The sequence below is a fragment of the Geofilum rubicundum JCM 15548 genome, assembly GCF_000974365.1.
In the GTDB taxonomy this organism is placed as follows: domain Bacteria; phylum Bacteroidota; class Bacteroidia; order Bacteroidales; family Marinilabiliaceae; genus Geofilum; species Geofilum rubicundum.
Genome location: NZ_BAZW01000007.1, coordinates 1 through 115343 on the forward strand (window position 1 = coordinate 1; position 115343 = coordinate 115343).

General features: G+C 45.7%; 106 protein-coding genes and 4 pseudogenes (1 of these 110 running past the window's edge). 61 read left to right on the forward strand and 49 right to left on the reverse strand.

All coding sequences use genetic code 11. The features are described 5' to 3' along the window. The 6 genes from JCM15548_RS05335 to lysS all read right to left on the reverse strand — a co-directional run. On the reverse strand, window positions 1-785 hold a 785-nt coding region (locus JCM15548_RS05335; protein ID WP_157482446.1), incomplete at its 3' end, for a hypothetical protein. Then, window positions 782-1582, reverse strand: a complete 801-nt coding sequence (locus tag JCM15548_RS05340) for a T9SS type A sorting domain-containing protein (RefSeq protein ID WP_062123029.1) — start codon at window positions 1580-1582, stop codon at window positions 782-784. The genes JCM15548_RS05340 and JCM15548_RS05335, both read right to left, overlap by 4 nt. Then, window positions 1575-1760 (reverse strand): hypothetical protein, encoded by a 186-nt coding sequence (locus JCM15548_RS05345; RefSeq protein ID WP_062123032.1) that lies wholly within the window; start codon window positions 1758-1760, stop codon window positions 1575-1577. The genes JCM15548_RS05340 and JCM15548_RS05345 overlap by 8 nt, the downstream gene beginning before the upstream one ends. Window positions 1761-1802: 42 nt before the next feature. After that, a complete protein-coding gene (locus tag JCM15548_RS05350) occupies window positions 1803-2420 on the reverse strand; it encodes a hypothetical protein (protein WP_157482448.1) in 618 nt (205 codons plus the stop codon). 201 nt (window positions 2421-2621) lie between these two features. Then, on the reverse strand, window positions 2622-3620 hold the full coding sequence (locus tag JCM15548_RS05355; protein WP_062123038.1) for an NAD(P)H-dependent glycerol-3-phosphate dehydrogenase: 999 nt from the start codon (window positions 3618-3620) through the stop codon (window positions 2622-2624). A gap of 32 nt (window positions 3621-3652) precedes the next feature. After that, the gene (lysS, locus tag JCM15548_RS05360; RefSeq protein ID WP_062123041.1) at window positions 3653-5380 is read right to left on the reverse strand and encodes a lysine--tRNA ligase; all 1728 of its coding nucleotides are present in this window, start codon (window positions 5378-5380) and stop codon (window positions 3653-3655) included. A 297-nt stretch (window positions 5381-5677) separates the two neighbouring features. Between lysS and lipA the strand changes: the two genes are divergently transcribed. The 3 genes and pseudogenes from lipA (at window position 5678) to recJ (ending at window position 9123) form a co-directional block, all read left to right on the forward strand. Next, window positions 5678-6598, forward strand: a complete 921-nt coding sequence (gene lipA, locus JCM15548_RS05365; protein ID WP_083984984.1) for a lipoyl synthase — start codon at window positions 5678-5680, stop codon at window positions 6596-6598. A gap of 31 nt (window positions 6599-6629) precedes the next feature. Beyond that, a pseudogene (lipB, locus tag JCM15548_RS05370) lies at window positions 6630-7298 on the forward strand (lipoyl(octanoyl) transferase LipB); the annotation flags it as partial. Between the two features lie 109 nt (window positions 7299-7407). Next, a complete protein-coding gene (gene recJ / locus JCM15548_RS05375) occupies window positions 7408-9123 on the forward strand; it encodes a single-stranded-DNA-specific exonuclease RecJ (RefSeq protein WP_062123052.1) in 1716 nt (571 codons plus the stop codon). Here recJ and JCM15548_RS05380 read toward each other — a convergent pair. After that, window positions 9092-10024, reverse strand: coding sequence for a DMT family transporter (locus JCM15548_RS05380; RefSeq protein ID WP_062123056.1), 933 nt, complete (start codon window positions 10022-10024; stop codon window positions 9092-9094). The genes recJ and JCM15548_RS05380 overlap by 32 nt on opposite strands. A gap of 101 nt (window positions 10025-10125) precedes the next feature. Here JCM15548_RS05380 and JCM15548_RS05385 point away from each other — a divergent pair, with 101 nt between their 5' ends. The 8 genes from JCM15548_RS05385 (at window position 10126) to JCM15548_RS23130 (ending at window position 21459) form a co-directional block, all read left to right on the forward strand. Further along, window positions 10126-10959 carry a hypothetical protein gene (locus tag JCM15548_RS05385; protein ID WP_062123059.1) on the forward strand — a complete coding sequence of 278 codons (834 nt, stop codon included), beginning with the start codon at window positions 10126-10128 and terminating at the stop codon, window positions 10957-10959. Window positions 10960-11537: 578 nt separating this feature from the next. Continuing rightward, window positions 11538-14780, forward strand: coding sequence for a SusC/RagA family TonB-linked outer membrane protein (locus JCM15548_RS05390; RefSeq protein ID WP_062123061.1), 3243 nt, complete (start codon window positions 11538-11540; stop codon window positions 14778-14780). A gap of 19 nt (window positions 14781-14799) precedes the next feature. Continuing rightward, window positions 14800-15087, forward strand: coding sequence for a hypothetical protein (locus JCM15548_RS23125; protein ID WP_227625505.1), 288 nt, complete (start codon window positions 14800-14802; stop codon window positions 15085-15087). Continuing rightward, window positions 15030-16511, forward strand: a complete 1482-nt coding sequence (locus JCM15548_RS05395) for a RagB/SusD family nutrient uptake outer membrane protein (RefSeq protein WP_227625506.1) — start codon at window positions 15030-15032, stop codon at window positions 16509-16511. The genes JCM15548_RS23125 and JCM15548_RS05395 overlap by 58 nt, the downstream gene beginning before the upstream one ends. 40 nt (window positions 16512-16551) lie before the next feature. Continuing rightward, window positions 16552-17802, forward strand: a complete 1251-nt coding sequence (locus JCM15548_RS05400) for a glycan-binding surface protein (protein ID WP_157482450.1) — start codon at window positions 16552-16554, stop codon at window positions 17800-17802. A 23-nt stretch (window positions 17803-17825) separates the two neighbouring features. Beyond that, window positions 17826-19970 carry a glycan-binding surface protein gene (locus tag JCM15548_RS05405; protein ID WP_062123062.1) on the forward strand — a complete coding sequence of 715 codons (2145 nt, stop codon included), beginning with the start codon at window positions 17826-17828 and terminating at the stop codon, window positions 19968-19970. Window positions 19971-20065: 95 nt separating this feature from the next. Continuing rightward, complete coding sequence (locus JCM15548_RS05410) at window positions 20066-21148, forward strand: glycosyl hydrolase (protein WP_227625507.1); 1083 nt, start codon at window positions 20066-20068, stop codon at window positions 21146-21148. Beyond that, entirely contained in the window at window positions 21091-21459 is a 369-nt protein-coding gene (locus JCM15548_RS23130) for a glycosyl hydrolase (RefSeq protein WP_227625508.1), read from the forward strand. Before JCM15548_RS05410 ends, JCM15548_RS23130 begins: the two co-directional genes overlap by 58 nt. A gap of 84 nt (window positions 21460-21543) precedes the next feature. On the opposite strand, the gene JCM15548_RS05415 is transcribed toward JCM15548_RS23130, so the two are convergent. Next, window positions 21544-23067: a cellulase family glycosylhydrolase gene (locus tag JCM15548_RS05415; protein WP_062123064.1), complete on the reverse strand. Its 1524-nt coding sequence runs from the start codon at window positions 23065-23067 to the stop codon at window positions 21544-21546. A gap of 121 nt (window positions 23068-23188) precedes the next feature. Between JCM15548_RS05415 and JCM15548_RS05420 the strand changes: the two genes are divergently transcribed. Beyond that, a complete protein-coding gene (locus tag JCM15548_RS05420) occupies window positions 23189-24337 on the forward strand; it encodes an MFS transporter (RefSeq protein WP_062123066.1) in 1149 nt (382 codons plus the stop codon). A 137-nt stretch (window positions 24338-24474) separates the two neighbouring features. On the opposite strand, the gene JCM15548_RS05425 is transcribed toward JCM15548_RS05420, so the two are convergent. From JCM15548_RS05425 to JCM15548_RS05455, 8 genes are all read right to left on the reverse strand, one after another. After that, window positions 24475-24972 (reverse strand): dihydrofolate reductase, encoded by a 498-nt coding sequence (locus JCM15548_RS05425; protein WP_062123068.1) that lies wholly within the window; start codon window positions 24970-24972, stop codon window positions 24475-24477. Window positions 24973-24994: 22 nt separating this feature from the next. Further along, window positions 24995-25789 carry a thymidylate synthase gene (locus JCM15548_RS05430; RefSeq protein ID WP_062123070.1) on the reverse strand — a complete coding sequence of 265 codons (795 nt, stop codon included), beginning with the start codon at window positions 25787-25789 and terminating at the stop codon, window positions 24995-24997. 22 nt (window positions 25790-25811) lie between these two features. Next, a complete protein-coding gene (locus JCM15548_RS23135; RefSeq protein ID WP_227625520.1) occupies window positions 25812-26372 on the reverse strand; it encodes an endonuclease/exonuclease/phosphatase family protein in 561 nt (186 codons plus the stop codon). Continuing rightward, the gene (locus JCM15548_RS23140) at window positions 26279-26953 is read right to left on the reverse strand and encodes an exonuclease/endonuclease/phosphatase family protein (protein ID WP_227625509.1); all 675 of its coding nucleotides are present in this window, start codon (window positions 26951-26953) and stop codon (window positions 26279-26281) included. The genes JCM15548_RS23135 and JCM15548_RS23140 overlap by 94 nt, the downstream gene beginning before the upstream one ends. 15 nt (window positions 26954-26968) lie before the next feature. Next, a complete protein-coding gene (locus JCM15548_RS05440) occupies window positions 26969-27874 on the reverse strand; it encodes a rhomboid family protein (RefSeq protein WP_062123073.1) in 906 nt (301 codons plus the stop codon). A gap of 9 nt (window positions 27875-27883) precedes the next feature. Then, entirely contained in the window at window positions 27884-28654 is a 771-nt protein-coding gene (locus JCM15548_RS05445) for a rhomboid family intramembrane serine protease (protein ID WP_062123078.1), read from the reverse strand. Window positions 28655-28733: 79 nt separating this feature from the next. Beyond that, window positions 28734-30641 (reverse strand): DNA mismatch repair endonuclease MutL, encoded by a 1908-nt coding sequence (mutL, locus tag JCM15548_RS05450; protein ID WP_227625510.1) that lies wholly within the window; start codon window positions 30639-30641, stop codon window positions 28734-28736. Further along, window positions 30607-30933, reverse strand: coding sequence for a hypothetical protein (locus tag JCM15548_RS05455; protein WP_062123082.1), 327 nt, complete (start codon window positions 30931-30933; stop codon window positions 30607-30609). The genes mutL and JCM15548_RS05455 overlap by 35 nt, the downstream gene beginning before the upstream one ends. A 101-nt stretch (window positions 30934-31034) precedes the next feature. Between JCM15548_RS05455 and JCM15548_RS05460 the strand changes: the two genes are divergently transcribed. Together JCM15548_RS05460 and JCM15548_RS05465 are read left to right on the forward strand one after the other, a co-directional pair. Further along, window positions 31035-32573, forward strand: a complete 1539-nt coding sequence (locus JCM15548_RS05460) for a YifB family Mg chelatase-like AAA ATPase (RefSeq protein WP_062123384.1) — start codon at window positions 31035-31037, stop codon at window positions 32571-32573. A 77-nt stretch (window positions 32574-32650) separates the two neighbouring features. Further along, on the forward strand, window positions 32651-33358 hold the full coding sequence (locus JCM15548_RS05465; RefSeq protein ID WP_227625511.1) for an inorganic pyrophosphatase: 708 nt from the start codon (window positions 32651-32653) through the stop codon (window positions 33356-33358). Window positions 33359-33640: 282 nt separating this feature from the next. On the opposite strand, the gene JCM15548_RS23145 is transcribed toward JCM15548_RS05465, so the two are convergent. The 4 genes from JCM15548_RS23145 to JCM15548_RS05480 form a co-directional block, all read right to left on the reverse strand. Next, window positions 33641-35395, reverse strand: coding sequence for an ABC transporter permease (locus JCM15548_RS23145; RefSeq protein WP_227625512.1), 1755 nt, complete (start codon window positions 35393-35395; stop codon window positions 33641-33643). After that, entirely contained in the window at window positions 35368-36756 is a 1389-nt protein-coding gene (locus JCM15548_RS23150) for an ATP-binding cassette domain-containing protein (protein ID WP_227625513.1), read from the reverse strand. Before JCM15548_RS23150 ends, JCM15548_RS23145 begins: the two co-directional genes overlap by 28 nt. Before the next feature lie 193 nt (window positions 36757-36949). Beyond that, window positions 36950-38155 (reverse strand): mannonate dehydratase, encoded by a 1206-nt coding sequence (gene uxuA, locus JCM15548_RS05475; protein WP_062123087.1) that lies wholly within the window; start codon window positions 38153-38155, stop codon window positions 36950-36952. A gap of 16 nt (window positions 38156-38171) precedes the next feature. Beyond that, window positions 38172-38987 carry an SDR family oxidoreductase gene (locus tag JCM15548_RS05480; RefSeq protein WP_062123089.1) on the reverse strand — a complete coding sequence of 272 codons (816 nt, stop codon included), beginning with the start codon at window positions 38985-38987 and terminating at the stop codon, window positions 38172-38174. Window positions 38988-39230: 243 nt separating this feature from the next. On the opposite strand from JCM15548_RS05480, the gene JCM15548_RS05485 reads away from it, so the two are divergent. The 6 genes and pseudogenes from JCM15548_RS05485 to JCM15548_RS05510 all read left to right on the forward strand — a co-directional run bounded on the left by JCM15548_RS05485 (window position 39231) and on the right by JCM15548_RS05510 (window position 46969). Beyond that, entirely contained in the window at window positions 39231-40109 is an 879-nt protein-coding gene (locus JCM15548_RS05485) for an AraC family transcriptional regulator (protein WP_083984985.1), read from the forward strand. A 303-nt stretch (window positions 40110-40412) separates the two neighbouring features. Beyond that, a pseudogene (locus JCM15548_RS26575) lies at window positions 40413-42440 on the forward strand (homocysteine S-methyltransferase family protein). Then, a pseudogene (locus JCM15548_RS26580) lies at window positions 42371-44082 on the forward strand (vitamin B12 dependent-methionine synthase activation domain-containing protein). The pseudogenes JCM15548_RS26575 and JCM15548_RS26580 overlap by 70 nt, the downstream one beginning before the upstream one ends. 18 nt (window positions 44083-44100) lie before the next feature. Next, complete coding sequence (locus JCM15548_RS05500) at window positions 44101-45057, forward strand: methylenetetrahydrofolate reductase (RefSeq protein ID WP_062123094.1); 957 nt, start codon at window positions 44101-44103, stop codon at window positions 45055-45057. A gap of 86 nt (window positions 45058-45143) precedes the next feature. Continuing rightward, window positions 45144-46511 carry an NAD-dependent succinate-semialdehyde dehydrogenase gene (locus JCM15548_RS05505; RefSeq protein ID WP_062123097.1) on the forward strand — a complete coding sequence of 456 codons (1368 nt, stop codon included), beginning with the start codon at window positions 45144-45146 and terminating at the stop codon, window positions 46509-46511. Next, a complete protein-coding gene (locus JCM15548_RS05510) occupies window positions 46511-46969 on the forward strand; it encodes a regulatory protein RecX (RefSeq protein WP_062123102.1) in 459 nt (152 codons plus the stop codon). Before JCM15548_RS05505 ends, JCM15548_RS05510 begins: the two co-directional genes overlap by 1 nt. Here JCM15548_RS05510 and JCM15548_RS05515 read toward each other — a convergent pair whose 3' ends face one another. From JCM15548_RS05515 to purH, 8 genes are all read right to left on the reverse strand, one after another. Further along, window positions 46970-47851, reverse strand: a complete 882-nt coding sequence (locus JCM15548_RS05515) for a lysylphosphatidylglycerol synthase transmembrane domain-containing protein (protein WP_062123105.1) — start codon at window positions 47849-47851, stop codon at window positions 46970-46972. It lies immediately after the preceding gene. Window positions 47852-48090: 239 nt separating this feature from the next. Continuing rightward, window positions 48091-49392: a KamA family radical SAM protein gene (locus JCM15548_RS05520; RefSeq protein ID WP_062123109.1), complete on the reverse strand. Its 1302-nt coding sequence runs from the start codon at window positions 49390-49392 to the stop codon at window positions 48091-48093. A gap of 172 nt (window positions 49393-49564) precedes the next feature. Then, window positions 49565-50986: a rod shape-determining protein RodA gene (gene rodA, locus JCM15548_RS05525; RefSeq protein WP_062123112.1), complete on the reverse strand. Its 1422-nt coding sequence runs from the start codon at window positions 50984-50986 to the stop codon at window positions 49565-49567. Further along, window positions 50970-52814: a penicillin-binding protein 2 gene (mrdA, locus tag JCM15548_RS05530; protein WP_227625514.1), complete on the reverse strand. Its 1845-nt coding sequence runs from the start codon at window positions 52812-52814 to the stop codon at window positions 50970-50972. Before mrdA ends, rodA begins: the two co-directional genes overlap by 17 nt. A 16-nt stretch (window positions 52815-52830) precedes the next feature. Beyond that, window positions 52831-53349 carry a rod shape-determining protein MreD gene (gene mreD / locus JCM15548_RS05535; RefSeq protein WP_062123115.1) on the reverse strand — a complete coding sequence of 173 codons (519 nt, stop codon included), beginning with the start codon at window positions 53347-53349 and terminating at the stop codon, window positions 52831-52833. Continuing rightward, complete coding sequence (mreC, locus tag JCM15548_RS05540) at window positions 53342-54172, reverse strand: rod shape-determining protein MreC (RefSeq protein ID WP_062123118.1); 831 nt, start codon at window positions 54170-54172, stop codon at window positions 53342-53344. Before mreC ends, mreD begins: the two co-directional genes overlap by 8 nt. 105 nt (window positions 54173-54277) lie before the next feature. Next, complete coding sequence (locus JCM15548_RS05545; RefSeq protein ID WP_062123121.1) at window positions 54278-55303, reverse strand: rod shape-determining protein; 1026 nt, start codon at window positions 55301-55303, stop codon at window positions 54278-54280. A 13-nt stretch (window positions 55304-55316) separates the two neighbouring features. Further along, the gene (gene purH, locus JCM15548_RS05550) at window positions 55317-56840 is read right to left on the reverse strand and encodes a bifunctional phosphoribosylaminoimidazolecarboxamide formyltransferase/IMP cyclohydrolase (protein WP_062123124.1); all 1524 of its coding nucleotides are present in this window, start codon (window positions 56838-56840) and stop codon (window positions 55317-55319) included. 298 nt (window positions 56841-57138) lie between these two features. Here purH and JCM15548_RS05555 point away from each other — a divergent pair, with 298 nt between their 5' ends. From JCM15548_RS05555 to JCM15548_RS20990, 6 genes are all read left to right on the forward strand, one after another. Continuing rightward, the gene (locus JCM15548_RS05555; protein ID WP_062123126.1) at window positions 57139-57369 is read left to right on the forward strand and encodes an addiction module protein; all 231 of its coding nucleotides are present in this window, start codon (window positions 57139-57141) and stop codon (window positions 57367-57369) included. Next, entirely contained in the window at window positions 57369-57665 is a 297-nt protein-coding gene (locus JCM15548_RS05560) for a type II toxin-antitoxin system RelE/ParE family toxin (protein WP_062123129.1), read from the forward strand. Before JCM15548_RS05555 ends, JCM15548_RS05560 begins: the two co-directional genes overlap by 1 nt. A gap of 247 nt (window positions 57666-57912) precedes the next feature. Then, a complete protein-coding gene (locus JCM15548_RS21545) occupies window positions 57913-58320 on the forward strand; it encodes a hypothetical protein (RefSeq protein WP_157482454.1) in 408 nt (135 codons plus the stop codon). After that, complete coding sequence (locus JCM15548_RS05570) at window positions 58305-58658, forward strand: type II toxin-antitoxin system PemK/MazF family toxin (protein WP_062123145.1); 354 nt, start codon at window positions 58305-58307, stop codon at window positions 58656-58658. The genes JCM15548_RS21545 and JCM15548_RS05570 overlap by 16 nt, the downstream gene beginning before the upstream one ends. Continuing rightward, on the forward strand, window positions 58655-59158 hold the full coding sequence (locus tag JCM15548_RS05575; protein ID WP_062123148.1) for a hypothetical protein: 504 nt from the start codon (window positions 58655-58657) through the stop codon (window positions 59156-59158). The genes JCM15548_RS05570 and JCM15548_RS05575 overlap by 4 nt, the downstream gene beginning before the upstream one ends. A 12-nt stretch (window positions 59159-59170) precedes the next feature. After that, a complete protein-coding gene (locus JCM15548_RS20990) occupies window positions 59171-59761 on the forward strand; it encodes a transposase (RefSeq protein ID WP_083984987.1) in 591 nt (196 codons plus the stop codon). Between the two features lie 365 nt (window positions 59762-60126). On the opposite strand, the gene JCM15548_RS05585 is transcribed toward JCM15548_RS20990, so the two are convergent. The 6 genes from JCM15548_RS05585 to JCM15548_RS05610 all read right to left on the reverse strand — a co-directional run bounded on the left by JCM15548_RS05585 (window position 60127) and on the right by JCM15548_RS05610 (window position 68829). Further along, window positions 60127-62517 carry an RHS repeat-associated core domain-containing protein gene (locus tag JCM15548_RS05585; RefSeq protein WP_062123155.1) on the reverse strand — a complete coding sequence of 797 codons (2391 nt, stop codon included), beginning with the start codon at window positions 62515-62517 and terminating at the stop codon, window positions 60127-60129. Between the two features lie 8 nt (window positions 62518-62525). Next, a complete protein-coding gene (locus JCM15548_RS05590) occupies window positions 62526-63908 on the reverse strand; it encodes an RHS repeat domain-containing protein (RefSeq protein WP_062123160.1) in 1383 nt (460 codons plus the stop codon). A gap of 233 nt (window positions 63909-64141) precedes the next feature. Beyond that, window positions 64142-66214: a SpvB/TcaC N-terminal domain-containing protein gene (locus tag JCM15548_RS05595; RefSeq protein ID WP_062123163.1), complete on the reverse strand. Its 2073-nt coding sequence runs from the start codon at window positions 66212-66214 to the stop codon at window positions 64142-64144. Window positions 66215-66284: 70 nt separating this feature from the next. Next, window positions 66285-66551: a T9SS type A sorting domain-containing protein gene (locus JCM15548_RS05600; protein WP_083984988.1), complete on the reverse strand. Its 267-nt coding sequence runs from the start codon at window positions 66549-66551 to the stop codon at window positions 66285-66287. Next, on the reverse strand, window positions 66518-67375 hold the full coding sequence (locus JCM15548_RS05605) for a hypothetical protein (RefSeq protein ID WP_062123168.1): 858 nt from the start codon (window positions 67373-67375) through the stop codon (window positions 66518-66520). The genes JCM15548_RS05600 and JCM15548_RS05605 overlap by 34 nt, the downstream gene beginning before the upstream one ends. A gap of 197 nt (window positions 67376-67572) precedes the next feature. Continuing rightward, window positions 67573-68829 carry a hypothetical protein gene (locus JCM15548_RS05610; RefSeq protein ID WP_062123171.1) on the reverse strand — a complete coding sequence of 419 codons (1257 nt, stop codon included), beginning with the start codon at window positions 68827-68829 and terminating at the stop codon, window positions 67573-67575. Between the two features lie 331 nt (window positions 68830-69160). On the opposite strand from JCM15548_RS05610, the gene JCM15548_RS05615 reads away from it, so the two are divergent. Then, window positions 69161-70144, forward strand: a complete 984-nt coding sequence (locus tag JCM15548_RS05615; RefSeq protein ID WP_062123173.1) for a class I SAM-dependent methyltransferase — start codon at window positions 69161-69163, stop codon at window positions 70142-70144. Between the two features lie 89 nt (window positions 70145-70233). Then, complete coding sequence (locus JCM15548_RS05620) at window positions 70234-70830, forward strand: acyltransferase family protein (RefSeq protein ID WP_062123177.1); 597 nt, start codon at window positions 70234-70236, stop codon at window positions 70828-70830. Window positions 70831-71227: 397 nt separating this feature from the next. On the opposite strand, the gene JCM15548_RS05630 is transcribed toward JCM15548_RS05620, so the two are convergent. Together JCM15548_RS05630 and JCM15548_RS05635 are read right to left on the reverse strand one after the other, a co-directional pair. Next, window positions 71228-72790 carry a sulfatase-like hydrolase/transferase gene (locus JCM15548_RS05630; RefSeq protein WP_162198178.1) on the reverse strand — a complete coding sequence of 521 codons (1563 nt, stop codon included), beginning with the start codon at window positions 72788-72790 and terminating at the stop codon, window positions 71228-71230. Window positions 72791-72800: 10 nt separating this feature from the next. Beyond that, the gene (locus JCM15548_RS05635; RefSeq protein WP_062123186.1) at window positions 72801-73523 is read right to left on the reverse strand and encodes a ComF family protein; all 723 of its coding nucleotides are present in this window, start codon (window positions 73521-73523) and stop codon (window positions 72801-72803) included. Window positions 73524-73676: 153 nt separating this feature from the next. On the opposite strand from JCM15548_RS05635, the gene JCM15548_RS05640 reads away from it, so the two are divergent. Genes JCM15548_RS05640 through JCM15548_RS05650 form a run of 3 tightly spaced genes read left to right on the forward strand, consistent with a single transcriptional unit; the run spans window position 73677 to window position 76110 of the window. Further along, on the forward strand, window positions 73677-75041 hold the full coding sequence (locus tag JCM15548_RS05640; RefSeq protein WP_062123190.1) for a UDP-N-acetylmuramate--L-alanine ligase: 1365 nt from the start codon (window positions 73677-73679) through the stop codon (window positions 75039-75041). Window positions 75042-75091: 50 nt separating this feature from the next. Next, window positions 75092-75739: a DUF4097 family beta strand repeat-containing protein gene (locus JCM15548_RS05645; protein ID WP_062123193.1), complete on the forward strand. Its 648-nt coding sequence runs from the start codon at window positions 75092-75094 to the stop codon at window positions 75737-75739. Continuing rightward, the gene (locus JCM15548_RS05650; RefSeq protein ID WP_062123198.1) at window positions 75736-76110 is read left to right on the forward strand and encodes a DUF4097 family beta strand repeat-containing protein; all 375 of its coding nucleotides are present in this window, start codon (window positions 75736-75738) and stop codon (window positions 76108-76110) included. Before JCM15548_RS05645 ends, JCM15548_RS05650 begins: the two co-directional genes overlap by 4 nt. A gap of 52 nt (window positions 76111-76162) precedes the next feature. Here the strand turns inward: JCM15548_RS05650 and JCM15548_RS05655 are convergent, their stop codons facing one another. After that, the gene (locus tag JCM15548_RS05655) at window positions 76163-77467 is read right to left on the reverse strand and encodes an acetyl-CoA hydrolase/transferase family protein (RefSeq protein ID WP_062123201.1); all 1305 of its coding nucleotides are present in this window, start codon (window positions 77465-77467) and stop codon (window positions 76163-76165) included. A gap of 321 nt (window positions 77468-77788) precedes the next feature. Between JCM15548_RS05655 and pdxH the strand changes: the two genes are divergently transcribed. Continuing rightward, window positions 77789-78430, forward strand: a complete 642-nt coding sequence (pdxH, locus tag JCM15548_RS05660) for a pyridoxamine 5'-phosphate oxidase (protein WP_062123204.1) — start codon at window positions 77789-77791, stop codon at window positions 78428-78430. 18 nt (window positions 78431-78448) lie between these two features. On the opposite strand, the gene JCM15548_RS05665 is transcribed toward pdxH, so the two are convergent. After that, window positions 78449-79357 carry an ATP-binding cassette domain-containing protein gene (locus JCM15548_RS05665; RefSeq protein WP_062123207.1) on the reverse strand — a complete coding sequence of 303 codons (909 nt, stop codon included), beginning with the start codon at window positions 79355-79357 and terminating at the stop codon, window positions 78449-78451. An 83-nt stretch (window positions 79358-79440) separates the two neighbouring features. Between JCM15548_RS05665 and ispG the strand changes: the two genes are divergently transcribed. The 7 genes from ispG to JCM15548_RS05700 all read left to right on the forward strand — a co-directional run bounded on the left by ispG (window position 79441) and on the right by JCM15548_RS05700 (window position 87521). After that, the gene (gene ispG, locus JCM15548_RS05670) at window positions 79441-81369 is read left to right on the forward strand and encodes a (E)-4-hydroxy-3-methylbut-2-enyl-diphosphate synthase (RefSeq protein WP_083984989.1); all 1929 of its coding nucleotides are present in this window, start codon (window positions 79441-79443) and stop codon (window positions 81367-81369) included. A 106-nt stretch (window positions 81370-81475) separates the two neighbouring features. Further along, on the forward strand, window positions 81476-82255 hold the full coding sequence (locus tag JCM15548_RS05675; protein WP_062123210.1) for a hypothetical protein: 780 nt from the start codon (window positions 81476-81478) through the stop codon (window positions 82253-82255). A gap of 231 nt (window positions 82256-82486) precedes the next feature. After that, a complete protein-coding gene (locus tag JCM15548_RS05680) occupies window positions 82487-83290 on the forward strand; it encodes a ParA family protein (RefSeq protein ID WP_062123214.1) in 804 nt (267 codons plus the stop codon). A gap of 21 nt (window positions 83291-83311) precedes the next feature. Beyond that, a complete protein-coding gene (locus JCM15548_RS05685) occupies window positions 83312-84190 on the forward strand; it encodes a ParB/RepB/Spo0J family partition protein (protein WP_062123217.1) in 879 nt (292 codons plus the stop codon). A gap of 104 nt (window positions 84191-84294) precedes the next feature. Continuing rightward, complete coding sequence (locus tag JCM15548_RS05690) at window positions 84295-85101, forward strand: DUF5683 domain-containing protein (protein WP_157482456.1); 807 nt, start codon at window positions 84295-84297, stop codon at window positions 85099-85101. A 95-nt stretch (window positions 85102-85196) separates the two neighbouring features. After that, on the forward strand, window positions 85197-86726 hold the full coding sequence (locus tag JCM15548_RS05695) for a lytic transglycosylase domain-containing protein (RefSeq protein ID WP_062123220.1): 1530 nt from the start codon (window positions 85197-85199) through the stop codon (window positions 86724-86726). Window positions 86727-86816: 90 nt separating this feature from the next. Continuing rightward, a complete protein-coding gene (locus tag JCM15548_RS05700; protein ID WP_062123223.1) occupies window positions 86817-87521 on the forward strand; it encodes a zinc metallopeptidase in 705 nt (234 codons plus the stop codon). On the opposite strand, the gene JCM15548_RS05705 is transcribed toward JCM15548_RS05700, so the two are convergent. Then, window positions 87518-88258, reverse strand: a complete 741-nt coding sequence (locus JCM15548_RS05705) for an RDD family protein (RefSeq protein ID WP_062123225.1) — start codon at window positions 88256-88258, stop codon at window positions 87518-87520. The two genes, JCM15548_RS05700 and JCM15548_RS05705, sit on opposite strands and share 4 nt — an antisense overlap. 94 nt (window positions 88259-88352) lie before the next feature. On the opposite strand from JCM15548_RS05705, the gene JCM15548_RS05710 reads away from it, so the two are divergent. The 10 genes from JCM15548_RS05710 to JCM15548_RS05750 all read left to right on the forward strand — a co-directional run bounded on the left by JCM15548_RS05710 (window position 88353) and on the right by JCM15548_RS05750 (window position 96987). Continuing rightward, window positions 88353-89357, forward strand: coding sequence for a stage II sporulation protein M (locus JCM15548_RS05710; protein ID WP_062123227.1), 1005 nt, complete (start codon window positions 88353-88355; stop codon window positions 89355-89357). After that, on the forward strand, window positions 89323-90279 hold the full coding sequence (locus tag JCM15548_RS05715; RefSeq protein ID WP_062123229.1) for a hypothetical protein: 957 nt from the start codon (window positions 89323-89325) through the stop codon (window positions 90277-90279). The genes JCM15548_RS05710 and JCM15548_RS05715 overlap by 35 nt, the downstream gene beginning before the upstream one ends. A 7-nt stretch (window positions 90280-90286) precedes the next feature. Then, on the forward strand, window positions 90287-91039 hold the full coding sequence (locus JCM15548_RS05720; RefSeq protein WP_062123230.1) for a DUF4129 domain-containing protein: 753 nt from the start codon (window positions 90287-90289) through the stop codon (window positions 91037-91039). Next, window positions 91029-92228: a DUF4350 domain-containing protein gene (locus tag JCM15548_RS05725; RefSeq protein ID WP_062123233.1), complete on the forward strand. Its 1200-nt coding sequence runs from the start codon at window positions 91029-91031 to the stop codon at window positions 92226-92228. Before JCM15548_RS05720 ends, JCM15548_RS05725 begins: the two co-directional genes overlap by 11 nt. Window positions 92229-92230: 2 nt before the next feature. Beyond that, window positions 92231-93139, forward strand: coding sequence for an AAA family ATPase (locus tag JCM15548_RS05730; protein WP_227625515.1), 909 nt, complete (start codon window positions 92231-92233; stop codon window positions 93137-93139). Further along, on the forward strand, window positions 93112-93237 hold the full coding sequence (locus JCM15548_RS23165) for a hypothetical protein (RefSeq protein WP_262486912.1): 126 nt from the start codon (window positions 93112-93114) through the stop codon (window positions 93235-93237). The genes JCM15548_RS05730 and JCM15548_RS23165 overlap by 28 nt, the downstream gene beginning before the upstream one ends. Window positions 93238-93266: 29 nt before the next feature. Next, window positions 93267-94607 carry a DUF58 domain-containing protein gene (locus JCM15548_RS05735; RefSeq protein ID WP_062123236.1) on the forward strand — a complete coding sequence of 447 codons (1341 nt, stop codon included), beginning with the start codon at window positions 93267-93269 and terminating at the stop codon, window positions 94605-94607. A gap of 108 nt (window positions 94608-94715) precedes the next feature. Continuing rightward, entirely contained in the window at window positions 94716-95471 is a 756-nt protein-coding gene (locus JCM15548_RS05740; protein ID WP_083984990.1) for a patatin-like phospholipase family protein, read from the forward strand. Next, complete coding sequence (locus JCM15548_RS05745; RefSeq protein WP_062123240.1) at window positions 95441-96433, forward strand: BamA/TamA family outer membrane protein; 993 nt, start codon at window positions 95441-95443, stop codon at window positions 96431-96433. Before JCM15548_RS05740 ends, JCM15548_RS05745 begins: the two co-directional genes overlap by 31 nt. Continuing rightward, the gene (locus JCM15548_RS05750; RefSeq protein ID WP_062123243.1) at window positions 96424-96987 is read left to right on the forward strand and encodes a hypothetical protein; all 564 of its coding nucleotides are present in this window, start codon (window positions 96424-96426) and stop codon (window positions 96985-96987) included. The genes JCM15548_RS05745 and JCM15548_RS05750 overlap by 10 nt, the downstream gene beginning before the upstream one ends. On the opposite strand, the gene JCM15548_RS05755 is transcribed toward JCM15548_RS05750, so the two are convergent. Next, window positions 96975-97679: a 2-C-methyl-D-erythritol 4-phosphate cytidylyltransferase gene (locus JCM15548_RS05755; RefSeq protein ID WP_062123246.1), complete on the reverse strand. Its 705-nt coding sequence runs from the start codon at window positions 97677-97679 to the stop codon at window positions 96975-96977. The two genes, JCM15548_RS05750 and JCM15548_RS05755, sit on opposite strands and share 13 nt — an antisense overlap. Window positions 97680-97821: 142 nt before the next feature. On the opposite strand from JCM15548_RS05755, the gene JCM15548_RS25940 reads away from it, so the two are divergent. After that, entirely contained in the window at window positions 97822-99216 is a 1395-nt protein-coding gene (locus tag JCM15548_RS25940) for a methyl-accepting chemotaxis protein (protein WP_062123250.1), read from the forward strand. Further along, window positions 99210-99647: a methyl-accepting chemotaxis protein gene (locus JCM15548_RS05765; RefSeq protein ID WP_305047374.1), complete on the forward strand. Its 438-nt coding sequence runs from the start codon at window positions 99210-99212 to the stop codon at window positions 99645-99647. Before JCM15548_RS25940 ends, JCM15548_RS05765 begins: the two co-directional genes overlap by 7 nt. Before the next feature lie 159 nt (window positions 99648-99806). Here the strand turns inward: JCM15548_RS05765 and JCM15548_RS05770 are convergent, their stop codons facing one another. Beyond that, entirely contained in the window at window positions 99807-101456 is a 1650-nt protein-coding gene (locus tag JCM15548_RS05770; protein WP_062123393.1) for an AMP-binding protein, read from the reverse strand. 207 nt (window positions 101457-101663) lie between these two features. Here JCM15548_RS05770 and JCM15548_RS05775 point away from each other — a divergent pair, with 207 nt between their 5' ends. Together JCM15548_RS05775 and larC are read left to right on the forward strand one after the other, a co-directional pair. Continuing rightward, window positions 101664-102404, forward strand: coding sequence for an AIR carboxylase family protein (locus tag JCM15548_RS05775; RefSeq protein WP_062123254.1), 741 nt, complete (start codon window positions 101664-101666; stop codon window positions 102402-102404). A 38-nt stretch (window positions 102405-102442) separates the two neighbouring features. Next, the gene (gene larC / locus JCM15548_RS05780; RefSeq protein WP_062123256.1) at window positions 102443-103264 is read left to right on the forward strand and encodes a nickel insertion protein; all 822 of its coding nucleotides are present in this window, start codon (window positions 102443-102445) and stop codon (window positions 103262-103264) included. A 7-nt stretch (window positions 103265-103271) separates the two neighbouring features. On the opposite strand, the gene JCM15548_RS05785 is transcribed toward larC, so the two are convergent. Further along, a complete protein-coding gene (locus JCM15548_RS05785; protein ID WP_062123260.1) occupies window positions 103272-103979 on the reverse strand; it encodes a Crp/Fnr family transcriptional regulator in 708 nt (235 codons plus the stop codon). A 108-nt stretch (window positions 103980-104087) separates the two neighbouring features. On the opposite strand from JCM15548_RS05785, the gene JCM15548_RS05790 reads away from it, so the two are divergent. From JCM15548_RS05790 to JCM15548_RS05800, 4 genes are all read left to right on the forward strand, one after another. After that, window positions 104088-104501 carry an OsmC family protein gene (locus tag JCM15548_RS05790; RefSeq protein ID WP_062123262.1) on the forward strand — a complete coding sequence of 138 codons (414 nt, stop codon included), beginning with the start codon at window positions 104088-104090 and terminating at the stop codon, window positions 104499-104501. 119 nt (window positions 104502-104620) lie between these two features. Next, window positions 104621-106234, forward strand: coding sequence for a sensor histidine kinase (locus JCM15548_RS25110; protein ID WP_062123265.1), 1614 nt, complete (start codon window positions 104621-104623; stop codon window positions 106232-106234). Beyond that, a complete protein-coding gene (locus JCM15548_RS26170) occupies window positions 106192-106329 on the forward strand; it encodes an ATP-binding protein (RefSeq protein ID WP_083984993.1) in 138 nt (45 codons plus the stop codon). The genes JCM15548_RS25110 and JCM15548_RS26170 overlap by 43 nt, the downstream gene beginning before the upstream one ends. Further along, window positions 106319-107107, forward strand: a complete 789-nt coding sequence (locus JCM15548_RS05800; RefSeq protein ID WP_062123268.1) for an Hpt domain-containing response regulator — start codon at window positions 106319-106321, stop codon at window positions 107105-107107. The genes JCM15548_RS26170 and JCM15548_RS05800 overlap by 11 nt, the downstream gene beginning before the upstream one ends. 7 nt (window positions 107108-107114) lie before the next feature. Here JCM15548_RS05800 and JCM15548_RS05805 read toward each other — a convergent pair whose 3' ends face one another. After that, window positions 107115-108455 carry a sigma-54-dependent transcriptional regulator gene (locus JCM15548_RS05805; protein WP_062123271.1) on the reverse strand — a complete coding sequence of 447 codons (1341 nt, stop codon included), beginning with the start codon at window positions 108453-108455 and terminating at the stop codon, window positions 107115-107117. A gap of 198 nt (window positions 108456-108653) precedes the next feature. Then, window positions 108654-108965 (reverse strand): hypothetical protein, encoded by a 312-nt coding sequence (locus JCM15548_RS05815; RefSeq protein WP_062123276.1) that lies wholly within the window; start codon window positions 108963-108965, stop codon window positions 108654-108656. 277 nt (window positions 108966-109242) lie between these two features. Between JCM15548_RS05815 and JCM15548_RS26175 the strand changes: the two genes are divergently transcribed. Then, complete coding sequence (locus tag JCM15548_RS26175; RefSeq protein WP_369403675.1) at window positions 109243-109800, forward strand: mechanosensitive ion channel family protein; 558 nt, start codon at window positions 109243-109245, stop codon at window positions 109798-109800. Further along, complete coding sequence (locus JCM15548_RS26180; RefSeq protein ID WP_369403676.1) at window positions 109797-110171, forward strand: mechanosensitive ion channel family protein; 375 nt, start codon at window positions 109797-109799, stop codon at window positions 110169-110171. Before JCM15548_RS26175 ends, JCM15548_RS26180 begins: the two co-directional genes overlap by 4 nt. 152 nt (window positions 110172-110323) lie before the next feature. Here JCM15548_RS26180 and pheS read toward each other — a convergent pair whose 3' ends face one another. The 5 genes and pseudogenes from pheS to JCM15548_RS05845 all read right to left on the reverse strand — a co-directional run bounded on the left by pheS (window position 110324) and on the right by JCM15548_RS05845 (window position 114466). Beyond that, entirely contained in the window at window positions 110324-111343 is a 1020-nt protein-coding gene (gene pheS, locus JCM15548_RS05825) for a phenylalanine--tRNA ligase subunit alpha (protein ID WP_062123279.1), read from the reverse strand. A 172-nt stretch (window positions 111344-111515) separates the two neighbouring features. Then, window positions 111516-112345: pseudogene (locus JCM15548_RS05830) on the reverse strand (metal ABC transporter permease). Beyond that, window positions 112342-113085, reverse strand: coding sequence for a metal ABC transporter ATP-binding protein (locus tag JCM15548_RS05835; RefSeq protein WP_062123282.1), 744 nt, complete (start codon window positions 113083-113085; stop codon window positions 112342-112344). The pseudogene JCM15548_RS05830 and the gene JCM15548_RS05835 overlap by 4 nt, the downstream one beginning before the upstream one ends. Continuing rightward, window positions 113078-113992, reverse strand: a complete 915-nt coding sequence (locus tag JCM15548_RS05840) for a metal ABC transporter solute-binding protein, Zn/Mn family (RefSeq protein ID WP_083984994.1) — start codon at window positions 113990-113992, stop codon at window positions 113078-113080. Before JCM15548_RS05840 ends, JCM15548_RS05835 begins: the two co-directional genes overlap by 8 nt. Before the next feature lie 21 nt (window positions 113993-114013). Next, a complete protein-coding gene (locus JCM15548_RS05845; RefSeq protein ID WP_062123289.1) occupies window positions 114014-114466 on the reverse strand; it encodes a Fur family transcriptional regulator in 453 nt (150 codons plus the stop codon). A 273-nt stretch (window positions 114467-114739) separates the two neighbouring features. Here JCM15548_RS05845 and JCM15548_RS05850 point away from each other — a divergent pair, with 273 nt between their 5' ends. Together JCM15548_RS05850 and rplU are read left to right on the forward strand one after the other, a co-directional pair. Then, on the forward strand, window positions 114740-115171 hold the full coding sequence (locus JCM15548_RS05850) for a tetratricopeptide repeat protein (protein ID WP_062123292.1): 432 nt from the start codon (window positions 114740-114742) through the stop codon (window positions 115169-115171). Between the two features lie 166 nt (window positions 115172-115337). Then, window positions 115338-115343: the start of a 50S ribosomal protein L21 gene (rplU, locus tag JCM15548_RS05855; protein WP_062123295.1), read on the forward strand. Its footprint extends 309 nt past the window's final position; the window shows 6 of its 315 coding nt (coding positions 1-6); it begins with the start codon at window positions 115338-115340; its stop codon lies beyond the right edge, outside the window.

Sequence of the window (115343 nt, forward strand, 5' to 3'; positions counted from 1 at the left end):
AAATTAATGCTATACGCACTACCCGTTATTAGGTTAGATACAAAGGAGCCGCTCGGCCTAGATTCAAATGTATAACCCGCCTCAACAAATCGATTGCTTGCATAGATATTCATATTTGTTATAACCTGATTACTTGTGGGAATGTACGGTTTTCTCAATAGTTGTTCCCCATTTCCGTCAAGAGTTTGAATACTTTCGGTTATTCTGGCATCAAGCTGATTAAGGGTGGGTAGTTTTAAAAGGTCGTCAAGCTTATTTGAAGCATTCTGGGCATTTTTAATATCGGCTTCATCACAATCCTTTTCTTCTGGTTTGTCTGTTGGTTTGTCTTCATCAGGAGGATTATTTGTTGTCCCATTAGATATTTCCTCATCACAATCGTCATGGCAAATACAGGGGTCAGTGCAATCATCATCCTCTTCTTCTGTGTCAAAGTCATCGTTAGCGGAATTGTCGTTTTGGGAGGTGCCTGTATCTGAGGATCCGGATGACCCATAGGTCGTGGCTGTAGGAATATATCCGTTCCAAGCATAATCCGAATCATTGCTGTCCTCGTAATCAATACCAGATAGGGCATCGAAATAGGAGTCTACGGCATTGTCTGAGGCGTTACCCATAAAGTCGTTAAAGTCATCGTAATAATTGATGTCTATATCGCTGTCCCCATAGGTGTCATCGATGAAATCCCACCAGTTGGCCTGAGCTGTGCCGAGACAAAGGAGAAGCACAAGCGAAGTTACAACGCCGCGTTGTAACTTTCGAAATTTTCTTTGAAAACTTCTCATAACGCAGCTCCCTTTTTAATGATGACTTCTGATTCTGAAATGGTGCTGCCGGTGACCTGGACAAAATATACACCGGGTGTTCCACCTTCTAATTTTATTGGGAAGTCGTGCGTGCCTTTCTTGAATAGGAAGGGTGCTTGTTTGTAGACGCTTCTTCCTTTGGCATCAAAGACTTCAATAGTGAGTACTTCTTCGCTATTGAGTTTTATTTGTAAGCGGAATTCGTTGTCGAAGGGGTTGGGGTAAAGGGTTAAGAGTCTGGTGTCTTGTATATTGGAGGCCTTGGTTGGTTGAAGGGCAAAGGCCGAGGGAGGCATCCGATCTCCTGTATGGTTGGAGTACCTTAGGGCATTTCCATATAGAATCTTTTGATCATTTTCGGACTGGAGGGTCAGGCGCAGTTGGCGGAAATCAAAGTTTGGCTTTGCGTTGGGGTTCAATGGAATCATCTCTTCCACCTTCCAGCTGTTTTTGTCTTTGATCATTTTTAATCTGAATTGCGATTGTTCACCAAAGTTCCAGGTAAGCCAAAGTTCTTCTCCCGCAGATTGGGCTGATATTTGAATGGGCTCCTCTTGATCCAAGGCTTTCCCTGCCCAATCATAGGCATAGAACGTCCCTGCCCAGTCACCTTCCAGTTCTTCTGCTTTCGCATTGTTCTCAAAATTTACAAGGGTGTCTAATTTAGAGGTTGTTCCACTTTTTAGTTTACGGTGTCTTTTTTGGTGTTTGGCCTCTTCTTTTGAAAATTCGTCATTTTCTATGAGGTCTTCCACCCATCCATGTCCTTTATGCATTGCCTTTTGCCTTCTCGTAATCTAAGGTCCGGTTGATGCCCAGTAGGGCTGCCAATGCGTGCTTCATTACAGCAGTATCTGAGGGAGCCGCTGAGGGTGTCTGACTTTGTGCGTTGGTTGTGAGAAAGGACAAAGCAAGCACTAAGGCTGCAAGGCAGCCAGATATATAGTTTTTCATTGTTTTTTTATTTGGTGATTATTTGGTCACAAAAAGTGACTCTTATTTTTCCCACTTAACTTTGCCATTGTTGGTGCGGCCGTTATGTTTGAGCTTACGATGGGATTCTGCAGCTTTTAGGTATTGGGGCTGAATGGCTTTTAGGCGATGGATGTTTTCTTTTTGTTTGCTAACATCGTGCTTGTCACGCATGTAAACTACTTTTTCGAGCATCAGATAATTGAAGATTTGTTCTTCTATTTTCTTGAGTTCTGCCTCGTTGTAAGCCCCCGTTTCCCGCAAAAGATTTAATTTGTCGGCTGTTTTTCTCTTAACATCCGCATAGCCTTTGTTGTAGGCGTATTGCGTTGTTTGCTTGTCTGTAAGAATGGTGTAGAAAGTTTGTGTGAACTCTTTTTCGGCTTTGTTGATTTTGTTTACATAGCTTATGGGGTCGTCTTCAAAATACAAAGCGGAATCCAGATGGAGCTGATAAGTCATGCAGAGTTGCTGAAATTCTGATTCCTGCGCAGACGACAAATCGACAAGCTTTTTAATTTCGGTCATTCTTCTTTCAGCTGCCAGTCCTGTTGTTTCAACTTCAGGGACTTGTGCTCTGATCATTGTTCCTCCAAGGAGCATTATTCCCAGGAGCAAACACATTTTTGTGTCAATTCTCATAACTTTGGTTTTAAGGTTAATGTAAATCGACACAAATTTAGCTTTGTTAAGCTTTTGGGGGGGTAGAAATTAACCAAATATAGCAGACGTTTTGGTTTAAATTTTCAAAACCGAAGATGTTTTAAAGGTCAAATCTCTGCTTTAAACAAATAATTACTGCCTAGCTAATGTGTTTGTAAAAACCATCTGCACGGTTTTGGCCTATCTTAAATACTCCGTCAGCAATTTAATTTCAATGGCCGGTGAAATGCGCTCGTAAATAATGTTGTAGACCGCGTCGGTGATGGGCATGTTCACCTTGTATTTGTCATTGATTTCCTTGATGCTTTTGGCCGCATAATAGCCTTCCGCAATCATCAACATCTCCAGTTGGGCACTTTTAACGGAGTAGCCTTTCCCAATCATGGTGCCGAATGTCCGGTTCCTGCTAAATTGGGAATAGCAGGTCACCAACAAATCGCCCAGATAGGCCGAGCTTTTAATGTCGCGTGGGATGGGATGTACGGTGTCAACAAAACGCTTGATTTCCTGGATGGCATTCGAAATCAATACCGCCTGAAAGTTGTCGCCATAACCTAAACCGTGACAGATGCCGGAAGCAATGGCCATGATGTTTTTCAAAACGGCCGAGAATTCCGTTCCGTAGATGTCGTCGGTGACCACCGTTTTGATATAGCTGCATTGCAGGCGTCCCGCAAAGTCCCTGCCTTTTTTGATGTCCTGACAGGCGATGGTGAGATAGGACAGGCGCTCCAGCGCGACCTCTTCGGCGTGGCAGGGGCCGGAAATAACGGCCACCTGGTGCAGCGGCACCTGGTGGATTTTGTGAAAATAACTGCCAATGACCAGGTTGTCGTCGGGCACCAGACCTTTGATGGCCGACACAATAAACTTGTCTTTCAAGGACACGGTTAAATTGGCCAGCGTCTCTTTTATAAAGGCCGACGGATTAGCAAAAATAAGGATGTCCGACTGCTCCACCATTTCATTGATGTCAGATGAAAAATCAATCTGGTCGGTATTGAAAGCCACAGAAGTCAGGTAATTGGGATTGTGTTTGACTCTTTTGAACTTTTCAATATGGTCCGGGTTCCGGAAGTACCAATTGATACGCTCCGAGTTGATTAATACCATTTTGGCAATGGCTGTTGCCCAGCTTCCACTGCCAACGACTCCTATTTTTGACGTTGTTACGTCCATGGTTGTATGTTTTTCAAAAACACTGATCCGAGTTATTTGCTTATCCAGCTCGCCACCTCTTCTTTAGATGGATTGGTGAGGCCCAATTTGTTTTTCTTATTCACCCCGCATAAATCCTGATGCAATTTATTGGGATTTTCCACCTCAAGCAAATCTTTTGTTCTGTGAAAACCGGCCTTGCGAATGGCAGGCACCCATTCTGCAGGAATGCCCAAGGCAATGAACTTGTTGTCGTCATCCTTCTCCGCCTTTTTTTCGGGGCGCATTTGCGGGAAGAAGAGGACTTCCTGAATGGACGACTGGTTGGTCATGAACATGGTTAAGCGGTCAATTCCGATACCCATTCCCGATGTAGGAGGCATGCCATATTCCAGAGCGCGCACAAAATCCTGATCGATAAACATGGCCTCATCATCTCCTTTTTCCGAAAGCTTCAGCTGATCCTGAAAACGGCCCAGCTGATCAATGGGGTCGTTCAGTTCGCTGTAGGCATTGGCCAATTCTTTGCCATTTACCATGAGTTCAAAGCGTTCGGTCAGTTCCGGGTTTTCCCGGTGTTTCTTGCAGAGGGGCGACATTTCAACGGGATAGTCGGTGATAAAGGTGGGCTGAATGTAATGCCCTTCACATTTTTCGCCAAAAATTTCGTCGATCAATTTGCCCTTGCCCATGGAAGCATCTGTTTCAATACCCATTTGCTTGCAAACCTCATGGAGCTGTGCTTCATTCATCCCGGCTATATCGATGCCGGTGTGCTCCTTAATGGCGTCCAGCATGGTGATGCGTTTGAAGGGCCGCTTAAAATCAATTTCCTGGTCGCCCAGTTTCACTTTGGTACGGCCATGCAAGGCCAAAGCCACGCGTTCTATCATCTCCTCGGTAAAATCCATCATCCACTTATAGTCCTTATAGGCCACATAGATTTCCATGACGGTAAACTCCGGATTGTGGGTGCGGTCCATGCCCTCGTTGCGAAAGTCCTTGGCAAATTCATACACCCCTTCAAAACCCCCTACAATAAGGCGTTTCAAATACAGTTCATTGGCAATGCGCAGGTAGAGGGGGATATTCAGGGCATTGTGGTGGGTCGCAAAGGGACGTGCTGCTGCGCCACCGGGGATGGCTTGCAGGATGGGAGTCTCCACTTCGAGGTAGCCCTTTTCGTTGAAAAACTGGCGCATGGTATTGATAATTTTACTGCGCTTTAAAAAGGTGTCTTTCACCTGGTCGTTCACAATCAGATCCACATAGCGCTGACGGTAACGTTGTTCAGGGTCGGTGAAAGCATCATAAATTTGACCATCCTTTTCTTTGACAACCGGAAGCGGCTTCAGGGATTTGGCCAGAACGGTCAGTTCGGTCACATGAACCGATATTTCTCCGGTCTGCGTTCTAAAAACATGTCCTTTTACCCCAATAATGTCCCCAATATCAAGCAAGCGTTTAAATACCGTGTTGTACATGGTTTTGTCTTCGCCTTCGCAGATGTCATCGCGACGGATGTAGATCTGGATGCGGCCTTTGGCGTCTTTGATTTGCGCAAAAGAGGCGCTGCCCATGATGCGGCGGCCCATGATGCGGCCGGCCAGACAGACTTCGGTGTACTGGTCTTCATTGCCCTCGAAATTCTCTAAAATATCTGTAGAGTAGTGGCTGACAGGGTATTCTTCGGCCGGAAAGGCGTTTATGCCCAGTTTGTTGAGTTCGTTCAGACTGTCGCGACGTATTTGTTCCTGCTCGCTCAATTCAAGATGATCCATGTGTTGGTATATTATGTGTCAAATGTTCAAAACGGATGCAAAGATAACTTCAAATTACGCAATATAAAAAAGTAGAGGAAACTTTCACCTGTGAAAATTCTTTTTAAATAATTGGTCAGTTGGAACTTGCAGGGACAATCTTCAGCCACCCATGTTTTGCTCCTTCGGAACTGGCAGGTAAGGGCTGAAATTTCAGGTTTTGAACAAAGGATGGACTGGGACGTTATGCACGTGATAAAGTAATTGTCTTCTCTGCAACACATTTGGAAGGAGGAAACTTTAACAGCTTTCCAATTTATGTTACTTTTGCAGAGGTGTAGACAGCCTATTAAGAAGCTTGAAGAAATTATGGAAAACGTAAAAAGACGCATATCTAAACCCGATTGGTTGAAAATCCAATTGCCCAGTACCGGCAATTATAACTGGATGAACAAAACCATCCGCGACCATAAATTGCACACGATTTGCACCAGTGGTAAATGTCCCAATGCCGCAGAATGCTGGGGTAATGGTACGGCTACCTTCATGATATTGGGCGATATTTGCACCCGGGCCTGTAAATTTTGTAATGTGAAGACCGGTAAGCCGGGGCCTGTCGATTTCAAAGAACCAATTCGTATTGCCAGATCCATTCAAATTATGAAGCTGAAACATGCGGTAATTACGTCGGTGGACCGGGATGATTTGCCGGATGGTGGTGCGGGAATCTGGGTGGAAACCATTCAAAAGGTGAAAGAAATGAACCCGGGGACCACCATGGAGGTTTTGATTCCAGATTTTCAGGGGATGACCAATTTGATACAGCAGGTGATGGATGCCCGGCCGGAAGTCATCAGCCACAACGTTGAAACGGTGCGTCGTTTAACGCCGCAAATTCGCTCCAGGGCCAAGTATGATGTCAGTATGGATGTTTTGAAGTACATTGCAGCGGCTGGCGTGGTGGCCAAATCGGGCCTGATGCTGGGTCTGGGTGAAAAAGAACAAGAGGTACTGGAAACCATGGATGATTTGGCAGCCATAGGTGTCAGTGTCCTGACCATTGGTCAGTATCTACAGCCCTCGCCCGAGCATCTGAAGGTGGAGGAATACATCACACCTGAACAGTTTAAGTTTTACGAAACCGAAGGTCTGAAAAGGGGTTTTAAATTTGTGGAAAGTGGCCCCCTGGTACGATCTTCCTACCACGCCGAGCGTCATATTAATGCACTGAAGAAATAATGAGCGTACAATTTGATTTCAAAGATCTGGCCTTATTGATTACAAAGAAGCCTGGGATTTACAAGAACAGTTGTTTGAAGAGGTGGTGGCCGCCAAACTCTACAACCGCGAGAACCCCGCGGCTAAAAAGCCGGTGGTTAATCACCTGTTGTTTTGTGAACATCCGCATGTTTTTACTTTGGGCAAGAGCGGCGCACCTTCCAATCTGTTAATAACCGATGAACTACTCGAAAAAATTGAGGCCAGATTTTACAAAATTAATCGTGGAGGTGACATTACCTATCACGGGCCGGGGCAAATAGTCGGCTATCCCATTTTTGATCTGGAGGCATTGGGAATCGGAATTAAGGAGTACATCCATTTGTTGGAGGAAGCGCTTATTTCTGCGCTGGCCGATTTGGGCATAAGGGCCAGTCGCCTGGAAGGGGCGACCGGTGTTTGGCTGGATGTGGATCAACCCCAAAAGGCCCGTAAAATCAGTGCCATTGGCGTACGCGCCAGTCGTTTTGTCTCCATGCATGGCTTCGCCTTCAATGTGAACACCAATCTGGAATATTTCCGGCACATCAATCCCTGCGGCTTTATTGATAAAGGCGTAACATCGCTTGAGAAAGAGCTGGGTGCTCCGCAATCCATGGAAGCGGTGAAAGACTTGCTGTTTAAAAAGCTGTCTGCTGCTTTTGGGTTAACGCTGGCCTGATATTCTCGGCCCTACACCAAGTCTTTTTTTCTTGATAAGTATTCTGGTCTATTCTATGACAGCCGTTTCAAAAAAGTTACCTTTGAGGGTTAAACTGTTGTACTAAAAAATGGAAAAGCGCTGGACCGTATTAGAAAAAACCGATGAGGCACTTGTGGATGAACTGGTGAGGACCATTAACGTGGATCCTATTCTGGCTAATTTGTTGGGGCAGAGAAATGTGACGGACTTTAATTCTGCCAAAGCCTTTTTTCGTCCGGCCCTGGAAGATTTGCACGATCCCTTCCTCATGAAGGATATGGACATCGCCATTGGGCGTTTGAATTCGGCCATCCGCAACGGGGAGAAAATCATGATTTATGGTGATTATGATGTGGATGGCACTACTTCTGTGGCATTGGTCTATTCTTTTTTGCGGCGCTATTATCCCAATCTGGAGTTTTATATCCCCGACCGGTACAAGGAGGGCTACGGCGTATCCTCCCAAGGCATAGAAACTGCTGCCGATGCCGGCTGTCGGTTGATTATTTCCCTCGATTGTGGCATCAAAGCCATCAACAAGGTGAAATATGCCGCCAAATTTGGGATTGATTTTATTGTGTGTGATCACCATACACCCGGAGAGCACTTGCCCGAAGCCGTGGCTTGTCTGGACCCCAAGCGGCCCGACTGCCCCTATCCTTTTAAGGACCTGTCGGGTTGCGGTGTAGGCTTTAAGTTCATGCAGGCTTTTTGTCGACACCATGGTTATCCGGAAGAAGAATTGTATGAATACCTGGATTTGGTAGCGGTGAGCGTGGCTTCTGATATTGTCTCCATTACCGGTGAAAACCGGATCATGGCGGCTTTCGGACTATTGCGCCTGAACACGACCCCCCGCACTGGCTTGCAAAGTATCATCCGCATTGCCAATATGGAAAAGCGGGAGTTTATGTTGAGTGACATCGTTTTTAAAATTGGTCCGCGCATCAATGCAGCCGGGCGCATTGAGTCCGGTCGCGATGCGGTAGAACTGCTCATCAGTGATGATGAGTCGCTGGCCAAGCGGATGAGTGATAACATCAATGTCCACAACGAAACGCGTAAGGATTTGGATCGGCTGACCACTCAGGAGGCTTTGGAGATGCTCAACAGCCATCCGTCAGAGCGGGAGAAAAAATCAACGGTGCTTTTTAAACCTGACTGGCACAAGGGCGTCATCGGTATTGTGGCGTCTCGCCTGACCGATCACTATTACCGACCCACGGTTATTCTGACCGAAAGCCAGGGGGTCGCTACCGGATCGGCGCGCTCGGTCCATGGTTTTGATCTCTACAGTGCCATTGAATCCTGCAGCGATTTGTTGATTAATTTTGGGGGACATATGTATGCGGCCGGATTAACCATGTCCATTGAGCACATCGAACAATTCAAGGAACGTTTTGAATCTTATGTGAGTCGTCACATCCTGCCGGAACAACTTGTTCCGCAAATAGAAATTGATGCGGAAATCTCATTGAAGGACATCAACAGCAAATTTTTTCGCATCCTTAAACAATTTATGCCCTTTGGTCCCGGCAACATGAAACCCTTGTTTGTTACCCGCCGTGTCATCGATTATGGCACCAGTAAGGTGGTGGGAAAAAACCGGGATCATCTGAAATTGGAGCTCATTGAAGAAAATTCGAGTTCGATTATCCAGGGAGTGGGTTTTTCTATGGGCGCACATATCGATAAGGTGAAAAGCGGCGACCCTTTTGATGTGGTATATTCCATTGAAGAGAATGTGTTCAACGGCAAAACCTCCATTCAGATTATGGTAAAGGATTTACGTTTCCCGCATTAACTTTTCTTTTTCGTGCACCAACGGCCAGAACCGCCCCAATCAGAACAATGATGGCGCCCACATAGGCCAAAGGGGCCATGGCCGGTGAATCAAACCAGTGTACATTGCCCCACAAAAGAATTTCCAGCAATATAAATGTGATGATGGGATTCAGGGTGACGATGATGCTGATTTTATTGGCTTCTGTATATTTGAGCGCCATGGATAAACTTCCGTAGGCCAGGAGGGTGTTGAAGGCTAAAAACAGGAACAGCAACCAGATGGCTGCAGAGTGTGCCTGAAACAAGGCGCCAAAGTCGGCCAGAGGAATGTAGAGCAGCATGGGAAGGCCGTAAAGAATTAAATTGACTTGCATGGGCGGGGTTTTACGAACCATCACTTTATTAATAATGGCATAACCCGTCCACGTAAAGGCCCCGATGACGGTCCACAAAACACCTATTTGCAGGTCTGTTTTGGCGGGCAGTGACTCGAGTTGCGCGTGATAGAAAAAGAAAAACCCCACAGCTGCCAGTATAAAACCGGTGATGCGCACAGCTGTCACGGCCTCCTTAAAGAAGAGAAAGCCGGTTAATGCCAGAAGAACCGGACCAGCCTGTATAATGATTTGGGTCACTGCGGGACCGGAATAAAAGACCCCTTGCTGGAAGCCGATAAAATTAATCCCCAGGAGCAAGCCGGCCAATAGCAACAACCAGGGTGGACGTTTTAATATATTGAGAGAACGGGGATTCCGGATGCCCATAAAAACGGCCAGCGTGAGGAATGATGCGGTAAACCGCCACCAGACAATGGTGTAAGAATCGATGTAATTGAGCGCGACTTTTAGCGCAATGGCTAAAACGCCCCACATGATGGCAGTGGTGGAGGCCAATAATATTCCTTTGGTGGAATTGGTCATATTTAAGAACCGTTGATTATGCGTTTGCAAAAATACAACAAGGCTGCACAAAATAAATTATTATGAGTTATATTTGTAGAAACAATAAAACAGTCAATATTATGAGACAACTCTTTAATCCCAAAAGCATAATCGGTCTTTTAGCCATAGGCGTCTTTTTGCTTTCTGCCTGTAACATGCAACGCAAATCCTCAGGAGACAGTGGTGAAAGCGGCGAAAAACTTGAGAAAGCGCGTGTTGAGCAGGATGTTCGTGAGTTTGTATATCCCTTGCCAACTACCTTTGAAGTCACCGAAATGCTGAATCGCATCGGTGCTGCCTATATTCTTACCTTGTCCAATCCCGTATCCAACGTGGAGCGTTACCTGACGGAGAAAGCCAAAGCCATCAACCTGGGGGTTTATAGTGCCGACCTGAGTTATGCGAGTACCTACAACCAAAAGCAGGCCACCATTGATTATATGGATGTTTCCAAGAAACTGATTGACGCCTTGAATATCTCCGGTGCCATCAGCCCCGATATTGTTGAGGAAATTGAAGCCAATCAGGACAATAAGGATGCCCTTGTGAATTTGATCACCAATACTTTTTACGATACTTATGAGTACCTGAACCAGGCCGACAGAGGTTCTGTTTCAATGCTCGTTCTGGCTGGTAGCTGGGTAGAGGCTTTGTATATCGTGACGCACATTTCCGAAGACACTTTTAATAATAAGGAGATGGTCAAAATTGTGATGGACCAGAAGTCTTCATTGAATACCCTGATGAGTTTGATGGAAGTGGTCAAGGAAAAACCGGCCATTGCTGAAGTTATGGCTGATCTGAAACCCGTTCATGACATCTACAACTCGGTGGATGCCGGATCCATTACGGAATCCCAAATGGAGCGTATTATTCAGGAAGTGAATATTGTCAGAAGCAAAATGGTAGAGTAGATTCTCTGATTCTATCCTCTGTTAAATAAAAAAAGCTGCCCTGAGGCAGCTTTTTTATTTAATAGACTGTAACTTCTGATCCTGTTTCTTAGGCTATTTCTGTTGCTTGGCTTGAAGGTAGATGACAAGCGGTTCATGAGCTCCTTAATGTTCAGCTTTTCCAAAGTTTGTTGGGGTGCTGCTCCTGCAATTTGTGTTCAATCCTTTCTTGTATTCCAAAATGGGGGCTTTTTTTCGCCAGTATGTGCTGGAGACCTTGGTCGAGCATTCCGATGTTAATAAAGGTTAATAAAGATGGAATAATATAAATTTTTGATAAAAAAGTATTAGTCTTCTCAAGAAATGGGTGCTAATTTTGAGTCGTCTATAAAAGTGTATTTTTAACACTAAGAAGAAAATTTAGACCCAAGGTATAAAGTTTATGATTCTAACATACCCCGATGATGATGTACGGATCAAAAGATGAAAAAGCACTATGCTTGAAACTTAAAATAGCAAATATTAGCATTTTGATACATTTTCATGTGTTTTGTTTTGTGAGCCAATTTCAAACCTTTATTCAATTAAATTAAATACTTATGACAAAAAATCTGCGTTTGTTGTCTGTTTGTGTTCTACTCCTGAGCCATTGGATGGTTTTTGGGCAGACAAGGACAGTCACTGGAACCGTGACTGACAACACCAGTGAACCCTTACCCGGTGTAACCATTGCCGTTGAGGGGACCACAACTGGTGTGGTATCTGATATGGACGGAAATTACAATATTGTTATGCCGGAAGGCAGTGATGTTTTAATTTTTAGCTTTATCGGTTTTAAAAATCAAAGAGTGGAAGTAGCTGGCAGGTCCGTGATCCATGTCAGGATGGAAAGCTCTGATTTGCGACTGGATGAAGTGGTCGTAGTGGGGTATGGTACCATGAAAAAAAGTGACCTGTCAGGTGCTTCAGTTTCTGTTGGAGAAGACCAAATCAAAGGGTCCGTTATCACCAATATTGATCAGGCCTTGCAAGGGCGTGCTGCCGGTGTTAGCTCAATGGCTACTTCGGGGGCTCCCGGTGCTTCGGTATCAATAAGGGTGCGGGGCCAATCGACCATCAATTCCGGTGCGGAGCCGCTCTATGTGGTAGATGGTGTGATCTTACAAGGTGGAGGAGCCAGCGGCGCTTCTTTGGGTCTGGGTGACAGACTCGGAAACGGTAACATATCTGCTGTCTCACCCCTGTCAACGCTTAACCCTTCCGACATTGAGTCTATGGAGATTCTTAAGGATGCCTCTGCTACCGCCATTTATGGTGCCCAGGGTGCCAATGGCGTTATTCTGATAACCACTAAGAAAGGTAAGTCTGGTCAGGCCAAATTTGTTTATGATGGCATGTATGGCATTCAGCGGCAGGTGAATCGTTTGGATATGATGAATTTGCGGGAATTTGCCGATTATAGTAATACAGTGGCCATGGATTTCAGAACCACGGATGATCGGCCAGAATTTCAGGATCCATCTCTATTGGGGGTTGGTACCAACTGGCAGGATGCTATTTTTCAATTTGCCCCGATGCAACAGCATCAGGTTTCCGCACAAGGCGGCGCTAATGGCGTCAGTTATTATGTGTCCGGTTCTTATATGGATCAGGAGGGAACCATTATTGGTTCTGAATTCCAGCGTTATTCTTTCCGGGTTAATCTCGAAGCAGAACTCAAGCCCTGGATGAAGTTGGGACTGAATACGGCCTATTCAATGACGGATGAACGCTTAGGTCTGGCGGAAGGTACCGAAGGTATTATTACTTATTCTTTGCTGACGCCTCCCGATATACCTATTTATAACATCGATGGGGGATATGCCTCCGAGGTGAGAGAAGGATATACCCGAATCAATCCCATTGCCAAGGCGCAGGATGAGGATCTGTTGCTGGAGCGGGATAAGCTAAATGGGAGCATCTATTTGGATATTAATCCGATAAGTAATCTGACCTGGCACTCTGAACTGGGCTATGACATTGGCGGCTCCAGAGGAGAAGTGTTTCTACCGGAGGTGACTTACGGTAACTGGACCAGAGGCATTAATGAGAGTTCTATTCAGCGTAATAACAATACCTACTATCAGCTTAAAAATTACCTGACCTATGCGGATGATTATAATTCCCATTCCTATTCGCTGATGGTGGGACAGGAAGCCTGGGAGTCAGAATGGGAACAGCAAAGGGTGATCGGACTGGGCTTGCCTGGCAATGAGGTGCGGAACCCGGTGTTGGGAAGCGAAGCCAAAATAACTTCCGGCTTTGGCAGTTCCGCCATGGCTTCTTTCTTTGGTCGTTTGACATATAATTTTGATAGTCGCTACTATCTGACCTACACTTTCCGTCGGGATGGCTCGTCTAACTTCGGACCCAAAAATCGCTGGGCTAATTTTCATGCTTTTGCAGGTTCCTGGCGCTTTACCGAAGAGGCTTTCTTTCAGGACATGAGCCATGTTCTTAGCAACGGTAAGCTCCGCTTTGGTTGGGGACAAACAGGTAATTCCAGTATTGGTGGTTACGCCTGGGGATCTGCTATTAGCCGGATGCCATCCGGCTTAGGTATGGGCTTTAGACAAAGCAACATTGCCAATCCCTATATTAAATGGGAAACACAGGAGCAGTTAAATCTGGGTCTGGATTTAGGCTTGTTCCGTGATCGCATCAATTTGGTAGTGGACGTGTATGACAAAACATCTGAAGATATGCTGATGGATTTGCAACTGCCATCTTATATGGGCACCCGTGGCAATCAGTCTTCTGCTTTGGCGCCTCCAAAAGGGAACTATGGAACCATTAACAATAAGGGGATCGAGGTATCTTTGAATACCCGCAACATAGTGGGCGCTTTTGAATGGGAAACGGATATCCAGTGGTCTGCCAATAAAAACACCCTGGAAGCATTGGATGGCACTGCCAATGCGCATATTGAGGGGTACGGACAGTGGAGCGATGTGGTAACTGTCACGAATATTGGAGAACCGCTTTACAATTTTTACGGATATAAAGTGGTGGGTGTTTATGAAGATCTGGCCGATTTGCAGAATTCTCCCAAACCGGCCAAGTATCCGGAAGATGGTGTCAGTTTTGACCGTTATAATACTGCTTGGGTGGGCGACTTGAAATTTGCCGATGTCAGCGGACCGGACGGAAAACCCGATGGTGTGATTGATGAGTATGACCGCACCAATATTGGTTCTCCGATGCCCAAATTCACCTTTGGTGTTACCAATTCCTTCCGGTATAAGAACTTTGATTTGGCCTTGTTTCTGAATGGCTCTTATGGGAATAAGATCTATAATTATACAGCCATGCAGCTCTCTAACATGAAGAGTGTTTGGGACAATCAGCTGGCTTTGGTGACGGACCGGGCGCGTTTGGTGGCCGTGGACGCCAACAAGAGTTATCCGGCGACAACCATCGACAATGCATCTATTGCATGGGCGTGGAACGAGGATATTTCTAACGTGCGTGTGGCCAATCCGGACACCAAAATTCCAAGAGTCATTGCCAATGATCCGAATGATAATGATCGCATCAGCGATCGCTACGTGGAAGATGGTTCTTACCTGCGTATTAAGAACATTACCCTGGGTTATACCATTCCGGGACATTTGACCCGTCGTTACAGTGTGGACAATGTTCGTGTTTACATGAATATACAAAACGTTTATACCTTCACCGAATATTCGGGCTATGATCCGGAGGTAGGTGTGAGTACATTGAGTAACAATGTGTACGGTCTGGATAATGGACGCTATCCTGCCCCTCAGGTATTCACTTTGGGATTGAATTTGTCATTCTAGTAACCAAAAAAACAATCAGATGAGAAAAAATATATTAAGAAATGTGACATTGGCCATTTTCGTTCTGGTGGGCGCAAGTTCCTGTGAGGACTTTCTGGAACGCCCAACGGAGGATAATTACAATGTGGATAATTTCTACCAGACAGATGAGCAGTGCTTTCAGGCCGTCAACCCTATTTATAGTTCGCCCTGGTATGATTTCCAGCGCGGGTTCTTTAAGGTGGGTGAAGTGCTGGCAGGTAACTATTATTGGGGGGATCTTCCTATCAGACTTTTACCATTAACTCGACGGATGAGGATTTGGTGAACATGTCGGCTTCTTTGTGGTCGGTGAATGCCTATTGTAATGGTATTATTGAAAATATTGATATGAAGACAGGTCCCGAGGTGAGCGAAACCACCAAACTAACGGTAAAGGGTGAAGCGCTTGTTTGGAAGGCCATGACCTATTTTTACCTGGTTCGTGTTTTTGGAGAGGTGCCCATTGTGCACAACAACTCAGCCGAGATCGCTTCCGGAACCTATAATGATAAGTATAAGGCGACCATACCCAATGTCTATGATTACATTGTCATGACACTGGAACAAGCCATTGAGTGGCTGCCAGAGGAAAATGCACCTGGTCGAATCGACCGCTATTCTGCCTATGGATTATTGTCTAAGGTGTATCTGACCAGGTCGGGTTACGGAATGGATGGAAGTCGCGATCAGTCCGATCTGGATCAGGCTGCTGCTTATGCTTTGAAGGTGATTGAGGAAAGCGGTCGGGAATTGGTCCCCGTCTTTTCTGATGTTTTCAGATTGGAAAACAATCAATCCTCTGAAAGTCTCCTGGCCTGGCATTGGCGGGGTGACAGGGATCCCTGGACCCAGCAAAACAGTTTGCAGTCAGATTTGGCCTTGACCGGGTTTTCTGAATTTGGTGATACCTGGGGTGGTTATGCCGGACCTTCTGTGGATTTGCAGGATGCTTTTGGGGAGAATGCTTTGAGTTTGGAGCGACGCAATCGGGATACGCGCCGCAAAGCTACCATGATGATGTATGGTGATGTCTATGACTATTTTTGGGCAGACAAGGGAGGCTTTGACTGGGCCGACTATGTGCTGAATGTTCAAGGAGAGATTCAAACGCCAACGGGTGCCAATCAGGTCAAGCATTTGGTGGGAAATAACAACGACCATGTATTGGGCCTGGGTTATGGAATGGCCAATATGGCGACTGGTTTAAGTACGCATTTGCTCCGACTGTCGGATGTCTATCTGATATATGCGGAAGCCGTTTTGGGTAATCAGTCTTCCACTTCTAATGCCAAGGCTCTAGAAATGGTTAACCGGGTACGTGCCCGTGCATTTGGTAAGCCATATGAGGAGTTTTTGGAGACAACTGATTTCTTAAGTGTGCTTACCTTTGATGATATTTGGAAGGAGCGGCGTTTAGAATTGGCTACCGAAGGTGACCGGTGGTACGATTATGTGCGTTTGCATTATTACAATCCCTCCCGGGCGATTAATGAGCTTAAAGCTCAGCGACGCAGTACTTATAACGGACTGATGGCTTTTTATGAAAGTGGAACGCTGGATCCGGAAGTGACCTATTACAATGAGGATACACCGGCACCGAATGTGACCGATTCACATTTTAAACTGCCCTTCCCGGATACGGATCTGACCATGAACAAACATTTGTTGGAGGATGCGGTAGAAGTAGATATCAGTCAGTTTAGCTATTAAGGCCTTGAGATTTTTTATTGAAATACTTAAAGAAAATTTTATGAAGCTATTAGATATAAATAAATGGGGTCGATGGTTGCTGGTAATACTGGTAACCACGATGGGGATTACCTTCCAGTCGTGTGAGGAAGAATACCCTGATGCATATGAAGCCACTGACGGTAGGCCAGAAGTGTTTTATGTGCGGATGCCCGCACCTGAGTCGGCCGACTCACTCATAACGGCTGCCTTTATGGAGAGTACGATTGTTTTGGTTGGGAACAACCTGACCAGTATTCGGGAGATGTATTTTAACGATCAAAAAGCCATTTTGAATAGCAGTTTTGTGACCTCCAATACGCTTTTTGTGAATGTGCCCAAGAATATTCCGGAAGACGTAACCAATAAGATTTATATGGTTACCACCGCTTCGGATACGGTAGCATATGATTTTTCGGTACTGGTTCCTGCCCCTGCTGTAAATCGTATTTCCAACGAGTATACCTTTGATAATGATGAGGCGGTGCTGTATGGAGATTATTTCATTGATGACCCCAATGAGCCTTTGGCCATTACCATGGCTGGTAATCTTTCAGTCCCGAGTGAAAATATTTTGAGTGTTGAAAAAACTCAGGTACGTTTCATCGTTCCTGAAGGTGCGCAAAAAGGTTATATCAATGTGACCAGTATTTATGGAACCAGTCGTTCCAAGTTTCAGTTCCGTGACGACCGTGGCATGATCCTCGATTGGGATAATTTGAATGCCAATGGCGGATGGCGCGCAGGAGTGCTGCGTGAGGAAGATCCGGTGGAAGGCATCGACGGAAAGTACGTTTATTTCTCGGGTAATATTCCGGGCGATTTAAGCGACTGGAATGAGGATGGTTTCTCATTTAACTTGTGGGGTACGGCCAATGGACGTCCTGCCGGTGATTTATTTGATGTCGATCTGGACAATGCCTTGTTGAAATTTGAGATCAATGTACCCGAAGCCTGGTCGGGCAATGCCTTGCAAATGATTTTTACGCCCCATTCAACCGGTGGAACCAATAGCTATATCGCCGATGGGGTAACGCCCCGGGGCTTGTGGTATCCCTGGAAAGATGAAGGATCCTACCAAACAGATGGTTGGGTAACCGTCAGCTTTCCGCTGAAGGACTTTAAATACGACCACACAGGAAGAGAGATTGGCGCAGCCGGTCCAGGTAACTATGGGGGGCTCACCTTCTTTGTGTATGGTGGCGGTATTGAAGGAGCGCCAAGTTCACCTAAGATTGCCATCGACAACATTCGTGTTGTACCGGCCGAATAATTGCTAATTCAAAATAATGAACCATGAACAAAAAAAGATATAGTTGGTCAGCATTTCTGCTGATGTGCCTGCTTGTCGTTGGCGTTGCCTTTACCGGTTGTGACGAAGAAGATAAGGCAGACACCAATCAGATGAATACCGGGGCCATTGCATTGAATGCCTTCGGTCCCTCCCCTGCCATTCGCGGTGGTGAGTTGCGTTTTATCGGAACCAACCTGGATAAGGTTACCAGCATCGACTTGCCAGGAGCCGAAGGTATTACCGATATTACTGTGGTGGGGAATTACGAAATAAGGATCACCATTCCTCAAACGGCACAGCCCGGTTTGGTAGTCCTGAACACTCCGGATGGGAAGATCACTTCGAAAACGCCCATTGGCTATTCTGAACCCATTTCTATTTCAGGTATCGCTCCACTGGCTTTAAAAGCAGGCGAAGTGCTTACCATTGAGGGTGATTACCTGAATATTGTTGAAGAAATCATTTTTGCAGACGGTATTCATGTGCTAAAAGCTGATTTTGAATCGCAGGCCCGGGCTAAAATCGAGGTAAAAGTCCCCATGGAGGCCCAATCGGGCAAAGTAATTGTATCCGATGGTGCCGATTTGCTGTCAGATGGAGAAGAGATTCCTGCCTGGGTGTATTCTGAGGAGGAGCTGGATGTGACCTTGCCGGAAATAACAGCGGTAACACCCAATCCTCTGAAAGCGGGTGGTGTTTTAACCATTACAGGTGTCGATTTTGATCTGGTGCATAAGGTTATTTTGCCGGGCGGCGCAGAAATCGTGGTTGAAGATGCCACAACATCCATAGTTGTGGAAGACACTCCTGCCGATATCAAAGAAGGGATCATCACATTGGTGGCATTTTCCGGCGTAGAAGTCGAGTCGGAAGCCCTGGAGTTGGTGAAACCTGCCATTGCTTCCCTGTCAGCCACGACCGTTAAAAACGGCGCAGCTTTCACCATCAGTGGTACCCATCTGGATCTGGTAACCCGTGCGGAATTTCAAAATGGGAGCGTCGATGCAGCAGACTTTGTGGCCCATTCAGCGGAGGCCATTGAATTGACTCTGCCATTAACTTCAACCGACGGTGCTTTTGTTCTGCATACGGCTTCAGAAACCAGCACTTCTGGTGAAGCGCTTACGTTTGTGGTGCCAACACTCGCTTCTTTTGCCCCTGTAGAGGCTAAGCCTAATCAGTCGGTGGTGTTAACCGGTACCCATCTTGATTTGGTTTCTTCGGTGTGGTTGGGTGATACCGAGGCTGATATTAGTGGACAGACGGAAACAGAATTGACTGTAACCATAAATGTGGGGTCTGAGAGTGGTCCGATAACTGTTCTAACCGTGAATGGAACCGAAGTTAATTCGTCCACTGATTTCACCGTTTTAACCAATTTGCCGGATATCAGTGGTTATTTGCAATCCAAAGGGGTTCCTGGTGAAATTTTAACCATACAGGGAACAGATCTGCTTCTGATAAAGGAGTTGATATTCCCTGATGACATTTATGCCACGGCTTATGGCAGCAAGAGTGATACTGAAATTGAAGTTTACGTACCTGAAGAGGTCGTCACAGGAATGGGGACCATCCGGATGATTACCTATGAGGGAGAAGAGGGTAGTTTGCCTGAAGTTTTCCTGGGAGGAACCGATCCCGTTCAGGATGCCAGCTATGTCTTCTTTGATTTTGACACAAAGGGCTCCTGGTGGGGAAGTTACGGAGCAGTTGAGTCAGATCCTGCCCTCATGTTGAGTGGCAACTATTTCCGCATCAATGCTGACTTGCCGGGTGGCTGGAATGATTTCTTCTGGAGAAATGGTCGCAACGACTTTAAAACAGAGGATGTAACTGTTGCAGATTGGGTCATTAAGATGGATGTTAATGTTTTAGGAGATAAATCTCAGGATTTCAAATTCCGTCTCAATGGTTCGGATGGCGATTTTTGGGCCATCATTCCTGGATTTGAAAATAAGGGTGGTTGGTATACTGTGACCATCCCTTTGACCGATTTTTATGACCAGGATGGAACGGGTACGAATCAGTTACCCAACGTGCAAAACATCGATGCGGATTTCGGTCTGGCTACGCAGGTGCCGCTGGAGCAGTCAATATGTGCATCGACAATATACGCTTTGAAAGAAAATAGGAGCACCCTTCTTTAAGGACTATAGTAATAAAGAGCTGCCTCAGATGACCTCTAAGGCAGCTCTTGTCAATAATGGAAGCACTTATTGCTAATTGGAAAAATGGAATAATTATGAAATTTTGTTGGAAGCTTATTGTTGCTTTGCTTTTGTTGGTGGCTGCTTGTTCCAGTGAGTCAGAGATGAAGCATGAAGCACCCCTGTTCAAAAGCAGCTTTCCCGTCAACGGTTCAATGGATGTCCCGGTGGAGAGCCAGGTCACGGTCACTTTTGATGAGGTGGTAAAAGTTTCCGCCTCCCATGGTATTACGGTGAATGGCCATGCCGTCGAGGCCGCCGTCTCCACCGTGTCAATGACGACCATTGTGTTGGATGTTGCGATAGAACATGGTATGGAATATGTGGTTCGTGTCCCTGCAGGGGCTGTTGTCAATACCTTTGGAGTGTCATTGGAAAACCCGGTTGAGTTTAAATTCACAAGTAAGGCGGAAGTTGTTTTCACAATAGATGAGCACTTGGCAGTTTCCAACCCCTCATCCGAGGTCGTTAAGTTGTATAACTTTCTGAAGGAGCACTATGGCACCAAATCACTTTCCGGAGCCATGTCGCACGTCAGCTGGAACGTCAACGAAGCTGAATGGGTGAAACAACACACAGGTAAGTATCCGGCCATCGCTACGGTGGACTATATTCATCTCAATTATTCACCGGCCAACTGGATTGATTACCATCAAACGGGATTTCTGGAGGACTGGTGGGCGGCTAACGGATTGGTCAGTGCCGGTTGGCATTGGGTGGTGCCGCAGTCTGAAGCGGTTAGGGATGACCCATCTAAATATACTTATAAGCCAGATGAAACCACCTTTAGTGCGGCCAATGCGCTGGTAGAAGGTACCTGGGAGAATGAGTTGGTGAAAGCCGATTTGGAAGAAATGGCGGATTATCTGCTTTTGCTCAAAGAGAAGAACATCCCTGTGATATGGCGACCCTTGCACGAGGCCGCCGGCAATATTTATGAATACAACAACGGGACCGCCTGGTTTTGGTGGGGTGCCAAAGGCGCCACCCATTACAAGGCCCTTTGGATATACATGTTCGAGTATTTTGAATCACGGGGCCTCAATAACTTGTTGTGGGTATGGACCACCCAGACCAAGGACGACCCGTTTTATCCCGCGATGCCTATGTGGATATGATTGGACGGGATATTTATAACAATGGTTCCGAAACCGACATCGCTTCTCAGTTTAAGGCCATTCAGGATAGTTATCCGAATAAAATGGTCACTTTGAGCGAATTCGGAAATGTGGCGACTTTCTCCAGGCAGTGGGAGGCCGGTTGCACCTGGTCTTTTTTCATGCCCTGGTACGATTATAACCGCACACTGGAGCCTGGCTCTGCGGCTTTTGAAGGTGAAGACCATGAATTCGCCCCTGCTTCCTGGTGGAAAAATGCTGCTGCACATGAGGCGGTCCTGTGGCGCGAAGACCTGCCGGATTTAAAGTGATGAGGCGGCCAATCTTTCGTACAGCTATATTTTTGACCTGAAGGTGTTGCGCAGCAATAAAAAGTTTGGGTTTGAAGGTCATTTTTAAGGCGCAGATTCGTAGACTGCTTCCAGAGTGTAGGTGGGGTCATCGTTGGTGACCGCCCTGACCATCAGTTCAACAATCTCCTGGCCGTTGTTGATGAAGTTGCCGGTGGTGTGGTTAATGATGCCGAAGCATTCTTTGCCGGTATCGGGACTGCCGTTGTCCCAGTAGAAGGGGGCCATGCCGTAAGTGCGGGCGGCTTTGCAGATGTATTCCAGGTAATATTTTCTAAAATCCTCCGCACGTTTGGTACTGCGGTGTACGCTGCCCATTTCGCCGATATAAACGGGGATGCCACGGTCGATGTATTTATTTTTTAACTGGCTGAAAATTTCCCGGACATGGGCTTCATCGCCGGATTCGGCTTTTTTGTCGGCGGCGGCTGTGTGTCCCCATTCTGAGTATTTGTCCTCAATGGCATATTCATGGGGATCGTAATAATGCACCGATACGAGCAATCGGTTATTGACGGCATCGGAGGGAAGCTTCATGTGGTGGATGGTTAGATTCGGGCTGGTTACGTAGCCGGGTATGCCCAGGTAACGGTCGCTGTTAAGGCCACCGGTGGCGCGCACGGCATCGACAAATACTTGATTCCATTCATTCAGTACGGTATATTGTTTTCCGTTATCGGTAAGGTTGGCCCCCCAGCCCCATCCGCCGTCATGGATTTCGTTCATGGCTTCGAAAATCAGAAAGTGGTCTTTGTCCCTAAACTTTTCGGCTATCTGCGTCCATACCGCCCCGAGTTGGTCTTTGATTTGCTGGTTGACTTCGGCGTTGGTGGCGGCTTCTTTGATATTGAGCCAATGCTTGCTGTCGGCGCCATCGTGATGGATGTTGATGATGGCATTGAGACCGGCGGTTTCTGCGTAATCAACGACTTCTGCCACACGGTTTAGCCAGGCTGTGGCGAGGATGTAGTCGGGGGCCGGACCAATGTGGCCCAACCAGGTGATGGGGATGCGTACGGACCGGATGCCGGTGGCGGCTATTTTATCAAAGGCTTCCTGAGTGGTGGCCGCATTGCCCCAGATGGTCTCGTTGGCCACTCCGTTGGACCAGGCATCCAATTGGTTGCCCAGGTTCCAGCCCATGCCCAGATGTCGGGCAAAAGCCATGGCTGCTTCGGCGTTTTGGCCGGAGGGCTGACCCGCTTGTTGAACGACCAGATCTCTGGCATATTGATGGCCCAGGAGGGTGATTTTTGTCTGGCGGACTTCCTCGTTCTCATTGGGAGTGGTGCTGATGCTATATTGCTGCTCCTCGGAGGATTTGGCTTCCATAGGGGTTACGGTGCACCAGGCATCATTTGGACTGCTTATTTCGAGGGGGATGTTGGTTCGAATGGTCAGCGTTTCTGTTCCTCCGTCATGCGGGAAGGAGAATTCGGTGGGTGTCGGAACCACTTCGGGGGTAAGCAAGGGGTCATCTTCAGAACAGCCATGAATTAGAAGCATGGCAGCGACCAGAAGGACGCTTATTATAGGTCGCGCGTTTTGGATGGTTGGCGAGGTGGTCATAGTAAAAGCATTTGGTTCGACGAAGATAATATAATGGACGGGATGTAGGGTCTTTTTAATGTGTCTTCTTAATAATTGTGTGTTACAAATGCTTAGCTTTGCAAACATTTTTCTATGACCTATGCTTTCAATAAAAATATTTTTTAAGGAGCGGAAGTATTTTGCCCCTGCTTTTTTGTATGCCTGCTTTGCACTGGTCTTCAGCACATGGATCATTTATATTCCCTTTTTGGCTGAGAAACTGCAAATCAGTGAGGGGCAAATTGGGACCGCCCTGTTTTTTGGCTCAGTGGGTTCATTTGTGATGATTCCGGTGAGTAACCGACTGACGGATATATTGGGGGTGGGACGACAGTCTTTTTGGGGATTTATTCTTTATGGCACCTCCTTGTACGGGATTTTTTCCGCACCTACCTATTATTGGTTTTTAGCTGCGTTGTTTTATTATGGTATGATGAGTTCGGTGTTTGCCATTGCGGTAAATTCGTTGGTGGCAGAGGTTGAAAAACTGGCGGACAAATACATCATGACGGGGAGCCATGGATTTTGGAGTTTGGGGGGAATTGTGGGGGCTTCGACCGGAGGTTATCTGGCTGGTCGTTTTGGCATGCCAATGATACACTTAACGGTGCTACTGGCCCTATTGATAGGCGCGCAGATTTTTTTGCGACGCGAATACATGTCCATTAAAGGTGAAGCCAGAAAGAAGGGTGAAAGGCGTCATACACCCTGGAAGCCCTTGATGTTAATAGCGCTGATTGGTATGCTCATGATGGCTTCGGAAGGGGCCATTGCCGACTGGAGCGGACTTTATCTGAAGCAGGAGGTGCTGGTACAGGCAGAATTTTTGGGACTGGGTTATGCTTTGTTTGCGGGCGGTATGGCGGTCGGTCGGTTTACCGGGGATGCGCTGAGTTGGCGCTTTGGATCGTGGCGGCTTTTGCGGTCGGCCATAGCCCTTAGTCTTCTGGGTTTTGCGCTGGTGCTGACCACACAAACCCTGGTGGTGTTTGCCGGGTTTTTGGTAATCGGACTGGGTTTCTCGATTATTGTTCCGGAAATTTACCGCCTGGCTTCTAATGTGCCCGGAGTCCGCGCCGCCGATGGCATCTCTTTAATTGCGGCTTCTTCCAATGTGGGCTTTTTAGTGGGGCCGGTGGTGCTGGGTTTTGCGGCTGAATTGTATTCGTTGTATGCCAGTTTTATACTGTTGACGGGTTTTGTTCTGGTGGCTTTGTTATTCGCGGCCATACAGAAAAGGCGGTCGTAAATACCTTCCTGTTAATATGAACATGGAATTCTGTGAGATAGCGTATAAGCCTCAAAAAAGAGAAATGAGTTTGGGTCAAAGACTTCTGCGGATAGAATCAAAAGTTCTGATGTGTTGATATCTGCCGGGACAAGGGTTTACTTTACTGTACGCTTCAGGGTCTGGTAGTGGTACTGGAGGCCTGTTTTTTCGTCGGTAAAGGTTTCGGTTTTTTCTGTCTCGATCCATTCTTCCGCTTCAATGCCGGGGAACCAGGTATCGGTCTGTTCAAAGGCGTGATGAATGTGGGTGAAATAGAGGTGGGTGGCCAGTGGCAGAAAGGCTTTGTAAATTTCACCTCCGCCAATGATGAATATCTTTTCCTGATGTCGGGCCGTCCTTAGGGCTTCTTTGGCTGAGTGAACCACCGTGCAATCGGTCAACTCCAATGCGCTGTTTCGGGTAATAACAATGTTCTGTCGCTTGGGCAAGGCGCCCTTAGGCAAGGCCTTGAAAGTCTTTCGTCCCATGACGATGGCATGTCCCGTTGTTAATTGCCTAAACCGCTTTAGGTCGGCACTTATATAAGCGAGCTGATCGCCCTTGTTCCCAATGGCAAATTGTTGGTCAACGGCTACTACAATGGCAATTTCCATGCGTTTCAGTTGTTTCTAATGGTTATACGGCAATGGCTCCCTTGATGTGCGGGTGCGGATCGTAACCGGTGAGGGAAAAATCTTCATATTTAAAATCATCGATGGATTTTACCTCCGGATTGATCGTCATGGTGGGTAAAGGACGCGGTTCGCGGGTCAATTGTAATTTGACTTGTTCCAGATGGTTGCTGTATATATGGGCATCGCCCAGAGTATGGACAAAGTCGCCCGGCTGCAGTCCGGTGACCTGTGCCATCATCATGGTCAACAAAGCATAGGAAGCGATGTTAAAAGGAACACCCAAAAACAGATCGGCGCTGCGCTGATAAAGCTGACAGCTCAGTCGCCCATTGGCCACATAAAACTGAAACAGGATATGGCAGGGGGGCAGTTGCATCTCATCGATTTGTCCCACGTTCCAGGCACTTACCAAGTGCCGGCGCGAATCCGGGTTGTTTTGAATGGATTGGATGACCTGCTTGATTTGGTCAATGTGCCCTTTGTGATAGTCGGGCCACGACCGCCACTGGTAGCCATAAATGGGCCCCAGTTCGCCATCTTCCTTGGCCCATTCGTTCCAGATTCGGACGTTGTTGTCCTGCAGGTATTTAACATTGGTGCTGCCCATCATGAACCAGAGGAGTTCGTGAATAATGGACTTCAAGTGCATTTTTTTGGTCGTCACAAGCGGAAAGCCTTCAGAAAGGTTAAAGCGCATCTGGTGACCAAACACGCTGTAGGTGCCGGTCCCCGTACGGTCTTCCTTGTGTACGCCTTCGTCAATGACTCTTTGTAACAGGTTGAGATATTGCTGCATCTGATGGTATTATTTATCCTTGTTATTTGGCGGGTTGAAGGTCGATGACGGTGGATATCGGGTTGTGATCTGAATATTGAATCGGAAATGTTTCAAAATTATAGGCGTTGAATTCAGGGGCGTGGAAAATATAATCGATGCGGAAGGAGGGCAAGCGGCCATTGTAGGTTCCTCCGAAGCCTGAGCCCGATTCCTTGAAGGCGTCTTTGAGCGGCCCCCGCATGGTTTGGTAAACATAGGAGACCGGTGTGTCGTTAAAATCACCACATACGATGACCGGATAGGGCGAATTTCGGATGTGCCGCGCTAAAGCTTCTGCCTGATTGGAGCGCATATTGAAGGCCCGTGTCAACTTGGTGGAGATGTTGAGTAGCCCTTCTTTCTGGCTTTTGCTCATGATGAAGTCCAGACTGTCTAAAACGTTGAGATCATCATCCTTAAATCCAATGGATTCCAGATGCGTATTGAACACTCGGACAGTGGTGCCTTCTATATCGATGTCTGAAAAAATGGCCAGATTTCGGGAGTGGTCAAAGCGAATGGCCCCACCATCAATAATGGGATATTTGGAAAAAATGGCCAGTCCGTAACCGGTATTGCTTTATGCGTTTGCAAATATTCCACCCGTTTGTGGGGATAGGTTCTGAATTTGGCCGCCATGGCATTGGGCGCATACTCATCTCTTCTGAGGCTGGTGAAATATTCCTGAAAACAGATGATGTCGGGTGCTTGTCCCAATATGAAGTCAAATATTTTTTGAGGTGTTTCGGGCAGGCCGGAATGGTCATAAAAATCGAACATCCTGGTGTTATAGGACATGACCGAAATGGGTTTTTGCAGACTGCTGACAGTATCGATTTGGCGGGCTTTTAGCTGGAACACATCGGTCCAGTGCGAATAGGTGAGCGTTAACGCAATGGCGGGAATCAGAATCAACCAGCTTTTTCTAAAAACGAGCCATATGATTAAACCCAGATTGATGAGCCAAAGCGCCGGGAAAGCAAAGCCGGCAAAGGCTAAAAAGTGCAGTTTGGCCGGACTTAAATAGGCCGTACCCATGGAGCCCAGAAGGACGAGGGCAGCCAGAAGAACGATCAGGAGCGATATGGAATAGAAAAATTTATTCAAAGTTTTGTTGGCTTTGGTGGTTCTTTTAGTTTTCAAAAATCAGGGTTGTGGTCAATTTTCTTTACTGGCTTCAAACAGGGTTTTCTTTTCTGTGGCGCTCAAACTGTCATAGCCACTGATTTTTATCTTTTCGAGTATTTGATCGACTTGTTTTTGGCGGCGTACTTTTAAGGCATTGTATTCCAGATCAGACATGGGGCGTTTGTGGGTAACCGATAGTTGGCTCTTTTTTTTGAAGGGCCAAATGGGACCTTTGGGAGATTTTCCTGGTTGAGCGGTGCTCATCTTATGCACCGGGGCGCCTTTGGTGGCCCATTGCCATCCCAGCCAAAGGCCGGCTGCCGCACCGCCCAAATGGGCGAGGTGACCACCCGTGTTACTGAGATTGGAGATGCTGATTAAGTCGATAATGAGCGCAAAAAGGGCGATGTACTTCAATCGGACCGGTCCTATGAGTACCAGATAGACGGAAAAATCTGGCTGATACCGGGCCACTGCAAACAAGATGGCCATGGCCGAGGCGGAAGCGCCCATCAGTATGGATGTGTTGAAGCTACTGTAAAAGGCCGGTAGGAAGTTGAATGCCAGAAAATACAATAAGGCTCCCGATAAGCCGCCAATGATGTAAGTCTTTAAAAAGGGGCCCGGACCAATAATTTGTATAAACAATCGTCCGAACCAATACAGATATAGGACGTTGAACAGGAGGTGCAGAAAATCGAAATGCAGGAACATGTAGGTGAATGGCGTCCACGGGTGCGTTAAGAGCCGCACTGGTTCGGCCGGAATGCTGAAAAAAGCCAGCCATGGTTGCACCATGTCGGGCGAAAATCCGCCCAGCAGCATGAACAACTGGATGAATCTAAATGCCAGAAATACCCCTATGTTGATGTAGATCAACCGTGTCAGGATGGTTCCATGTCTGAAGGATGCCTTTATTTCACTGATTATGGACATGTCTGCAATTTAATAAATTCCTTTTTTTTGCCAGTATTTTATGAGGATAAAACCAAAAAGCATGCCGCCCAGGTGGGCAAAGTGGGCCACGTTGTCGAAAGAAAAATTGGCCACCCCCAGGAACAATTCTGCGATGCCATAAAAAATGACAAAATATTTGGCCTTGATGGGAATGGGAGGAAACAGCAGCATCAAACGGATATTGGGAAAGAGCATCCCAAAGGCCAACAGTATACCAAATACCGCCCCTGAAGCACCAACGGTCACCTGAGCATTGAGATAGTCGGTCCTGAATTGCATCAGCGATTGGCGGGCCACCTCCGGATTTAAGGTCTGGTTGGGTTCCAGATGGAAGAATACCTTAAGATTATCATAGGTGGGGTTGTTCATGGCTGTGGTGATGTCCTGCAGCATGGGCATGATCTCAATGTACTGGGTAATGATTTGAATGGTTGCGGCCCCCACACCGGTGGCCATATAGTAGATTAAAAATCGTTTGGAACCCCAGGTCGTTTCAAGCATGCGGCCGAACATGAACAGGGCAAACATGTTGAAAAAAACATGCCCAAAACCTGGGTAGGCGTGTAGAAACATATAGGTAATGAGCTGATGGGGACCAAACTTGTCGGCCATGGGCACATGCAGCCCCAGGTAATCCTCTATCCGGATGCCGTAAGAACTGTTGAGCATGATGCTGGCAAAAAAGACCAGCGCATTGATAATAAGCAGGTTTTTAACGACCGGGGTCATGCCGCCGAATGGTGAAGCTCCGTATCTCATTTTTTAATTATCTAAAAGGTTGTTGAACACCAACAATTAATGTTCCATTTAAGTTGTGTAAAGATAATGGAAGTCTGATTTACTTAAACCGTTTTTCCATTTCTTCATTCTCAATTATTGAAAAAACGGTTTGTCCGGACGATGTATACCCCGGCATACTGCATTGAAACAACTGTCCCACCAAATGGCTCATTTGGTCGCCCGACAGTCTTTCCCCAGCTTTCATACGCGCATTGCGGGCCATTATGGCCGCCATTTGTTCTTTTACTTCACTGGCGGCATCCACTTCCCCCGTTTTATAGGCTTCCAGCAAGTCCTCGAGGAGCTGGCTGGTGTTGACCTTGTCAAATTCTGAAGGAACACCTGACACGGTGAAGGTGTTGGTCTGGTTTTCTTTGATGTCAAAGCCGAAAACGGCCAAATCCGTTTGAATGTCGCGAATGAGTGCCGCGTCATCGGCACTGAAGTTAATGGCTTCGGCAAAGAGGACCTGCTGGGTGGTTGATTTTTGGGTTTGTATGATGCTGAGAAAGCGTTCAAACAAAATGCGCTCATGGGCCCTGCGCTGATCAATCACCATCAAGCCTGATTTAACAGGGGTTAATATGTAGCGGTTTTTTATTTGAAAATAGGTCGAATCCTGAATGGGGCGGTCTTCGGTATTATCGACAAATGATTCCTGCAGCGGGGTGTCGTTGCCCCTGGAAGCCAGCAGAATGGTTTCGGGTTCCTCATGGGTGTCCAAATGATTCGTTTCGGTTTGGAAGCCCTGATAAAGACTTTCCCAGTCTTTGGACGTCACCTCCCGCTCCCGGGTTTGAGCGGGTTCGGTATCAAAGGGATTGTAGTGCGGATTCACATGAATGCGCGGGGCAGTAACTTCCGTGTTTACACGTGAAGGAATGTCAATTTGTCCTTCGGTATCAAAATCAATGGAAGGCACAATGTTGTGTTTGCCTAGACTCTCACGTACGGAGGCGTTCAACACTTTCCATACCAGCTTTTCATCTTCGAATTTAATCTCCGTTTTGGTGGGATGAATATTCACATCAATCATTTCAGGGTCGATGTCGAAATAAAGAAAGTAGGAAGGATAGGCATCCGGTTGAATCAAATTGGCAAAGGCGTCCATGACGGCCTTATGCAGATAAGGATGCCGCATGTAACGGTTGTTGACAAAGAAAAACTGGTCGCCGGCCGTTTTTCTGGAACCCTGAGGGGTTCCGATAAATCCGTGAATGGAGATGACCGTGGCTTCGGTATTGACCGGAATGAGTTGGTTGTTGATGTGTCGGCCCATGACCCCCGCAATGCGCTGCCGGTAGTTGGCGGCAGGTAAATTCATCAATGGCTGGTCGTTGTGAGTTAAAACAAAGGCCACCTTTGGATTGGCCAGAGTGATGCGCTGAAATTCATGGATAATGTGGCGCAATTCCGTGGCGTTGGTTTTTAGGAATTTCCGACGTGCCGGCACATTGAAAAACAGGTTCTTAACCAGAAAGTTACAGCCGGTATCACAGGATATCGGTTCCTGCTTTTGAATACGGGAACCGGCTATTTCAATGTGGGTACCTAAATCATTATCCGGTGTTTTGGTTTTTAATTCTACCTGCGCAATGGCCGCAATCGAGGCCAGGGCTTCTCCTCTAAAACCCATGGTGCGCAGGGCAAAAAGGTCCACGGCCGCACTTATTTTTGAGGTGGCATGGCGCTCAAAGGCCATGCGCGCATCGGTTTCGGTCATGCCCGAACCATTGTCGATCACCTGAATAAGGGTGCGGCCTGCCTCTTTAACGATTACTTTAATTTCCGTGGCTCCGGCATCTATGGCATTTTCAACCAACTCTTTAATGACCGAGGCTGGTCGTTGTATGACCTCTCCGGCAGCAATTTGATTGGCTACCGAATCGGGTAACAGTTGAATAATATCCGACATGGGCGATGGTCTCTTTTTATAAAAACTGGCTGTACCAGTCGTATCCGGCATGTAAAAGGTAATAAAAAAGGGCCATAAGAGCCATTAAAATGATAATCAAACGGATGTTTGATTTCTTTCTGGCGCTTCGTGCCACTTCAAAATGACCCTTAATGCGACGGCCCATTTTTCCTTTAACCCGGTCTTTGAATTTTCCGGCTTCCTCTTCGTCCAGGGGTTTTAAACCCAATTCAATTCTGATATTTCGCTCTCTTTCCAGGCGTTCCTCTTTGGCCGAATCGTAGTAAATGGGTTCCGGACTGAATTTTCTGTGCTGGGGCAGCTTAATAAATGTAAACCTCATAATAATCGCATTTCTTTTTACAAAAATACAAAATAGTGGCGGGCTTTCCTGAAATAAATAATTTTATTAAATTGTGCAGAATAATTCTAACCCACATCAAAATGCTAGTTAAAACATTTGGAGCTGCGTTAACCGGAATCGATGCCATACTCATCACCATTGAAGTGGATATCTCGCGGGGTATCCGTTTTTTTATGGTCGGATTGCCCGATAATGCGGTTAAGGAAAGTCAGCAGCGCATCGAATCCGCTTTCAGGGTGTTCGCTTACGAATGGCCCGGAAAGCGGATTGTTATCAATATGGCTCCGGCCGATACCCGTAAGGAAGGGTCGGCTTACGATTTACCCCTGGCCATTGGTATTCTGGCTGGTGATGAGCAAATTTCACGCGATAAAGTAGCGGATTTTATGCTGATGGGGGAGTTGTCGCTCGATGGCAGTCTGAAAGCCATTAAGGGCGCATTGCCCATGGCCGTGCGGGCGCAAAGTGAGGGTTTTAAAGGACTGATTCTGCCCCGTGTCAATGCCCGTGAAGCAGCGGTGGTTGAGGGTCTGGAGGTTTATGGGGCAGAACATATCGGTGAGGTGGTCGGTTTTTTGAATGGAACGGGAAGCCTGGAGCGCACCATCGTTGATACCAACGCCGAGTTTCAAAAAGGGATGGCCACCTGCGACCTGGATTTTTCGGATGTAAAAGGTCAGGAAAGTGTCAAAAGAGCCTTGGAGGTGTCTGCGGCCGGTGGCCATAATCTACTTTTGATCGGAAGTCCGGGTAGTGGAAAGTCCATGTTGGCCAAGCGCTTACCAACCATTTTGCCGCCCCTGCAGTTGAAGGAGGCCCTGGAAACCACCAAGATTCATTCGGTGGCCGGTAAAATGGCCGGAAATGCCGCCTTGCTCACCCAAAGGCCCTTTCGGTCGCCCCACCATACCATCTCTAGCGCAGCCATGTCCGGTGGCGGGACCCATCCCCAGCCGGGAGAGATTTCTCTGGCGCACAACGGGGTTCTTTTTTTAGATGAGCTGCCGGAATTCAAGCGCTCGGTCTTGGAGGTGTTGCGTCAGCCGCTGGAGGATCGACAAATTTCCATTTCCCGGTCGCGTTATGCGCTGGACTATCCGGCCAGCCTGATGTTGGTCGCCAGTATGAATCCTTGTCCCTGCGGTTATTACAGCCATCCCGAAAAAGCATGCATCTGTTCGCCGGGTGTGGTTCAAAAATACCTGAGTCGCATTTCAGGTCCATTGCTCGACCGGATTGATTTGCATGTGGAAGTGGTGCCCGTTTCGTTTGAAAAACTGGCTGAAGCTCCAGTTTCTGAAAATAGTCTGGCGGTTCGGGACAGAGTGATGAAGGCCCGGAATATTCAATATAAGCGCTATCATCCTTACGAGGGGATTCATTGTAATGCGCAGATTAGCACCAAAATGCTGCGCCGGTTTGCAACACCTAATGAAGCCGGCGGTCGCCTGCTGAAAAATGCCATGGAGAAGCTGGATCTTTCTGCCCGGGCTTACGATCGCATTTTAAAAGTGTCGCGGACCATTGCCGATTTGGAAGGTTCAGAAGACATTCAGGCGCACCATGTAGCGGAGGCGGTTCAATACCGGAGTCTCGACCGTTCGGGCTGGGCCGGGTAAGTTTATTGTTTCTTAATATAAAAAGGTAGCTTTAATGCTTAAAATGCCTTTATTTTGCATTTTCAAATCATTGTATAATGCGTAAACCAAATAAAGTAACTCAAAAAGATATGTCTTCAAACAGTTTAATGGACCCGATAGGCCGTTTAATGGGGCTTCGCTATAAGTCACATCCCTGGCACGGTATAGATATTGGTAATGACGCTCCTAATTCCGTGATGTGTTTTATTGAGGTGGTGCCTACCGATACAATTAAATATGAAATCGATAAGGTGAGCGGGTATTTGAGAATCGACCGTCCTCAGAAGTATTCCAATGTGGTGCCTTCCTTGTATGGTTTTATTCCCCAAACCTATTGCGGCACCAATGTGGGGAAGTTCTGTGAAGAGAAAACAGGCAAGAAGGATATTAAAGGGGATGGCGATCCGCTGGATGTCTGTGTGCTCACCGAGAAGGATGTGATGCATGGCGATATTATTGCAGAGGTGATACCTATTGGCGGGTTTCGGATGATTGACGGGAATGCCGCGGATGATAAAATTATTTCTGTCTTGAAGGGGGATGTGGTCTATGGAGGGGTTACCAACGTGACAGAGCTTCCGGAACTGGTGCTGGAACGGTTGAAGCATTACTTTTTGACCTATAAGGACATGCCGGGCATGACCCGGGAATCTGAGATTACCCACACTTATGAAGCGGAGGAAGCGCGCCAGGTGATTAAGGAGTCGATGATCGATTATGAAGCCCGTTTTGAATCACTGAGAAATGCCTTGTCATCCTACTAAGAGCTTTTTGGGGACGATGGATCTGGTCGGTTGACCGAGCTAACGTTGTAACCATTAGATATTAGAAAACACAAAACCCCGGAATTTTCCGGGGTTTTGTGTTTTCTGGCAAGAGGCCTTCTTTCTGTTTTTAAAAATAAAGGGTCAAGGACAAGGCTTTCGAAGTTTTTGAATCCAAGGAGTCGCAGCATAGCGGAGTTCCGGTTCTCGGAATACAACATTTCGTAAATGACTGTTTCAAAAACTAGAATAACGTAGTATTTGGCGCTTTATTTTTAAAAACTAGGTGCCCAATCGTTGCAGACGCTTGTTCAGCCTTCTCAGTTTAAAGGTCTCAAAGTAGTGGATGATGCGACGTAAAATGTCCAGATACAGGGTGACGTAGAGCAGCAATACCCCCATCCACATGACCAGTACATTGAAAATTCCGGTGGGAATGAGTATGGGTCCCATTCTTTTGGAATGGGCGTAAAAATGAGCGCGGCCCCATTTGCTGGCGGGACTCTTGTATATGGGGTGCTTCCTTTGAATGTAATGGTCTTCATAGAACTCCAGTTGTCGAACCTCTTTTCTGTCCAGCACCCAATCGGCCAGGGCCTCATTGAAATGCTTTTGTTTGAGTGCCACCAGATGATCTATGGAGCCCTTCTCTTTTACCAGCTCTTCTATTTTTGAATCTTTGCGTGTTGAGTAATACTGGTACTCCCTGTTGTATTTGTTTTGAGCACTCAACAGCGTGTTCTCTATGGTGTTGCGCAAACTATCCGGATAGCTGCTGAGCTCTTCTTTGATTAAATCACGGGGCACCAGGTTGGGAATGTCCTTGTGGAATTGTTGCAAGGCTGCTGCCAGTGTTTTGCTGTGTTTCTTCACCGTTGAGGCATCGTTGCGTTCCGAAGCCCAATGGCAGGCATCATTGAGTTTAATGAGTTCAGGAATAAGTGTGCTGCCATAGTAGGAGCTCTGGCTCATGGCTTTTTCCTCTTCAAAAAAGTGCCTCTGATAGCGGTTGTTTTTGAATTGGGTGACCGCCAGTGCTTCGTAGGACCACCGGGTGATCATCAGGTCGCCAATCCGCGGCACAAATTCTTTGGAGGCGATGGAGGTGTGCAGTTTGTCGTAGTTGACAATGACACCGCTGAACAAAAGGTGGGGGACCAGAATGAGGGGAATGAGCACATAAATAGCGACGACTGAATTCAGACCACTGCTGATGTTGAGACCCAGCATATTGGCAAAGCAGGCGGTGGAAAAAATAATGGCCCAGTAGCTCAGGGTCATTCCTTCAATTTCAAGTATGGCGTTACCTATCAGGACAAAGCTCAACGATTGAACGGCCGATAGAATGAAAAGAACAAAAATCTTGCTGTTGAGGAAGCTAAACCGACTTAGATTAAGAAAAGATTCTCTTTTTCTGAGTCTTCTGTCGCGAATGATTTCCTCGGCACTCACGTTGAGACCTATAAACAGGGAAACAACTACGCTCATGAAGAGATAGGCCGGGACATTCACATTCTCCGAAAACAGATAAAGTTTGGGATCGTCCGGTGATCCAATCAGATACTTGGTAAAAAATCCCAGGATTAAAGCCAACAGGGGGGCCTCCAATATATTGATGGCCAGGTATTGCTTGTCCTTTAATTTCGACAGCGCGTCACGCATGGCAAAAATCCAGAACTGCTTCTTACGGTTGGGTATGCTGAACCAGTTTTTGGGAAGGGGCTCTTTTTTGGTCAGGTCGCGCTTGGACTTCCATTCAAATTTCTTTTCAAAATTCTCGAGGTACAGTTTGTACCAATCTTCGGGACTGACCTTGCGCTTCCGTATGAGCTTCCCATAGGGATTGACAATGCGGGCTTCAACAATCCGCAATGGCTGTTCCGTTTTAACATTGCCGCACACATAGCACTCCCGCTCCTCAGGATTAACATAGTTGGCCTCCCTTTTGAAATAGGCAATGGCATCCATGGGATTGCCGTTGTAAATAATGCGCCCCCCTTTGTCGATCATCAACAGTTTATCCAGCAACTTGTACAAATCGGAGGAGGTTGGTGAATGTTGATAACCACCAGCTTTCCTTTTAATACCTGACGTTTCAGCAGGAGCATGACCTTTTCTGAATCCATTGACGAGAGGCCCGAGGTGGGTTCATCCACAAACAGGATGGAGGGCTCGCGAATTAATTCAAGGGCAATGTTGAGGCGCTTTCTTTGTCCCCCGCTCAATATTTTATTCAATGGGGTTCCCACTACCAAATCCCGGGCTTCCACCAGATCAAAATCCTGGAGGGCATCCTCTACCAATTTCATTATTTTGTCCTTGGGGAGATCGCTGAAACACAGGCGTGCATTGAACCAGAGGTTCTCGAATACGGTGAGCTCTTCTTTGAGCAGGTCGTCCTGCGGCACATAACCGATGAGGCCGCGAAGCGACTCTTTTTCCTCAATCAGGTCAAAACCATTGATGATTATTTTGCCTGAACTGAGTTTGAAGTTGCCATTAAGTACGTTGAGCAAGGTCGATTTTCCCGTTCCACTGCCACCGATAATGCCCACAAGCTGACCGGACCGTCCCGTGAAACTAAAGGGATGGATGCCTATTTGGTTGTTGTTGAATTTGTAGGAAACATCAATGGCCCGGTAAATGATCCGGCCGGTTTCTTTTTGATGAATGAATTTCTCAGATACCCGACTGTAATACACAGGCGGCATCCGGGAGGTTTTGATCACGGACCCCACTGCAAGGGTGTAGGGGCGGTTGCGCTCAATTTTGTGTCCGTTCAGGTAAAGGTTTCTTTCTCCCGCATATCTGAAAATGTAAGTGTTGGTGCTGGTAACGTGCAACACCCATACAACGACCTGTTGTTTGGGATTGAATAAAAGTTTAATGTCGGGATGCGGTTTTTCATTTTCCCCGCTGACCAATAAGAGTAAATTCTTGTCGGGAACATCCAGGGGCTCCCGCAGTATGAAGTTTTTAAGATTGATATAGTCGGAGGGCTCAATTTTAAATTTGTTGGCCAGTAAATCCACAAAACGCACCTCTGCTTCCCCAATTTCCTCATCCTTTTTTAAAAAGTCCAGCAACTGGGAAAACAAAACGATTTTTGGTTCCTGTTCCAGTTCGGCATTGATTTTTGTGGCAATATTGTGAATTCTGGATTGATTGTCGTTGGTCTGCTTGTTCTTAAGTTCCTGGTTGTCGCTATATACTTCTGAGTGGTAGCGATTCAGGTAGACTTCAAAGCGTCCCAGATATTGCTCCACATATTCCTTGTTGAAGTGCTTGGAAAGAAAGTCCTGCACCAACAAATACCCACGACCGGTCTGCCGCTCCTTCTGCACATCGGTCAGGAGAGCAAAGAGTTGCATTAGTGCTTCCAGCAGGGTTTCACTCATGGTTGGAGTTGTGTTTGCAGGTAATTATTCCGGTTCCGGGGTGCCACAGAAACGGGCCCCTGTTTCAAACGGTGAAGTTAAGAAAAAAACAACAAAAAGGCGGTCCTTTTTGGGGACCGCCTTTTCAAAACTGTTCAGAAGCAACTGCTCTTTGCTTTGCTTTCTGTCAAAAAACCGGAGGGTGTCCGGTATCTTATTTTATAGAACGTTCAATGCCCATTTGAAGGCCTTCCAACTCGGCCAGACCTTTGAGTCGACCAATCAACGGATATCCCGGATTGGCGGGTTGGTTATAGTCATCCAGCATCTTGATGCCATGGTCGGGACGCACAGGCATACGCGTATCTTTTCTGCCCGACCGGATTCTTCGCCTTTGTTCCACTAGCAAGGCCTTAACCACTTCATACATATCCACCACGCCATGGATGTGTCCGTACTCATGAAAGCAACCATCCGGCAGTAATACGTTGTTGCGTAAATGTAGGAAGTGAATGCGGTCTCCGAACGATTGTATCATTTCCACCAGCTTGTCACTGCTGCGCACCGATAGCGAGCCTGTACAGAAATTGACGCCATTGGCATTGGCCTTATACTGATTGAGAATCCATTCAAAATCTTCCTGGGTGCTCACGATTCTGGGCAGTCCCAATACCGGAAATGGCGGGTCGTCCGGGTGAATGGCCAGATTTATGCCGCTTTCTTCGGCCACTGGTACCACTTTCTTCAGAAAATGGGCCAAGTGTTCGCGCAGCTGATCCCGGTCTATGGCTTTGTAGGTATCGATAAAGCTCAAAAAGGCCTTTTTGTAATCCGGCGTAGCGCCATCCACTACCCCATCGATAAAGCCTTGTGTCACCACTATGATGTTGTAGGCCAGTTTTTCGGCTTCCTCAGCGGTCATTGTTTTAAAGCGGTCACGTGCTTTTTCCACGATTTCCGGGGGATAATCGGATTCGGCACCGGGCCGCCGGAGGATGAAAGCATCGAAAGCCACAAAGGTGGGGAAATCGAAATACATCACTTCCCCTCCGGAAGGCAGCGTGTAGTGCAAATCCGTTCGCACCCAGTCCAGCACCGGCATAAAATTGTAGACCACCGTATCGATGCCGCACTGTCCCAAATTACGCAGTGATTCCTGATAATTGCTTATCAGCCGGGAACAGTTGGCCGATTGGGTTTTAATGCCTTCCGATACCGGAAGACTTTCCACCACGCTCCAGCGCATACCATGTGCCTCAATGAGCGATTTGGTTTTCATGATTTCTTCAACGGGCCACACTTCTCCGTTGGGGATGTGGTGCAAGGCCGTCACGACCCCTTCGATCCCCATCTGTTTCAAATCCGATAGTTTTACAGCGTCTTTTTCGCCAAACCATCGCCATGTTTTTTCAAAAGCCATATTGGATGCTGTTAAATTAGACCCCGCTGAAAGCGCTGAAGCCTCCGTCAACCGGGATGATGGTGCCAGTGATGAAGCTGGCTGAATCACTGCAGAGGAATTGCACGATGCCGTTGAGCTCCGTGATGTCACCGAATCTTTTCATGGGCGTACGGGCGATGACTTTTTTGCTGCGTTCGGTGTAGCTGCCATCGGGATTGATCAGTACCGCCCGGTTTTGGTCGCCGATGAAAAATCCGGGCGCAATGGCGTTGACCCTGATTTTCTCATCAAATTGGATGGCCATTTCCATGGCCATCCACTGGGTGAAAATATTAACGCCGGTCTTGGCCACCGAATAACCGGGAACCCTTGTAATGGCCGAGTAGGTGGCCATGGATGAAATATTGATGATGCTGCCCTTGCCTTGACGGGCCATGGCTTCACCAAATACAATGGACGGATAAACCGTGCCGTTCAAGTTGAGGTCGTTCACTTTGTTGAAATCTTCAAATTTCATATCGAAGACCGTTTGTTCTTCCGTGAGGGTGGCACCGGGCATATTGCCACCTGCGGCATTCACCAAAATATCGATACGTCCCCACTTGTCCAGAATCTGCTGGCGTACGTTTTTTAAGCTGTCCCGGTCCAGCACATTGCAAACCAGGCCGATGACTTCACCGGCATCTTTTAAATCGGCTATTTTGGCGTCCAGGGCTTCCTGACGGATATCCAGAATGACGACTTTGACACCTGCTTCCAGAAGACTTTTAGAAATACTGCTTCCCAAAACACCTCCACCACCTGTTACTACCGCAATACGGTCAGCCAGATCAAATTGGTTATTGCTCATAATATGCTAATTTTAGTATTTGTGATGTTAACCTGAAAATTTCGTGATGAAAATTAATGAAACAATGGACGACTTAGTCAAAGGAAGATCAGCGTAGCCTGTCATCAGGTTGTCAATTTATTGCTAACTGTTTTTGCCGTGAATTGTTTGGGCTGACAGGCTCTACAAAGATAGGGGTTTTGCTATGTCGGAACAAATACTTATTTTGCATCCAGTAATGAATTATTTGCCAAAAAATCTATCATGCCGAAAAGTCCATCCACGATCATGCACGAGCAGGTGCTTTTACCCGGCAACAGCCCCATCAGGGTCAAGTGGAATGATTTCCCCCATTTCACCTTTCCCTGGCATTTCCATGATGAAATGGAAATTGTGTATGTGTTGAAAAGTCAGGGCACCCGTTTCATTGCCGATAGTATGGAGTCCTTTGCCGAAGGCGATTTGGTGATGGTGGGCAGTCAGGTCCCCCATTACTGGAAGAACCATCAGGAATACTACCAGGAGGCATCCGGTTTACGCGTGAATGCGGTAGTGGTGCAGTTTGCCAAAGATTTTATGGAAAAATCAATTCAGAATTATCCCGAAATGGTACATCTTAAACATCTTTTTGACCGTTCCATGCTGGGCATTCATTTTGCCATGCCGGCCAACCGTGAAATAGGAGAAAAGGTGAAAGCCTTATATGGTTTAAAGGGCTTTAGGCGCATGATGGGGCTGTTGGAAGTTTTGGACGCCATGGCCCATTCAAGCGACTATCGTTTACTGGCCACGGCCGATTATCATTTAAACCCACTAAATGTGAATGATTTTAGAATTGAGAAGGTTTTGAATTATATCAACCTTAACTATACCGGTAACATATCTCTTTCAGAAATGGCCCGTCAATTTGGTATGAATATTTCTTCCTTCAGTCGTTATTTTAAATTAAAGACCGGGAAAACGCTCATTCGCTACATCAATGAAATGCGTATCGGATACGCTTGCAAGCTTTTGCAGGAAAATACCCAGTCGATTTCCCAGGTGTGTTATGAAAGCGGATTTAACAATGTATCCAATTTTAATCGCTTCTTTAAGGAGAAGATGGGGGTCACACCAAGAGAGTATGTTTCTGCATTTCAATAGGATAATAGTGTTTTGGTAGATTTTAAAGCAAAAAAGGTGATGGATCTCCCGGGTTATATCAAAGGATTTGTTTATCCCCATTAATCCTTATCTTTGTATCTTACCGCAAAACAATGATCTGACCGGAATTAGGAAGACGCATTCCTTTTAATGGAAAGCGCCTGAAAAATTTATCGGGTATTAGGGGGACATTGCTTTGTATATCTAAGTCGGAACAGATAATTTAAATCACATTTTGAAATGACCAGAACGGAATTATTACATAAGGCCGCCCGGGAGCGCATTCTCTTGTTGGATGGAGCCATGGGGAGTCTTATTCAGCAATATAAGTTAACGGAAGAAGGATTCAGAGGTGAGCGATTTACGCAGCATCCCTCAGCTGTTCAGGGCAACAACGATCTCTTGTCTTTGACGCGACCAGATATCATTTCAGCCATTCATGAGCAATATCTGGAGGCTGGTTCAGACATTATAGAGACCAATACCTTTAATGCCAACAGCATTTCTCAGGCCGATTATCAGATGGAGGATCTGGTTTACGAGCTGAACAAAGCCTCAGCGGCCCTGGCCGCAGAAGCTGCCAGGAAGTTTTCCACGGCCGACAAGCCCCGCTTTGTCGCCGGTCCATGGGACCCACCAACAAAACAGCCTCGCTGTCACCCGATGTGAATAATCCCGGTTACAGAGCCGTGACCTTTGATGATCTGGCCGATGTTTATGGTGCCCAGGCCGCCGGTCTGCTCGACGGAGGCGTGGATATACTGTTGCTCGAAACCATTTTTGATACCCTCAATGCCAAGGCAGCGCTCTATGGTATCCAGCGCGAATTGCGTCGTCGCGGAATAGAAGATTTTCCCGTCATGGTATCAGTGACCGTAGCCGATGCCAGTGGCCGTACCTTGTCGGGTCAAACCATGGAGGCCTTCATTATTTCTGTTTCGCACATGCCTCTCTTTTCCATAGGACTGAACTGTTCCTTTGGGGCATCGGACCTACGCTTGTATGTGGAGGAACTGGGTCGTAAGGTGCCCTTTTATGTGAGTGCCTATCCCAATGCGGGACTGCCCAATCAGTTTGGGGAGTATGATGAAACGCCGGATGAAATGGCGCCACAGATATTGGATTATCTGAAGCAGGGACTGGTGAATATTATTGGCGGATGCTGTGGTACAACACCGGAACACATCGCTGCTTTTGCCAAATTATTGAAAGACGGAGAACCGCATGTGCCCACACAGTTAGAGAAAACGACACGGATCAGCGGACTGGAGCCCTTGGTCATTGATAAAATGACCAATTTTGTGAATATTGGTGAGCGGACCAATGTGGCGGGTTCCAAAAAGTTTGCCCGTCTCATTCGGGAAGAAAAGTATGAAGAGGCCCTGACCGTAGCTCGTGATCAGGTAGATGGCGGTGCACAGGTGATTGATGTGAACATGGATGATGCCATGCTGGAAGCCAAAAAAGAAATGGTGACCTTTTTGAATCTGATGGGGGCTGAACCTGAGATTGCACGCCTTCCGGTTATGATTGATTCTTCGTTGGGAGGTGTTGGAGGCCGGACTAAAATGTATGCAGGGCAAATCGGTGGTTAACTCCATCAGTCTGAAAGAAGGCGAGGCGCAATTTCTTGAGCAAGCCTCTGTGATTAAAGATTATGGTGCCGCAGTGGTCGTGATGGCTTTTGATGAATTGGGGCAGGCCGACAGCTATGATCGCCGCATAGAAATATGCCAACGGGCTTACGATCTGTTGACGCAAAAAATCGGCTTTCCGCCGGAAGACATCATCTTTGATCCCAATGTTCTGGCGATTGCTACGGGTATTGAAGAGCACAACAATTATGCGGTGGATTACATTAATACCGCCCGTTGGATAAAAGAAAATCTGCCCTATGCCCGCATCAGTGGCGGTGTAAGCAATCTATCCTTCTCCTTTCGTGGTAACGACCGGGTTCGGGAAGCCATCCATTCCGTCTTTTTGTATTATGCCATTCAGGCCGGTATGGACATGGGAATTGTGAATCCGGGCATGTTGCAGATTTATGATGAAATTGAACCGGATTTACTGGAGTTGGTCGAGGATGTGGTGCTGAACCGTCGGCCGGATGCCACGGAAAGACTCATCGAAAAGGCCGAAAGTTATAAGGCTGAGAAGGATGGTACTGTGGCAGCTGCCAAGGATGCCTGGCGTTCGGAATCACTCGAGAAGCGACTTCATCACAGTCTCATTAAAGCATTGCCGATTACATTGAAGAAGATTTGGCCGAGGCGCGCACCAAATATGAGTTTGCCCTCGATATTATTGAGCAGCCCCTCATGGATGGCATGAACATCGTGGGGGAACTTTTTGGTTCTGGAAAAATGTTTTTGCCCCAGGTGGTCAAAACCGCCCGCGTCATGAAAAAGGGCGTAGCCTGGTTGCAGCCCTACATTGAAGAGGAAAAGCGGGCCTCTGGCAATGCGGCTAAAAAAGCCGGACGCATTTTAATGGCCACGGTAAAAGGGGATGTGCACGATATTGGTAAAAATATTGTGGGGGTTATATTGGCCTGCAACAATTATGACGTGATCGACCTCGGCGTGATGGTGCCCACCGATAAAATCCTTCAGGAGGCCATCGATCAGGAAGTGGATATTATTGGATTGAGTGGCTTGATTACCCCCTCCCTCGAGGAAATGGTGAATGTGGCCAGAGAAATGGAGCGTCGAAAAATGAAGCTGCCCCTTTTAATTGGTGGCGCTACGACCTCAAGTGTGCACACGGCCGTCAAAGTGGACCCGGTGTATTCGGGACCGGTGGTTCATGTGAAAGATGCCTCCAAAAGTGCCCAGGTGGTTGGTGCCCTGCTGTCGGAACGCGACAACAAAGGTTTTACGGATAAAGTCGCCGCAGATTACGAACAGCTCCGACAGGCCAACAGCAATAAGAAACAACGCCAGTATCTCTCATTGCGTGAGGCCCGAAATAGGAAATATGAGATTGATTGGGCCAATACCACTTTGGTGACACCGCCAAAACCCGGTCTTCATGTCTTTGAGGATTATTCCATTGCAGATATTGTTCCTTTTATCGACTGGACCTTCTTTTTCCATGCCTGGCGGCTCACTGGAAGCTATGATGGCATGGATGCGGTGGTGGATGAAAAATCCAGAAAGGAATGGCTCAAACGATTTAGTACAGAAGAGTCCAGAGATAAAGCCAATGAAGCCCTGAAGTTGTATGCCGATGCTCAAGCGATGCTGGAGCGCATGCAGAAGGATAAAATGGTCACACCACGGGCCGTGTTTGGCTTGTTTCCTGCCAATGCTGTTGGGGATGATATAGAGGTATATAGCCCCGACAATAAAGCGGAAGTGCTGGCCACCTTCCATCACATTCGTGAGCAACAATCCAAACCCGGCAAAGAGCACTATTATTGTCTGGCCGATTTTGTGGCGCCTAAGTCCAGCGGCCAAACCGATTACATAGGCGGCTTTGCGGTGAGTGCCGGTCACGGCATTGAGCCATGGATAGAGGCGTTTGAAGCCGATGACGATGATTACAATGCCATCTTGCTGAAGCTTTGGCCGATCGTTTGGCGGAAGCGCTTGCTGAATTGATTCATTTCAGGGTTCGTAAAGAGTTCTGGGCTTATGCACCAGACGAGGTTTTCAATCACGCTGATTTTATCCGGGAGCGCTACCGGGGCATACGACCCGCCTTGGGCTACCCCGCTTGTCCCGATCACAGTGAAAAGCGCACGCTTTTCAATCTGTTGAAGGCAGAAGAGCAGGTCGGCATTACCCTGACCGAGCATTTCAGCATGTTTCCCAATGCATCGGTGAGTGGTATTTACCTGGCCCACCCCGAAGCCATTTATTTTGGCGTCGGAAATATTCAGAAAGACCAGGTGGAAGATCTGGCCAGACGCAAAGGCGTTTCCGTCGAAGAAGTCGAGAAATGGCTGCCCACCAATCTGGCTTATTTGTAGCACATTAAAAACCGTTTTATGTCAACTGCCGCCCAACTTATACGTGAATTAGATCAGCCCGGTTTTTCCTTTGAGCTCTTGCCGCCGTTGAAAGGGAACAGCATTAAACGGGTGTACCGAACCATTGATGCGCTCAGGGAATTTAACCCCCTTTTTATCAATATCACTTCGCACCGGGATGAAGTCGTTTTCAGAGATGTGGAAAAAGGGCTCTTCGAGCGTAAGGTGACACGTAAACGGCCCGGCACCGTGGCAGTGGCTGCTTCCATCCAGCATTTGTATGGCATTAAAGTGGTCCCGCACATTATCTGCAGTGGTTTTACCCGCAGTGAAACAGAATATGCGCTTATCGACCTTAATTTTTTGGGCATTCACGACCTGCTGTTAATGCGTGGCGATAAATCCCAGCGGGACCGTTTTTTTCAGCCCTCAGAAGAAGGCCATGCACATGCCATTGATTTGATTCATCAGGTCAACCATTTGAATAAAGGCGTTTTTTTGGACGAAACCCAATCCGAGGCTTTTGAAACGCCCTTTAGTTATGGTGTGGCAGGTTACCCCGAAAAACATGAGGAAGCCCCGAATATGGAATCGGATATTTACTGGTTGAAACAAAAAGTAGCCGCAGGTGCCGAATACGTGGTGACCCAAATGTTTTTTGATAACGACAAATATTTTGAGTTCGTACGCAAATGTCGGGATGCCGGCATTACGGTGCCCATCGTTCCGGGATTAAAACCGCTGACGTTGTTGAATCAATTGACCGTACTGCCTAAGATTTTTCATGTGGATATGCCGGAGGCTTTTGCCGCAGAATTAAGAAAGTGTAAGACCGATGACGCTGCCGCTCAGGTTGGTGCTGAATGGACCACCATGCAAGCCAAAGAGCTACTGGCCAAAGGGGTTCATCTCATTCACTTTTATACCATGATGGCGACGCAGAGTGTTAAACAAGTGGCTGCCCATATTTACTGATATTTTGGACGAGTGGTTGTTTAAGCCGTCTCTTTTTAGTAATTTACTTTTTTGTGGCGAATGGTAATAATTTTAAGAAAGCGATTATGCGTTTAAAATCGATAAACCCGGCCACGGGTGAATTAATCAGGGAATATGATGAACTTCAGTGGGATGATGTAGATAGCGCTTTGGATCTTTCTCTGGAAGCCTATCGCCAATGGAAGCGAAGTGCTTTTACCAGAAGGGCAGAGTTATTATTGGCCTTATCTGATAAACTTCTTGAGAAAAAGGAGGGCTTGGCATTTACTATTTCTCTGGAGATGGGTAAACCCATTAAAGAATCCCGGTCTGAAATTGAAAAATGCGCCTGGGTTTGTCGTTATTATGCTGAGAATGCAGCGTCTTTCCTCGCTCCTCAGGTGGTCCCGACAGAAGCCAGTCAATCTTATGTGGCTTTTAATCCATTGGGGCCTGTTCTGGCCATCATGCCATGGAATTTTCCTTTTTGGCAGGTGTTTCGCTTTGCTGCTCCAGCCCTTTTGGCTGGCAATACGGTGTTGTTAAAGCACGCCTCTAATGTGCCTGCCTGCGCCCTGGCCATTGAACAGGTCATTAATGAGGCCGGATTTCCGGTTCATGTTTTCCAGACTTTGTTAATTAGCAGTCGTAAGATTGATAATGTGATATCAGATCGGCGCATTCAGGCCGTTACCTTTACCGGAAGCACACCGGCCGGCAGATCCGTTGGGGAAATTGCCGGGAAGTATTTAAAGAAATCGGTGTTGGAACTGGGGGGAAGTGACCCCTACATTATATTGGCCGATGCTCATATAGAGGCGGCTGCTGAGATTTGCGTCAAGGCCCGCCTGATGAATGCCGGACAAAGTTGTATTTCGGCCAAACGTTTTATTGTTGAAGCCCCGGTGTATGAGGTCTTTTCAAAATTGGTGGTTCAAAAAATGAGTGCCGCTGTAATGGGGGATCCCATGGACGAAAAGACGGATCTTGGGCCCCTGGCCCGAAATAATTTACGTTTGGATCTTGAAGCACAAGTGAATAACAGTGTGGCCAAGGGGGCCGATTTGTTGTTGGGAGGTGTGGATCCGCAGATACCCGGTGCCTTTTACCCGGCCACGGTGTTGGGGAATGTGACAAGCGGGATGCCGGCCTACCATGAAGAACTTTTCGGGCCAGTAGCGACCCTGATAAAAGCTGCCGATATGAAGGAGGCTATTTCCATAGCCAACGATACGACATTTGGATTGGGTGCTGCCGTTTTTACATCTGACATTGAGAAAGGTCGATACATGGCCGAGCATGAACTGGAAGCGGGTTCCTGCTTTGTCAATGACTTTGTGAAATCGGATCCGCGCCTGCCTTTTGGGGGAATTAAGGAGAGTGGTTATGGCAGGGAACTTTCCGTGTTTGGACTGCGAGAATTTATGAATATAAAAACGGTGGTTGTTCGCTAATGGATTTTCAAAAAGCTTATGACAAAGCCGCGGCTGTCTGTGCCCGCCAGGAACAGTGCCTTTCCATGGTGCGTAATAAATTGCTGAAGTGGGAGGTGGAGGAGGCCGACATATCAAAAGTCCTTCAGCGGCTGTTGGAGGAAAAGTTCATTGATGAGCATCGATATACCGGTTTTTATGTGCGTGATAAGGCCCGGTTTAACAGATGGGGGAAAACCAAGATTGTGTGGCAACTTCGCCAGAAAGGCATAGCTTCAGAGGTGATTCAGGAAGCCCTGGATACCATTCCGGTCGCTGAATACCAGGAGAATTTGTTGGATTTATTGCGGCAAAAGAAGCGCCAGCTAAAAATGGATGATCCTTATAAGCGTAGAGCCGCTTTGATGCGTTATGCCGCCTCCCGCGGATTTGGCTTTGATGAAATAAAACATGCCCTGGAGGCAGTGGGGATAGACTAGTTAAAGCTTGGCTACTTTATTTCTGGCCAGTATTTTGGACGGTTGAAAAGTGAATATCAAACCCGGCAGAGCGGTGATGGCAGAGGCTGTGTAGAATAGCAGACTCAGGGCCACTGCTGAACCTTCGTTGACCCCCAGGTATTGCGCACCCCACAGAAATACGACTTCCCGGGCACCAATTCCCCCAAGCGTTATGGGCACGGCACCGGCAATGGCCGATAAAAAGAACAGGAAAAGGTAGGCGTCATACATGTCGCGCGCCTCCATGTCAAAGGAATTAAGAATGAGAATGGCCGACAGCATCTGCAGAAGCTGGGCCATTGTTGCCCAGCCCATTACCGGGAGGTAGGCCCTTGTAAGGGTGCGGTTAAACAGGTAGAGGAAGAGAAAAAATGCGGCTGCCACAAAGGGGATTCCTGCCCATGCGTAGGCTTTTAGGGGAATGTCATAATTGATAAAAGGGACAAAGACCAACAGCAGAATGACGATGATGGAAAGGCCACTGATTCTGTCGGAAAGTATCGCCCCGATGGTTTTTTTGAGTTCTGTTTTGAAATGTTTTCCTATGAGGTAAACCTTAAAACCATCCCCACCTACACCGCCTGGCAGAAACAGGTTATAGAAAAGGCCCAGCCAGTATAGTCGGATGTTCTCTAAATGGGTTATGTGAATGGGAAGGTGTTTGAATAAAACCTTTAATCGTAAAGCCGAAACGAGTTGAGACAAGGCATAAACGATGAGGGCGGACATTAGCAACCAGGGGTTGGACGCACTTATTTTTTCGGCTATTTGGTTCAAATTAATGTGTGAGAAAACATAGTAAAGGGCAAAACCGCTTATCACTATTTTTATAAGAAGATTTATGAGGGCCTTTTTGCGCATCCAACTGGTTTAAGGCTCCAAAAATAGTGTTTTTATTTTGAAAATGTTAACAGTTACACAGAGAACACGGAGGAGGCACAGAGAACCACAGTGATATTTTGAGATGCTTTGCATGACAATGTTCTATGACAAATTATTACACAGAGAACACGAAGGAAACAGGGATGTTTTTTATAATAACAACTCTGTGTCGCTCCGTGTAACAAGTATTTTCCGGATCGTCTCTTTGATGGATGGGATTAATCCAGCATTATTTCTGCCAGCTCCTCCTCATAGAAGAATTCCTTTTTGCCAAAAGCGGGCTTCAGGTCGCTCATCCAAAAGGCTTCCGTATCATACTGGGCGAAGAAGGGGCGGGCCACCCATTCGCTGTTGCGTCCTTGTATAAATTCAAGGACAAAGACCTTTTCACCATGCACTTCAGACACCCCAATCACACGCACCTTACCGGGCGTGCACGACATGCTGGGACCTCTGACGGTGCGGGCTATGCCACTGACTTTGGTGTAGGCCCTTCTGAAAATGTCCCAGGAGCGACTGAGTGAAACGCCAAAATATTCCTGGGCGCCTGTGTCGCGGGCGATGAACATGTAGTAGGGAATGAGACCTAAATTGACCTGCTTTTTCCACATCTCCGCCCATATGTTGGCACTGGCATTGATGTGATTGAGCAGGGGCGATTGCGTTCGGATCTGGGCACCTGTCCGGCGTATTTTTTCAATAGCGGCCTTAACAGCGGCAGTGCTTAATTCTTTAGGGTGGTTAAAGTGGGCCATAAATGCCAGTGATTTTCCGGCATCGGTTATTTTTTTAAAGATGTTCAGGATGTCCTCTGCATCGGGGTCTGTCAAATATCTGTAGGGCCAAAAAGCCAAGGATTTGGATCCTATGCGGATGGTTTGAAGATGGGGCAGGTCGGCTTCCAATAGCTGACTGATGTAGGCATCCAGGACCGAGGCTTTCATCACCATAGGGTCGCCGCCGGTAATCAGGAGGTCCGTTATTTCCGTATGCTGACGAATGTAGGCTATGATGTTCTCAATTTCCTTCATGGCAAATTTCATGTTGTCCATGCCGGTAAATTGGGGCCAGCGAAAACAGAAGGTGCAATAGGCATGACATGTTTGTCCCTGGGTCGGGAAAAACAGCATGGTTTCATTGTATTTGTGCTGAGCGCCACTTAGTTTTTCGCCAGCCAGAACAGGTAAGTTATGCGTCTGTCCTGCCGGATGTGGATTCAATTGGCGTCGGATGGTGTTGGCGGCCTCCTTGATGACGGACTCATCTGCATTTTGGTCGAGCAGTCGGGCAATGCTTTGGTAGTGTTCGGGTTTCAGCATTCCTTTCTGCGGGAAATTGAGAATAAAAATGGGATCATTTTTATAATTATCCCAATCAATTAATTCATCAACCACATAATTGTTTGTTTTGAAAGGCAGCACGTGTGCCACTATATCAATGCTTCGCAAATCAGCTTCAGATACTTTTTCAATCTGTGCAATTTGCTTGTAATTGCGTGCAGTATAAATTTGATATTTCATAGGCATATTATGATTATTATTTCAAATATACCAAAAAATGAGGAGGTGAGCAAGGTGAAATGTCATTGCTCAAATGGATGTGATTAATAGCGCGTTGCAGCGTTTGGTATAATGCTTGTTGTTTAGGACTTTAGGGCGTGTGTGAAAGGTTGTAAAAAAAAGCTATCAATCATTATCGGATCAGCTGTTCCCGGTTGGTATCTAATTTTAAGAAAATGAAAAGCAGAATGGAAAATCCCCAAAGGGAGGAGCCGCCATAGCTAAAAAAGGGAAGCGGAATTCCAATAACCGGAGCCAGTCCAATGGTCATACCAATGTTAATGGTGACGTGAAAAAAGAATAGGGCGGCCACGCTGTAGCCGTATATTCGACTGAAAGAGGAGTGTTGTTGCTCCGCAAGGAATACCAGACGCATCAATAGCAATAGAAACAGGATGACTACAGCCGAGGTGCCAAGAAATCCCCACTCTTCCCCCACGGTGCAAAAAATAAAGTCGGTGCTCTGTTCGGGTACAAAGTTGAATTTTGTTTGGGTGCCCTGAAGAAATCCTTTGCCTGAAAATCCGCCGGAGCCGATGGCAATTTTAGATTGGTTCACATTGTAACCCGCGCCCAGCGGATCTTCCTTTAGATTGAGCAAGACCAGAATACGGGATTGCTGATAGTCCCCCAACATTTTCTCATAAAAATAGTCGGACGAGTAAGCAAAGGCAATGGATCCCCAAAACAGGAGTAAATAGGTACCAATGACACGGATTCTTCTCAGCAATCCTTTGACTCCCAGCACCAGGCTGGCCAGGAACATGCCTGTCAACAGGGCCCAGTCATGGTTGGGAGCACCGGTATCTGTTTTAAAAATGAGCGCCCCTAAACCATAGCCCACAGCGGCAATGATCAAAGCTATCAACAGGTCTTTCTTAATTTTTTGGAAAAAGAGCAGGGCGAAAAAGGCAGCAGCCAGCAGGATGAGAATGGTGTAGTTGGGAATGAGCAGGGTCAGGATGAAAATAAGGACGCCCAACAGGCCAAAAACCAATATGTAAGGGGTCATTCCTTCTCTGAAAAATACCAGTAAAAAAGCAAAGAAGACCAGACCGGAACCCGTGTCATTCTGCAGAATTATAATGGCAATGGGAAAAAGCCATATGGCACAAAGCAAAAGTACATCAGAAGGTTTACTGAAGGAAAACTGAAATTTGCTCAGGACTCTGGCAATGGTGAGGGCTGTGGCCACCTTGGCCAATTCAACGGGTTGAAAACGAAAGGAGCCAAATTGAAACCATGATTTGGCGGAGTTGATTTCAACGCCGACAAAGATGACCATCAGGAGCATCAAAGTCGTGATAATGTAAAAGATATAGGAGAATTCCACGAAGAACTTGCTGTCGATGAGCATCAGTACCCCAATGGTCAGAAAGGAAATACCTATCCACATCAATTGCTTGACATACTCCTTTCCGGGGGCAAAAAAGAGCTGACTATCGGGATCCGTATTGGCGGCATAGATATTGAGCCAGCCAAAGCCTACCAGGATAAGATACAGCAAAACCGTTATCCAGTCTATTGATTTTATGGAACTACTCTTTGTCGTCATGGATTAAGTCTGCGTTCAACATCCTTTGTTCAAGCCATACGCGTGAAGCGTGAATGTTCTCGTTTAAATATTTTTCGATCATCAAACTGGCAATCGGGGCCGCCCAGGTGGAGCCGTAACCGGCGTTTTCCACATAGACCGCAATCGCTATTTTGGGGTCATGCTTAGGGGCAAAAGCGACAAAAATACTGTGGTTCTCGCCATGGGGGTTTTGGGCCGTACCGGTTTTTCCACACACTTCTATGCCCGGAATTCTGGCGATGCGGGCCGTGGATCCAAAGTCGCCCAAAATGGCCTGCTCCATGCCTTCAATAACGGGCTCAAAATGAATGGAGTCAATACCCGTTTGATGTCTTTCTTTAAATCGGGAGGGTATGGTGTCGTTGTCAATGCTCTTTATGACATGCGGTGTTAAATAGTAGCCCCTGTTGGCGATGGCAGCCGTCATATTGGCCATTTGTATGGGGGTGGTCAAAATCTCTCCTTGTCCGATCGACAAAGATAATACCGTGAGTGACCCCCAGCTTCCGTTATAGATACGGTCATAGTAGGCTCTGCCCGGAACAAAGCCTCTGTTTTCATTGAAGAAATCACTTCCCAGTTGATTCCCAAAGCCAAAATTCAATAAATACGCTTTCCATTTTTCCATGCCGACTTTGGGTGACCCTAGAGCCGGATTGTCCAAAACGTTTCTGAAAACATAACAGTAATAGGCATTGCAGGAATTGGCCAGCGAGGGCACCAGGTCGAGCGGAGAGCGGTGCGGGTGGCATCCAATGTGAATGCCGCGCGCATGAAACCCGTTGTTGCAGCTGTAGCTTGTAGAAGGTCTTAAGACGCCTTCCTGCATTCCAATGAGGGCCATGACGGCTTTAAAGGTCGATCCGGGCGGGTAGCCCGACATGATGGCGCGGTTGAGAAGGGGAAACAAGGTGTCGTTCGATAATCCGGGGAAGTTTCGGGACCTTCCACGCCCTACCAGTAAGGACGGGTCATAGCCGGGACTGGAGACCATGCTGAGGATTTCGCCTGTGGAGGGCTCAATGGCCACCACACTGCCACTCTTGTTCTGCATCAGCATTTCGCCATAGGCCTGAAGGTCAATGTCTAAAGTGAGCGTGACGTCTTTGCCTGCCACAGCTGTGGTGTCTATTCTTCCCCCTCGCATGGGGCCTTTTTCGCGACCATGTACGTCGACCATCACGTAGCGTGCCCCTTTCTTACCTCGTAAAAATGTCTCGTAGGTGGTTTCTATCCCGCTAACGCCGGTATAATCTCCTGGTGCATAGTAGGAGTCCCGGTTGATCTTCTGTTCGTTGGCTTCGGCCACATATCCAAGAACGTGCGCTGCATGGGGATATTCGTATTTGCGTACAATCCTTCGTTGGGCAAAGAACCCTTTGAATTGGTACATCTTTTCTTGTAGAACAGCGTATTGCTCCGCAGGCAGCTGCTTGTAGAAGACCGATGGTTTGAAACTGGATATTTTTCTGTTTCTGAGATTTGTACGAACCTCCTCCAGAATTTCCGTGACTTTTTCCAGGGGCAGACCAATGGCCCTGCTGAATTCCAGGGTGTCAAAGGGGACGACATCTCTGGGGACAATCATGATGTCATAAACCGGCTGGTTGGAGACCATCAATTGGCCATTGCGATCATAGATGAGTCCTCTGGAGGGATATTGTGTGAGTTTACGTTGGGTGTTGCTTTCTGCAAAATATTTGTACGAGGGGTCAATGACCTGCAACATAAACAGCTGGATGATGAAGATCATCCCTACCATTGCAAAGGCAATATTTATGATTATGGCTCTGTTACTGTTTCCCACGATTCTAAAAATAGGTTTAGATTCTTCTTCTTTCCCGACTGCTGAATAACTGTGCTATCATAATGACTACTAACGTAACAAGTGAACTTAAAATTGTCTTCCATAAAGTAGCCAAGAAATTCTCAAAGGAAAATGCTTCCACAATAAAGAGAAAGAGGTGATGGGCCAGCACCGCCAGAAGGGTGTATTTTAAAAACCAGCCCAGACCAAAATGTGAGGTCACCGGAAGACTGCCCGGTTCATAACCATCGCGCGGTGCAAAGAACCTCAAAAGAAAGGGGCGTAAAAAGGCTAAAAACACCGTTGCCGAGGCATGAAGGCCAATGGTGTTGAGAAAAGTATCCATGATCAGCCCGGTAGCAAAAGCCAAAACAAGCAATAGCCAGTTGGGCATTTCAACGGGCAATATAAGAATGAACAGTACATATAGCCAAGGATTGATATAACCTCCCAGGTTGAGGTTGTTGAGCACCAAAACCTGCACCAGCAGGATGGCTATAAAACTAAGCAGGTATCGTCCCAGGTGATTAATCATTGTTTGTTAGTTTTTCCAGTTCTTGCTGTTCATCACGTGTTATTTTCTCCACGGTTTCAACATAGGTGAGACTTTTGAAGTCAATGGATAGTTTTACTCTGATGACATAAAATCCCTCCCCCTGATTAAGTTCAAAATCATCAATGGTTCCTATGAGAATGCCTTCCGGAAACAGGGCCGAATAGCCACTGGTAACCACTGCGTCGCCCACCGATACTTTGGCATGAGCAGGTATTTCGTTAAGAATGGCATGTTGGTAAGAGTTGCCGTCCCATTCCAGTGATCCAAAATGATTGGACTCTCTCAGTCGGGCCGATATTTTTAACTGGGTGTTTAAGAGAGAGATGACGGTGGCGTAATTCGGCGAAACGTGGCGCACCACCCCGACCAGTCCCCTGGCCGAAATCACGCCCATCTCAGGACGGATGCCCTGCTTAGATCCTTTATTAATGGTGATGTAATTGTGAAATTTGTTTACGGAACTGTTAATGACTTTGGCCGGGCGGTAAAGGTATTGAATGGAATCTGCGGTTTGTCTGTTTTCGGGAACAGGTTCGTTTAAGCGATAGGTATTTTCCGGCAGTTGGGTCCGAAGAAAAGCATTTTCGCGGGACAGTTCCTCATTGGCCCGTTTCAGACTGAAATAATCTGTGAAGTTGCCAGAAATTTCAAGGACGCTTGCTGCAAATTTGCTGGAAGAATTGACAAAGGTCTGATTGTGATAGTGGTTGTAATTAACCAGCAGGTAGAAGCTGATTGTTTCGAACAAAAGAAACAGAAAAAACAGGTGATACCTTATGATGAACCGGATAAAGTTTCTCATGGTGCTGAAACAGTTGTTTTGTTTCAAATAAATCCGAATAGCCTCAGGCTATTCGGAAAAGTAGTTATATGATTTGAAGGCATCCGGCTGGGGGACACCGTTCTGCTATCGTAACAAAAATGAGAATTTATGCCTGTTTTTAAGGGCAATTCCGGTGCCTCTTGCAACCGCGTGCAGCGGATTCTCTGCAATGTGGAAGGGAATGTTGAGCTTATGGGTCAGTCGCTTATCCAAACCTCTCAGTAAAGCCCCGCCACCAGCCAGGTAAATGCCTTTTCTCACAATATCAGCATACAATTCAGGAGGCGTTTGCTCCAGGGCATTCAGAATGGCCGTCTCCATTTTAGAGATGGATTTCTCCAGACAATGCGAAATCTCCTGATAAGAAACGGGTACCTCAATAGGCAGTGCGGTCATCTGATTGGGGCCGCTGACGATATAGTCGACCGGTGGTTCGTCCAACTCAGGCAGGGCAGAACCCACCCGGATTTTAATTTCCTCCGCCGTGCGCTCACCAATCTTGATGTTGTGCTGACGCCGCATGTATTCCATGATGTCTGCTGTCAGGTCGTCACCCGCAATCCGAATGGATTTATTGGTCACAATACCGCCCAGCGAAATAACGGCAATCTCTGTTGAGCCCCCGCCAATATCTACCACCATATGGCCCTCCGGCGCTTCCACATCCAGGCCAATTCCCAGTGCTGCAGCCATGGGCTCATAGATCATGTAAACTTCCCTTCCACCGGCATGTTCTGCAGAGTCTCTTACGGCCCGGATTTCCACTTCGGTACTTCCGGAAGGGATACAGACAACGATGGTCAGCGAAGGGGTAAAGAGGCGTTTTTTGTTCTGATCAATCATCTTGATCATGCCTCTGATCATTTGCTCGGCGGCGTTAAAATCTGCAATTACGCCATCCCTCAGGGGGCGTATGGTGTATATATTGTCATGCGTCTTCCCATGCATTTGGCGGGCTTTTTCACCAATGGCCACCAGCTTGTCGCTACGTCGGTCTAAGGCTACTATACTGGGCTCATCCACCACAATTTTATCATTGTGAATGATGATGGTATTGGCGGTTCCCAGGTCCATTGCCAACTCCTGAGACAAAAAAGAGAACAATCCCATTTATATTGTTTTATTAATGTTTGAAATGACGGTTCCCTGTTAATACCATGGAAACGTTGTTAAGGTTACAAAATTCGATGGTTTCATTGTCGCGAATGGAACCACCCGGTTGAATCACCGATGTAACGCCAGCTTTTTGCGCAATTTCCACCGAATCCGCAAAGGGGAAAAAAGCATCTGAGGCCATGACCGATCCATTCAAATCAAATTCAAAGGAGCCGGCCTTACTAATGGCATGCTTGAGGGCATCCACTCTGGATGTTTGTCCCACCCCACTGGCAATCAATTGCTTGTTTTTGGCCAGCACAATGGCATTCGATTTCGAATGCTTGACAATTTTGTTGGCAAAAATCAGGTCTTCTACTTCCTGCGTTGAGGGTGCCGTTTTGGTCACTGTTTTCAGGTCGCCGGCCGATTCGGTCTTATTGTCAGCATCCTGTATTAATACGCCATTGAGCAGGGTGCGCGACAGCGTTTTATGTTGAATGGTCTCTTTTTGAACAAGGATGATGCGGTTCTTCTTTTTCATGAGGATTTGCAAGGCCTCACCGTCATATTCCGGCGCAATGATCACCTCAAAGAATATTTTATCCATTTCCTGAGCAGCCTCTGCATCCACTGCCACATTGGTAATGAGCACACCACCGAAGGCTGAAACCGGGTCACCGGCCAGGGCATCGTTCCAGGCCTCCACCAATTTGGGACGTGACGCCAATCCGCAGGCATTGTTGTGTTTAAGAATGGCCACGGTGGTTTCATTGAACTCCGCAATCAGAGAAACGGCAGCGTCAATGTCCAGCAGATTGTTGTAAGAGATTTCCTTTCCGTGCAGTTGATCAAAAATTTTGTTCAGGTCGCCGTAAAACACCCCTTTTTGATGGGGGTTTTCGCCATAACGTAAAGCGTTTTGCTGGTCAACCGCCTCACGGAAAGCAGGAAATTCACCCTTGCTGAAATAATTGTAGATGGCACTGTCGTATCCCGAAGATACGGCAAAGGCCGCAGTGGCAAAAAATTCCCTGTCCTTAAGCGAAGTCTCGCCGTTTTGTTCTTTCAAAATGTTGAGGAGCGCCCCATATTGCTGCTGGGAAGGCACAATCACCACATCGTGGTAATTTTTGGCAGCCGCCCGGATAAGGGAAATGCCACCTATGTCAATTTTTTCAATGATACTGGCATGGTCGGCCCCCGAAGCAACCGTTTCCTCAAAGGGATAGAGATCCACAATCACGAGGTCCAGCTCAGGAATCTCATACTCCTCCAATTGTTGCTGGTGTTGCTGGTCTTCCCGTTTAGAGAGAATACCACCAAAAACTTTGGGGTGAAGCGTTTTAACCCGCCCGCCCAAAATAGAAGGATAACCGGTCAACGATTCAACACTTGAAACCGCAACCCCCAAATTTTCAATAAAGGTCTGCGTTCCGCCTGTTGAGTATATTTTTACCCCCTGTTTGTCAAGGGTTTTCACTATTTCATCCAATCCGTCTTTATAAAAAACAGAAATCAGGGCCGTTTTTATTTTCTTTGTTGCACTCATTTTTCTTTAATTTCTTGGGATATTCGCAAAAATAAGAAAATAAGCACATTTAGCAACGTGGATTTTTGATTTTGTTTCATTTTTCTATAATCCCAAACAAACAAAGAATTGTTTTTTTTAATATCGTCTTATAATTCTGTAAATTTGCATATACACAGTATTATGTGACTTAGAATAGGATTATATGGACAAAAGGGCATGAAGCCTGATTTTAAAGTGCACCTATTCGCTATTATTGATTCGTAATCAGGGATTAATAAACACAACAAGTGTATTCAAACCGATAAAATTTTAGATTATGAACCTACAATATATTTCGGACAGCAAAGGACAGACTACTGGCGTATTCATTCCCATTAATGAATGGAACGACCTTAAAAATAAATACAAAAATATTGAACAGGAAGAAATCAACGTTCCCGAATGGCACAAAGATTTGGTTTTAAAACGGCTTAAAGATTATAAGCAAAATCCTGACTCTGCTATGGATTTTGATTCTGCTATGGACGATATAGAAAAAGAGCTGTAATGTATAAGTCTATAATCCTACCTCTTGCAAAAGAAGATATTCGAGAAGCTGCCATATGGTACAACAAACAGCAAAAAGGACTTGGTAAAAGATTTACTGCTGAAGTACGCGAGAATGTCCATTTTATCAGGCAAAACCCTGAAGCTTCAAATATTCGTTATGAAAATGTAAGAATTACCGTTTTAAACGTGTTCCCGTTTATGGTTCACTATACCATCGACGAACAGGACAAAACAATAATCGTTTCGGCTGTTCTGCATACAAGTAGAAATCCCGAACTCTGGAAAAATAGGTGAATTGAAAATTGTATCCTTATCTCCTCTAATATTTTTAATGTATTAATCTATAAGTTAAAAATTTAACCAATAATTTAAATGCCAATTGTTAGGTTTTGTTTTTCATTTTTAATGAGGTGTTTTTGTATAGACAATGTTTTTGTAGCATTTTAGCATCTTAAAGGTTCTGAAAAGGGAAGGATCGATAAGTTGCTTGCTTAAGCCAAAAGGATGATCCGGGACGAACTCGGTCAAATCGTTGGTGCTTTTGGAGTTGTTATTGGCAGGTACGAAGGGAGGAGATTACATCGTCGGTTGTGATTGCAAAAAGAAAATGTCGGATGCTCTTGATATCTTTGGACTCAAAATAAGATATTTTACAAGACTTCCATTATGCTCAAGAGATGCTAAAATGAGATTTGGCCTATGGTTCTTAAAATGTAAAATTATGGAAGCAGCAAATTTAAACATAAACTTACCGCTTAATTTTAATCAGGTTGTTGACCTTGTTCGACAATTGCCTTACAACGAAAAACTTAAATTAAGTGAAGTATTGAAAAAAGAGACCAAGCAAAAAAAGGAGAACAATAATATATTGACCCATTTTGCAAGTGAAAAAGTATTGGCCAAAGATTGGCTGTTACCCGAAGAAGATGAAGCATGGAAAGATTTGTAAAAGGCGATATTGTTGTTCTGCCATTTCCCTATTCCGATTTGTCAAGTTCTAAGAAAAGGCCTGCAATGGTGTTGGCTGACCTGAAAGGCGAAGACATTTTTCTATGCCAGATTACAAGCCAGTTTGCAGTAAAGGATAATTACGCGATTTGTTTGAGCGATTCCGATTTTATAAAAGGTTCCTTAAACAAATCCAGTAACATACGGCCGAACAGGCTATTTACTGCCGAGAAAAGCATAATAATCCGTAATATCGGAACGGTTAAATCTGAAGTATTCGAAAAAGTTACTAATAAACTTTTTGATATCATAAAGCCAGGGAAAAGACAGAACAATTGATAGACCATCTTTACACTCCTGACTTGCATGAAAAGAAACCCCGAACTTACCGCCGTGTAGCTCGCAAACGTTATCTGAATACAGCGCAAAAGAAGAACAAATCGCGTAAGGAAATAAGAAAGGCAGTAGGCAGTCAGCTGCGTTTTGTCAAACGGAACCTGAACTCAATAGATAAGCTGTTGGATGCCTACTCTTATATCCCGTTATCCCCCAAACAGTACAAGTATCTTTTGGTGGTCAGGACCCTTTTTGAACAACAAAAACAAATGTATGTCACCCATACTCATAGTATCGAAGATCGGATTGTGAGCATCCATCAACCGCACGTTCGGCCTATTGTGCGTGGCAAGACTCAAGCGAAGGTTGAATTTGGGGCTAAAATCCATGTTTCCGTTATCGATGGCATCTGTTTCCTAGACGAACTCAAGTGGGATGCTTTTAATGAAGGAAGTCACATGATGGTCTACGTTGAACAATACCACAAGCGTTTCGGGTGTTAGCCAAGAGAATTATTGGCCGATCAAATCTATTGCACAAGAGCCAATCGAGCGGCTTTGAAAGAGAAGGGCATTAGGTTAATAGCCAACCCCCTTGGGAGACCACCGGCAGTGCCAATTCACGTAAGCCCGGGAGAACGCTACCCGGCCGAAGGGAAATTTGGGCAGGCCAATACAGGCTACGGATTAAACCGGGTCAAGGCCAGACTCAAAGAAACAGGTGAACCGTGGATTGCCTGCATCTTTTTGGTGCTTAACCTGATCAAATTGGCCGGGGTGGCACTCCCGCGTCTTATATCCAACACGGTCATGAGTTTTTCAGCAACAGGGATTTTGGTTTGGTTAACATCAAATGTTGGTCAAATTAGAATTCCAATGGGTACCGCCTTGGAAATAATGAAATCTGATAAGTTTAACCTAAAAAGAGCGGTCTGCGTTTTTCAGCGGACACTATTTAATCATATGCGCATCTTGCTTATTAGTCAGACTACAAGTCCGTGCCAGATGCAACAGCTATTCATTGTCGCAACGCTGAGCAAGGGGAGATATTTTTCCAATCTAAAGTACTCAATAAATGTGAAGAATATCTTGCGAAAGAAAGAATAATTATCGCTAAAAAAATAATTATAATTATTCCATAGGTATCCTTCTTTTTATTGATGCTTCTAAATTTCAAGACCCGATTCTTCCATTTGTCATCATAAAGGTAAATGTAATAATGGATTACACTAATAGCGCTACTGAGAAATAAAGAAAAAATAGGATAATCAGAAATTGATGTACTTTTAAACAAATACAGTTGTATATTATTAATTGTGGAAATTAGAATAATCCATATAAACACCATCGTAATAGCTGCTTTCCATTCACTGCACCATCGCCATATTGCCTTCTCCCAGAAACGGTAAAATGTATAGAATATATAATCGTATAGTTTTTCAATCTCTTTCATAGTAGCTCCTTTGCGAGTTTTAATTTAAAGGACCTTGTGGGCCTCTGTATGGATTCCAAGTCGGTCCAAGCGTTCTTTGTGTTTTCAAAATCAATCTATCTTGATCTTGAAGGGCCGATGGCCATCCTCCAGGGTAAAAAGCATCAATACCGAAATATCCTATTCCTAAAAAAGGATTTACAAACAGTGAATACAATGCCACCCCCGTGTTGAGATCTGCCTTAAATGGATTTACTGACCACTCATCCCTAATTCCCTGATTATATCTCGGAACGCCATATAAATAATCATATCCGATACCCAAACCTGTCAATCCAAATCCAAACCCTTTTACAACCTTACTTGCTTTAAAAGTAGATAGCCATTTGCTTGACCCTTGATAAACAGTAGCACCTGAATTATCAACTATTGGTCGTAACATGCTTAAACTATTCAATTGAGAATCCAAGAAGGCTGATGCTCCAGTTGCTTTAACTCCTGCTATAAAATTAAACTTGTCGAACCATCCTTTTGTACCTCCCCAGTTTGCGGCAATATTGCCATCAACAATTCCTTGCGACAACATTGCGTCGGATAAACCTCTATAGACATTTACAGCAGGGTCATATTGGTTGCCATTGGCCGAGTTAAAGACTTGCTGCCCGTTGATGTCTGCAGTATAAGTCATTGGGCCACCTCCAGGGGTCATGTTAACTCCAACCCCGACACTAATATTATGTTTAACCATCCAATCCCCTAGATCATCAAATTTTTCCTCTAACCACCTTCCAAATTTCTTAATGAAGTAGCCACTAGGATCATTGTACAATAAGGGGTTATTTAATCCATATGCATACCTGTTATAATTATACCAATTCCCCGGCGATTGAATATAGGGGTCGGGGCTAAAGAATTGAGCCATGAGCGGATCATAGACTCTACCATTCATGTTGATCAGCCCAAAATCATCTAAGTGTTCATGCATGGTGTAGCCCCGCGAGAACAGTAAGGACGATCGGGTGTCGGGTTGCGTCCAGTCGTCAGGGTTTCGGCGTGCTCCCCATGGGTCGTAAGCGTAGCGCTCAGTTCCGGCTGTATTGGTTACTGCTAACAAATTCCCTTGATAATCACTAAAAGTATAATATAGATTCTCTTGGCCATTCTTATACTCCATAATTGCTGCCAGGCCATTGCCTCCGTAAATATAGTGAAGTTTTCTAGTATTACCAGAAACAACTTCTTCCTCATATTTGCCCAAATAATATTTGGTAAGTGTTGTGGTGCTTCCAGTTTTAAATAGGCCTTTAATGCGTTGCTGGTTGACACCATAGGTGATTTGGTGTTGTTTGTCTCCCTGGGTTATGGATTTTACTTTATTAATGTTGCTATAAGTTATGGCTTGCGGTGCTTTCGCGGATTCTGGTAACCCTTGAACAACTGAGAGCGAATGAAATGGGGTGTTTTGCCCGTATTCCATTTTGAAACCAACATCCGTTTTATAATTAATACCTCCAGTTAAGGGATCGTATTGGATGGTGTTGGACTGTTTCAGTGTTCCATTGAGTGAGATGTCGTAGGTTTCGAGCCGGTTGGCCGAATCGTAATAAAATTTCTCTTTTTGAGTGATACCAGATGTTGATCTATCCTCTCTGTAATCAAGGTTGCCTTTTTCGGTATAGTAATAAGCCATATTTATGTTGTCCCCAGATACAATAGTATTTGGGAGTCCCCAAATGTCATGATAATCAACAAAGGTTTCATGCCCTCCTTGTCTGTACCTTGTAAGTTGTCCCTTTGCATTGGCTTCCACTGCCTCCCATATTTTTTGATCCTTGCTGTCTGTCACATTGATAAGGAAACCATTTTCATCATATTCATTTGAAATATAAAAACCTGAAGGATAGATTTCTTTTTTCACTCTTCCGTAAGCATCGTATTCAGTCTTAAAGTCGTAGGTTTTGTTACCATCGATTATTTCAGTCATTTTGATTGGTCGATTGTTGCTATCGTACATAAATGATTGCTCATGTTCACCCGCGATCTCTATCTTTTCAATTCGGTTTTTGCTGTCATATTTATACTTTGTGATTTTGCCATGGACGTTAACATCTTCAATCAACCCGGAAGCAAAATATTTGTAGGATGTTATGCTGTCACCCGAGCCTGTATGAATCTTGTGCGTGTTTTTAAGAATCTGGCCAAAACCATTGTACTCGGACGTTACTGTTCCGGTATCAGGGTCTTTAAGTACTGTTCTGTTGCCAAGTAAATCGTATCCAAATTCAACAGCAGGGCCTCCTTCTGGTATCGCTTTGCTTATTTGGCCGGTTGGATAATATTTGTAAGAGACTCCCTTTGAGTTCACCTTGCTTTCAACAACTTTACCTGCACTGTTTAGAGTTGTCTCTGATGTTCCTGTTGGTGATGTCACAGTTGTTTTTAAGCCAGGGTAGGAATATCTTGTAATGCCTGCCGGTGTTGTGACTGTTTCTTTTCTTCCATAATCATCGTAGCCATAGGTGACAGCCCAAGTGTAGGTGACGTACCAGTGTGGGGTTCAGAAACTTGATAGAGTCGCCCTTTATCATCGTAGGTAGTTGTCACACTTAATAGATCATTAAGTCCATTATAGTCCTTCCTGACTTCACGTCCAAGTGCGTCGTACCAAGTTTTAACAGGACTTTGTCCTGAGGTTTCTTCGTATACGTAATACTTAGGACCATTAGGGGAGGCGTCTCCTGACCATTGGCGGGCGATGGCTGTTTTTATTTTGTTTGGGTATGTCACTTCAGTTAACTGTCCAAACCCGTCGTACTTATAGCTTGTTGTCCCAAGTGGCTCAATTTTACTTTTTAACAATCCTTTGGTAAGATCATAATTATAAGTTGTTGTTTCGTTTAGTTGGAGATTTTTCTTAGTATGCAGGAATCGGCCTTCCAAATATGTCATCTCTACTTCTCGCACATCTCCTTTGGAAGTTGTTTTTGTTGTACGTGGATTTCCATAGCTGTCATAATTGAGATATTCAGTAAAAATGACATCGGGTGTTCCAAGGTTGGCGGTTTCCTCTATAAGTTTCCCTTTGTCATTATAGTCGTATCCTTTTTTGAGCGTAATTGGAGCCTCGTCGGGGTTTTCAAAGGTAGTTTCTAATGTTAAAATTTTGTTGGCACACCAACTACCTCTGGCTGCGTAGGTCAATTTTTGAGTTTCTTTCCAGCCATCACCATAATCAGTCGTTATGGTTTTTGGATTTCCAAAATTATCATAATTGGACAATAGCTTATTGTATCCAGTTCCAAAGCCGGGTGTTATGTGCTGATTAATAGAATTTAGATGATAAAAGATTCGGCTATTATTTAAAGAGATATTGTAATCAATTACAGATTCGCTAACTCTGAAATTATTATTATCATTAACCTGTTCAACTTTTTGGTTTTTCGGAAGAAACATCTTTTCATTCGGATAGAACTGATTGGTTTCAATTAATCTTTCTCCAGTAGTTACATTTTCCTCAATTATTTGACGAAAACCTAAGAACCCTCTTCCAATCTGGTCTGCTTTTGCGCCTGAATAGCTATAATCTAATCCGGACACATAGTGGGAATTAGTTTCTTTTCTAACGTTCGAGACGACCATATAGTTACCAACTAAGTCTTTTATTGGATAAATTGCATCATTATCTTTAAAATATTTAGGTGCTTGGTGAGTTAAGGTTGTGTAATTGATGTCAATGCTATTGTTGTAATCTTGTTTAATTTCATTGACAGACTTGTGGTGTTTAGAGCTGGATAAATATTTTAAATGGTCATTAAATTGCATATAGGTTGATTTTAAACCAGTCCCATTAAAATCAGCAATTACAAAGCCTTCGAGATTTTCAATACTGCTACCTGCTACTGATATTGAACCAGAGAGATTCCATTTTCCGGTATAGTTTTTTTCCCATAGTTGGAAGGCGGAATTATGAAGGGGGTATAGTACTAAGGTCGTGATTCCTTCCGACGAATTAACTGTTACAATATAATCGAACTTAAGCGAATAAACTATGCCCTCTAGCCATTCAAAAAATCCAGAGTATCCATTAAGATAGGAATAAGTATAAGAAGTTGCAAAATGGGCCTTACGAGCATGTTGTTTAGCATGAATGTTCTTTTTTCAACTTCATGTGCGTTATCATATGGCGAGAATTGTACCCCGTATACTAGTGACCTATGTGAGCCATAAATATGTGAGCCGTCCGTAATATCAGGCACACTCCCTGTATCTCCAGTCAACCGATAGTTCTGAAGATAGTGTATTCTATTGTTATCAGTAACCAATATATCATCAATCCCATCATTATTAAAGTCTTGTACATAGAATTCAGACATGCTTAAATCTATCGTACTCTGATGGTTAAGGGTTAATCCTGAAATTGAGTAGAATTTTATTTGATCTGATGTTTTAACTAAAATATCAGACTTTCCATCACCGTTGAAATCACCTACGCCGCAATCTTCAATACTAGCCAAGGATAAGCCGTCATTGAAAGATAGCGTTTGCAATGTGCCATTTCTAAACAAACAGGCCCTCGTAATTGAGGAAAAGATTTTGTCGATTATCATCACAGATTTTCTTCCATCTTCCAGAAAAACGCCTGTTAATGGCAATCCAATAAGATCTCCGGTTATATAGCCTGTCAATTTAACTAGATTATTGCCATTTATAATGCACCATTGAGATCTATTTAATAGATTGACCTGATATTGTCTTATTCCTATAATGTCATCAACGCCATCACCATTGACATCCCCGATATTAATAATCTTCGTATGTTGACCTTCCAGTGAAACTGATTCTATTTCGCTCCAAGTATCATCATTTAATTTCTCAATGATTAGGCGATTCCCGTCATTGCTTAATTTTGCTATCTCATCCTTGCCATCACCTGTAAAATCGCCTGTAATAATTGATTTACCGTCAATCAATTCTATGGTAGAGCTGTTTGCAGGAAATGAATTACCCCAGGAAAATTCAATGGGCGGGAGCATTTCTGCGTTTGCATTTTTTTTAATAACTTTTTTGAGATATGTGTTTTCGTATTCTAAATTATAAGTTGAAAGCAATTGAGCATTGCTTTTTATACTGATTTGTTTTAGAAATTTTCCAAAGGTAATTTTGCTCCCCGCGATGTAGGATGGCATCAAATTGTAAGAGATATTGAGGTCAGAATTTGTATAATAGTCAAACTCTATTAAGCAAGAAGGATTCGAGCCGGTATTCTGGTTGCCTCCATATTCAATGCTAGAAATCCATATGTTCCCATCAGATGCAGTTCCATAATTAAACTGGATGTAATTGCCATATTGATCGATAATCTTTGACAAAAACCAACTTAAAACGCCATTTGAGTTTTGCAAAACTAATCTGGAATCATTAGTCCTTCCATATTCATATTTTAGCCCATCTTTTGTTTCAAGTTGAAACCACTCTGGCCCATCTCCGATGTTTCCATAAGAATGTATGCGGCTGTAATCTTCAACTTCGAATGCATAAGAAGCATTATTTGCACCATATGAGCCCTCCAATAACATCAATCGGCTTCCATCAAGGGCAAACCTATCATCACCATCAAAAGAAATAGGATGGTAATTGTTGTCATAATGCAGATTATGAGCGGTTCTGGAAATAACAGATATTCCATTGAGATTAAATTTATAGCCCGCGGTACCAAATCCTCCGTTACTATTATAGTCCAGAGAAATTGATGGTTGCAGACCATTAATGCCTGCTGGCACATCAATAGGAATATTGTATATTGCATTGCCCTGACTAACATGTAAGCCTGAGGGGATTGCTCCAACGACTGCTCCAGTCAAAGGATCCGTTGTTATTGATTGGTCAGGTAAAATATAGGTGGAATCCTTTGGAGGAAAAACCAAATATTCATCAATTTTAGCTGTAAAGGTATTCTCTCCTATTGCTTTATAAGTGAAGCCGGGTTTTAGCTTGATGTAGTCTCTGGCGATGTATTCTTTTGTACCACTTTCGGTTGTGGATAGTTCCCAGTTTTTTTCGGGTTGCTGGCTAAATAGAGCCATTACTGAGAGGGAAAATATAAGTTGGGAGAGTATAAGTCGTTTCATGATGCTATGGTCTTGTTAGGGTTGTCATGTTCAATTTGGAGTAATATATTGTGATGAACGAAGGCTTTTACTATTCTTTCATTATTTTGTATTTCAGATCTCCATCAGAGGTCCGTATTACAAGAATGTAGGTTCCGGTGTAAAAGCTATGAAGGTTGAGAGGCACCGTGCCGTTACCTGAGTGTGAAAATTCCATTAGTAGCCTGCCGTTTAAATCAAATAGGAGGTATTGGTATTTCTCATCTTTCTCACCATTTTGAATTTGGATGTTCAAATCGCCTCTTGTGGGATTGGGATAAATTTTTATCTCCCGTGCTCCAAACAGATCGTTTGCCAAGGGTCATTTTCATCAAGTTTGGCCATAGAACCACTTCTGAGGTCAATTTCATGAATGTTAACAGAAGTTCTATTGCCGGCTTTATCGTATAAGTAATTCAAATGGTATCCATCATTACCCCCTCCTGTATTCCCTGGAAGCTTATAGACTGAAATATCTTCAATAAATAGATATTTCATCACAGAACCGTCAAAACCTTCATTGCCGTATACGCAATAATATTGAAACTTTATTCTGTTTTCAGCATTCAGGTCAAAGCCATGTAGGCTGGATAACACGGAAAGATTCAGCTTAAAACTATTCCAATTATTAACTCCTGAAAAACCCATGATTTTAACATAAGAGTCACCGCCATCATCAGAAATAAATATGCCTTCATTTTCTACATCAATGAAATCTGTGAAGTCACAAACCTTAGGAAAACCCTCAGAAGAAAAACAATTTACTAAACCCTCTGCATGGAATACTCCCTTCCATGCACCTTGTAAATAAAAATCGTCGTTCCCTGATAAATCTATTTTTAAGGTCGCATCCGTAGTAACTTGTTTTACATATACTGGGCTACTAATAGAGCTCCAAATCATTAAAAACGATTTTCCTTCAGAAGCGTCAAATCCTGGCCAATTATTATAAAAAGAATTCTCCGAGGTAATAATTTCAGGAACCAGTGGGTCATCATTTTCTACAGTCCAGTTTTCGAGTTCCCAAAAATATGGAGTGTCTTCAAGGTTCATATGATAAGGGACTTGAGCAATGCCTTGTGCTATTAGATTGGAGTGCCAGAAACTCCCGAGCACTATTCCAATAATGATAATTTTTTTCATTACTTTCTTAGTTTAATTATTACTACAAGCACCCCAGTAGCTGGTAATTTGAGTAAGTTTTATTTCGATTGACGAAAAAACCTTGGTTTGATCACCGAGTTGTACTTGTAATCCTTTATCCATATTCTCTTTTTCAATAGAATAAAGGCTAATGTAAAGTGCGTGGTTGAAGACCTTTATATGAATTGGAATAATGACTAATTTTTAGAAACAGCCTCTTTTAACTCATGGATCATTTTTTGCTGCTCAATCATGTATAAGGTAAGTTCCTCAATTTTCATGAGAAGTAATTTGTTCATCTCAGCGATATTTGTTCCTTCGGCTTCCATTTGAGCAGCACTCGGAATTTCTGGGAGATGTTTATTTTCAAGGATAAAGCTTTCTACTTCCTCTAGAGAGCGCAGGTTGTAGTCGTTTTCAAAAACAAAATCTGCAGTTTGGGCTTTAACTTGTATCTCAGAAGCATAAATAATGCCGGTAATATTTGCATTTCCCTCAACAAAAAGTCTTTCGTTGGGCATATCCAAATTATATTTCCCGAGCCTTATATTTCCATTGTTGTGCACCCAAACCCCGTTGGAGCCTCCATGCACAATACCAATAACTTTATTTTTATTATTTACATGATTCTCTGCATATAAATTTGAAATTAGAAACTTGCCTCCAGGTGTTGCTGCTCGCAAAATCACATCACCCTTTTTTGCTAGTCCGTGAAAATCTCCCGAACTTTCTGCCATTCCAAATTGATAATAACTATTCGCAATTGTATTTCTAATCATCAGAGGTTTAATTCCATCGGTGACAAATAATGCTTCTTCGCCACTAACTTCAATTCCTGTAGCTAATATTTTCCCTTTAATATCTAATTTCTCTGTAGGATTAGAAGTCCCTATTCCGACGTTTCCATTATCAAGTACTCTTAGTCTTTCAACCACGTTCATGCCTCCCGTTTTGATAATGAAATCACCTGTTCCTCCTCCACGTCTAATCCCACCAATCTCAGGCCCGTATCCAGCAGCTGTGCTTGTCCTGAATTTAATAAAACCGCCTCCATTTTCATTGGCAACATCATTGTTGTGCACTCCTTGTAGTTCAATATACACTCTTTGTTGACCAGCCGTTCCTGTTGCTGGGAACCTTAGTAAACTTGTGCTAGCTGGATTAATGACATTCCCGCTCCCTAAGGTGGTGATACCATTCACATGAAAAGTGGTATTAGGGCTTGGGGTGTCTATGCCTACGCTTCCATTGTTAAACCAAATAGGATTGTAAGAAATGGCTGGAAAAACCTGACCGGAGGACGTTTGTGAGTATAGATTGATGGAAATAAATAGAATGCAGAACGCCAATAGGTGCTTGAAAAGAAAAGTTGTCATCACAATAAGAGTTAGAGTTATAATTAAGATTACCTTCAAATTTGAATCAAATTTAATTTTTTCATTTTTAACTTTCAAAAGAAATATATATTTTTTGAAAGTTTGAATGTGATTTTTATTTAGACTAATTAAGGTTTTTTAACTCTTGATAATTCCTTGATGGTTCGATTTTCACCAGGAAATAGGGGGATGAATAAGGCATGATATCGAAGAGTGTTGGTTTTTTCTGCCATTTTTGAAAAGGAGTAATTGTGCTTTTATTTCGGCCCCATGACTTCGACATGGAAGAATTAATCATGTTTTTGACTAACCAGGGAGATTAAATCGCAAGTATGGAACTTGGCGATTGACCTTTGACCAATTATTAAAAGTTTTAACTTTAGGCGATAAATAAAACCGATCTGCAGCAATGAGAATCGTCACATTTGAGGATGCAAGGGATATCTATTTAAAAATGGTCCAACGAGGTTTGTCCTTTTCCTTGTCTAAATTGACTTTTAATCAGGTTAAAAGAACCAAGAGTTCTTTTAATGCCGTTCATTTTGACTCCTCCAACTGGTGGATCATTCCAGAGGTGAAGCAGCGTTGGAATGCATTAATCACCGGTTCTAAAGAAGTAACGTATGAGGAGTTTGTTTCCCGGAATTTTTTCCAGGGTTACCCTTCTCTTCAAATGGTTTCCATTGGTTCAGGGGTTTGTAGTCATGAATTGAAGCTGGCCGAGCTGAATCCCCATTGGGAAATTATCTGCGTTGATTTTTCGGATCATTTATTAGCCAAAGCCAGGGAAGTTGCTGATGAGAAGCAATTGAAAAACATTCGCTTCCTCAGTAAAGACATTTGTGGATATGAGTTTCCGGCCCATTCTATCGATGTGGTGTTCTTTCACCAGTCACTTCATCATTTTAAAGAGATGGATACCTTTGTGAAGAAGAAGGTTGTAGATAAATTGAAGGCCACCGGATATTTAATGATGAATGAATATGTGGGGGTTAACCGGCTTCAATATGCCAAAGAACAAATTAGAGCCATCAATAAATGTTTGAGCTTGGTACCCGAAAGGCAGCGACTATTGTATAAAACGGGCCTGGTTAAAAACTGGTATTACGGCTCAGGGTTGCTAAGGATGATTATTGCTGACCCCTCAGAGTGTGTGGAGTCGGAAAATATTCGGCCCGTCATTCATAAATATTTTGAAACCATTTTTGAAAAATCCTTTGGTGGAAACCTCCTGATGCCTGTATTGAAAGATATCTCTCATCACTTTATTAATGCCCGGGTAGACCTGGAAAAGCAGATGATTTTAAACCGCTTGTTTGAATGTGAAGATCAATATCTGTCCAACCATCCGTCGGATTTTGTTTTTGGTATTTATAGGAAAAGACCCCAATGATACCGCTGCTTTTTGGTGCCTTCAGTATTCTTTAATTACTTTGGTGCTTCGCGCAATTTTGTTCAGATGTTAAATGATTCTTGGTTAGAATGAAAAGGATTGAATTTATTGATCAACTGAAAGCGTTGAGCATTTTTCTCATTGTTTATGGGCACAACGATTATACCTCTGATTTCAGTGAATACCTGAGTTCTTTTCGATTGCCACTATTTTTCATTTTGTCAGGCTTTGTCAGAAAGGACAAATCAACTTTGGACTTTGGTGCGTTTATTCAGAAGTTGGGAAGGCGATTATTGCTTCCCTATTTTCTTTTAAGCCTGCTATTGTATGTTATTTGGTTATTTGTGGGGCGCCATTATGGCGAGGGGGGAACTTATAGCCCGGTGACGAATTTTATAGGCATTTTTTACTCGCAGGGAGGTCCTCAATATATGGATTGGGGCATTCCCATGTGGTTTCTTACGGCACTTTTCTGTGTGTTATTGGTTGATTTTTTTGTCGCCCGATTGCAGCGTATATGGCAGCCCTTTGTCTCCTTGTTGGTTGGTCTGTCGGGCTACTTTTATTTCAGGATGGTGGGCATTCATCTTCCCTGGAGTTTGGATGTGGCATGGTGGTTTATCCCTTTTATTTTGCAGGAGGATGGATTAAGGAAAAACGGATTATTGACGGACTATCAGGATTGAAAATCGGGCTGTTAATTGTCGTCCTCTTTGTAATGCACCTGTTTCTTTCCCAATTCAATGACACCGTGGCTTTTTATTATGGTGAGTATGGGTTTCTGCCATTGATGTACCTAAATGGTTTTTTGGGATTTTTTTGGTTGTTTTTTCTTTTTAGTAAGTTGCCTTCGGTCCCTTTTATTTGCTGGTTAGGTCGAAATACGCTCCCCGTATTGGCCCTGCATTTGCCTGCCATGTCTTTTATCAAGGCCGTTCTATTGTTTGGTTTCGACACAGAAATTTCGGACGGTATTTTTTACTATTTTCTATACACAGTTATACAGATACTCTTACTTGTCCCCGCTATTATACTGTTGAACAAGTATTTTTCCCAGATGGTAGGTGTTTCGAAACCCAAACTTTAGTCAGTGCGATAAAACAGGTTGTAGGCGTTGTTTAAGTGTGGCGAGCTAATTTGGCTACCGGCTATGATGGTGTGAAATAAAAAGGCGGTATCGATGTTTCTATCCTTGTTGGCTATTAAAGCCGCTACTTTTTCGGGGTGCTCCGCTTTGTAGGTGTCGGAAAACCAAAAAAAACAAGCCGGATTTTGTTCTGGCGGGGTGTCATTGGCATGCAGCCATTTGCCATTCTCTCCGAAAGATTGGCCATGATCTGCCAAAAATATCAACAAGGCCTTTTTATTTTCCAGACCCTTCATGAGTTCATTAAGGATGTGGTCGGTTGAAAGGGTGACATTGTCATAAGTGTTGATCATTCTTTCTCTGTTGTTCAAGGACAAGGTTTTATTCTCGAGTATGGGTTTGAAATGGATAAACTCTTTTGGTAAATTATTGTTGTACCACCAGTGATTGCCGGCCATATGGGTGATGATTAGTTGGTTGGGATGAGGTTGGCTAATGGTGTTGATAAATGGCTCAATCAAATCAGAATCATATTTGGCTGTATTGCTGTAGTCGGATAATTGGGGCTTGTTGATAAAGACCGAATGACTTTCGTGGATAAAAAACCGGAAGGGGGTTATGGGATTTTGATTGGCCAGCCAGGAAGTGTGGAATCCGGAATGCGTGAAAATATCGATAAAGGAACTTTCTGCATACATTCTTTCCTGATGTTCCATATCTGCTCTTGATAAAATATAGGGCAAACTGGCTGCGGTATGCGTAAAGGGCGTATGGATATTTGGCAACGAAATGACACCACGTTTTTCCATCTGGGGCATGGTTGTTCGGTGATAACCGTTCATTTGAATGTGATCTGCCCGCAAGGCTTCCCCGATAATAAAAACAGTAATGATCGAATCGGTCTTTAAGCGGGAACCTTCTCCCAGCATGATCCGTTCAGAGTGGGCTTCCTGCCTGTCTTTGTAGTAGTCCATAAAGGCCGAATAGAAAGCGAAGGGAGCTCTGGCTGTCAGCGTGTTATATCTTGTGTGATTGGTAGCGATGAAAAGGGTGGTGGCTATGATAGCAGCTATTAGCAATGGATAAAGATGTTGTTGTTTCCAGATAGATTTAAAGCGCCAAATAATGAAAAACAGACTCAGAAGGGTGGCTCCAATTAGAAGAAAAACCAGAGAATTATCGACATAGCTGAAGGCTTCCCCCCGGTTGGTCAGAAGGATGGATTCAATGAGCGCTGAATTAAGGCTGATGTCGATTTGCCAAACAAAGTAGGCCGTTGTAACGGCAATAATTGAAAATAGGGGCAGCGTGACGGCATAAAGGTATTTATTTAAGCTGATAAGAGAGAAAATGGCAAAAATTCCGCAGGCCGATAAACCCCAATGTGCGATTATATAAAGCAGATCCTTAAGCTCAGCTACCGGATAGTGCCTGTAGTTGGGTGTGATTATCAGAAGGCTGAAAATCAAGGTTGAAAGACTGATGAATTGAAAAGCTTTAAAGTGCTTTTTGAATATGGCCATCTTTTTTTTCGTAAAAATAGCAATAGTTCCTTTCATAAGAAACCCTTTAATACCTGTTGGCATAGCCAACGGTTACCACGCTGATGGTGGATCCGGGTATTTGGGAGAGTTCGGAGCAGCAGGCTTCGAGGGTGGCACCGGTGGTGATGATGTCATCGACCACCAGGAGATGCTTGTTGTGGAAGGCGTCGGTGGCTTTCCCCATTTCAAATATGCCTTCCACGTTTTGCCATCGTTCATAGCGCCCTTTGGTGGTTTGGGAGGCATTGAAGACCCGTCTTTTTAGCAGGGAGGTTTCAAGGGGGATGTCCAGTACTTCAGACAGGCCACGGGCAATCATTTCGCATTGGTTGTAGCCCCGTTTTCGCTGTCTTCGTGGATGCAGGGGAACGGGTATGAGGTAATCCGGTTGAGAGAAGTCTTTGGCGTTGCGGAGGATTTTGCCGCAGAGTTGTCCCAGAAATACGCCGGTGCCCGGGTCTCGGTGGTATTTCAAACGACCGATCAATCGCTGAAGTGTTTCCTCCTTTCGGTAATGGTAGATGGCGGCGGCAAAGTGCACCGGAGTCCGTCCCCAAAAGGTTTGAGACACCGGATTGTCCCGGGAGTGCTCAAATCCGGTTAAGGGCAGGCGCGTGATGCAGGGCCTGCACAGATAGCGTTCGTGTTGGTTGAGAAGTTCCTGACAATTCATGCAGATTTCAGGATAGAGGATGGCCAGAAGTCCATCCATCCATGGTTTCAAGCGCAGTTTTTTCAGTAGTTGCATGGTGGGTCAATTGTTAAGGTTAGCGGCAATATCCATCATTTATTTTTGAATGTCAATGCCCGCTGTTTGCTTTAATTGCTTTTTACCCCCTTCAGGTTCCTGTTTTTCAAAGATAAATTCTCTATTTTTGATAGGATCAACCAAAAGAAAAATATGCGCATACATTTTATAGCGATAGGCGGCAGTGCCATGCATAACCTGGCCATTGCCCTCAAGGAGAACCATGAGGTAGTTTCCGGATCGGATGATGAGGTTTTTGAACCGAGTCGCTCCCGTTTATTGCAACACGGATTGCTCCCGGAAAAGGAAGGATGGGACCCCGACCGGATCACCCACGATTTGGATGCGGTTATTCTGGGCATGCATGCCCGCAAGGACAATCCAGAGTTGTTACGGGCGCTTGAGATAGGTGTCAAAGTCTATTCTTATCCGGAATATCTTTATGAACAATGCCGGCATAAGAAGCGGGTGGTAATAGCCGGCAGTCACGGCAAAACCACCGTTACTTCCATGGTGATGCATGCCCTGAGGGATAACCAGATCGATTTCGACTACATGGTGGGGGCGCAACTGGAGGGTTTTGATACCATGGTGCGTCTGTCCAAAAGTGCCAAAGTGGTTGTTTTTGAAGGCGATGAATACTTGTCCTCGCCCATTGATCTCCGGCCAAAATTTTTGTGGTACCGGCCGCATCTGGCCTTGATTACCGGGATGGCCTGGGATCATGTGAATGTGTTCCCGACCATTGAAATTTACAACGAGCAGTTCCGCCTGTTTGTCGATTCGATCATTGAGGATGGCTACCTAACCTGGTTTAGTGGCGATTCAAATTTGAAGGACATGATGGCGGATTTTGAGGGGGGACTGACCACCGAACCTTATGGTACCCTCGCGACTCAGGTGGAGAAGGGGCGCACTCAGGTCCTTCATCATCAGCAAAGCTATCCGGTACCGGTCTTTGGCAATCACAACATGCAAAACATGGCCGGAGCCATGAATATTTGCCGGGAACTGGGCTTGTCGGAACAGCGATTTCTGACTTCCATGAAGACTTTTAAGGGAGCGTCGAGGCGCCTTCAGGTGCTGGGACAAAACGAACATTCAACGGTGTTTTATGATTTTGCCCATGCGCCTTCCAAATTAAAGGCAACCATTGATGCCGTGAAGGAACAGTTTCCCGACCGGACCCTGGTGGCTTGTCTGGAACTTCATACCTTCAGTAGTCTGAACAAGACTTTTCTGCCGCAATATCGGAACACCATGGAGAAGGCCGACAAGCCCATTGTGTTTTACAATCCGGAAGTACTGAAGCACAAACAACTGCCGGCTCTATCGGTAGCTGAGGTCTCTGCGGCCTTTAACATCCCGGCATCCGCCATTGTTACCTCTTCTTCTCAGCTATTGGCTGCCCTCAATGCGGTGGAAATGCAGCAGGTTAATCTTTTGGTGATGACCTCCGGCAATTTGGGTGGCATTAATATCAAGGAATGGGTTGATAAGCGGGCGGATTTGTCGTAAATTGTTCTTTGCTGTTCTTTGTCAGCAGCTTGGAATTTAAAAAGGACGATATGGGATTAAAAATACTTGGCCTGGGTTTTCTGATGATTTTTTCGTTGTCCCCGCTTGTGGCTCAAGAGTTGCATGATAGGGTTCAGGAGCGTTTTTCAGGAGTGGAAACGATTTCTGTAAAAGGGGCTTTCTGTAAAACGGAGATTGTTTCCGGTACAATTGCAGAAGTGGTCCTGGAGGGTGAAATACGCTCTGTTCGGCGTTATCAGGATTTACGCATACGCTATCAACAGACCGGATCGCTGTTGGATGTATGGATTGAACAGCCCAATAATGCTTCCGGGCAAATAAGGGGCCTGCTTGTATTGACTGTTCCGGCACAGACTAAAGTGCAGGTTTCCAATTTATCCGGCAGCATTCGTGTGGATGGCGTGGGGAGTCGCCTAACCACCCTTGAAACCATTTCCGGCGATGTGGTGGTTAATAATCACCCGGACAGTCTTATTGTTCATACTTCCTCGGGAAGTATTCAGGGCGATTGGATAGGCGGTGGCGTGTTGGCGCAATCGGTCAGTGGATATATCACCATGCGGTACGTTAAGGGAGGGTGTCAGTTGACTTCGACTTCAGGCCATATCCGGGTTTTGTCTGTTTATAATGCCGTTCGCATCGATGCTACTTCGGGAATAATCTCGATCGAAGAGTGATAGGTGATGTCCATGCCAGGTCGGTTTCCGGTCAGGTGGAAGTTTCCGGATTAAAAGGGGCCTTAATGGCCACTTCTTCTTCTGGTGCCATTCAGGTGGATGATGTGGTAGGGAGGCTCGATTTGACCACCATCAGTGGCGCCATCAAGGGAAAGCAATTGGTGTTAACAGAGGATTCCAATTTTAAAAACGCTTCCGGTAATATTGACGTCATGCTGAGCAATGATCCGGCATCCTTGCGTTTTGATTTAAAAACCTTATCAGGCCGCATCGAAGTTTTTGACCAAAAAGCGGACAAGCAAATACAGATGGGAAGCGGTTCGGTGTTGGTAACCGGCACCACCACCTCTGGTAACCAGCGGTACCAATAAAAAAAGGCGATCGTTTTCGATCGCCTTTTCAATTCAACAATTCTGTGTATACTTATTTTTTGGACACAAAGTGGTAATGAGAACCATAGCGCTCGAAGGCCGACTTGTCGAGCACTTCTCTGTGATTGGGATGAGCAATGGAAATGATCATTCGCGCGCGCTCCTGCAATGTTTTTCCATAGAGGTTGACCGCACCGAATTCAGTGACCAGCCAATGCATGTTTGAGCGGGTGGTTACCACGCCGGCTCCTTCCATTAAGGTAGGTGTTATTTTTGAAACCCCTTTTGAGGTTACAGATGGCATGGCAATAATGGGCTTTCCACCTTCTGAATGTCCGGCGCCACGAATAAAGTCGATTTGTCCGCCCACGCCTGAATAGTGGGTGGTTCCAATAGAGTCGGCACAAACCTGGCCAGTCAAATCAACCGACAGGGCTGAATTGATGGCGGTTACTTTGTGGTTTTTTCGAATAACGTGAATGCCGTTGGTATGTGAAACATCCATCATGGCCACCGCCGGGTTGTCATCAATAAAATCATAAAGGGCTTGAGATCCCATCAGGAAGGAGGCCACCATTTTTCCCTTGTCGATTTGCTTCCGTTTACCGGTTACCACGCCTTTTTCAATCAGTGGTAGCAGTCCGTCAGAAAACATCTCGGTATGAATACCCAGGTCTTTGTGGTTGCCCAATTCGGCGAGTACCGCGTTGGGGATTCCGCCAATACCCATCTGAAGACAGGCTCCGTCTTCCACCAGCTCAGCCACGTTGAATCCAATGGCCTTCTCAATATCTGAAAGTGGGGCATTGTTGTGGATGTAAAGCGGCTCGTCATGTTCAACAAACAGATCGATTTCTTTGATGTTGATCATGGCATCGCCCCATGCACGCGGCACGTGTTTGTTGACCTGAGCTATAACGGTATCCGCATTTTCGATGGCAGCCAGTGTGGCATCAACAGAGGTTCCCAAAGAGACAAAGCCGTGCTTGTCGGGAGGCGACACCTGCACCATGGCCACGTTTACTTTGAGGTAACCCTGACGGATGAGTTTTTGGGTCTCACTCAAAAATACGGGAATGTAATCCGCGTACCCGGCCTGTGTGGCCTTGCGTACGTTTCCGCCAACAAAAAAAGATTCCAGTTGAAAAACACCTTCAAATTCAGCTTCTGCATAGGGGGCGGGCCCCTCAGTATGAATGTGCTGAATTCTCACATTCTCAAACTCTTTGTTTTTGCCCCGCTCAACCATGGCTCTGATAAGCGCGTGCGGGGTCACCGCCACACTACTCAGGTGAATGCGGTCGCCTGATTTAATGACCTTAACGGCCTCTTCGGCTGTAACTGTTTTATAGCCCATTTGTTTAATTGTTTTTTATATTGTTTTATGTGTCTTTCGGGTGTGATTGGAAGGGTTTGTTTTTCAGATTATTGTGTCAGATGCGTCTGAAAATTCCGGTGCAAAACTACTACTTTATCTCTATTTTTTACCATTTAAAAATGTGTTTAACATCACCTTTTCAGCATTGTAGCGAAAACTTTAAAGGGATTTGATTTGTTTGTTTGGCAGTTAAGGTCGCCGTATTCAAGGAAGTTTCGACTTTTTTGGCAACTTATTTAAAGGGTGGTGATTTTTGTGTTTTATGTTCAAGAACATTAATTCGGTTTAAAGGTGCATACAATGGGGAATCAATTAGGAAATTTGAGAAGGGATTTTTTAAGCGGCGGGCTTTCGCTGGATGATTTGAATCCGGATCCTTTGAAGCAAACCGGGGAATGGCTGAAGGCAGCCATTGATTCCGGGGAAGCTGAGCCCAACGCCATGACCTTGGCCACGGCCGGTCCGGCTGGTTTTCCGCATGCACGCATTGTTTTGCTGAAAGAGATTCTAACGGATGGCTTGGTTTTTTACACCAACTACGAAAGCGATAAGGGGGAGGAGATGGCCTATTGCCAAAATGTGGCCGTTTTGTTTTTCTGGCCCGGACTGGAGCGACAAATTCGCGTGGAAGGGGTGGTGGAAAAGGTGCCGGCAGAAGTATCAGATCTTTATTTTGCTTCCCGTCCGCGTGCCAGTCAGCTGGGCGCCTGGGCTTCACCTCAAAGTCGGGTGGTGCCCGACTTTGCCTATTTGGAAAACAACTATGCCGCTGTACTGAAGAAATTTGAAGGTCGGGAGGTACCCCGACCATCCCATTGGGGAGGTTATCTCATAAAACCCCGAAAATTTGAATTCTGGCAAGGGCGTGCAGGCCGGCTGCATCAAAGGTTTCGGTATCAGCTATCGGGAGGTGCCTGGTCAATAGAAACCCTCGCGCCTTAGCCGGTGGTCCGGTCCGGATTATCCGGTCGTTAACTGCCGGAAGATGTGCTCCAGGGTGGGTTGTTTCTGAACCATTTCCAACAGGACCAACTGGTGCTCCACGGCGAATTTAAAGATGTCCGCCCGGACATCTTTGTCAACAGCGGCCCTTATCAGCCAGCGGTTGTCCAGGGACTCGACTTCAGATATACCATGAATGGAAAGGAGTTGTTCGGGAGCCGGTTGGCGGTCAAACTCCACTTCGATTAGGACATGGGCTCCGCTACCCGTCAATTCAAGTTTCTCCGGCTTTTCATCTGCCACTATCCGGCCCTTGTTGATGATAATGACTCTTTCGCACAGGGCTTTCACCTCCTGCATGATGTGGGTGGACAATAAAATGGTTTTGGACTGTCCCAATTGATGGATCAGGTCTCTGACCCCGCTGATCTGGTTGGGATCCAGTCCCGAAGTGGGCTCATCCAGTATCAGTACTTCCGGGTCGGGCAGCAAGGCCTGGGCCAGACCCACTCTCTGGCGGTAACCTTTCGACAGGGCGGCCGTTTTTTTATGGCGTTCCGGTCCGAGACCCGTCATTTCAATCACCTCCTCTACGCGTTGGCGGGCGTGGTCAAGTTGGTATATATCCGCCACAAACATCAGATATTCGGTGATGTACATATCGGGGTACAAAGGATTGTTTTCCGGCAGATATCCTACTTTGCGTCTGAAATCAAGGGCGTTTTCGCTCACCTGATAACCGTAGACCTGCACTTGCCCTTCGCTGGGTGGTAAAAATCCGGTGAGGATTTTCATCATGGTCGATTTTCCCGCACCGTTGGGACCTAAAAATCCGACCACCTCACCGCTGTTTACCTGAAAGGAAACTTGGTCCAGCGCCTTTTGGCGGCCATAAAATTTTGAAACGTTGGAGACTGTGATGGACATTTTATGAATTATTTTGCCTTAAAGTTATTAATTTTCGAATAAGAGAGGATAATTTAGCAGACTGAAATGTGAAATCGGATATTATGACGCAAAAGAAGCCATCAGAGACAGGGGATGCGACGAAACGGAGTCCGCTGTTTTGTGATTCATTGTTTGCTTACAAAAGGAATATCACCCGGGCGGTTCAGGTGGGCACTATTGGCATAGGGGGTAGCCACCCGGTTCGTCTGCAATCGATGACCACCACCAACTCTCTGGAGACAGAGGCGACTGCCGAGCAATGCCTGCGCATTGCGCGGGCGGGCGGGGAACTGGTTCGTATCACCACCCAAGGGCGTCGCGAAGCTCTCAATTTGGAAGCCATCCAGCAATATATCAGGCATAAAGGTTATGATTTCCCTTTGGTGGCCGACATCCATTTTAATCCCAATGCGGCCCTTTTGGCGGCTGAGCGGGTGGACAAGGTGCGCATCAATCCGGGTAATTTTGCCGATGGAGCCAAGAAGTTTCGGGACATCGATTATTCTGCCGATGTCTACCAGGCAGAACTGGCGGACATAGAATCGAAACTAGGGCCCTTTTTGGAGGTCTGCCGTAAAAATGGTACGGCCTTGCGCATTGGGGCCAACCATGGCAGCCTGTCCGATCGTATCATGGCACGCTATGGAGATACCCCTAAGGGCATGGTAGAATCGTGTATGGAGTTTTTGCGTATTTGTCGCCGGGCCAACTTTGACAACATTGTACTGAGTATAAAATCCAGCAATACACGGGTGATGGTACACACGGTGCGACTGCTGGTTGCTACCATGCGGAGCGAAGGGATGCATTACCCGCTGCATCTGGGCGTTACCGAAGCGGGCAGTGGTGAAGATGGCCGCATCAAATCGGCGGTGGGTATTGGCGCCTTGCTGGCGGATGGACTGGGCGATACCATCCGGGTGTCGCTCACCGAAGATCCCGAGGAAGAAATACCGGTGGCCCGACTTTTAAGAGATCATGTGACAGGCCGGCCGGGACACGCCCTCATTGAGGAAGTGTCTGCGGAAAGTTATCAGCCCTATGCTTATGTCAAGCGCTCCTCGCACCAGGTGGGTATTTTTGGTAAGGGGCAGCCAGCAGCGGTGGTTATGGATGTGCGCCAAGGGACGGCCTTTGAAAACAGTCAGCTGGTCCCCGAAGCTGTCCTGGTATCTTCTGTGGATGTGTCTCTGCCTTCAGCGTTTTCCAATTGTATCCGCCTGGTGCCTCGCCAGTATATGCCGGACCGACCGGTCGCTGATGTATGGCCCCTGTTGGATGTCCGGTCGTTTTTGAGTGATGTCCGCGTGGAAGGTCACAAGGTTTTGGAAGTGCGTTATTCGGATTTGGATGCGGCCCTTTTAGGAGCGCTTCGGAAGGATGAGGATGTGGTGCTGTTGCTGACTTCCGATCATGTAAATGCACTGGCGGAACAGCGTGCTTTTTTCTTGGCCCTGGAGGAGAACGGCCTGACGCATCCGGTGATTGTTCACCGCAGATACAGTGACGCGGATTTAGCCCATGTTCAAATCAAGGCGGCGGCTGATACCGGGTTGTTATTTCTGGATGGCTATGGGGACGGCATTTCTGTGGCCGCCCCTAAGTTGGCAATTGCTGGTCTGGTCGAGTTACATTTTGGCATTTTGCAGGCTTCCAGAGTGCGGTTTTCCCGTACGGAATTTATCTCCTGTCCCGGATGTGGCCGAACCCTCTTTGATTTGCAAACCACTACCAAGAAAGTAAGGGAGCGTACCGCCCATTTAAAGGGTTTGAAAATTGCCATCATGGGTTGTATCGTGAATGGTATTGGTGAAATGGCAGATGCGGACTATGGCTATGTAGGGGCTGGACCGGGGAAAATTTCACTTTTTAAAAACAGGGCGTTGGTGATGAAGGCTTTGCCTGAAAAAGAGGCTGTTGATCGTTTAATTGAATTGATCAAAGATAGCGGGGACTGGACGGAAGCCCCTCCTTTGTCAAATATATTTTGATAATCATGGAATGAGAATGATTTTTTTTGCATAGCATTAAAGGTTTTTTTAAATTGCAATGTTCTGAAAGCATAGATATTCGGATTTAATTACCTATTAAACGATAATGAGAAACCTCCTATTACTCTTGATCTTGGTTCTGATTCAGTTTTCCGCAACGGCCGGACAAATTGAACTCAGAGGCACTTACCAGGGAGAGAACTTATATGTGAAGAATCCTTTTTCGGCCACCGGCGTTGGTTTTTGCGTGTACGAGGTGACGGTTAACGGGATGACCTCAACAGATGAGATCAATTCCACCGCGTTTGAAATAGACCTGGCCGTTTATGGCTTTAGTCTGGGCGAACCGGTTGTTGTATCCATTAATTATAAAGAGGGATGCCTGCCCAGGGTACTTAATTCGGATGTTCTGAATGCCAAAGCTTCCTTTGAAATAGAGGCGTTTAAAGTTCAGGGCAACAATGTTGTCTGGAAAACCCGGAACGAAACCGGTGCCTTGCCTTTCATTGTCGAGCAGTTTCGCTGGAACAAATGGATCGCCGTTGGTCAGGTCGATGGCGTTGGGGCGTCAGGCGTTAATTCCTATTCAGCTCCTGTACGCTTGCATGCCGGAGAAAACCGTTTTCGAATTAGACAAACCGATTCCCGCAAAGCCAGTAAGATATCTGCTGAACTCGTGCACAACAGTTCCAAAGAAGCGGTTACTTTCAATGTGGCTTCCGGCAATGATCTCATTGAGTTTTCTTCTGCTACCATGTATGAGTTATATGACAGTTTTGGCCGCATCGTTGTTAAGGGATATGGCCGGTCCCTGAAAATTGATGAACTGGAAAAAGGATGGTACTATTTGAATTATGACAATCAATTGGATATGTTTAAGAAGTAATCGCTTTTCTTTTTAATATGGTTGATACCCGTTAGAGATTTTTTCTTTAGCGGGTTTTTTGTCTACGCGCTTGTAAGTAACCAATACAAAGGTTTTTGTGTTGGTTGGCTGAAGAGAAAACAGTAAATTAGTGAGCAGAATTTCTGTTTGTTTTTAATAAAAGATTAACTTTGGCTTTCGTCTAAAATTGGATTTTTTCCATTTTGACTTTAATAATAAAACAGGTGATTTATGGCAAAAGTTATTGCACTGGCAAATCAAAAGGGTGGTGTAGGAAAAACAACAACCGCTATTAATCTGGCCGCGAGTCTGGCTGTGTTGGAGTACAATGTGCTGATAGTTGATGCAGATCCGCAGGCCAATGCCACTTCCGGTTTGGGTTTTGATTTGAACAATATTGAAAACAGTATTTATGAATGCATTGTTGACAAGGTCGATACACAAAAGGCCATTCTAAAGGCTGATATTGACCATTTGTTTATACTCCCTTCCCACATCGATTTAGTGGGTGCTGAAATTGAGATGCTGAATATGCCCAAGCGTGAATATGTGCTCAAGGAGGTGCTGGATAAGGTGAGGGATGATTACGACTTTGTGCTGATCGATTGCTCTCCTTCTTTGGGATTAATTACCGTGAATGCCTTAACAGCCGCCGATTCTGTCATTATTCCGGTACAATGCGAGTACTTTGCCCTGGAGGGACTGGGAAAGTTGCTGAATACCATAAAAATTATTCAGAACCGACTGAACCCGGAACTTGAAATTGAAGGCTTTCTGTTAACCATGTATGATTCCCGCCTGCGTCTTTCCAATCAGGTCGTGGAAGAGGTCCAGAGCCACTTCCAGGAAATGGTGTTTGAAACTTTAATTACCCGGAATATTAAATTGAGTGAAGCTCCCAGTTATGGTAAAGCCGTGGTGATGTATGATGCTGCCTCTAAGGGAGCCACCAATTATTTAAATCTGGCACGCGAGTTGCTACAGAGAAACAACATGACCAAGATGGACAATAAGGACAAGGTTATTAATAAGTAATAAGATTATTTTAGAGATACGATGGCAAAAAAAAGCGCTTTAGGAAGAGGTTTGGGTGCATTGATTGATAATTCGGAGGAGGTAAGGCAACAAAGACCTGCTGCATCTATCATTGAGATCGATATTGATAAAATTGAAGCCAATCCCTGGCAACCCAGGTCACGCTTTGATGAAGAACGACTCAATGAATTATCCATGTCGATTAAAGCCGTGGGCATCGTACAGCCTCTGACTTTGCGGAAGTTGGGCGAGGATAAGTACCAAATCATCGCCGGAGAGCGACGATTCCGGGCTTCCAAGTTGGCCGGCTTAAGCAAAGTGCCTGCCTATGTCCGGGACGCGGATGATGACATCATGCTGGAAATGGCTCTGGTGGAGAACATTCAGCGCGAGGATTTGGATCCCATTGAAGTGGCCATCAGTTATCAGAGGCTTATTGATGAGTGTAGCCTGACCCAGGAAAGTATGTCGGACCGGGTAGGTAAAAAACGTTCCACCATTGCCAATTATCTTCGCTTATTGCGGCTGCCGGCTGAAATTCAGCTGGGCTTGCGTGAGAAGCAAATATCGATGGGACATGCCAGAGCCATTATTAATGTAGAGGACCCTGCCCGCCAAATCGCCATTTTTGAGCAAATCATCAAGGATGATCTGTCGGTCAGAAAAGTGGAGGAGTTGGTCCGGACCATTGATAAGCCGGTTGCACCCAAAGAGCCTGTCAGAACCGGTGAACCGGTTTCTGAAGCCTATACCGCATTGAGACATCAACTGTCCAGTTTCTTTAAAACCAACATTCAGTTTTCACGGGACACCAAAGGAAAGGGTAAAATTGTCATTCCTTTTCGCTCCGACGAGGAGCTGGAACAGATTGTGGCCATTCTTGATAAAGTGAAATCCTGATTTTTTACGCCATTCAACATAACAATAGATCGTTAGGTTAATAGATCATTAGGTTGATAGGAGAATCAGCGATTTACAAAACAATAACGAACGATCAACATAAGGTGGATATATTAAAAAAGACTTCCTACTGCGCAGTTGTGCTGATATGGCTTTTGGCGTTCCCGGCCAATGCGCAGGATGTTGTGCCCGAAGATTCTGCCCAAGTGATTTTGGAGTCGCTGATTGATCAGCCACCCTTGCTTCCGGATGCTGAAACCGATAGCCTGTTGCGTAAAACAGAACTGTTATTGAATGATTCTCTGGAGCAGCGGGTGATATTGGTGGCGGATTCGCTGGTGGGAGAAAAACCGCTGCCGGTGACCATCAAGGAAAATCCAACGCCTTCGGATTTTCAACTGCCCGATGATTACAAACACTCCCCCCATAAGGCCAGTATTTATGCGGCTGTGTTTCCGGGTGCGGGACAAATCTATAATAAAAAGTACTGGAAGGTGCCCATTCTGTATGCGGGGATTGGCGGACTGGTTTATGCCATTCATTTCAACTCCACTTATTACAACAGATACCGGTCGGCTTACCGCGATTTTTTGATCCGCGATCCGGGCAACACCAGTTATGAACAGTTTATTCCTCCCGGACTTGATATGGATCGTGTGCATGGAGATTTGTCTGAATGGTTCGAAAGGGCCTTGCAGAACAAGCGTCGGTACTACAAGCGCTATCGGGATATCAGTTATATAGGAATGGCTGCACTCTATGTGGCCAGCATCATTGACGCCAGTGTCGATGCTCATTTCTATGATTTTGATATCAGTGATGATCTTTCCCTGCGGATTGAACCCGCCATGCTTTCGCCTGTTACAGATAAAGGATCGGCCTTTGGTTTTCAGATGCAGTTTGAGTTTTGATGCTGGTTCCCGCCCCCCCCCTCAATGATTCACAACCCTATTTTGTTTTTTGCGTATAAGGCATTTGGTTGGTAACGTTTTAATGATTTTGTAAGATGATAAAATATTTCGCTATAGCTACATTCGGCCTTTTTAGTTTAGGGCACAGTAGCGCCAAAAATCCGGAAGAAGTAAATGTTGAGGATAGCTTTTCAGACTATGTGGCTTCTCTTGATAGTCTGGTGAATGTGTGGCACACCCGTCCGGCCACAGAGGCTTTTGTGGTGGATACCATTATGGAGAGAGAGGAAAATTTGGTGGAAGAGCTCCCGGACTCTGTTTATATTGAGCGACTTTCGGCCATTAATTCTCCCATGCATTTTCCCTTTAATAGTCAGGTGAAATCCTACATCAAATTATACACACAGCGACGACGCGATCAGATGGCGACGATGCTGGGATTGTCTGAATATTATTTCCCCATTTTTGAAGCGGCCTTAGACGCTGCCAATCTGCCCATGGAATTGAAGTATTTGCCGGTTATTGAATCGGCTTTAAATCCACGGGCTTTATCCAAAGCCGGTGCTTCCGGGATCTGGCAGTTCATGTATTATACCGGCAAGCAGTATGGACTAGAAGTCGACTCTTACTTAGATGAACGGCGGGATCCGGTTAAGGCCACACAAGCAGCTGTTGCCTTCTTGTCGGATTTGTACGGTATCTATGGCGACTGGCAGCTGGTCATTGCGGCCTATAATTGTGGTCCCGGGAATGTGAATAAGGCCATTCGACGGTCGGGTGGCAAGCGTGATTTTTGGGAAATTTATTACCGTCTTCCGCGTGAAACCCGCGGGTATGTGCCTGCCTTTATAGCTGCGACCTATGCCTTTACTTACGCCGAGGAACATCATTTGCACGCCCTGGATATTCAGTTGCCTGTGGCAACGGATACCATCATGGTCAGCCAGCCGCTTCACTTTAATCAGGTCGCTGATATGGTCCAACTTCCTGTTGAAGTCATCCGGGAATTGAATCCCCAATACCGCAGGGATATTGTACCTGCCAAAAATAAGATGTATCCCCTCCGTCTGGCTTTTAATCATACCACTGCCTTTGCCAGTTTGGAAGACACCATTTATACCCACCGGCGCGAGGAATTTTTTCCGAATAATCAATTGGTGGTGGCGCCTACCAGTGCCTCCTCTCATCCGGTAGTGGCTCCCGCCGGCAGAGAAACAGTCTATTACACGGTAAAGTCGGGCGATGTGGTAGGGCTCATCGCGGAATGGTTTGATGTCAGGGCTTCTGATTTAAGATATTGGAACAATATTAACCGCAATATCATTCGGGTAGGGCAGAAACTGGTGGTTTATGTGCCTAAGGATAAGGTGGGTCATTACCAGACGATTGCCGAGCGAAACGGAACCAGAACGAGCGTTTCCAAAAAAGCGACTGACGTAATGGCATCTGTCGATCAGCAAAGCGGTGAATTTGTTTATCATACGGTTAGGTCAGGCGATAACCTGTGGACCATTGCCAAGCAGTATCCGGGGGTATCGAATGAGGATATCCTGAGGTTAAACGGCATTAGTGATGCCCGGAAGCTTAAACCGGGACAACGCTTAAGGATTAAACCCCGGACATAAATCCGATCTCCCGGCCTGCATCCGTGGCAGGGTTTGGTATTTGGCAAACTTTTTGATAATAGAAGGTTATTGACTTAATACGGAAAAGCTATGTTTTCATCACCATTGATTATTATTTTTATTGTGTTTGCTTTGGCCAGCTGGATCGTTAGTTCGCAGTTGAAAAGCCGGTTTAAGAAGTATTCACGAACGCCGCTTCAGGGTGGATTATCCGGTAAGGAAGTGGCCGAAAAAATGCTGTACGATAATGGCATATCGGGCGTTAAGGTCTTGTCGGTTGGCGGACAACTGAGCGACCATTACAACCCGGCCAACCGAACTGTTAACTTAAGTGCCGAGGTCTATGGCGGACGAAATGTGGCCGCTGCTGCCGTGGCGGCGCATGAGTGTGGTCATGCCATTCAGCATGCCCGGGCCTATGCACCTTTAAAGTTGCGCTCGGCTTTGGTACCTTTGCAAAATGTGAGTGCCAAATTGCTCAATGGCATCTTCATCGCCATGTTTTTTGGGGCCTTTATGCTACCAAGCATCATTTCCTTTGATGTGGCCTTACTTGTTATTATTGCTTGTTATGGGGTGTTTACCGCCTTTGCGCTCATAACGCTCCCGGTTGAAATCAACGCCACCCAACGGGCTTTGGCCTGGTTAAATACAAGTGGAATTACCGGCGGAAGAAGTCACGTAGAGGCCAAGGACGCTTTAAAATGGGCCGCTTATACCTACGTGGTGGCTGCTTTATCGGCTTTGGCGACTTTGGTTTATTACCTGATGATCTTTTTTGCCAGAAGAGATTAGGCCGTTGGGGTTTCTGCCATCATTCTTTGATGTATGGCATTGTAATCTTTGATAATGGTATAAAGAAATTTGCGGTCGGGCATTTCTGCATGAATGGAAGTTTTTTTAACCACCGCATCCCTTGTTTTTTTAAGCAGCTCCAAAGTTTGGGGCTGCTTTGGTTTGAGGGCCGCAACGTCCAATACTTCCCGTATAATTCTGATGTCGTTATCCGAAAGCAATTCGGCCTGATTAAACTGGGGCTCGTAGGTGTGATGTACAGAGACCCATGAGGTGGATTGCAGGTCTTTGGACTTCGGAAGTTTGAGGACGGTGGTGGAAGCTGCAATGTCGCCCAGACGCTGTCCGTTTCCGTTGATAATGATGACAAGCACGGCCAATCCTCCAAAGAAAAGACTGACATCCAGTATTCTGAAAAGCCATCGAATAATGCAGGCGCCAATCGACAATTGAGAGCCGTCTGTTTTGACCACTTTAATGCCCATGATCATTTTACCGGGACTCTGACCATTAAAAAAAATCTCGAAAAAGAGATGGTAAAACAGGATGGGCACAAACAGAGCGCCCAACCAACCCCTGATATCAGAAGGGGAGGCGCTGATGATAACAGCCAGTAATATGGAATAAACCGCCATGAAACTGAAATCCAGCATGGCAGCCAGTATGCGATCCCCTACGCTGGCAATCTGGTATTGGAGTGTGACATTTTGAGTGGTTTGGAGGTTAAAAGTTTCCATTGGGTTGTTGCAATTAAATGGATTATGCTAAATTTGTTCAAATTTAGCGAAAATTTGACAACAGAACCCAACCAAAAAAAACTATCTTATTCCAATGAAGGAGATTTCTTTCATTAATATCAACAAGCAACGTTGGTCTGCCTTCGATGATCAGATTAGCAGAAAAAAGGAGATGACGCCCGATGATTTGGCCTCTAATTATATTCTTTTAACGGATGATTTGTCCTATGCGCGGACATTCTATCCCCAGTCGGGGATTGTTACTTATCTGAATGACTTAAGTTCCAGAGCACATTCCATTATTTATCAGAATAAAAAGGAAAAATCCAACCGGATTTTTGATTTCTGGCTTCATGAATTGCCCTTGTCCATTTATCGGGCCCGGAAGGACTTCCTCTGGTCCCTGATTATCTTTCTGGGGGCCTTTTTACTGGGTTGGATTTCGGCCATTCAGGAAAGTGACTTGTTGCGGGTTATTTTGGGTGACCAGTATGTTAATCTGACTCTGGATAATATATCCAAGGGGGACCCCATGGGGGTTTATGGGATGACCAATCCCTTAGAAATGTTTTTTTATCTGGCTTTCAATAATATTCGGGTGTCCATTATTGCCTTCCTGTTTGGGGTGCTGACGCCGCTGGGAACGGCTCTGATTGTCTTCCGAAACGGGATGATGCTGGGAGCCTTTCTCGCCTTCTTTTTTCAACAGTCCCTGGGAGTTGTTTCTGTGGTAACGGTTATGTTACACGGTACCATTGAATTATCGGCCATTGTACTGGCCGGAGGTGCCGGTATTATGATGGGGCGTTCTTTTCTGTTTCCGGGGACCTATCCCCGTAAATACAGGTTTGTGAAAGGCGCCGTGCGGGGTACACGGATTATTATGGGACTCATCCCTTTCTTTATCCTGGCCGCCGTTATCGAAAGCTATATTACCCGCCATTACAATCAGATGCCCCTGTTTATGCAGGTCTTGATCATTGGACTGTCGGCCCTTTTAATTGTCGGCTATTTTATCGTTTATCCCAAATATGTTTATAGTAATACCTTAAACCAGTCAAAAAATGGAGAAGCCAACCGTACTGTTAAAAAAGAGTAGAGATTTTTCGGATGTCATCAATGCTACGTTTGCCTTTATTTCGCAGGAATTTAAGCGTTATGGCAAAGTGATGTTGTACTATGGGGGAATTCCCATTTTGTTATCGGCCATTGCCGGAGCTTTTTTTTCCGGAACGGAGATGTCAAGAATTTTCAATCAGGTGGGAAGCATGGAAAATTCTCTGGAGATCTTCGGGGTATCCTACTTTTTGAAAATTGCATTGGTTTATATTTTGTCATGGCTTGTGTTTGTGTTTATTTCCGGATTAACTGCCGCTTATATGCACTTATACACCGAAAAGGGACGGAATGGTTTTGAGGTGAATGAGGTGTGGCAAGTGTTTACCTCCTCTATCGGAAAACTCATGGGTTTCTATTTGTTGACTTTTTTGGGATTTTTGGTTTTGGGAGGTGGTATTTCTTTTGTCATCGCCAGCTTTTCCCTGGTGGGTTCAGGTGACGTTGTTGCGGCTGTGACGATTTTTTTAGCCATCGTTATTTTCTTGGTACTGGTAATCTATGTGTCGGTTCCCTTATCATTGGGCTATGTCATCATTTATTCAGAGAAGCGTTCTTTTGGAACACTTTTCTCAAGGATGTTTCAGCTGGTAAAAGGTAGTTGGTGGCAGAGTTTCGGGGTTATTTTTGTTTTGTTTCTGATCTATTCTTTGTTGAGCTCCCTTTTTTCCATTCCGATTTTTATTTCTTCCATGATGCAGGGCCTGGTTTCGGCTACTGAAGGTGATGTCATTGGTGGAGACCGTTTTACCTTTACCATGATTGTTGTGTCGCTTATAGGTACTCTGGGACAGTTCATCATGTATCCCATTATATTGATTGGTGTTGGGGTCCAATATTATAATTTGCGTGAACAAAAGGACAATGACAGTTTGCTCCAAAAAGTGGCTGAAATGACTGAATAGGTGATGTATGTGGCATAGTAAACGATATATTAATACCATCGCAGGGTTGCTGTTTTTAATGTTGCTGAGCCCATTCTTCTCAACCGCCCGGGCGGCTGAGTCGGCTGTTCCCTGGGACGATAACGGACCAGTGGAGTATCGGGAGCCGGCTTATGAACGCATTGAGGCCTTTAAGAACAATCCGGATTATGTGTATGACAAAGACGGGGAAAGGCCGGGATGGTTTTCACGCATTCTGTCATTGCTTATTGGTAAGTTGTTTCAACAGGTCGAAAGCAGTCATTGGTTTCGATATGTATTATTGGGATGTTTGATTTTGGCTTTTACCTTTTTTGTTTTAAGGCTACTGAATGTCCCCATCGTGAGCTTCATAACTTTTGCCCGATCCGGTAACGGGGATGAATTGTTTGAGGCGGCCCAGGCGGATTTATCGTCCGATACAGCACTGGAGAATTTGCTGGCTTTGTATCGGAAAAACGGGGCTTACCGGGAGGCGGTCCGTATATTGTACCTGATTTATTTGAAGAAACTGGACCGGAAAGGAGAAATCCGTCTCAGGGAGTTTAAAACCAATCGGGAGTACGCCCGGGAAATCAGAGATGTGCTTTTAAGAGATCAGTTTTCCTCTCTGGTCAAAGTGTATGATTATGTCTGGTTTGGACAATTCAATCCCGGGGAGGAACAATACAAAAAGATTGAAGGGGCGTTTTTAAACCAGACTCCGGACCAGCACTTTTTAAAAAATGCCCATGACGCGTAAGACTCGAAAACACAGATTTTTGGCCTTGCTTTTGGTAACCGGGTTCATTCTTTTGGTTGTCGCCATTGTTTATGCGCCGCAGCCGGTGGACTGGACCGCCAGTTATTCAAAGCGACATTCGGTACCATTGGGGATGTCACTTGTCTATGACGTGGTGGATGAACTGTTTCCGCAAAAAGAGGTGAGGGTGTCCAATAGCGGTGTGGCTGATTTTTTGGAGGATGCCATTCCGCTGAATACCAATCTGCTTTTTATCAACGACCAGTTAGAGATGGATGCGGAAGACTGGACAAAGGTTTGGGAGGTGGCCACGGCAGGGAACCATGTTTTTTTGGCGGCCGACAGGTTTTCAACCAATATCACGGATTCGCTGGGCTTTGAAATCCAACAAGGAATGGCACTGCCACGCATCTTGCTGAATGATTCCATCGGGTATAATTTTGCCAACAGGCAATTGAAAGTGGCTGGACATTATTGGTATGGGCGCACCATCACCAACAATTATTTTTTGAATTACGATACCTTAAAAACAACTGTTCTGGGTTATGATCACAAAGGGCAAACCAACTTTGTCCGGATCCGTTGCGGAGATGGCGCCTTTTACATCAATAGCAATCCCATTGCCTTCACCAATTATCATTTAATCAATGACAATAAGAGTGAATACGTCTTTAAATCGCTGTCCTATTTGCCTGTGGCCAATACCATCTGGGATGAAAAGTATAAATCCGGAGCGCCGGTTGTGGCCTCTCAGATGGCCTTTGTATTGGAAAACCGGTCGCTGCGCATGGCCTGGTATTTGTTTTTATTGGGTGTGCTGTTGTTTATGGTTTTTCAAGGCAAACGACGACAGCGCGCCATTCCGGTTGTGGAAGCCCCCAGGAATTCTTCCCTGGATTTTGTGGAGACCATTGCCCGATTATACTTTCTGAATCAAAATCATTTAAACATCGCCCAGAAAAGGTATCAGTTTTTCCTGGATTTTTTAAGAAGTAAGTATTATTTAGACACTTCCCTGCCAGAGAGTCGTTTGATAGAGGAAGCATCCAGAAAGTCAGGGGTTCCGGAGAGAACCCTGGCAGCCATTTTTCGCATGGCAGCCAATATGGATAAGGTCAGCCGGATTTCCCATGAGGATTTACACCAATTCAATCGCCAATTAGAATTCTTTTATAAAAACTGTCATTAGTTATGGAATCAACAGAGAACTTCAACAATACTTCGAACAGTGAACTGTTCGAGAGTCGCTTAAAAGTGCAGGAACTCAATCACCTGGCCTATCGTATTCGCAACGAAATTTCAAAAATTATTGTGGGACAGGAAAGGGTGCTGGATTTATTGCTGACCGCCCTTTTGGCCAATGGCCATGTGCTCATTGAGGGCGTGCCGGGGGTTGCCAAGACGCTTATTGCCAAGCTGCTGGCGAGGAGTTTGGATACAGGCTTTTCGAGAATTCAGTTTACGCCGGATTTGATGCCTTCTGACGTTTTGGGGACAACCGTTTTCAATTCTGCGACTTCTGGTTTTGAGTTTAAAAGCGGACCTGTTTTCTCGAATATGATTCTGATTGATGAGGTGAACCGGGCGCCCGCGAAAACACAATCGGCCTTGTTTGAGGTCATGGAAGAACGGCAGGTAACCATTGACGGCGAAACGCACGCCATGGACCATCCTTTTTTGGTCCTGGCCACCCAAAATCCGGTGGAGCATGAGGGGACTTACCGCTTGCCTGAAGCGCAACTGGACCGCTTCCTGTTTAAAATAAAAATTGATTATCCGACATTGGAGCAAGAAGTGGGCATTTTACAAAATGCCTGTGAGCGGGGCAATGTGGTGGAAGTGGATCAGATTCAACCGGTGGTGACAGCGGCTGAAATTATGGAATTCCAGGAGTTGGTGCATCACGTCCTTGTTGAGCCTCAGCTTCTGCGTTACATAGCTACCATTGTAGAAAAGACCCGGAACCACAGTTCGCTGTACCTGGGCGGAAGTCCCCGTGCCTCTTTGTCCATTCTCAAAGCCTCCAGGCTTTTGCCGCGCTGGAAGGACGTGATTTTGTCACACCCGAAGATATCCAGGAGGTCCTATTCCCCGTTTTGACGCACCGGGTCATTTTAAGTCCCGAAAAGGAAATGGAAGGTGTCAAACCCGAGGCTGTTATTCGGCAGATTGTCGATTCCGTGGAAGTTCCCCGTTAGTCTTTTAATTTAAAAACTGTTACTGCCCAGTGAAATACTTCATCCAATCCGTTTACACCAATAGTTTGTTTTATAAAGCATTGTGGAGCCTCAGTGTCTTGTTTGTCTGTTCGTTTATCTGGCCCCTTCTTTATGCTTTATCAGTCGTTTTGCTTTTGCTATGGATCAGCTTGGCTTTGGTGGATTTGGTGATGCTTTATCCCAAAGGCAGTCGGGATTTTATCAGAGCGGATCGGGTTTTACCGGAAAGATTTTCGAATGGTGACCGCAACGAAGTGGTATTGCACTTAGAGAGTTTGTTTCCCTTTGCGGTCCAATCAGAGGTCATAGATGAGGTGCCTGTTCAGTTTCAATTGAGAAACCTTTCCTTTAAACCCTTGCTGATTCCACGTCAAAAAATTAAGCAGTCGTATGGTTTAAAGCCCGTTGAACGTGGTGAGTATCATTTTGGTGCTCTGAATGTCTTCATTACCGGTAGAATTGGTTTTTTTAGCCGGCGGTATACCTTTAACAAGGGTGCCATGATAAAGGTGTATCCTTCCTTTGTTCAGATGCGGCGCTATGAAATAATGGCCATTAGCAACCGCTTGAGTGAAATGGGGGTTAAGAAAATCCGAAAAATGGGCCATCATACCGAGTTTGATCAGATTCGGGATTACATCAAAGGGGACGACGTGCGGACCATCAATTGGAAAGCCACCGCTCGTAAAGGACACTTGATGGTGAACCAATACCAGGATGAAAAGTCGCAACAGGTTTTTTGCCTGGTGGACATGGGGCGAACCATGAAAATGCCCTTTGATGGCATGACCCTGCTGGACTACGCCATTAATACCAGTCTGGTGATTTCTAACATAGCCCTTCTTAAGCACGATAAAACCGGTTTGGTTACTTTTAGTGATAAGGTGAATGCCATGCTTCCTGCGCGTAATGAAGGACGGCATTTGCAGAGCATCATGGAGGTTTTGTACAACCAGCAAACGGACTTTGGTGAGCACAATATGGAGGGTTTGTACAGCCTTGTTCGCCACCGTATTCATCAGCGCAGTTTGCTCATTCTGTTTTCCAATTTTGAGAGTCTGGAATCTGCCCGTCGCGTTATTCCCCTATTGGGCAGTTTGGCCAATAGTCATTTGTTGATGGTTGTTTTTTTCGAGAACGAAGAAATTGTCAGGCTGATCCGCAATGAATCAGGTGATTCTGAGGAGATATACCGGCAAGCCATTGCTGAGAAGTTCATTTATGACAAAAAGCAAATTGTCAAAGAGTTGGAAAGGAGAGGCATTTATGTGGTACTCACCAATCCCGAAAATCTGACCGTGGACACCATGAATCGCTACCTCGAGTTTAAGTCGCGGGGTCTTATCTGATGACTGTTTTTGGCGGATTAAATCTGTTTTACATCATTTGAGAATATTTTGGCAGTCCAGAGACCTTCCGTTTATTGGAAATTGGCTAACTTTTGTATCTGTTTAAAAATGAATGATGGCATTATGGTACGACGGATGTTCTTGGGTTTTTGTCTGTTACTCTTACCGGTTTTTTTAACGGCTCAGGGCGATGAGCGACCCCGGGTAGGGCTTGTCTTGAGCGGTGGAGGCGCTAAGGGATTTGCGCATATAGGCGTATTAAAGGTTTTGGAAGAGGCCGGGATTCGGCCCGATTATATTACCGGTACAAGTATGGGCAGTATTATTGGAGGACTCTATGCCATTGGCTATACTGCTTCAGAACTGGATTCTATCGCAAAGACACTCGATTGGGGGCAATTACTGACCGACAGGGTTTTGTTGTCGGACGTTATTCCCGAAGAAAAAATGGACTATCAAAGGTTTCAGGTAGAGTTGGATATCACCAAAGACGGACTGCAGGTGCCGGCCGGTTTTGTTGGCGGTCATTCTATTTCTGAAACTTTTTCCCGCTTATCTGCACGTGTGGCCGGCATTGATTCATTTGATCACTATCCCATTCCATTTAAATGTGTGGCAGCCGATTTAATCAGTGGGGACCAGGTGGTGCTGGATGAAGGTAGTTTTGCTAATGCACTTCGGGCAAGCATGTCCATTCCGTCTGTATTTTCGCCTGTAGTAAAGGACAGTATGTTGTTGATTGATGGAGGTGTTTTAAATAATTTTCCGGTCCACCTTTGTCAGAGAATGGGCGCCGAGATCATTATCGGGGTCAATGTGGCGATGCCGATAAGATGCAAATCACTGATCTCACATCCCCGCTGAGTGTTTTGTCGGCCTCTGCCATGATTGCCAACAGTATTACCATGCGCCGGCAAATTGATGATGTGGATATTCTCATATCACCGCTTATGGAGCCATACAATGCCGGAAGTTTCTTCGATAGTCCCCAAATTATATTGAGGGGAGAAGCCGCGGCCCGAGAAAAGATGGATGAGCTTTTGCGTTTGTCGCAGCGCCTGGATTCCATGGGGCAACAACCTGCGCCATCTGTTCCTCCTGCCCCTGAAGTCTACTTGATTTCCCAAATCCATCTGGAGGGTGTCGATTATATCAGTCACCGGTTTTTCATGTCCAGTTTTGATATCGCCCCGGGTGACGCTATTACCCTTAATCAATTGGCGAAGGGCATTAGTCGCCTGATGGGAACACGGTATTTTGAAACGGTGACCTATGAATTAACCCCTGAGAAAGAAGGTTATGTATTGACCATGTATGCGAAGGAGTCGGCCCGGGCGCGTTTGAAATTCTCTTTGCATTATGACAATGAATACAAGGCAGGTATCCTTACCAATGTTACGCTGCGCAATGTCCTGGCCAGAGGTAACCGCTTAAGTGCTACCATGGATGTGTCGGAACGTCCGCGTCTCCATACTTCCATCATTAGTTACTATGGGGACAATCACCGGGCGGCATCGCGACTGGATTTGGTGTGGGAAAACAATAATTTTCCGGTTTATCTGGAGGGAGGTTCCAGGTATGGCAGTTTTATCCATAATTATACGGATTTAACCCTGGGCTTTATGTCCTCCCTGGATACCAAGTGGCTGTTAAGAGGCTATATGGAACTGGAGCGAAGTGTGCTGAAGCGTCAGAGTGGATTTTATGAGGTTTTCTCGGCCGGTGTTGAAAAATTTGGCAATGTTTTTATCTCCACCAATTTTTCGCTCAACAGAAATACGATTAATCGTCGGTTTTTCCAACCCGGGGCAGTGAATTGTCACTAAAGTACCGTTTTTACATCAACAACAGTGCTGTTTATCATGGCGATCCGGCCTCGAGAGAGTTGGTGGCGGATGCCATAGAGCCCCTTTATAATAACTTTTCGGCCGTTTCGGGTCATTATCTCACTTATTGGGGGCTTCATGACCGTCTGGTTATTAGTCCGCGTTTGCAAGGGAGTTATTCCAATCGTTCGCTCCCCCTTCCCGGATTCAATTTTGTGGGTGGCATGCCCTTTCAGCTGCGTTCCAATGAGGTGAGTTTTGTCGGCTTGTCTTCCCGTGAAAAAGTTGTTCAGGATTATGCTATGGCGCAGTTGAATGTGCGATACCAGTTTTTAAGAAACATGCATGTTACAGGAATTGTCAATGGACTGGTCTCCCACAACGAAGGTGATTCAGCGTTTCAGCCGGTAGTGATGGCCAGCGATGAGCGGATTTTCGGTTACGGACTTTTACTGGAGTATGACAGCTTCCTGGGGCCCATCCAGTTTGGGGCATCCAACAGCAATGTCGCTGGTGGATTGAGGTGGTATCTGGGGGTTGGTTACTCATTTTGACCGGCTTTTATTTGAGCGCTAAGCGCCCTGGCTACCAGCAGGTCAAATGGCGACGTGATCTTAATATTTTCTGTATTGCCCTCTGTCAAGTAAACCGTGTGACCGGCGGCTTCCACCACGGAGGCGTCATCTGTAAAACTTTCCCGGAAGGGCAGTTGGTAAGCTTTTTTGAGTAGGTCTGTCTTAAATACCTGAGGGGTTTGCACCAGTCTGAAACTGTTTCTGGGCCTGGACAAGCTGCCTGTGGCAGAGAGTTCACGAATGGAATCAACCAGGGGAATGGTAGGGATGGCTGCTCCGTGTTCTTTGGCTTGGGCAAAACAATTTTTTATGGTGGCATCGGACACAAAGGGCCGCACCCCATCGTGCACGCCCGTCAGTCCCCTGACATCATCAATGACAGAGAGTCCGTTCATGACACTCTCAAAACGGGTCGGTCCGCCATGGACAATGGTATGGGGAATCTCAAAGTGAAAGGTGCGGCACAGTTCCTCCCAATAGGCTTGTTGGCGTTCGGGAAGTACCAATATGATTCGCAGCGCTGAGTGGAATTGATGGAAGCGCTCAATGGTCAGCATCAGCAGCGGCTTCTGATGGATGATCAAAAACTGTTTGGGGATGGATTCACCCATTCTTTGACCGCTTCCACCTGCTACAATAATGATATAGTTTTGAATGTTGTTTTTGAACATTTTGTTTGAAAGGTTTTCGGTTGACTTCGAATTAATTGGTTATGTTAAATATATTCAAAAATGATTAATGGGGCAATCAAAAATACAAATTCTGCGTAGACAAGCACTCGGTATACTTACTAAAAATGATGGGGAGATATTTATGAAGTGGATGAGATTTGAGTTTACTAAGCTCAGGAACAGGTTATTGGTCTATTTTGGATTGCTGACCTTTTCCATTATTATTATACAGGCCGTGGTGAGTTACTCTACCGTAAAAAGCACTTTGCAAAAGGACATTCGGGAACAACAACTGCTGTCTTTCCTGGAGGCTTCGCAGGCTGAATTACGCGCGACCCTGGAAAAGGGGCTGGAGGCTTCTATTGGTCTGGCCGACGATCAATTGTTGCTCGACTGGTTTGCCAGTGAGGAAAGCAATGGGGACTTGTCCCATTATGCCCTGGAGAAGGTGGATCAGCTGTATTCGAAGATGGACTATCCGAATGCTTTTGCGGCTTCAGCCACCACCAATAAGTTTTACATTCAGGGCCACGCCCATGTCAACACTTTAGCCAGAAGTAACCCTTCCGATGGTTGGTTTTTTAATTTGATGGATGCCGGTCAGAAATATGAATTGAATTATGACTATAACGCTTCCCTTGACCAGACTTTTTTCTTTTACAATGTTTTAATGGGTGATTTGGAGAATCCACTGGGAGTGGCTGGCGTAGGCATTGATCCGGGTGAATTGATTCATCAGTTTGTGAGTCGAAAAATCACGGAAAATGCGGAAGTCTGGATGGTAGATGCATCCGGAAATGTGATTATTTCAGAGAATGTCGAACAAATTGGAACGCCCCTTGGAGAGATCGTGGGTGCCACCACCGTTGAGCAACTTCTGGCTGATAGTCGCGGAGGTGTACTGCCCAACAGAGCACTGGGGGGTGATAACGCGGATTTTGCGGTTATGCCTGTAGGCAATACCGGCTTCTCTGCGGTAATGGCCGCACCGGTGTCCGAGTTGCTGGTGGTGATTCGACCCATAGCTATCAGTAGTTTTGTTTTGAGTATCCTCTTTTTGGGGGTAACCCTGGTCATTGTTATGTGGCTGGCCCGATCCATAACCAAACCTCTGAGCGAAATTACCAGTCACTCCGATGTTTTTGCCAATGGGGATTTGACGAAAGATATGAGCGCGGACGTTTTGGCCAGAGCGGATGAGCTGGGACAGTTGGCCCAGTCGTTTTCGCGACTAAAAAGTCAGATTGGCGATATGATTGCCCAGGCCAGCAGTGCGGCCCTGACCATTTCGAAAGGAAATCTGGAAATGACGACTTCGGCTTCGCGACTGGCCGAAAGTGCTACCGAACAAGCTTCCTCCACCGAGGAGCTGTCGGCATCGATGGAGGAGATGGGTTCTAATATAAACCAGAACGCAGACAATGCCAATGAGACGGTAACCATTGTTCAGGATGCGGCCAACGAGGCCAAATCCGGTGAGTCCATGTTGATGGAGCTGTTCAGGCCATTGAATCCATTAACGAGAGCGTGGTGTTGATAGAAGATGTGGCCCGGCAGACCAATATTCTGGCTTTGAACGCTGCCATTGAGGCGGCACGTGCCGGGGAGCATGGGAGAGGATTCGCAGTAGTGGCCGGAGAAGTAAGACGTCTGGCCGAGCGAAGTCGGGTCAACGCTGAAAAAATCAATCAGTTGTCGGGCAATAGTGTTCTGATTGCGCGACAGGCCATGCAGATTTTTGCCGAAATGGTGCCAAAAATTATGAAGTCGGCTGAACTGGTGTTGGAAATCAGTGCCGCCTCCAAGGAGCAAAATGCCGGCGCAGAGCAAATCAATAATGCCTTGCTGGAGCTGGACCGGGTGTCGCAATCCAATGCTCAGGCCGCAGAAGATATCAATGGCATGGTGCATCAGTTCAATGATGAGGTGGATGCCATGAAACGGGTGGTGAGCTATTTTAATTTGTAAAATATTTTTGCCACAGAATAAGAAAGGCTGTCCAAATAATTTGGTTTAGCCACTGATAATTAAATGAAAGGAATACTTCCCGGATTGGTGAAGTATCCATAAAAAGAGGGCGTTCCGGAATATCGGGACGCCCTCTTTTTATGCGATAGTGTGGCTTTCTTAGGTCATGTATTTGTACCGCTTGATGCTTTTCTTAGGCGTTTTTTCAAATTCCTCGGGAAACAAAATGATTTTTGAAATGGACATGTAGGCCGGTAGACTTTCGTTCACTTCCTTTCTCAATTCCTGTAAAACGGACTCGATTTTTTCGGCGCTGCAATCCGACAGGTCGCACACCTCGTAATCGGGATACACTAGCGCTTCAATTTTTCCGTCACTCTCACGCACCAGACATTCCTGTACGATGTCCATGCTGGCCAAAACGGTCTCAATCTCCTCCGGGTAAATGTTTTGTCCCGAAGCCCCCAGTATCATGTTTTTGCTGCGACCGCGAATGTATATGAAGTTTTCGGCATCTATGATGCCCAAATCACCCGTCCGCAGCCAGCCGTCCGCGGTAAAAATTTCCCGGGTGGCCTTTTCGTTTTTGTAATAACCCAGGAGGGTATTGTCGCCTTTGACCTGGATTTCCCCCACAATATTGAAAGGGTCTTCGCTGTCGATGCGGACCTGCATGCGGTCGACAATTTGTCCGGCCGAATGCAACCGGGTTTTGGTCCATGGTGTATAACTGATAAGCGGGCCACACTCGGTCATTCCGTAACCTACGGTGAGCGGAAAGTTGATTTTCTTAAGGAACTGCTCCACATCCTTGTTAAGCGCTGCGCCACCAACCACCATTTCTTTGAACGCACCCCCAAAGGTATCCACGAGGGTTTTTCGCACTTTGCTGTACACCAGTTTATTCGCAATGGGCAGTTTCAACATGGTTTTGAGTGGCGAACTTTCCAGTTTTGGCATGATCCGACGCTTAAAAATCTTTTCCAGAATGAGCGGAACGGAAAGAATCAAATGGGGTTTAATGGCCCTGAAGGCTTCTGTAATAATCTGCGGAGAGGGGGTTCTGGTGATAAAAGTGATGTGGCATCCTGTGATGAAAGGCCATAAGAACTCGAACAGGCAGCCGTAGGCATGGGCCATGGGCAGGAAGGATACAATTCTTTCACCCGCGACCAGATCGAAGGTATCGCTGGCATATTGCACATTCGACCATATGCTGCGATGCGGCAGCAAAACACCTTTTGAAAAGCCCGATGTGCCGGATGTGTAGGATAAAACCATGACCTGTTCAGCGGGAACAGAGGCATAGCGAAGGCGTTGAATGTCGAAAGGGCCCGGTGGATCTTCTGTTTTCTTCAGTGCTTTTTCAACCATCCGGGTCAGTTTCCCATGGTGGTCATTGAGGGGCTGAAAGTTCTCCACCGCCAGAATACCCTTGACTTTGGGAAGTTGTGTTTCATCAATTTTTTCAAACATGCGACTGGTGGCAAACAGCAACACCGATTCTGAATGGTTGAGGATGTGATGAATGTCGTTGCTGTGAAAATCCGGCAAAATGGGTACAATAACGGCCCCATAGGTGATGGTGGCCAGATAGATGATGCCCCAGTTGGAGGAATTTCTTCCAATCAGTGCCACCTTATCGCCTTCCCTGACGCCCAGCTCTTTAAAAGTGGTGTGAAGTTGAAAGATGGATTTTCCTACTTCGCGAAAAGAATAGTGTTGGCTTTGGTAATCACTGAAAGCCAGTGAGTCTCTGTTATTTTCAATGGTGCTTTGCACCATTGATATATATCCATTGGATTCCATACAAGTGGTCATTAAATTAATAAAACATTCGGCAAAAAACGTCCAAATTTTGACTTTATTATTTAGAATACCAAATAATTCAGGTAAAGAAAGACCCATTAGATGGTTGAGATTGTATTTTTGTTTATCTTAGGTTTCTTTATTAGGGAGGTAATACTAAGGTAAGCATTTTTGTAGGACAAGTAAAAAAATGGGGAGAGGGAGATTATGACATTCGATGAGTTATTTGATCAGATTAAAGCCGGGAAACTGGATCGGCAAAATGCCCGGCGGCATTTTTCTCTGGACTGGCTGGAAACGGCCAGCAGTTATATTGCAGATGTAAACCGGGGGGCGCGCATCAATATCCCCGAGATTATTTACGGGGAATATAAAACCCGTCAGCAAACGATTGAGGTGGCAGATGCTTTGCTGCAAAGGCATCCGAGAGTGATTGTGTCTCGCAGTCCCTTCAATAATGAGCTGGAAGCACATTACCGGGATCGATATCCCGTTATCAATGCCGATCTGGTTTTGGTGGTGGGCGATCTGCCTGAACCAAAGGGCAGTGTCCTCGTGATAAGTGCCGGGGCTGCGGATCATCCGGTCGTGGACGAATGTGCCATCACTTTGCGCAGTATTGGGGTGCAGCCATTGGTTTTTGAGGATCGTGGTATTGCGCACCCCACACGGGTGCTGGATGCCGTAAGGGAGGGTATCAGTAAGGATGCTTCTGCCGTGGTTGTGGTGGCCGGCATGGAAGGCGCTCTGGCCCCCTTTGTAGCCTCACTGGTCCCGCTGCCCGTTATCGGGGTGCCCACCTCTGTGGGCTATGGCTTTAGGGCCAAAGAGGCGGCTTTGACATCCATGCTGGCATCCTGTGCGCCCAATCTCACGGTCGTGAATATAGATGGAGGGATACGTGGAGCTGTTGTTTCCGGGTTGATTGCACGCAACCGGGAAAAATAATTTAAACAACTTCTAAGACTTTAAAGACATTTTAAATTATGGAATTGTACATCAATCCACAAGGTGGTTTTGCCGGTGATATGTTTGCGGCTGCCCTTATTAGTGCCGGGGCGGATGCGACCAAAGTGACTGCTGCTATGCAAAAAGCGGCGGAAAAGATTGGTAAAGCTTCTGTCCGGCATGTTGTGACGGCCGACGGCAGTTCACGTATGCTTATTAAGGTGGAGCATCATCACGGTCACTTGTCGTCACACAAAGCCCTTCACCTGCTGGAGCATTTAATGGAAGATCTGAAGATTGAAAGGCTTTATGCCGAATTTGGATTCAGGATGCTCAAGGCCTTGATTCAGGCGGAGAAAACGGCGCACGAAACCCATGATTTTGATATGGGGGATCACCATTTCCACCACCACCATCAGCCGGATGAAGGCGGGGGTCATGGAGACCATCACCATCACCACGATCAGGCACATTACCAGGAGCCTGAAGCATGGCTGCATGAGGCGCAGGACATCCTGATAGATATTATGGGCGCTGTAATGGGGCTTCAGTTGTTGGGCGTGCCCCCAAAAGCCCAATTGTTGAATCCGGTGGCTTATGGTGGCGGATCCGTGAGCTTTTCACACGGCACCCTGAGGGTGCCGGCACCGGCAACGGATGTGATGATTAAAACTAACGCCATACCTGTAACAGCAGGCCCCATAGAGATTGAGTTATTCACGCCCACCGGGGCTGCTGCATTGACCGCTTTGGGGGTGACGGAGGTCGTTGACCAACCGGAACGTCCTGTTTTTAGACATGGTAAATCCAGGGGAACCAAGGACTTGCCGATTCCCCCGCTGGAAATTATGGTGATGTAAAAGTGGCTTATACGTAAACGTTACCCACTTTGATCAGTTTGGGAATGTTTAATAGTTTGATTTTACGGCCGTTCAGCTCTATGAGTTGATCGGCTTTAAATTCGGATAACAGACGTATGACCGATTCGGTAGCTGTGCCCACCATGTTGGCCAGCTCTTCTCTGGTTAATGATATTTGCAGGGTGTTATCGTCATCCAGCTCAAAGGTGTCCATTAGCAGTAAAAGCACTTCTGCCAGTCTTTCACGTACTGTTTTTTGGGCGATGTCCGTTAAAAACTTGTTAGACTCACCAAGTTCCCGGCAGGTGAGCTTCATGAGATCCATGGCAAACTCGGAATTGGTTTTGATGAAGCCGGTCAGGGCTTCACCGGGGATGTAGCATAAGGTTGTTTCTTGTATGGCCTCTGCTGTGGTGCAGGCCAGTTCATCGCTAATAACCGATCGGAACGCAATTAAATCGCCTTTACGGGCAAAACGAATGATTTGCTCCTTGCCATCAAAGCCGGTTTTGTATATCTTTAATACGCCACTGTTGACAATGTAGCTGCCGTTAATGCGGCTGCCTTCATTGTATATGATCGCCCCTTTCTTATAAAAATGGCAAATCATACTTTGTGTGGCCAGCTCAATTTGTTCATTGCTGAGGCCTTTGAATATTTCATATTGGCGAAGGTCCGGATGCTCTATACCGGATTGGTTTTCATCTCGTTTCATACAGGTGTATATGGTGATGTGGAATGATTAATATCATTTTCTTTTAACAAAGATAGAAATAAAGATTAAATTTGCATCAGGTACCTAATAATTTAAATATATTGATACATGAAGAGCGAAGTAAGTATAAAATGGCAAGGTAACATGTCCTTTGAGACGGAGATCTCCGGACATAAACTGACGATTGATGCCGGTCCTGAGGTGGGAGGAGAAAACAAAGGTCCGCGCCCCAAGCCTTTTGTCCTTTTGGCCTTAGCCGGCTGTACCGGAATGGATGTGGTTTCCATGTTAAAAAAAATGCGGGTAGAGTTTGATAATTTGGAAATTAAGGTCGAGGGGGATTTGACCGAGGAACATCCAAAGACGTTCGAGGGAATGAAGATTATTTACGAGTTTACGGGGAGTAATCTGCCTTTGGACAAAATAGAGAAGGCGGTTCATCTCTCTGAAACGAAATATTGTGGGGTTTCTGCGCTTTATAAAAAAGCGATACCCATTTCTACAGAGATCCGTTTGCTTTAATTTTTAAGACCTGTGTTTACCATATAAAGCCGTTTAGATGATGCGTCTAAGCGGCTTTGTGGTTCGTTTTTTGCAGTCATTTGGACCTCGTATTATTTTCATCTTCTAAATATTGGTACGTGAAGAACAAGCTACCGGCCTCTTTAAAAGGGAAAGTGTTGATTACCACTGCTGTTGGATTGATTACCATCCTGGTGATCTATCTCGCCATTGATCGGGCCTTTGATAAAATCACCACCAATATTGATCAACTGGCCAAGCCCAACGAGCGTCTGATGGAAGTCAACCGGCTGTTTAGAGGCGTTTCGCAATTGAATCATCTGCAGCAAAAAGAGGCAGCCAGTGGCCGACGCGACCCCTCCATGTCATTTATACAGGAGTCGGATGCCGTTTATGAAGCGCTCGATACCTTGCAATGGTTGTTTGCCGGTGATAGTTTACAGTTGCAGCGTGTGGAAAGCATTGATGAGCTGCTGACGCGTCGCAAGGAGGTTTTTGTGGAGTATCTGCAATTGCAGTACCGGCGCAACGCAAGTCCGGACATTCGGTCATTTTTGACAAAGGTGGCCGAAGAAACCCGAGTGGCAGATTCCCTGTCGCAAAGGCGGTTACTGCAAACGCACAAAAAAACCACCACAACCACGGTGTCATCTGATACCATAAGGGAAGAGCGAACAGGTTTTTTGCAACGTTTGTTTGGGCGCTCAGAGCCGGAAAGTGAATCGGAGGTCATCACCACCGCCACGCAGGTGGATGAGGAAGTGATAACAGCGATTGATACCCTTCATCTTATCAAGGCCGATTCACTGTTTACCATCCTGGAAAGTTCTTTGGACAGTCTTCAGAGCATTCAGTTGCAGGAGGCTGCCATGCTTCAACAGCGGGAATTTCAATTGCTGACCGTTAACAACCGTTTGATTCATCAAATAATTACCATTATAAATGCCCTGGAACAGGAAGAGATTGCCCGGCTCAATGAGGAAACCCAGGCGGCCTTTTCAACTGCTGGTGATACCATTCAGGTTTTAAATTTAATTGCTGTTGTATTTATTGCGGTTTCACTTCTTTTGGCCTTGATAGTTTTGCTGGATATATCCAAGAGCAATAAATACCGGGCTGAGCTGGAGGTGGTGAACGAAGCCGTGCGTCAGGAGGCTGCAGCCAAACAGCGCTTTTTGTCCAATATGAGCCACGAAATCCGAACCCCTTTGCAATCGATTTATGGCTATGCCGAGCAAGCCAAGCTGGCAGGCAAGGATTGGGTGGCGGTCGATGCCATTTATCATCCTGCCGCCCATTTGTTGAATGTGGTCAATGAAGTGTTGGATTATGCCAAGGTGACGTCCGGTCAGTTTACCTTTGATGCCAAACCTTTTGATTTGTTGCAGGAAGTGGACCATGTGGTCAAGGCTTTGGTACCATTGGCCGCTAAAAAGGGTATAGAGCTGACACATGAGGAAGAGGTCGGATCACCCGGGAAAATGGAAGGTGATCCCTTCAGGTTGCGACAAATTCTGTTCAATATCATTGGCAATGCCATTAAGTTTACCGATGAGGGACGGGTCACCGTTGAAACCACCGTTGAGGATAAGTCGGAAGGCTATGATGTGCGGATAGCTATCAGGGATACAGGTGTGGGGATTGCAGCAGAGCGCCTGCCCGATCTGTTTAAGGAATATACCAGGGAGGGATGGATGTTTCGGAAAAATATGGGGGGACGGGTTTGGGCCTGAGCATTGTGAAAAATATGGTGGAATTGCAGGGAGGAAGCGTTCAGGTGGAGAGTGAACCCGAGAAGCTCCTGCTTTACGGTTTTTATGTCCTATAAAAAAGTGGAAGGCGCCTCTGGCACACAAGAAAGCTTAGTCGGGAAGGATTCATTAGATTCAGGGGTGGTATGGATGGCAGATGACGACGCCTTAATTCTTAACCTGGGGGCTTCTATTCTAAAAAAACATAACGTGGAACATCGGGTGTTCACCAACGGTCTGGAGTTGTTGAAAACCTTTGATAAGGAAAAGCCGGATGTGATTTTTCTGGATATGCGTATGCCTGGAATGAGCGGACTGGAGGTTTGTGAACGCATCAGGCACCGAACCGGCCGCCTCATTAAAATTTATGCCTTGACGGCACAAGTGCTCCACAACGAGCAAACAGAATTGCTTGAGAAGGGATTTGACGGTATTGTCATGAAGCCGTTTCGTGAAGCGGACTTATTGGCCTCACTCGAAGGTATGGGTCCATCGTCGGATGGCTTAATTGAAGTGGATGTGTCGGGTCTGGCCAAAATGGCCGGTGATAATGTGGAGGAGATCGCCGATATTTTAGCCATTGTAAAAGAGGAAACGGCCAAAGACCTGGTCGCCATGAAATCTGCCTTGGCCGATCAGGACCATGAAAATCTGGTGCTGTTGGTTCATCGCCTGGCCGGGCGTGTGGGGCAGGTAGGGGCGCGAAACTATGCCTTGGATCTGCGTGATGCCGAACGGACTTTAAGAGAGTCTCCAGCCCCTGTGGATAAAGTTGAAATCGACCGACTGGCCCGGATGGGATATGGCTTCATCCGGACTCTGGAGGACATGCTGCAGACAACCTACAAGGTTTAGCCGGGGCTTAATTCAGACCGTATTTTTCCATTTTATTGTACAAAGTCTTTCGGTCGATGTTGAGTAAGCGGGCCGCTTTGGATTTATTTCCTCTGGCATCTTCGAGAACCCTTGCTATTTGCTCTTTTTCAGTTAATTCCTGAATGGCCTTAAGGTCTGTTTGGTTTTCAGGCCGGGTTTTGCTGTTGACCATTGAATGCAGCATTTCTTCAGGCAAAAGTTCCGTGGTGGCTTCTTTGCCTGTGGATAACAGCACCATTCGCCGAATGGTGTTTCTGAGTTCGCGGAGATTTCCCGGCCAATCATAATTCCTGAACATTTGAATGGCATCCGGTGCCAGCCGCTCAACGTCTCTGGTTAAATCATTATTGGCCTCACGTATGAAGAACTCGACAAAGAGTTGCATGTCTTCCTCACGTTCCCGAAGGGGCGGAACAAATATTTTAAATTCGTTGATTCTGTGGTACAAATCTTCTCTGAATTCACCCTCGCGGACACTCTCCATGAGGTTTTCATTGGTAGCAGCAATCAGGCGAATATCTACCGGAATCAATTGCTCACTGCCTACTGGCTGAATGACTTTTTCCTGAATGGCCCTTAAGAGTTTTATTTGTACTTCGTAGGAGAGGTTCCCGATCTCGTCCAGAAATAGCGTGCCGCCGGATGCGGTTTCAAACTGTCCTCTTTTGTCGATCAAGGCGCCTGTGAATGCGCCCTTGACATAGCCAAACAACTCACCAGCTGCCAAATCGCGGGACAGAACCCCACAGTCGATGGGCACAAAAGGTTTGGCAGCTCTTTTACTGGCCTCATGAATGGCGCGGGCAACATATTCTTTACCGGTACCACTTTCACCCTGAATAATGACAGACATGTCGGTAGGCGCCACCAATTTGATGAATTCCTGTAATTTGGCAGCCTTGGTACTGGTCCCTTTCACATACTTGTCCTCCTTGGACACGGGTTTGCTTAAGGGGGCTTTCTGATCCGTTTTGGCCAGTAATTGCTTTAAAATCATTAATAACTCATCGGGATTGACTGGTTTGGTGATGTAATCGGCAGCGCCCATTTTCATGGCGCGTACCACCGTTCTTACGTCATGAAAACCCGTCATTATTACTACATGGCCGGTGTTGGACTTCGATCGGATGGTTTCAAGAAGGTCGAGCCCGGTTCCATCAGGAAGGCGGTAGTCGAGCAGGTAAAGGTCGAACTGTTGCTTTTGTATGGATGAATTGGCGTCCTTGAGGTTGGTAGATAAAGTAACTTCAAATCCTTTTTTGGTTAAGAAGTTGTTTAGTATTCGGGCAAAAGCTATATCATCTTCTAAAATCAGCAGTTTGGTCATTGAAGTAAAGTTTGTTGTTAAGGGCCTCTAGGAAAAGCATTTCTTCGTTTGGAAATTTTACGCTAAGATAGAAAAAATGCATGGCTCCTTGGTGATTTTGTCCGCGTTTTTGTCGGCCTACTACCATAGAAAAAGCCGGAATCGTTATTCCGGCTTCTTTCCCCAAAACTAAACTTGAATTTACCCCAATGTCAGTAATTACTTAATTTCGCCTTCTGGCGTGATTTTTTTGGTTTTAGTTTCTTCGCCTTTGGTCAATTTCACCACATAAAGTGTTTTTTCTTCATCGGTGATTAAGGCAGCTTCACTAATGACCCATCCTTCGTCCACTTTAGCCTGAAGGGCTTCGGTGACAGCTTCCGGAAGGTCAGCTACTTCAACGGGTGTTTTTGACACCTCTTGCTCCACAACGACTGCGTTGGTGTTTTCCACTACGGTGTTGGCCGCAAAGCCAACAGTTGTGAAAAGACCTAAAGCCAGTGCGAGAGATAATACATTTAACTTTTTCATAATCAATCAATTTTAATATTACAATCTATTATTACTTGTGAGAGTACCTAAACACATGTCATAATCATGCCATGTTTGAGTCAGGTCTGTAATTCGCTTGCCGATAGCATTTTGCGCCATAAACTGTCTTTTTGAGTAGTGTGTATGGGGTGTGGAGTATGGGGATTTATTCCACAAAAAAACGGGTCGCATAATTATGGATTAAAATAAAAAGATACGTTTCTTTGTTAGGCGGGTCATTTGAGTTATATGTATAATGGAAATTAATATGGAAAATATGGAAAATTTAGTCAGTTCTGAATTTTGGCAAAGATTGTTCTCATCACTAATGGATTGGATCATCATTGAATTGCCTGGAATTTTTATTCTGGCACTGGTGTTGGTTTTGTTAACCAGAGGCATCAATATGGGCATTAATCAATTTAAAAAAGTGTTGCTGCGACGTGCCGAGCAAGATGAGAAAGTGGACAGTCTGGAAGCAGCCAAACGCATCAATACGCTTACAGACATTCTTATGGCGGTTGTTAAGGTGACCTTATACACGGTTTTCATCATTATGTTGATGAGCAAGTTTGGCGTAGATGTGGGGCCTTTACTGGCCAGTGCCGGTATTATTGGTCTGGCGGTTGGTTTTGGCGCCCAGGAATTGGTTCGGGATTATATTTCGGGCTTTTTTATGTTGCTGGAAGATCAGATTAGAACGGGTGATGTGGCCATTATTAATGGCACGGGTGGACTGGTGGAACGCATTGAATTGAGAACGATTACCCTTCGCGACCTTTCGGGCGTAACCCACGTCTTTCAGAACGGGAAAATCAGCACCTTGCCAATATGACCAAAGACTGGTCGGCCATGGTGTTTGATATCGGCGTGGCGTATAAGGAAGATGTGGATGAGGTGATGAAGGTAATGGCTGAGGTTGGGGACGACCTGATCAATGATGAGGTATTTAAACTAAAGATTCTGGAACCGCTGGAAATCTCTGGATTGAATGAGTTTGGCAACAGTGCCTTGGTTATTCGGGCACGGTTAAAGACGCGCCCTGGTGAGCAATGGACCGTTGGCAGGGAATTTCGCCGACGCTTAAAAATCGCATTTGATAAGCAGGGCATTGAAATACCGTTCCCACATACCACCGTCTATTGGGGAGATGAAATCAACCCATTAAAATTGCAAGTGGATAGAGGGGAAAAGGAGATGTCCTGATGACGGTCCTAAACAAATAGAAAAAGCGCGGTGATCACCGCGCTTTTTCTATTTGTTTTAAATTGACATCTTCCTTCAGAGGGTGACTGATTCATTGGTAAACGGCTCCGCAAAAAAAAACCTGGTTATTAAATGTTGGGCCGTATCCTATTTTACAGCGCCGATTTGAATTGTTCCAGAAAACGAATGTCATTTTCAAAAAACAGGCGTATGTCTTTGATTTGGTATTTGAGAACAGCAATACGTTCGATGCCCATACCAAAAGCAAAACCGGTATATTTTTTAGGATCGATGTGGCAATTGTCCAATACATTGGGGTCCACCATGCCACAGCCCAAAATCTCCACCCAGCCGGTGTTTTTGCACATGGTGCAACCGGCCCCTCCGCACAGGGTGCAAGAAATATCCATTTCTGCCGAAGGCTCCGTAAAGGGGAAATAGGATGGGCGCAGACGAATCTGCGTCTCCTGCCCGAACATTTCTTTGGCAAAATAGAGCAGGGTCTGTCTCAGGTCGGCAAAGGAGACATCCTGGTCGATATAAAGTCCCTCCACCTGATGGAAAATGCAGTGTGCTCTGGCCGAGATGGCTTCATTTCGAAAAACACGTCCCGGAAAAATGGCTCTGATGGGCGGCTCTTGCTGCTCCATCACCCGCACTTGCACAGAGGAGGTATGTGTGCGTAACAATACATCCGGGTCTTTATGGATGAAAAAGGTGTCCTGCATATCCCTGGCCGGGTGTTCCGGCGGAAAATTAAGGGCAGAAAACACGTGCCAGTCGTCCTCTATCTCCGGACCTTCCGCCACCGTAAAGCCCAATCGGGCGAATATGTCCACAATCTGATTGCGCACCACCGACAGCGGGTGGCGGCCCCCAAGGGGAAAGGATGTGCCGGGTAATGTCAGGTCGCTTCCCGATCCGGATGGCTCGGCATTTTCAAATTGGTCCCTGAGCTGCTGAATGGTCGATTGAGCTTCCGTTTTCAGTTCATTCAATGCCATGCCTACCGCTTTCTTTTCATGGGGAGGAACACTTTTAAAGTCCTCAAAAAGACTGGATACCAGTCCTTTTTTACTCAAATATTTGATTCTTAATTCCTCGGCCTGCGCAGCGCTTTCGGCTTTCAGACTTTTTATTTCAGTTAATAAGGCCTCAATTTTATTCAGCATGGAAACATCTTTTTATAATCCTGAAACAGATTTTTTAATATTTTGAAGCACAAAAATAAGAATAATACGGTCGGTTAGCGCCATAAATTGAGAGAAATGTAATGGTTTTGAAACAAAACCAGGTCCGCTTAAGCAGCCAAGTGTAAGCCAGACTGGCTGTTTTTAAAGGGATTTAGGCCGATTGTTTTAGACGCAGCTGAATAGAGTGGACCGCTTTAAGCATTAAGTATTGAAGGGTCAAACTAAAAATGATGGTGGCGCCGGAAGGGATGTTCATGGCATAGGCGGCCAACAAGCCTACCAATGAACCTACCAACCCAAAAATAATGGCCAGTCCCACAATTTTTCGAAATTGCTGGGTGTAAAGCATGGCTGTGGTCTGGGGGATGGTAAACAGGCTTAGAACCAGAATGATGCCCATGGCGCGAATGCTGACGACTATGGCCAGTGCTACCAGGATGGCCATGGTGTATCGGAAGATGGCCACCTTCAGACCATTGATTTTTGAAAATTCGGCATCAAAGGCACTGTATAGAATGGGCCGGTAAAATATCAAAAAGAACAGGCCGGTTAAGAGGGTCAGCGCCAGTATGGCATACACATCGGCCAATCCTACTGAGAGGATGCTGCCAAACAGAAAGCTCATGAGGTTGGGGGCATAACCGGGGGTTAAAAAAACGAAGATGATTCCCAGGGCCATGCCCAGCGACCAAAGGATGGCTATGGCACTGTCTTCTCGCATTTTGCCCTTGTTGGAAATCCATTCGATACCCGTACCGGTCAGGATGGCGAAGAAGGCGGCACCTAAAAAAGGGTTCAGACCCATGTAGTAGCAATGCCAATTCCGCCGAAGGAGGCATGGGTAATACCTCCGCTGATAAAGACATTTTTGCGCGCCACGATATAGGTACCGATGATGGCCGATAGAATGCTGATTAAAAGGGAGGCATAAAGGGCATTCTGAAAAAATGTATATTGAAACAGTTGGATAAAATCGTTCATTGGTCGTGTTTGTTTAATACGCGGTGGGGAATATTTCCATGGGCTATCACATCTATGGGGCAATTGTAAACCTTTAGCAGTTCAGCCGTTAAGGTGTTGGAGGCGTGGTAGTGTAACTGGCTGTTGACACAGGCGATGGTTTTAACCAGCGACGAAATCGTGCCCACATCGTGTGACACCAGTAAAATGGCCATCTCTTGATTGAGTTCCTGTAGCCATTGGTAAAGTTCTCCTTCAAAGTTTTTGTCCACGTAGGTATTGGGTTCATCCAATACCAAAAGATCGGGTTGGTTGATAAGTGCCCGGCAAAGCAAAACGCGTTGCAATTGTCCGCCCGACAATTCTCCGATGGGGCTGTCTTTGTAATCAATTAAACCGGTTTTTGTGAGGAGTTGGCCGACTTCCTGCTTTTGCGCTTTCTGAAGTAGGGGCCACCACTGGTTTTTTATTTTTAAGCCGGATTCCACCACCTCTTTAACGCTAATGGGGAAGGTTCGGTCTATCTGTGAGGCCTGCGGCAAATAGCCGATCTTTATTTTTCCTGAGGGGAATTTGACTTGTCCCTTAAAAGGCTGAATCAGTCCCAACAGCACTTTTATCATCGTCGTTTTGCCGCCTCCGTTAGGTCCAATCACCCCAATGAAGTCGTTGGGCTTTACCGTGAGTGATACATCCCGAAGCACGGTTTCGCCGTTATAGCCTGCGGTGATGTGGTCGAGTTGTGCTAAAGTACTACTCATTCAGATGGTTTTGAAGCGTTTGGGTCAGTTCTTCCATGGCCTCTGACCAATTGTAGGCCATGGGATTTATTTGCACCAGTGCAATGCCGGCTTCGTCACTGATGGTCCGGGCATTGCGGATATCATACTCCTCCTGAATAAAGATGACCGGAATGGATTCGTCCCTGGCTTTTTTTATGATTGTGGCGAGATAGGCCGGAGAGGGCTCTTTGCCATCTTGCTCTACAGCCGTCTGCACAAGGCCATAATCCCGGGCCAGGTAGCTTAAGGCTGGGTGAAAAATAAGGAATTCTTTTTTGGGCAGCTGACGGGTAACGGCCGTCAGGCGTTCATCGGTTTGACCAACCCTTAGAAGCAAGTCTTCGTAATTGGCATCAATGGTGCTTTTCAATTCCGGAAAGGACTCAATGAGGGCTGTTTTGATATGGGGAAGCAGTTGTAAGACGACTTTGGGCGACATCCAAACATGGGGGTCCACACCGTGATCATGCCCGTGCCCGTGGTGGTCGTGTTCACACGCCCCTGCAATAAGTTCTATATGATCCGATAGAATGACCGTTTTCATCTCTTTGTTCAGTTCTCCCAGTCGCGACATCCAGGCCTCTTCGTACCCCAGATGCCCTATGCCCATATACATTTTAGAGTCGGAGAGTTTTTTAAACTGCATAGAAGTGGGTGAGTAGGTGGCGTGACTGGAGCCCGGGGGAACCATCACATTCACCTCAACGCCTTCGTTGGTGAGCACATCTATGAAATATTTCTGAGGCAGTATGCTGACCGTTATCAGTTTTTGGTTGCTTTCTGTTCTGTTACAACCTGATGCAACAGCGATAACGAGAAGAAGGACCGTCATTAGGCGTAAAACTTGTTTTTGGTTGGAGGAAAGCTGGTCGATGGTTCGTTTCATATATCTATTATTACAGTGTTATTAATCTTTTAAAGGCTCCTCGGGTTTTTGGGGGATATTGCAAAGATCACAAACCCCTTCAATGATTAAATGACTCGATTGAATCACAAAACCTCCGGGTAGCATGTTTTCTTCTATTTTTACCTGTGGCATACATAGTAATTTGTCGCAATGGGAGCAATGAAAATGCGGGTGATCCACTTTTTTATGCGCACCTGCCAGTTTGTATTTAACGGTTTGTGCGTCCATGGGTATTTGATGAATCACTTGTTTTTCCATCAATAGGCGTAGATTGCGGTACAGGGTCACACGATCTACCGACCCCAACTCCTGTTCCAACGCTTCCTCTATTTCTTTTTGTGTCAAAGCGCTACCAGGTGTCCATAGAAGCGCCACCAATTGTCGCCTTATTTCAGTGACATTGAGTCCTTTGTCTTTAAGAAGGGAAGTGATTTCATTGATTTTTGCAACCATGTTGCAAAAATAGGGAGGGTTTTCGAGATATCAAAGTTTTTTAGACTGATTTTAAATAGCTCAACGATTCATTGTCTTAAATTTTTTGATGTTAAGAATCATTTGGAGTGGCATTTGAATGGCTAATGGCGTTTGGTTTTTTCTTTAGTTGACAATATGAGGTCTTTTGGTCTAATAATCAGCGCTGTTTGTCAAATATTCCTATCATTTGGTCACCTTTACCCGTTAAGGGGGTAATGATTAGGAGTTTATGAATCAAACAATTAACAAATCATGAAGAAATTATTTATAGTGATCCTTATGGGGGTATGGATGCCCGCTTTGGTCTCTGCCCAAATGGTTAATGAATTGCACAAAACGGCTTTGGAATGTTATGAATTGAAGGATTATGCCTGTGCACAAATATATTTGCAGGATTTGGTTAAATTGGAAAAGGATCCGGAAAAACTGGCGGGTTACTGTCTCATGCTGGGAACCATATTCAGCGAGTCTGGTGAAGTAAAGGAAGCCTTTAAAAATTTCAAGGTAGCCATCAAAAAGAATCCTCAATTGGTAGAGGCCTGGATTAAGCGCGGCATTCTTTATAGTAATGAAGGAAATGCCAGGAAGGCCTTGTCTGATTTTGAGCAGGCCCTGGAGATTGACCCTGAGAACGAGCTGGCCTTAAGTCAGCGGGCTCAATTATTAGCAGAAAACACATATTAGTGTGTTTTTTATCGGTGAGGAAAGTAAAAAAGCGCTGGCAATTTGTTTGTTAGGAGAATTATTTTCCCTACTTTTGCAGTCCGAATGAATTTCGTGGGGTAAGAAGCGGCCGGCATTTTGAGAAGATTGGCCCACCTCCGGAAAGTAACAGTAAATTTAGAAAGTGATGTAC

What these genes read in the sequence shown, in the direction of transcription:
- uxuA (WP_062123087.1), bottom strand. Translation starts at nt 38,155, where the DNA reads ATGGCTTTTGAAAAAACATGGCGATGGTTTGGCGAAAAAGACGCTGTA.
- JCM15548_RS05805 (WP_062123271.1), bottom strand. Translation starts at nt 108,455, where the DNA reads ATGACCAAACTGCTGATTTTAGAAGATGATATAGCTTTTGCCCGAATA.
- JCM15548_RS05500 (WP_062123094.1), top strand. Translation starts at nt 44,101, where the DNA reads ATGTCAACTGCCGCCCAACTTATACGTGAATTAGATCAGCCCGGTTTT.
- JCM15548_RS26180 (WP_369403676.1), top strand. Translation starts at nt 109,797, where the DNA reads ATGACCAAAGACTGGTCGGCCATGGTGTTTGATATCGGCGTGGCGTAT.
- JCM15548_RS05480 (WP_062123089.1), bottom strand. Translation starts at nt 38,987, where the DNA reads ATGAGCAATAACCAATTTGATCTGGCTGACCGTATTGCGGTAGTAACA.
- JCM15548_RS05590 (WP_062123160.1), bottom strand. Translation starts at nt 63,908, where the DNA reads ATGCAATTTAATGACCATTTAAAATATTTATCCAGCTCTAAACACCAC.
- JCM15548_RS05545 (WP_062123121.1), bottom strand. Translation starts at nt 55,303, where the DNA reads ATGGGATTGTTCTCTTTTTTGTCTCAGGAGTTGGCAATGGACCTGGGA.
- JCM15548_RS05850 (WP_062123292.1), top strand. Translation starts at nt 114,740, where the DNA reads ATGAAGAAATTATTTATAGTGATCCTTATGGGGGTATGGATGCCCGCT.
- mreC (WP_062123118.1), bottom strand. Translation starts at nt 54,172, where the DNA reads ATGAGAAACTTTATCCGGTTCATCATAAGGTATCACCTGTTTTTTCTG.
- JCM15548_RS05340 (WP_062123029.1), bottom strand. Translation starts at nt 1,582, where the DNA reads ATGCATAAAGGACATGGATGGGTGGAAGACCTCATAGAAAATGACGAA.
- JCM15548_RS05345 (WP_062123032.1), bottom strand. Translation starts at nt 1,760, where the DNA reads ATGAAAAACTATATATCTGGCTGCCTTGCAGCCTTAGTGCTTGCTTTG.
- JCM15548_RS05605 (WP_062123168.1), bottom strand. Translation starts at nt 67,375, where the DNA reads ATGAAAAAAATTATCATTATTGGAATAGTGCTCGGGAGTTTCTGGCAC.
- JCM15548_RS05465 (WP_227625511.1), top strand. Translation starts at nt 32,651, where the DNA reads ATGCGTAAACCAAATAAAGTAACTCAAAAAGATATGTCTTCAAACAGT.
- JCM15548_RS05410 (WP_227625507.1), top strand. Translation starts at nt 20,066, where the DNA reads ATGAAATTTTGTTGGAAGCTTATTGTTGCTTTGCTTTTGTTGGTGGCT.
- JCM15548_RS05620 (WP_062123177.1), top strand. Translation starts at nt 70,234, where the DNA reads ATGAAAAGGATTGAATTTATTGATCAACTGAAAGCGTTGAGCATTTTT.
- JCM15548_RS05800 (WP_062123268.1), top strand. Translation starts at nt 106,319, where the DNA reads ATGTCCTATAAAAAAGTGGAAGGCGCCTCTGGCACACAAGAAAGCTTA.
- JCM15548_RS05390 (WP_062123061.1), top strand. Translation starts at nt 11,538, where the DNA reads ATGACAAAAAATCTGCGTTTGTTGTCTGTTTGTGTTCTACTCCTGAGC.
- JCM15548_RS25940 (WP_062123250.1), top strand. Translation starts at nt 97,822, where the DNA reads ATGAAGTGGATGAGATTTGAGTTTACTAAGCTCAGGAACAGGTTATTG.
- lipA (WP_083984984.1), top strand. Translation starts at nt 5,678, where the DNA reads ATGTTACTTTTGCAGAGGTGTAGACAGCCTATTAAGAAGCTTGAAGAA.
- purH (WP_062123124.1), bottom strand. Translation starts at nt 56,840, where the DNA reads ATGAGTGCAACAAAGAAAATAAAAACGGCCCTGATTTCTGTTTTTTAT.
- JCM15548_RS05515 (WP_062123105.1), bottom strand. Translation starts at nt 47,851, where the DNA reads ATGCGCAAAAAGGCCCTCATAAATCTTCTTATAAAAATAGTGATAAGC.
- mutL (WP_227625510.1), bottom strand. Translation starts at nt 30,641, where the DNA reads ATGCCGGATACGACTGGTACAGCCAGTTTTTATAAAAAGAGACCATCG.
- JCM15548_RS05695 (WP_062123220.1), top strand. Translation starts at nt 85,197, where the DNA reads ATGATAAAATATTTCGCTATAGCTACATTCGGCCTTTTTAGTTTAGGG.
- JCM15548_RS05485 (WP_083984985.1), top strand. Translation starts at nt 39,231, where the DNA reads ATGCCGAAAAGTCCATCCACGATCATGCACGAGCAGGTGCTTTTACCC.
- mreD (WP_062123115.1), bottom strand. Translation starts at nt 53,349, where the DNA reads ATGATTAATCACCTGGGACGATACCTGCTTAGTTTTATAGCCATCCTG.
- JCM15548_RS05440 (WP_062123073.1), bottom strand. Translation starts at nt 27,874, where the DNA reads ATGTCCATAATCAGTGAAATAAAGGCATCCTTCAGACATGGAACCATC.
- JCM15548_RS05645 (WP_062123193.1), top strand. Translation starts at nt 75,092, where the DNA reads ATGGGATTAAAAATACTTGGCCTGGGTTTTCTGATGATTTTTTCGTTG.
- rodA (WP_062123112.1), bottom strand. Translation starts at nt 50,986, where the DNA reads ATGACGACAAAGAGTAGTTCCATAAAATCAATAGACTGGATAACGGTT.
- JCM15548_RS23125 (WP_227625505.1), top strand. Translation starts at nt 14,800, where the DNA reads ATGAGAAAAAATATATTAAGAAATGTGACATTGGCCATTTTCGTTCTG.
- lysS (WP_062123041.1), bottom strand. Translation starts at nt 5,380, where the DNA reads ATGGATCATCTTGAATTGAGCGAGCAGGAACAAATACGTCGCGACAGT.
- JCM15548_RS05705 (WP_062123225.1), bottom strand. Translation starts at nt 88,258, where the DNA reads ATGGAAACTTTTAACCTCCAAACCACTCAAAATGTCACACTCCAATAC.
- JCM15548_RS05725 (WP_062123233.1), top strand. Translation starts at nt 91,029, where the DNA reads ATGACGCGTAAGACTCGAAAACACAGATTTTTGGCCTTGCTTTTGGTA.
- JCM15548_RS05790 (WP_062123262.1), top strand. Translation starts at nt 104,088, where the DNA reads ATGAAGAGCGAAGTAAGTATAAAATGGCAAGGTAACATGTCCTTTGAG.
- JCM15548_RS05560 (WP_062123129.1), top strand. Translation starts at nt 57,369, where the DNA reads ATGTATAAGTCTATAATCCTACCTCTTGCAAAAGAAGATATTCGAGAA.
- JCM15548_RS23130 (WP_227625508.1), top strand. Translation starts at nt 21,091, where the DNA reads ATGGACCACCCAGACCAAGGACGACCCGTTTTATCCCGCGATGCCTAT.
- JCM15548_RS05505 (WP_062123097.1), top strand. Translation starts at nt 45,144, where the DNA reads ATGCGTTTAAAATCGATAAACCCGGCCACGGGTGAATTAATCAGGGAA.
- JCM15548_RS05570 (WP_062123145.1), top strand. Translation starts at nt 58,305, where the DNA reads ATGGAAAGATTTGTAAAAGGCGATATTGTTGTTCTGCCATTTCCCTAT.
- JCM15548_RS05640 (WP_062123190.1), top strand. Translation starts at nt 73,677, where the DNA reads ATGCGCATACATTTTATAGCGATAGGCGGCAGTGCCATGCATAACCTG.
- recJ (WP_062123052.1), top strand. Translation starts at nt 7,408, where the DNA reads ATGGAAAAGCGCTGGACCGTATTAGAAAAAACCGATGAGGCACTTGTG.
- JCM15548_RS05520 (WP_062123109.1), bottom strand. Translation starts at nt 49,392, where the DNA reads ATGAAATATCAAATTTATACTGCACGCAATTACAAGCAAATTGCACAG.
- JCM15548_RS05405 (WP_062123062.1), top strand. Translation starts at nt 17,826, where the DNA reads ATGAACAAAAAAAGATATAGTTGGTCAGCATTTCTGCTGATGTGCCTG.
- JCM15548_RS05840 (WP_083984994.1), bottom strand. Translation starts at nt 113,992, where the DNA reads ATGAAACGAACCATCGACCAGCTTTCCTCCAACCAAAAACAAGTTTTA.
- JCM15548_RS05815 (WP_062123276.1), bottom strand. Translation starts at nt 108,965, where the DNA reads ATGAAAAAGTTAAATGTATTATCTCTCGCACTGGCTTTAGGTCTTTTC.
- larC (WP_062123256.1), top strand. Translation starts at nt 102,443, where the DNA reads ATGGAATTGTACATCAATCCACAAGGTGGTTTTGCCGGTGATATGTTT.
- JCM15548_RS05680 (WP_062123214.1), top strand. Translation starts at nt 82,487, where the DNA reads ATGGCAAAAGTTATTGCACTGGCAAATCAAAAGGGTGGTGTAGGAAAA.
- JCM15548_RS05630 (WP_162198178.1), bottom strand. Translation starts at nt 72,790, where the DNA reads ATGAAAGGAACTATTGCTATTTTTACGAAAAAAAAGATGGCCATATTC.
- ispG (WP_083984989.1), top strand. Translation starts at nt 79,441, where the DNA reads ATGACGCAAAAGAAGCCATCAGAGACAGGGGATGCGACGAAACGGAGT.
- JCM15548_RS05835 (WP_062123282.1), bottom strand. Translation starts at nt 113,085, where the DNA reads ATGAGTAGTACTTTAGCACAACTCGACCACATCACCGCAGGCTATAAC.
- JCM15548_RS05415 (WP_062123064.1), bottom strand. Translation starts at nt 23,067, where the DNA reads ATGACCACCTCGCCAACCATCCAAAACGCGCGACCTATAATAAGCGTC.
- JCM15548_RS23150 (WP_227625513.1), bottom strand. Translation starts at nt 36,756, where the DNA reads ATGAGTGAAACCCTGCTGGAAGCACTAATGCAACTCTTTGCTCTCCTG.
- JCM15548_RS05785 (WP_062123260.1), bottom strand. Translation starts at nt 103,979, where the DNA reads ATGAAACGAGATGAAAACCAATCCGGTATAGAGCATCCGGACCTTCGC.
- JCM15548_RS05510 (WP_062123102.1), top strand. Translation starts at nt 46,511, where the DNA reads ATGGATTTTCAAAAAGCTTATGACAAAGCCGCGGCTGTCTGTGCCCGC.
- JCM15548_RS05730 (WP_227625515.1), top strand. Translation starts at nt 92,231, where the DNA reads ATGGAATCAACAGAGAACTTCAACAATACTTCGAACAGTGAACTGTTC.
- JCM15548_RS05385 (WP_062123059.1), top strand. Translation starts at nt 10,126, where the DNA reads ATGAGACAACTCTTTAATCCCAAAAGCATAATCGGTCTTTTAGCCATA.
- JCM15548_RS05685 (WP_062123217.1), top strand. Translation starts at nt 83,312, where the DNA reads ATGGCAAAAAAAAGCGCTTTAGGAAGAGGTTTGGGTGCATTGATTGAT.
- JCM15548_RS05445 (WP_062123078.1), bottom strand. Translation starts at nt 28,654, where the DNA reads ATGAGATACGGAGCTTCACCATTCGGCGGCATGACCCCGGTCGTTAAA.
- JCM15548_RS05715 (WP_062123229.1), top strand. Translation starts at nt 89,323, where the DNA reads ATGGAGAAGCCAACCGTACTGTTAAAAAAGAGTAGAGATTTTTCGGAT.
- JCM15548_RS05675 (WP_062123210.1), top strand. Translation starts at nt 81,476, where the DNA reads ATGAGAAACCTCCTATTACTCTTGATCTTGGTTCTGATTCAGTTTTCC.
- JCM15548_RS26175 (WP_369403675.1), top strand. Translation starts at nt 109,243, where the DNA reads ATGGAAAATTTAGTCAGTTCTGAATTTTGGCAAAGATTGTTCTCATCA.
- JCM15548_RS05355 (WP_062123038.1), bottom strand. Translation starts at nt 3,620, where the DNA reads ATGGACGTAACAACGTCAAAAATAGGAGTCGTTGGCAGTGGAAGCTGG.
- JCM15548_RS05710 (WP_062123227.1), top strand. Translation starts at nt 88,353, where the DNA reads ATGAAGGAGATTTCTTTCATTAATATCAACAAGCAACGTTGGTCTGCC.
- pdxH (WP_062123204.1), top strand. Translation starts at nt 77,789, where the DNA reads ATGGGGAATCAATTAGGAAATTTGAGAAGGGATTTTTTAAGCGGCGGG.
- JCM15548_RS05400 (WP_157482450.1), top strand. Translation starts at nt 16,552, where the DNA reads ATGAAGCTATTAGATATAAATAAATGGGGTCGATGGTTGCTGGTAATA.
- JCM15548_RS05755 (WP_062123246.1), bottom strand. Translation starts at nt 97,679, where the DNA reads ATGTTCAAAAACAACATTCAAAACTATATCATTATTGTAGCAGGTGGA.
- JCM15548_RS05380 (WP_062123056.1), bottom strand. Translation starts at nt 10,024, where the DNA reads ATGACCAATTCCACCAAAGGAATATTATTGGCCTCCACCACTGCCATC.
- JCM15548_RS05555 (WP_062123126.1), top strand. Translation starts at nt 57,139, where the DNA reads ATGAACCTACAATATATTTCGGACAGCAAAGGACAGACTACTGGCGTA.
- JCM15548_RS05655 (WP_062123201.1), bottom strand. Translation starts at nt 77,467, where the DNA reads ATGGGCTATAAAACAGTTACAGCCGAAGAGGCCGTTAAGGTCATTAAA.
- JCM15548_RS05430 (WP_062123070.1), bottom strand. Translation starts at nt 25,789, where the DNA reads ATGCAGCAATATCTCAACCTGTTACAAAGAGTCATTGACGAAGGCGTA.
- JCM15548_RS05745 (WP_062123240.1), top strand. Translation starts at nt 95,441, where the DNA reads ATGCAAATCACTGATCTCACATCCCCGCTGAGTGTTTTGTCGGCCTCT.
- JCM15548_RS05460 (WP_062123384.1), top strand. Translation starts at nt 31,035, where the DNA reads ATGCTAGTTAAAACATTTGGAGCTGCGTTAACCGGAATCGATGCCATA.
- JCM15548_RS05770 (WP_062123393.1), bottom strand. Translation starts at nt 101,456, where the DNA reads ATGGAATCCAATGGATATATATCAATGGTGCAAAGCACCATTGAAAAT.
- JCM15548_RS05720 (WP_062123230.1), top strand. Translation starts at nt 90,287, where the DNA reads ATGTGGCATAGTAAACGATATATTAATACCATCGCAGGGTTGCTGTTT.
- JCM15548_RS26170 (WP_083984993.1), top strand. Translation starts at nt 106,192, where the DNA reads ATGGATGTTTCGGAAAAATATGGGGGGACGGGTTTGGGCCTGAGCATT.
- JCM15548_RS05420 (WP_062123066.1), top strand. Translation starts at nt 23,189, where the DNA reads ATGCTTTCAATAAAAATATTTTTTAAGGAGCGGAAGTATTTTGCCCCT.
- JCM15548_RS05845 (WP_062123289.1), bottom strand. Translation starts at nt 114,466, where the DNA reads ATGGTTGCAAAAATCAATGAAATCACTTCCCTTCTTAAAGACAAAGGA.
- JCM15548_RS05635 (WP_062123186.1), bottom strand. Translation starts at nt 73,523, where the DNA reads ATGCAACTACTGAAAAAACTGCGCTTGAAACCATGGATGGATGGACTT.
- JCM15548_RS05740 (WP_083984990.1), top strand. Translation starts at nt 94,716, where the DNA reads ATGAATGATGGCATTATGGTACGACGGATGTTCTTGGGTTTTTGTCTG.
- JCM15548_RS05700 (WP_062123223.1), top strand. Translation starts at nt 86,817, where the DNA reads ATGTTTTCATCACCATTGATTATTATTTTTATTGTGTTTGCTTTGGCC.
- JCM15548_RS05595 (WP_062123163.1), bottom strand. Translation starts at nt 66,214, where the DNA reads ATGAAACGACTTATACTCTCCCAACTTATATTTTCCCTCTCAGTAATG.
- JCM15548_RS05425 (WP_062123068.1), bottom strand. Translation starts at nt 24,972, where the DNA reads ATGGAAATTGCCATTGTAGTAGCCGTTGACCAACAATTTGCCATTGGG.
- JCM15548_RS05775 (WP_062123254.1), top strand. Translation starts at nt 101,664, where the DNA reads ATGACATTCGATGAGTTATTTGATCAGATTAAAGCCGGGAAACTGGAT.
- JCM15548_RS05665 (WP_062123207.1), bottom strand. Translation starts at nt 79,357, where the DNA reads ATGTCCATCACAGTCTCCAACGTTTCAAAATTTTATGGCCGCCAAAAG.
- JCM15548_RS05455 (WP_062123082.1), bottom strand. Translation starts at nt 30,933, where the DNA reads ATGAGGTTTACATTTATTAAGCTGCCCCAGCACAGAAAATTCAGTCCG.
- JCM15548_RS05350 (WP_157482448.1), bottom strand. Translation starts at nt 2,420, where the DNA reads ATGAGAATTGACACAAAAATGTGTTTGCTCCTGGGAATAATGCTCCTT.
- pheS (WP_062123279.1), bottom strand. Translation starts at nt 111,343, where the DNA reads ATGCTGAATAAAATTGAGGCCTTATTAACTGAAATAAAAAGTCTGAAA.
- JCM15548_RS05615 (WP_062123173.1), top strand. Translation starts at nt 69,161, where the DNA reads ATGAGAATCGTCACATTTGAGGATGCAAGGGATATCTATTTAAAAATG.